The organism is Actinoplanes sp. URMC 104, assembly GCF_051386375.1.
Taxonomy (GTDB): domain Bacteria; phylum Actinomycetota; class Actinomycetes; order Mycobacteriales; family Micromonosporaceae; genus Actinoplanes.
The window spans coordinates 116867-231714 of sequence record NZ_JBPQTO010000007.1 but is presented as its reverse complement, the minus strand read 5'-3'; the positions used below and the strand labels follow the sequence as shown (position 1 = coordinate 231714).

At 73.4% G+C, this 114848-nt stretch carries 96 protein-coding genes and 1 riboswitch (2 of these 97 running past the window's edge); of the genes, 61 read left to right on the top strand and 35 right to left on the bottom strand.

The window, feature by feature from the left end; all coding sequences use genetic code 11:
- The 11 genes from ACSNN8_RS22735 to surE all read left to right on the top strand — a co-directional run.
- A protein-coding gene (locus ACSNN8_RS22735) for a glycosyltransferase family 2 protein (RefSeq protein ID WP_436651296.1) crosses the window boundary here: on the top strand, positions 1 to 134 show its 3' portion. Its footprint begins 817 nt before the window's first position; the window shows 134 of its 951 coding nt (coding positions 818-951); its start codon lies off the left edge, out of view; it ends in the stop codon at positions 132 to 134.
- Positions 131 to 1702, top strand: a complete 1572-nt coding sequence (locus ACSNN8_RS22730; RefSeq protein WP_436651295.1) for an HAD-IIIA family hydrolase — start codon at positions 131 to 133, stop codon at positions 1700 to 1702. The genes ACSNN8_RS22735 and ACSNN8_RS22730 overlap by 4 nt, the downstream gene beginning before the upstream one ends.
- Positions 1699 to 2619 carry a glycosyltransferase gene (locus tag ACSNN8_RS22725; RefSeq protein WP_436651294.1) on the top strand — a complete coding sequence of 307 codons (921 nt, stop codon included), beginning with the start codon at positions 1699 to 1701 and terminating at the stop codon, positions 2617 to 2619. The genes ACSNN8_RS22730 and ACSNN8_RS22725 overlap by 4 nt, the downstream gene beginning before the upstream one ends.
- Positions 2610 to 3830: a glycosyltransferase gene (locus ACSNN8_RS22720; RefSeq protein ID WP_436651293.1), complete on the top strand. Its 1221-nt coding sequence runs from the start codon at positions 2610 to 2612 to the stop codon at positions 3828 to 3830. The genes ACSNN8_RS22725 and ACSNN8_RS22720 overlap by 10 nt, the downstream gene beginning before the upstream one ends.
- The gene (locus tag ACSNN8_RS22715; RefSeq protein ID WP_436651291.1) at positions 3830 to 4459 is read left to right on the top strand and encodes a D-sedoheptulose-7-phosphate isomerase; all 630 of its coding nucleotides are present in this window, start codon (positions 3830 to 3832) and stop codon (positions 4457 to 4459) included. Before ACSNN8_RS22720 ends, ACSNN8_RS22715 begins: the two co-directional genes overlap by 1 nt.
- Positions 4456 to 5841: a PfkB family carbohydrate kinase gene (locus ACSNN8_RS22710; protein WP_436651290.1), complete on the top strand. Its 1386-nt coding sequence runs from the start codon at positions 4456 to 4458 to the stop codon at positions 5839 to 5841. The genes ACSNN8_RS22715 and ACSNN8_RS22710 overlap by 4 nt, the downstream gene beginning before the upstream one ends.
- A 3-nt stretch (positions 5842 to 5844) precedes the next feature.
- The gene (locus ACSNN8_RS22705; protein WP_436651289.1) at positions 5845 to 6525 is read left to right on the top strand and encodes an SDR family oxidoreductase; all 681 of its coding nucleotides are present in this window, start codon (positions 5845 to 5847) and stop codon (positions 6523 to 6525) included.
- Positions 6522 to 7445: a glycosyltransferase family 9 protein gene (locus ACSNN8_RS22700; protein WP_436651288.1), complete on the top strand. Its 924-nt coding sequence runs from the start codon at positions 6522 to 6524 to the stop codon at positions 7443 to 7445. Before ACSNN8_RS22705 ends, ACSNN8_RS22700 begins: the two co-directional genes overlap by 4 nt.
- Complete coding sequence (locus tag ACSNN8_RS22695) at positions 7426 to 8397, top strand: DNA topoisomerase IB (protein ID WP_436651287.1); 972 nt, start codon at positions 7426 to 7428, stop codon at positions 8395 to 8397. Before ACSNN8_RS22700 ends, ACSNN8_RS22695 begins: the two co-directional genes overlap by 20 nt.
- A gap of 42 nt (positions 8398 to 8439) precedes the next feature.
- Complete coding sequence (locus tag ACSNN8_RS22690) at positions 8440 to 8736, top strand: hypothetical protein (protein WP_436651286.1); 297 nt, start codon at positions 8440 to 8442, stop codon at positions 8734 to 8736.
- Positions 8737 to 8835: 99 nt separating this feature from the next.
- Complete coding sequence (surE, locus tag ACSNN8_RS22685) at positions 8836 to 9639, top strand: 5'/3'-nucleotidase SurE (protein ID WP_436651285.1); 804 nt, start codon at positions 8836 to 8838, stop codon at positions 9637 to 9639.
- On the opposite strand, the gene ACSNN8_RS22680 is transcribed toward surE, so the two are convergent.
- The 3 genes from ACSNN8_RS22680 to ACSNN8_RS22670 are packed head-to-tail and all read right to left on the bottom strand — an operon-like array spanning position 9558 to position 12258.
- Positions 9558 to 10769: a glycosyltransferase 87 family protein gene (locus ACSNN8_RS22680; protein WP_436651284.1), complete on the bottom strand. Its 1212-nt coding sequence runs from the start codon at positions 10767 to 10769 to the stop codon at positions 9558 to 9560. The genes surE and ACSNN8_RS22680 overlap by 82 nt on opposite strands.
- 53 nt (positions 10770 to 10822) lie before the next feature.
- Entirely contained in the window at positions 10823 to 11932 is a 1110-nt protein-coding gene (locus ACSNN8_RS22675) for a hypothetical protein (RefSeq protein WP_436651283.1), read from the bottom strand.
- On the bottom strand, positions 11932 to 12258 hold the full coding sequence (locus ACSNN8_RS22670) for a PadR family transcriptional regulator (RefSeq protein WP_436651282.1): 327 nt from the start codon (positions 12256 to 12258) through the stop codon (positions 11932 to 11934). Before ACSNN8_RS22670 ends, ACSNN8_RS22675 begins: the two co-directional genes overlap by 1 nt.
- An 89-nt stretch (positions 12259 to 12347) precedes the next feature.
- Between ACSNN8_RS22670 and ACSNN8_RS22665 the strand changes: the two genes are divergently transcribed.
- The gene (locus ACSNN8_RS22665; RefSeq protein ID WP_436651281.1) at positions 12348 to 14375 is read left to right on the top strand and encodes a prolyl oligopeptidase family serine peptidase; all 2028 of its coding nucleotides are present in this window, start codon (positions 12348 to 12350) and stop codon (positions 14373 to 14375) included.
- Here ACSNN8_RS22665 and cydC read toward each other — a convergent pair.
- Genes cydC through ACSNN8_RS22650 form a run of 3 tightly spaced genes read right to left on the bottom strand, consistent with a single transcriptional unit; the run spans position 14329 to position 19972 of the window.
- Positions 14329 to 17622, bottom strand: a complete 3294-nt coding sequence (gene cydC, locus ACSNN8_RS22660) for a thiol reductant ABC exporter subunit CydC (RefSeq protein WP_436651280.1) — start codon at positions 17620 to 17622, stop codon at positions 14329 to 14331. The genes ACSNN8_RS22665 and cydC overlap by 47 nt on opposite strands.
- On the bottom strand, positions 17619 to 18599 hold the full coding sequence (cydB, locus tag ACSNN8_RS22655) for a cytochrome d ubiquinol oxidase subunit II (protein ID WP_436651279.1): 981 nt from the start codon (positions 18597 to 18599) through the stop codon (positions 17619 to 17621). Before cydB ends, cydC begins: the two co-directional genes overlap by 4 nt.
- 11 nt (positions 18600 to 18610) lie before the next feature.
- The gene (locus tag ACSNN8_RS22650; RefSeq protein ID WP_436651278.1) at positions 18611 to 19972 is read right to left on the bottom strand and encodes a cytochrome ubiquinol oxidase subunit I; all 1362 of its coding nucleotides are present in this window, start codon (positions 19970 to 19972) and stop codon (positions 18611 to 18613) included.
- Between the two features lie 83 nt (positions 19973 to 20055).
- On the opposite strand from ACSNN8_RS22650, the gene ACSNN8_RS22645 reads away from it, so the two are divergent.
- From ACSNN8_RS22645 to ACSNN8_RS22625, 5 genes are all read left to right on the top strand, one after another.
- Positions 20056 to 20406, top strand: a complete 351-nt coding sequence (locus ACSNN8_RS22645; RefSeq protein ID WP_436651277.1) for a BlaI/MecI/CopY family transcriptional regulator — start codon at positions 20056 to 20058, stop codon at positions 20404 to 20406.
- Complete coding sequence (locus tag ACSNN8_RS22640; protein ID WP_436651276.1) at positions 20403 to 21311, top strand: M56 family metallopeptidase; 909 nt, start codon at positions 20403 to 20405, stop codon at positions 21309 to 21311. Before ACSNN8_RS22645 ends, ACSNN8_RS22640 begins: the two co-directional genes overlap by 4 nt.
- Before the next feature lie 122 nt (positions 21312 to 21433).
- Positions 21434 to 21572: riboswitch (cyclic di-AMP (ydaO/yuaA leader) on the top strand.
- Positions 21573 to 21586: 14 nt separating this feature from the next.
- Positions 21587 to 22564: an NlpC/P60 family protein gene (locus ACSNN8_RS22635; protein ID WP_436651275.1), complete on the top strand. Its 978-nt coding sequence runs from the start codon at positions 21587 to 21589 to the stop codon at positions 22562 to 22564.
- Positions 22565 to 22729: 165 nt separating this feature from the next.
- The gene (locus ACSNN8_RS22630; protein ID WP_436651274.1) at positions 22730 to 24148 is read left to right on the top strand and encodes an ATP-binding protein; all 1419 of its coding nucleotides are present in this window, start codon (positions 22730 to 22732) and stop codon (positions 24146 to 24148) included.
- Positions 24145 to 25338 (top strand): hypothetical protein, encoded by a 1194-nt coding sequence (locus tag ACSNN8_RS22625; protein WP_436651273.1) that lies wholly within the window; start codon positions 24145 to 24147, stop codon positions 25336 to 25338. Before ACSNN8_RS22630 ends, ACSNN8_RS22625 begins: the two co-directional genes overlap by 4 nt.
- Before the next feature lie 2145 nt (positions 25339 to 27483).
- On the opposite strand, the gene ACSNN8_RS22620 is transcribed toward ACSNN8_RS22625, so the two are convergent.
- From ACSNN8_RS22620 to ACSNN8_RS22610, 3 genes are all read right to left on the bottom strand, one after another.
- Positions 27484 to 28230, bottom strand: coding sequence for a YcnI family protein (locus ACSNN8_RS22620; RefSeq protein ID WP_436651272.1), 747 nt, complete (start codon positions 28228 to 28230; stop codon positions 27484 to 27486).
- Positions 28231 to 28303: 73 nt separating this feature from the next.
- The gene (locus ACSNN8_RS22615; RefSeq protein ID WP_436651271.1) at positions 28304 to 29662 is read right to left on the bottom strand and encodes a sensor histidine kinase; all 1359 of its coding nucleotides are present in this window, start codon (positions 29660 to 29662) and stop codon (positions 28304 to 28306) included.
- Positions 29659 to 30321: a response regulator transcription factor gene (locus ACSNN8_RS22610; protein WP_436651270.1), complete on the bottom strand. Its 663-nt coding sequence runs from the start codon at positions 30319 to 30321 to the stop codon at positions 29659 to 29661. Before ACSNN8_RS22610 ends, ACSNN8_RS22615 begins: the two co-directional genes overlap by 4 nt.
- Positions 30322 to 30424: 103 nt before the next feature.
- Here ACSNN8_RS22610 and ACSNN8_RS22605 point away from each other — a divergent pair, with 103 nt between their 5' ends.
- The 4 genes from ACSNN8_RS22605 to ACSNN8_RS22590 all read left to right on the top strand — a co-directional run bounded on the left by ACSNN8_RS22605 (position 30425) and on the right by ACSNN8_RS22590 (position 34491).
- Positions 30425 to 31549 (top strand): LolA family protein, encoded by a 1125-nt coding sequence (locus ACSNN8_RS22605; RefSeq protein ID WP_436651269.1) that lies wholly within the window; start codon positions 30425 to 30427, stop codon positions 31547 to 31549.
- A 75-nt stretch (positions 31550 to 31624) separates the two neighbouring features.
- The gene (gene trpB / locus ACSNN8_RS22600; RefSeq protein WP_436651268.1) at positions 31625 to 32776 is read left to right on the top strand and encodes a tryptophan synthase subunit beta; all 1152 of its coding nucleotides are present in this window, start codon (positions 31625 to 31627) and stop codon (positions 32774 to 32776) included.
- A 202-nt stretch (positions 32777 to 32978) separates the two neighbouring features.
- Complete coding sequence (gene trpA / locus ACSNN8_RS22595; protein ID WP_436651267.1) at positions 32979 to 33800, top strand: tryptophan synthase subunit alpha; 822 nt, start codon at positions 32979 to 32981, stop codon at positions 33798 to 33800.
- Positions 33757 to 34491, top strand: a complete 735-nt coding sequence (locus tag ACSNN8_RS22590) for a GntR family transcriptional regulator (protein WP_436651970.1) — start codon at positions 33757 to 33759, stop codon at positions 34489 to 34491. The genes trpA and ACSNN8_RS22590 overlap by 44 nt, the downstream gene beginning before the upstream one ends.
- A 4-nt stretch (positions 34492 to 34495) precedes the next feature.
- Here ACSNN8_RS22590 and ACSNN8_RS22585 read toward each other — a convergent pair whose 3' ends face one another.
- Positions 34496 to 34765, bottom strand: coding sequence for a DUF2277 domain-containing protein (locus tag ACSNN8_RS22585; protein ID WP_436651266.1), 270 nt, complete (start codon positions 34763 to 34765; stop codon positions 34496 to 34498).
- A 75-nt stretch (positions 34766 to 34840) separates the two neighbouring features.
- Between ACSNN8_RS22585 and ACSNN8_RS22580 the strand changes: the two genes are divergently transcribed.
- Positions 34841 to 35233 carry a DUF1992 domain-containing protein gene (locus tag ACSNN8_RS22580; RefSeq protein ID WP_436651264.1) on the top strand — a complete coding sequence of 131 codons (393 nt, stop codon included), beginning with the start codon at positions 34841 to 34843 and terminating at the stop codon, positions 35231 to 35233.
- Here the strand turns inward: ACSNN8_RS22580 and ACSNN8_RS22575 are convergent.
- Both ACSNN8_RS22575 and ACSNN8_RS22570 read right to left on the bottom strand, forming a co-directional pair.
- Positions 35222 to 36667 (bottom strand): DUF6114 domain-containing protein, encoded by a 1446-nt coding sequence (locus ACSNN8_RS22575; protein ID WP_436651263.1) that lies wholly within the window; start codon positions 36665 to 36667, stop codon positions 35222 to 35224. The two genes, ACSNN8_RS22580 and ACSNN8_RS22575, sit on opposite strands and share 12 nt — an antisense overlap.
- Entirely contained in the window at positions 36664 to 37305 is a 642-nt protein-coding gene (locus tag ACSNN8_RS22570) for a DUF6230 family protein (RefSeq protein WP_436651262.1), read from the bottom strand. The genes ACSNN8_RS22575 and ACSNN8_RS22570 overlap by 4 nt, the downstream gene beginning before the upstream one ends.
- 311 nt (positions 37306 to 37616) lie before the next feature.
- Between ACSNN8_RS22570 and ACSNN8_RS22565 the strand changes: the two genes are divergently transcribed.
- Entirely contained in the window at positions 37617 to 39710 is a 2094-nt protein-coding gene (locus tag ACSNN8_RS22565) for a transglycosylase domain-containing protein (protein ID WP_436651261.1), read from the top strand.
- A gap of 120 nt (positions 39711 to 39830) precedes the next feature.
- A complete protein-coding gene (locus tag ACSNN8_RS22560; RefSeq protein ID WP_436651260.1) occupies positions 39831 to 41813 on the top strand; it encodes a sensor histidine kinase in 1983 nt (660 codons plus the stop codon).
- On the opposite strand, the gene ACSNN8_RS22555 is transcribed toward ACSNN8_RS22560, so the two are convergent.
- From ACSNN8_RS22555 to ACSNN8_RS22545, 3 genes are read right to left on the bottom strand one after another with little or no spacing between them, the layout of a single operon-like run.
- The gene (locus ACSNN8_RS22555) at positions 41740 to 44385 is read right to left on the bottom strand and encodes a molybdopterin-dependent oxidoreductase (RefSeq protein WP_436651259.1); all 2646 of its coding nucleotides are present in this window, start codon (positions 44383 to 44385) and stop codon (positions 41740 to 41742) included. The two genes, ACSNN8_RS22560 and ACSNN8_RS22555, sit on opposite strands and share 74 nt — an antisense overlap.
- Positions 44382 to 45161, bottom strand: coding sequence for an FAD binding domain-containing protein (locus tag ACSNN8_RS22550; RefSeq protein ID WP_436651258.1), 780 nt, complete (start codon positions 45159 to 45161; stop codon positions 44382 to 44384). Before ACSNN8_RS22550 ends, ACSNN8_RS22555 begins: the two co-directional genes overlap by 4 nt.
- A 30-nt stretch (positions 45162 to 45191) precedes the next feature.
- Positions 45192 to 46622 (bottom strand): hypothetical protein, encoded by a 1431-nt coding sequence (locus ACSNN8_RS22545; RefSeq protein ID WP_436651257.1) that lies wholly within the window; start codon positions 46620 to 46622, stop codon positions 45192 to 45194.
- A 67-nt stretch (positions 46623 to 46689) separates the two neighbouring features.
- Between ACSNN8_RS22545 and ACSNN8_RS22540 the strand changes: the two genes are divergently transcribed.
- Positions 46690 to 47220, top strand: coding sequence for an EXLDI protein (locus ACSNN8_RS22540; protein ID WP_436651256.1), 531 nt, complete (start codon positions 46690 to 46692; stop codon positions 47218 to 47220).
- A gap of 11 nt (positions 47221 to 47231) precedes the next feature.
- Here ACSNN8_RS22540 and ACSNN8_RS22535 read toward each other — a convergent pair whose 3' ends face one another.
- A complete protein-coding gene (locus ACSNN8_RS22535) occupies positions 47232 to 48104 on the bottom strand; it encodes an SDR family oxidoreductase (protein ID WP_436651255.1) in 873 nt (290 codons plus the stop codon).
- A 109-nt stretch (positions 48105 to 48213) separates the two neighbouring features.
- Between ACSNN8_RS22535 and ACSNN8_RS22530 the strand changes: the two genes are divergently transcribed.
- Positions 48214 to 48822, top strand: coding sequence for a helix-turn-helix domain-containing protein (locus ACSNN8_RS22530; protein ID WP_436651254.1), 609 nt, complete (start codon positions 48214 to 48216; stop codon positions 48820 to 48822).
- 141 nt (positions 48823 to 48963) lie between these two features.
- Complete coding sequence (locus ACSNN8_RS22525; protein WP_436651253.1) at positions 48964 to 50634, top strand: FAD-binding dehydrogenase; 1671 nt, start codon at positions 48964 to 48966, stop codon at positions 50632 to 50634.
- Positions 50635 to 51067: 433 nt separating this feature from the next.
- On the opposite strand, the gene ACSNN8_RS22520 is transcribed toward ACSNN8_RS22525, so the two are convergent.
- The 3 genes from ACSNN8_RS22520 to ACSNN8_RS22510 all read right to left on the bottom strand — a co-directional run bounded on the left by ACSNN8_RS22520 (position 51068) and on the right by ACSNN8_RS22510 (position 55562).
- A complete protein-coding gene (locus ACSNN8_RS22520; protein ID WP_436651252.1) occupies positions 51068 to 52225 on the bottom strand; it encodes a ricin-type beta-trefoil lectin domain protein in 1158 nt (385 codons plus the stop codon).
- 251 nt (positions 52226 to 52476) lie between these two features.
- Positions 52477 to 54948, bottom strand: coding sequence for a VIT domain-containing protein (locus tag ACSNN8_RS22515; protein WP_436651251.1), 2472 nt, complete (start codon positions 54946 to 54948; stop codon positions 52477 to 52479).
- Positions 54945 to 55562, bottom strand: coding sequence for a MerR family transcriptional regulator (locus ACSNN8_RS22510; protein ID WP_436651250.1), 618 nt, complete (start codon positions 55560 to 55562; stop codon positions 54945 to 54947). Before ACSNN8_RS22510 ends, ACSNN8_RS22515 begins: the two co-directional genes overlap by 4 nt.
- Before the next feature lie 56 nt (positions 55563 to 55618).
- On the opposite strand from ACSNN8_RS22510, the gene ACSNN8_RS22505 reads away from it, so the two are divergent.
- Positions 55619 to 56326 carry a cyclase family protein gene (locus tag ACSNN8_RS22505; RefSeq protein ID WP_436651249.1) on the top strand — a complete coding sequence of 236 codons (708 nt, stop codon included), beginning with the start codon at positions 55619 to 55621 and terminating at the stop codon, positions 56324 to 56326.
- Here the strand turns inward: ACSNN8_RS22505 and ACSNN8_RS22500 are convergent.
- Genes ACSNN8_RS22500 through ACSNN8_RS22485 form a run of 4 tightly spaced genes read right to left on the bottom strand, consistent with a single transcriptional unit; the run spans position 56296 to position 60493 of the window.
- Entirely contained in the window at positions 56296 to 58455 is a 2160-nt protein-coding gene (locus ACSNN8_RS22500; protein ID WP_436651248.1) for a peptidase M6 immune inhibitor A, read from the bottom strand. The genes ACSNN8_RS22505 and ACSNN8_RS22500 overlap by 31 nt on opposite strands.
- 39 nt (positions 58456 to 58494) lie before the next feature.
- Positions 58495 to 58761 carry a hypothetical protein gene (locus ACSNN8_RS22495; RefSeq protein WP_436651247.1) on the bottom strand — a complete coding sequence of 89 codons (267 nt, stop codon included), beginning with the start codon at positions 58759 to 58761 and terminating at the stop codon, positions 58495 to 58497.
- A gap of 50 nt (positions 58762 to 58811) precedes the next feature.
- The gene (locus tag ACSNN8_RS22490; RefSeq protein WP_436651246.1) at positions 58812 to 59597 is read right to left on the bottom strand and encodes an ABC transporter permease; all 786 of its coding nucleotides are present in this window, start codon (positions 59595 to 59597) and stop codon (positions 58812 to 58814) included.
- On the bottom strand, positions 59594 to 60493 hold the full coding sequence (locus tag ACSNN8_RS22485) for an ABC transporter ATP-binding protein (protein ID WP_436651245.1): 900 nt from the start codon (positions 60491 to 60493) through the stop codon (positions 59594 to 59596). Before ACSNN8_RS22485 ends, ACSNN8_RS22490 begins: the two co-directional genes overlap by 4 nt.
- A 129-nt stretch (positions 60494 to 60622) precedes the next feature.
- Between ACSNN8_RS22485 and ACSNN8_RS22480 the strand changes: the two genes are divergently transcribed.
- Together ACSNN8_RS22480 and ACSNN8_RS22475 are read left to right on the top strand one after the other, a co-directional pair.
- A complete protein-coding gene (locus ACSNN8_RS22480; protein WP_436651244.1) occupies positions 60623 to 61888 on the top strand; it encodes a histidine kinase in 1266 nt (421 codons plus the stop codon).
- Positions 61889 to 61965: 77 nt separating this feature from the next.
- On the top strand, positions 61966 to 62730 hold the full coding sequence (locus ACSNN8_RS22475; RefSeq protein ID WP_436651969.1) for a response regulator: 765 nt from the start codon (positions 61966 to 61968) through the stop codon (positions 62728 to 62730).
- A 30-nt stretch (positions 62731 to 62760) separates the two neighbouring features.
- Here the strand turns inward: ACSNN8_RS22475 and ACSNN8_RS22470 are convergent, their stop codons facing one another.
- Positions 62761 to 63939 (bottom strand): dipeptidase, encoded by a 1179-nt coding sequence (locus ACSNN8_RS22470; RefSeq protein ID WP_436651243.1) that lies wholly within the window; start codon positions 63937 to 63939, stop codon positions 62761 to 62763.
- Between the two features lie 170 nt (positions 63940 to 64109).
- Between ACSNN8_RS22470 and ACSNN8_RS22465 the strand changes: the two genes are divergently transcribed.
- The 3 genes from ACSNN8_RS22465 (at position 64110) to ACSNN8_RS22455 (ending at position 69652) form a co-directional block, all read left to right on the top strand.
- Positions 64110 to 65630: a CBM96 family carbohydrate-binding protein gene (locus ACSNN8_RS22465; protein ID WP_436651242.1), complete on the top strand. Its 1521-nt coding sequence runs from the start codon at positions 64110 to 64112 to the stop codon at positions 65628 to 65630.
- A 310-nt stretch (positions 65631 to 65940) separates the two neighbouring features.
- On the top strand, positions 65941 to 68469 hold the full coding sequence (locus tag ACSNN8_RS22460; protein WP_436651241.1) for a putative bifunctional diguanylate cyclase/phosphodiesterase: 2529 nt from the start codon (positions 65941 to 65943) through the stop codon (positions 68467 to 68469).
- A 37-nt stretch (positions 68470 to 68506) separates the two neighbouring features.
- Positions 68507 to 69652, top strand: a complete 1146-nt coding sequence (locus tag ACSNN8_RS22455; RefSeq protein ID WP_436651240.1) for a TIR domain-containing protein — start codon at positions 68507 to 68509, stop codon at positions 69650 to 69652.
- A 3-nt stretch (positions 69653 to 69655) separates the two neighbouring features.
- On the opposite strand, the gene ACSNN8_RS22450 is transcribed toward ACSNN8_RS22455, so the two are convergent.
- The 4 genes from ACSNN8_RS22450 to pgi all read right to left on the bottom strand — a co-directional run bounded on the left by ACSNN8_RS22450 (position 69656) and on the right by pgi (position 75445).
- Positions 69656 to 71128, bottom strand: a complete 1473-nt coding sequence (locus ACSNN8_RS22450; RefSeq protein ID WP_436651239.1) for a DUF6879 family protein — start codon at positions 71126 to 71128, stop codon at positions 69656 to 69658.
- A gap of 137 nt (positions 71129 to 71265) precedes the next feature.
- Positions 71266 to 72618, bottom strand: coding sequence for a glycosyl hydrolase family 18 protein (locus ACSNN8_RS22445; RefSeq protein WP_436651238.1), 1353 nt, complete (start codon positions 72616 to 72618; stop codon positions 71266 to 71268).
- A gap of 64 nt (positions 72619 to 72682) precedes the next feature.
- Positions 72683 to 73771 carry a winged helix DNA-binding domain-containing protein gene (locus ACSNN8_RS22440; protein ID WP_436651237.1) on the bottom strand — a complete coding sequence of 363 codons (1089 nt, stop codon included), beginning with the start codon at positions 73769 to 73771 and terminating at the stop codon, positions 72683 to 72685.
- Positions 73772 to 73813: 42 nt separating this feature from the next.
- On the bottom strand, positions 73814 to 75445 hold the full coding sequence (gene pgi / locus ACSNN8_RS22435; RefSeq protein ID WP_436651236.1) for a glucose-6-phosphate isomerase: 1632 nt from the start codon (positions 75443 to 75445) through the stop codon (positions 73814 to 73816).
- A 244-nt stretch (positions 75446 to 75689) separates the two neighbouring features.
- Here pgi and ACSNN8_RS22430 point away from each other — a divergent pair, with 244 nt between their 5' ends.
- From ACSNN8_RS22430 to ACSNN8_RS22405, 6 genes are all read left to right on the top strand, one after another.
- On the top strand, positions 75690 to 77657 hold the full coding sequence (locus tag ACSNN8_RS22430; protein ID WP_436651235.1) for a glycosyltransferase family 39 protein: 1968 nt from the start codon (positions 75690 to 75692) through the stop codon (positions 77655 to 77657).
- A 250-nt stretch (positions 77658 to 77907) separates the two neighbouring features.
- Positions 77908 to 79026 carry an LLM class flavin-dependent oxidoreductase gene (locus ACSNN8_RS22425; protein ID WP_436651234.1) on the top strand — a complete coding sequence of 373 codons (1119 nt, stop codon included), beginning with the start codon at positions 77908 to 77910 and terminating at the stop codon, positions 79024 to 79026.
- Positions 79023 to 79622, top strand: coding sequence for an FMN reductase (locus tag ACSNN8_RS22420; protein ID WP_436651233.1), 600 nt, complete (start codon positions 79023 to 79025; stop codon positions 79620 to 79622). The genes ACSNN8_RS22425 and ACSNN8_RS22420 overlap by 4 nt, the downstream gene beginning before the upstream one ends.
- Positions 79623 to 79709: 87 nt before the next feature.
- Positions 79710 to 80924: a methyltransferase, FxLD system gene (gene fxlM / locus ACSNN8_RS22415; RefSeq protein ID WP_436651232.1), complete on the top strand. Its 1215-nt coding sequence runs from the start codon at positions 79710 to 79712 to the stop codon at positions 80922 to 80924.
- Positions 80925 to 80989: 65 nt separating this feature from the next.
- On the top strand, positions 80990 to 81553 hold the full coding sequence (locus tag ACSNN8_RS22410; RefSeq protein ID WP_436651231.1) for a histidine phosphatase family protein: 564 nt from the start codon (positions 80990 to 80992) through the stop codon (positions 81551 to 81553).
- 787 nt (positions 81554 to 82340) lie between these two features.
- Complete coding sequence (locus ACSNN8_RS22405; protein ID WP_436651230.1) at positions 82341 to 83705, top strand: MFS transporter; 1365 nt, start codon at positions 82341 to 82343, stop codon at positions 83703 to 83705.
- Positions 83706 to 83715: 10 nt separating this feature from the next.
- Here the strand turns inward: ACSNN8_RS22405 and ACSNN8_RS22400 are convergent, their stop codons facing one another.
- Positions 83716 to 84474 (bottom strand): class I SAM-dependent methyltransferase, encoded by a 759-nt coding sequence (locus ACSNN8_RS22400; protein ID WP_436651229.1) that lies wholly within the window; start codon positions 84472 to 84474, stop codon positions 83716 to 83718.
- Between the two features lie 51 nt (positions 84475 to 84525).
- On the bottom strand, positions 84526 to 85521 hold the full coding sequence (locus tag ACSNN8_RS22395) for a LacI family DNA-binding transcriptional regulator (protein ID WP_436651228.1): 996 nt from the start codon (positions 85519 to 85521) through the stop codon (positions 84526 to 84528).
- A gap of 33 nt (positions 85522 to 85554) precedes the next feature.
- Here ACSNN8_RS22395 and ACSNN8_RS22390 point away from each other — a divergent pair, with 33 nt between their 5' ends.
- The 4 genes from ACSNN8_RS22390 (at position 85555) to ACSNN8_RS22375 (ending at position 89791) form a co-directional block, all read left to right on the top strand.
- Positions 85555 to 87921, top strand: a complete 2367-nt coding sequence (locus ACSNN8_RS22390) for a beta-glucosidase family protein (protein ID WP_436651227.1) — start codon at positions 85555 to 85557, stop codon at positions 87919 to 87921.
- Positions 87922 to 88002: 81 nt separating this feature from the next.
- The gene (locus ACSNN8_RS22385) at positions 88003 to 88665 is read left to right on the top strand and encodes an FhaA domain-containing protein (protein ID WP_436651226.1); all 663 of its coding nucleotides are present in this window, start codon (positions 88003 to 88005) and stop codon (positions 88663 to 88665) included.
- Positions 88666 to 88745: 80 nt separating this feature from the next.
- A complete protein-coding gene (locus tag ACSNN8_RS22380) occupies positions 88746 to 89171 on the top strand; it encodes an ester cyclase (RefSeq protein ID WP_436651225.1) in 426 nt (141 codons plus the stop codon).
- Positions 89168 to 89791, top strand: a complete 624-nt coding sequence (locus tag ACSNN8_RS22375) for a TetR/AcrR family transcriptional regulator (RefSeq protein WP_436651224.1) — start codon at positions 89168 to 89170, stop codon at positions 89789 to 89791. The genes ACSNN8_RS22380 and ACSNN8_RS22375 overlap by 4 nt, the downstream gene beginning before the upstream one ends.
- A gap of 17 nt (positions 89792 to 89808) precedes the next feature.
- Here the strand turns inward: ACSNN8_RS22375 and lipB are convergent, their stop codons facing one another.
- The gene (gene lipB / locus ACSNN8_RS22370) at positions 89809 to 90459 is read right to left on the bottom strand and encodes a lipoyl(octanoyl) transferase LipB (protein WP_436651223.1); all 651 of its coding nucleotides are present in this window, start codon (positions 90457 to 90459) and stop codon (positions 89809 to 89811) included.
- Between the two features lie 142 nt (positions 90460 to 90601).
- Between lipB and ACSNN8_RS22365 the strand changes: the two genes are divergently transcribed.
- From ACSNN8_RS22365 to ACSNN8_RS22350, 4 genes are all read left to right on the top strand, one after another.
- On the top strand, positions 90602 to 91072 hold the full coding sequence (locus ACSNN8_RS22365) for a hypothetical protein (protein ID WP_436651222.1): 471 nt from the start codon (positions 90602 to 90604) through the stop codon (positions 91070 to 91072).
- A gap of 72 nt (positions 91073 to 91144) precedes the next feature.
- Positions 91145 to 91327, top strand: a complete 183-nt coding sequence (locus ACSNN8_RS22360) for a hypothetical protein (protein ID WP_436651221.1) — start codon at positions 91145 to 91147, stop codon at positions 91325 to 91327.
- 112 nt (positions 91328 to 91439) lie between these two features.
- Positions 91440 to 94214 carry an AAA family ATPase gene (locus ACSNN8_RS22355; protein ID WP_436651219.1) on the top strand — a complete coding sequence of 925 codons (2775 nt, stop codon included), beginning with the start codon at positions 91440 to 91442 and terminating at the stop codon, positions 94212 to 94214.
- A 170-nt stretch (positions 94215 to 94384) separates the two neighbouring features.
- On the top strand, positions 94385 to 94642 hold the full coding sequence (locus ACSNN8_RS22350) for a hypothetical protein (RefSeq protein ID WP_436651218.1): 258 nt from the start codon (positions 94385 to 94387) through the stop codon (positions 94640 to 94642).
- A gap of 78 nt (positions 94643 to 94720) precedes the next feature.
- On the opposite strand, the gene ACSNN8_RS22345 is transcribed toward ACSNN8_RS22350, so the two are convergent.
- On the bottom strand, positions 94721 to 95728 hold the full coding sequence (locus ACSNN8_RS22345; RefSeq protein WP_436651217.1) for a TerC family protein: 1008 nt from the start codon (positions 95726 to 95728) through the stop codon (positions 94721 to 94723).
- 538 nt (positions 95729 to 96266) lie between these two features.
- Here ACSNN8_RS22345 and ACSNN8_RS22340 point away from each other — a divergent pair.
- Genes ACSNN8_RS22340 through ACSNN8_RS22330 form a run of 3 tightly spaced genes read left to right on the top strand, consistent with a single transcriptional unit; the run spans position 96267 to position 99071 of the window.
- Positions 96267 to 96920 carry a GOLPH3/VPS74 family protein gene (locus tag ACSNN8_RS22340; protein WP_436651216.1) on the top strand — a complete coding sequence of 218 codons (654 nt, stop codon included), beginning with the start codon at positions 96267 to 96269 and terminating at the stop codon, positions 96918 to 96920.
- 40 nt (positions 96921 to 96960) lie between these two features.
- Positions 96961 to 98472, top strand: a complete 1512-nt coding sequence (locus tag ACSNN8_RS22335) for an APC family permease (protein WP_436651215.1) — start codon at positions 96961 to 96963, stop codon at positions 98470 to 98472.
- Positions 98469 to 99071, top strand: coding sequence for a GNAT family N-acetyltransferase (locus ACSNN8_RS22330; protein ID WP_436651214.1), 603 nt, complete (start codon positions 98469 to 98471; stop codon positions 99069 to 99071). Before ACSNN8_RS22335 ends, ACSNN8_RS22330 begins: the two co-directional genes overlap by 4 nt.
- Before the next feature lie 45 nt (positions 99072 to 99116).
- Here the strand turns inward: ACSNN8_RS22330 and ACSNN8_RS22325 are convergent, their stop codons facing one another.
- Together ACSNN8_RS22325 and ACSNN8_RS22320 are read right to left on the bottom strand one after the other, a co-directional pair.
- The gene (locus ACSNN8_RS22325) at positions 99117 to 101096 is read right to left on the bottom strand and encodes a serine/threonine-protein kinase (protein ID WP_436651213.1); all 1980 of its coding nucleotides are present in this window, start codon (positions 101094 to 101096) and stop codon (positions 99117 to 99119) included.
- 123 nt (positions 101097 to 101219) lie between these two features.
- Positions 101220 to 101525 (bottom strand): hypothetical protein, encoded by a 306-nt coding sequence (locus ACSNN8_RS22320; RefSeq protein WP_436651212.1) that lies wholly within the window; start codon positions 101523 to 101525, stop codon positions 101220 to 101222.
- Positions 101526 to 103561: 2036 nt separating this feature from the next.
- Here ACSNN8_RS22320 and ACSNN8_RS22315 point away from each other — a divergent pair.
- Positions 103562 to 103879 carry a hypothetical protein gene (locus ACSNN8_RS22315; protein WP_436651211.1) on the top strand — a complete coding sequence of 106 codons (318 nt, stop codon included), beginning with the start codon at positions 103562 to 103564 and terminating at the stop codon, positions 103877 to 103879.
- Here ACSNN8_RS22315 and ACSNN8_RS22310 read toward each other — a convergent pair.
- On the bottom strand, positions 103860 to 104624 hold the full coding sequence (locus tag ACSNN8_RS22310; protein WP_436651210.1) for a GntR family transcriptional regulator: 765 nt from the start codon (positions 104622 to 104624) through the stop codon (positions 103860 to 103862). The genes ACSNN8_RS22315 and ACSNN8_RS22310 overlap by 20 nt on opposite strands.
- 219 nt (positions 104625 to 104843) lie before the next feature.
- Here ACSNN8_RS22310 and iolC point away from each other — a divergent pair, with 219 nt between their 5' ends.
- The 10 genes in view from iolC to ACSNN8_RS22260 are tightly spaced (at most 15 nt apart) and all read left to right on the top strand, a layout consistent with a single transcriptional unit that may run on beyond the window.
- Entirely contained in the window at positions 104844 to 105770 is a 927-nt protein-coding gene (gene iolC, locus ACSNN8_RS22305) for a 5-dehydro-2-deoxygluconokinase (protein ID WP_436651209.1), read from the top strand.
- Complete coding sequence (locus ACSNN8_RS22300) at positions 105763 to 106620, top strand: Cgl0159 family (beta/alpha)8-fold protein (RefSeq protein WP_436651208.1); 858 nt, start codon at positions 105763 to 105765, stop codon at positions 106618 to 106620. The genes iolC and ACSNN8_RS22300 overlap by 8 nt, the downstream gene beginning before the upstream one ends.
- Positions 106617 to 107510 (top strand): 5-deoxy-glucuronate isomerase, encoded by an 894-nt coding sequence (iolB, locus tag ACSNN8_RS22295; RefSeq protein ID WP_436651207.1) that lies wholly within the window; start codon positions 106617 to 106619, stop codon positions 107508 to 107510. Before ACSNN8_RS22300 ends, iolB begins: the two co-directional genes overlap by 4 nt.
- Positions 107507 to 109360 carry a 3D-(3,5/4)-trihydroxycyclohexane-1,2-dione acylhydrolase (decyclizing) gene (iolD, locus tag ACSNN8_RS22290; RefSeq protein ID WP_436651206.1) on the top strand — a complete coding sequence of 618 codons (1854 nt, stop codon included), beginning with the start codon at positions 107507 to 107509 and terminating at the stop codon, positions 109358 to 109360. Before iolB ends, iolD begins: the two co-directional genes overlap by 4 nt.
- A 10-nt stretch (positions 109361 to 109370) precedes the next feature.
- Positions 109371 to 110867: a CoA-acylating methylmalonate-semialdehyde dehydrogenase gene (locus tag ACSNN8_RS22285; RefSeq protein WP_436651205.1), complete on the top strand. Its 1497-nt coding sequence runs from the start codon at positions 109371 to 109373 to the stop codon at positions 110865 to 110867.
- A 15-nt stretch (positions 110868 to 110882) separates the two neighbouring features.
- The gene (locus ACSNN8_RS22280) at positions 110883 to 111821 is read left to right on the top strand and encodes a TIM barrel protein (protein ID WP_436651204.1); all 939 of its coding nucleotides are present in this window, start codon (positions 110883 to 110885) and stop codon (positions 111819 to 111821) included.
- Between the two features lie 2 nt (positions 111822 to 111823).
- Complete coding sequence (locus ACSNN8_RS22275) at positions 111824 to 112816, top strand: sugar ABC transporter substrate-binding protein (RefSeq protein ID WP_436651203.1); 993 nt, start codon at positions 111824 to 111826, stop codon at positions 112814 to 112816.
- A 13-nt stretch (positions 112817 to 112829) separates the two neighbouring features.
- Complete coding sequence (locus tag ACSNN8_RS22270; RefSeq protein WP_436651202.1) at positions 112830 to 113897, top strand: ABC transporter permease; 1068 nt, start codon at positions 112830 to 112832, stop codon at positions 113895 to 113897.
- A gap of 3 nt (positions 113898 to 113900) precedes the next feature.
- The gene (locus ACSNN8_RS22265; RefSeq protein ID WP_436651201.1) at positions 113901 to 114716 is read left to right on the top strand and encodes an ATP-binding cassette domain-containing protein; all 816 of its coding nucleotides are present in this window, start codon (positions 113901 to 113903) and stop codon (positions 114714 to 114716) included.
- 5 nt (positions 114717 to 114721) lie between these two features.
- Positions 114722 to 114848, top strand: partial view of a Gfo/Idh/MocA family protein gene (locus tag ACSNN8_RS22260; protein ID WP_436651200.1) — the beginning only. The gene runs 920 nt beyond the window's last position; only the first 127 of its 1047 coding nucleotides appear in the window; it begins with the start codon at positions 114722 to 114724; the stop codon falls past the right edge of the window.

Here is a 114848-nt window from a genome sequence, read left to right as displayed (position 1 = left end):
TCGCCGCGGCGCGCATCGCCCCCGGCCCCCGCGACCCCCGTGAGGTGGCGACGATGCTGGTCACCAGCGCGGTCATCCCGCCGGTGGCCACCTATCACTGGCTGCGGGGCCGGCTGAAGTGGCGTGAGGCGTGAGCGAGCTGTTCGACGCTGTGCTGTTCGACCGGGACGGCACGCTGATCGTGGACGTGCCCTACAACGGCGACCCCGACCTGGTCGAGGCCGTGCCCGGCGCCCGCGAGGCGCTCGACCGGCTGCGCGCCGCGGGCCTGCGGATCGGCGTGGTCACCAACCAGTCCGGCCTGGCCCGCGGCCGCTTCACCGCCGAGCAGCTCGCCGCGGTCAACGCCCGGGTGTCCGAGCTGCTCGGCCCGTTCGACGACTGGCAGATCTGCCCGCACGACGACACCGCCGGCTGCCGCTGCCGCAAGCCCGCCCCCGGCATGGTGCAGGCCGCCGCCGTCGCGCTCGGCACGACCCCGGCCCGCTGCGTCATGGTCGGCGACATCGGCCGCGACGTGGAGGCCGCGCTGGCCGCCGGCGCCACCGGCATCCTCGTGCCCACCGGGGTCACGCTGCCCGGCGAGGTCGCCGCGGCGCCCGTCGTGGCCGGGACGATCACCGCCGCGGCCGAGCTGATCCTGGCCCGCGAGGCCCTGGTCACGCCCGCGCCCCGCCCGGCCCGGGCCGGCACCGTGCTGGTCGTGCGGTCGGACTCGGCCGGCGACGTGCTGGTCACCGGCCCCGCGATCCGCGCGGTGGCGGCCGGCGCGGAGCGCGTCGTACTGCTGTGCGGCCCGCGCGGTCGGCACGCCGCCGAGGTGCTGCCCGGCGTCGACGAGATCGTCGAGTGGCGGCTGCCGTGGATCGACGCGCAGCCCGGGCCGGTCGACCCGGACGACATGGCGGCGCTGACCGAGCGGCTGCGCGCGACCGGCGCGGACGAGGCGGTCGTGTTCACCTCGTTCCACCAGTCGGCGCTGCCGCTGGCCCTGCTCATGCGGCTGGCCGGGATCGGCCGGATCACCGCGATCAGCGAGGACTACCCCGGCTCGCTGCTGGACGTGCGGCACCGCGGCGTCCCCGCGGGGCTGCCCGAGCCCGAGCGGGCCCGCAGCGTCGCGGCCGCCGCCGGGTTCGCTCTGCCGCCCGGCGACGACGGCCGGATGCGGGTCACCGGCGCGGCCCGCCGCGGCCCGGGGGAGTACGTCGTGGTCCACCCCGGCGCCAGCTGCGAGGCGCGCTCCTGCCCGCCCGAGACCCTGCGCGGCATCGTCGCCGCGCTGGCCGGGGCCGGCCACCGGGTGCTCGTCACCGGCGGGCCGCAGGAGCGCCACCTGGCCGCCTACGTCGCCGGGACCGCCGGCGAGGAGGTCGGCCGCACCACGATGCCCGAGCTCGCCGAGCTGCTGGCCGGCGCGTCCTGCCTGGTGGTCGCGAACACCGGCCCGGCGCACCTGGCCGCCGCCGTCGGCACCCCGGTCGTCAGCCTGTACGCCCCCACCGTCCCGTTCGGCCAGTGGGGCCCCTACCGCGTGCCCACCGTGCGGCTCGGCGACGCCGCCGCACCCTGCCGGAACACCCGGGCCACCACGTGCCCGGTCGCCGGACACCCCTGTCTGTCCACCATCGAACCGGCGGAGGTGGTCGCGGCCGTCGCCCGTCTCGCCGCCCCCGCCGAGATTGCCGAGGCCGCCGCGTGAAGATCCTTCTCTGGCACGTGCACGGCTCCTGGACCACCTCGTTCGTCCAGGGGAAGCACCACTACGTCATCCCGGTCAACGAGGCCCGCGACGCGTGGGGACGCGGCCGGGCGCAGACCTTCGACTGGCCCGACTCGGTCGAGGAGCTGCCGCTGGAGCAGATCCGCGACGTCGACGTGGCGATCGTGCAGCGCCCCGAGGAGCTCGAGCTGGTGCCCAAGGGCGTGCCGGTGATCTACGTCGAGCACAACACCCCCAAGGGCGACGTGCCGAACAGCCGGCACCCGATGGCCGACCGGGACGACCTGGTCATCGCCCACGTCACCGACTTCAACGAGCTGTTCTGGGACAACGGCGGCACCCGCACCACGGTCATCGAGCACGGCATCGTGGAGCCGAAGGCGCGCTGGACCGGCGAGCTGCCGCACCTCGCGGTGGTCACCAACGAGCCCGTACGCCGGCAGCGGGTCACCGGCACCGACCTGTTCGGCCGGTTCACGTCGGTGGCGCCGCTGGACGTCTTCGGCATGGGCGTCGAGGGGCTGCGCAGCGAGCGGATCACCCCGTACGACGACCCGCCGCAGCACCGGATGCACACGCTGGTCGCCCAGCGCCGCGTCTATCTGCACCTGACCCGGTGGACGTCGCTGGGGCTGAGCCTGATCGAGGCCATGCAGATGGGCATGCCGGTGATCGGCCTGGCCACCACCGAGGCGGTCGTCGCCGTGCCCCCGGACGCCGGAGTGCTCGACACCCGGGTCGCCACGCTCGTCGAGGCCGCGCACTGGCTGTTGGAGGACGACGCCGCGGCCCGCAGCCTGGGCGCCCGCGCCCGCCAGGTCGCCCTCGCCCGCTACGGGCTGGACCGGTTCCTCGCGGACTGGGACCGCCTGCTCGAGGAGGAAACATGCGCATAGCGATGATCTCGGAACACGCCAGCCCGCTGGCCGCGCTCGGCGGCATCGACGCGGGCGGGCAGAACGCGCACGTGGCCGAGCTGGCCGGGGCGCTCGCCGCGGCCGGGCACGAGGTGCGCGTCTACACCCGCCGGGACAGCCCCGACCTGCCCACGGTCATGCCGATGGGCGAGCGGATCGACGTCGTGCACGTGCCGGCCGGCCCGGCGCAGGTGCTGCCCAAGGACGAGCTGCTGCCGTTCATGGGCGCGTTCGCCGAGTGGATGGCCGCCGACTGGCGTACCGAGTGGAGCCCGGACGTGGCGCACGCCCACTTCTGGATGAGCGGGCTCGCCGCGGTCACCGCCGGGCGGCAGTGCGACGTGCCGGTGGTGCAGACGTACCACGCGCTCGGCTCGGTCAAGCGCCGCCACCAGGGCGCCGCGGACACCAGCCCGCCGCGCCGCATCGCCTACGAGCGCGAGCTCGGCCGGGCCGTCGACTGCGTGATCGTGCAGTGCCAGGACGAGATCCGCGAGCTGCTGCGCCTGGGCGTGCCGCGCTCGCAGATGACGCTGGTGCCCAGCGGCGTCAACACCGAACGGTTCAGCCCGGACGGCCCGTCCGTGCCGCGCGACCGCAGCCTCGTGCGCATCCTGACCGTCGCCCGGCTCGTCGAGCGCAAGGGCGTCGAGGACCTGGTGCGCGCGCTGCCCGCGGTGCCGGGCGCCGAGCTCGTCGTCGTGGGCGGGCCGCCGCGGGCCGAGCTGGCCGACGACCCGTACGCCCGCAAGCTGCTGCGCCTCGCCGAGACGAGCGGGGTGGCCGGCCGCGTGGTGCTCGCCGGCGCCGTGCCCTCGCACGAGATGCCCCGCTGGTACCGCTCCGCCGACATCCTCGCCGCCACCCCCTGGTACGAGCCGTTCGGCCTCACCGCGCTCGAGGCGATGGCCTGCGGCGTCCCGGTCGTGGCGACCGCGGTCGGCGGGCTCGCCGACACCGTGGTCGACGGCGTCACCGGCGACCTCGTGCCCGCCCGTGACCCGGCCCGCCTCGGCGTCGCGCTGCGCAGGCTCGCCGTCAGCGAGGTGCGCCGCCTGTCCTACGCGGCCGCGGCCGTCGACCGCACCGTGCACTCCTACGCCTGGCCCCGCATCGCGGACCGGCTCGCCGAGGTCTACGCGAGCGTCGCCGGAGTCGCCACCGAAACCACCCGGGAGGCAGTCGCCTGATGGACCTCGATCTCACCCCCACCGACAAGCACCTGACCGCGCTCGCCGCCGCGATCGTCCCGTTCCGGGCGATGTCCGGCAAGCTCGCCCGCTGGGGCGCCGACCTGGCCTGGCACCTCGGCCAGGGCGGGCGCCTGCTGGTCGCCGGCAACGGCGGCAGCGCGGCCGAGGCGCAGCACCTGGCCGCCGAGCTGGTCGGCCGGCTGCGCGACGAGCGGCGGCCGCTGTCGGCGATCGCGCTCACCCCGGACTCCTCGGCGGTCACCGCGATCGGCAACGACTACGGCTTCGACGAGGTCTTCGCCCGGCAGGTGCGCGCCCACGGCCGCCCCGGCGACGTGCTGCTCACGCTCTCGACCAGCGGGCGCAGCCCCAACCTGCTGACCGCCGTGCGCGCCGCCAAGGAGTGCGGGCTGCGCACCTGGGCGATGATCGGCGAGGCGGGCCCGCTCGCCGACGCCTCCGACGACGCGCTGTGCTGCCCGTCGCCGGAGAGCCAGGTCGTGCAGGAGCTGCACCTGGTCGCGGTGCACCTGATGTGCGAGTACCTGGACCGGGAGCTGCCCGCGGTGCTCGGAGGGCGCCAGGACGCCCCTTTCGCGGACTTCAAGGTGGAGGTCGGCGTATGAGCCTGGTCATCGTGGGCGACACCCTGCTCGACCGCGACGTCGAGGGCAGCGTGCGCCGGGTCGCGCCCGACGCCCCCGCGCCGGTGCTCGACGAGGAGCACGTCTCGGAGCGCCCCGGCGGCGCCGGCCTGGCCGCGCTGCTGGCCGCTCAGTCCGGTGAGGACGTCGCGCTGGTCACGGCGCTGGCCGACGACGCGGGCGGTGCCCGGCTCAGCGAGCTGCTCACCGAGGCCGGCGTCCAGGTGTACGCGCTGCCGCTGCCCGGCGCCACGCCCGAGAAGGTGCGGATGCGCGCCGACGGCCACGTGCTGCTGCGCCTGGACCGCGGCGGCGAGCCGCAGGCTCCCGGCCCCGCGCCCGAGGCCGTGCTGGAGCTGCTGCGCGACGCCAAGGCCATCCTGGTCAGCGACTACGGGCGTGGCGTCGCCCGGCACGCCGAGGTGCGCCGCGCGCTGGGCGAGACCAAGGCCCCGATCGTCTGGGACCCGCACCCCAACGGCCCCCAGCCGGTGCCCAACGCGCGGTTGGTCACCCCGAACCTGTCCGAGGTGCGCAAGCTCTCCGGCGACGCGGGCGGCGGCTCCACCCTTGCCGCCGCCCAGCGCGGCGGGCAGGCGCTGCGCCAGCACTGGCGGGCCGGCGCGGTCGTCGTCACCTGCGGCGGCGACGGCGCGGTGCTCTGCCACTCGGGGTCGACGCCGCTGGTCGTCCCGGCCCCGACGGTGGCCGACGGCGACACGTGCGGCGCGGGGGACCGGTTCGCGGCCACGGCCGCGTTGGCGCTCGCCTCGGGCGCGCTGGTCTCCGAGGCCGTGCAGCAGGCGGTCGAGGCGGCCTCCGCGTACGTCGCCGGCGGCGGCGTCACCGCGGCGCTGGCTCCCCGGCCGGAGGTCGAGGAGCAGCCGGCGCCCGAGCGGATCGGCGCCGAGCAGGCCGGCCGGCTCGCCGCCGAGATCCGCTCGCGCGGCGGCACGGTGGTCGCCACCGGCGGCTGCTTCGACCTGCTGCACGTCGGCCACCTCGCCACCCTGCGCGCCGCCCGCAAGCTCGGCGACTGCCTGATCGTCTGCCTCAACAGCGACGACTCGGTGCGCGGGCTCAAGGGCCCGGACCGGCCGCTCAACCCGCAGAACGACCGCGCCCGGCTGCTCGCCGCCCTCGACTGCGTCGACGCCGTCGTCGTGTTCGAGGAGTCCACGCCCGAGGCCGTGCTGAGCTGGCTGCGCCCGGACGTCTGGGTCAAGGGCGGCGACTACGACTCCGTCCCGGAGGCCGAGCTCGTCAAGCGCTGGGGCGGCCAGACCGTCTTCGTGCCCTATCTCGACGGCCGCTCCACCACCAGCACCATCGCCGCGGCCCAGGCCGCATCCACCCGGAGGTAACACATGGACGCAGTGATCGTCACCGGCGGCTCGAGCGGGCTCGGCGCCGCCGTGGTCGACGCCGTTCGCAAGGCCGGCGGCCGCCCGTTCGTCATCGACCGTCAGCAGCCCGCCGAGGGCGTCGCCTGGATCGAGTGCGACCTGGCCGACACCCGCGCGGCCGAGGCCGCCACCCGGCAGGCCATCGAGCAGGCCGGCGGCAGCATCGACGGCGTGGTCACCGCGGCCGGCATGGACGTGCCCGGCGCGCTGGCCGACATCCCGGGCGAGACCTGGGACCGGATCGTCACCATCGACCTGCTCTCGACGGCCGCGGTGATCCGGGCCGCGATCCCGGCGCTCAAGGAGTCGCACGGCGGCGTCGTCACCGTCGCCTCCACGCTGGGCGTCAAGGCGGTCAGCGACGCCACCGCGTACTGCGCGGCGAAGTTCGGCGTGGTCGGCTTCACCCGGGCGCTCTCGGCCGAGCTGGCCGGGCAGGTCAACGTCACGCTGGTGATCCCCGGCGGCATGCGCACGAAGTTCTTCGACGACCGCGACGAGCAGTACAAGCCGGGGCCGGACGCGATCCTCAACGACCCGGCCAACGTCGCGAACGCGATCATGTTCGCGCTCGGCCAGCCGCGCGGCTGCGCGATCCGGGAGCTGGTCATCGCGGCCGAGCAGGAGAGCTCGTACCCGTGATCCTCGCCCTGCGCGCGCTCGGCGTGGGGGACCTGGCAGCCGCGGTGCCCGCCCTGCGCGGGCTCCGCGCTGCCTTCCCGGACCACACCCTCGCCCTGGCCGCACCGACCTGGCTGACGCCGCTGATCGACCTGATCGGCGGCGTCGACCGCGTCGTGGCGGTCGCGGACCTCTCCCCGGCGCCGCTGCCCGAGGCGGAGATCGCCGTGAACCTGCACGGCAGCGGCCCGCAGTCGCACCGGCTGCTGCAGGCCGCGCACCCGGCCAAACTCTGGGCGTTTGCCTGCCCCGAGGCGGGGCATCTCGACGGTCCGTCCTGGAACGCAGAGGAGCACGAGGTGCAACGCTGGTGCCGGCTGGTACGCCACTACGGCGTCGACGCGGACGGGTCGGATCTGTCGCTGATCCGGCCGGCCGCGGCGCCGGTGAAGGGCGCGACGATCATCCACCCGGGCGCGAAGTCGCCGTCGCGCCGCTGGCCCGTCGAGCGCTACGCGGCCGTCGCGAAGCAGCTGCGCGCCGAGGGGCACCGCGTGCTGATCACCGGCTCGGCGGCCGAGCGGGACCTGGCCGTACGGGTCGCCGAGCACGCCGGCCTCGGCACGGACGCGGTGCCGCGCACCGATCTGGGCGAGCTCGCCGCCCTGGTGGCGTACGCCCGGCTCGTCGTCAGCGGCGACACCGGCATCGCCCACCTCGCGACGGCGTACCGTACGCCCTCGGTCGTCCTGTTCGGCCCGATGTCCCCGGCCCGCTGGGGACCGCCCGCCCGGCCGCAGCACCGGGCGATCTGGCACGGCACCCGCAGCGAGCCCGGCGACAGCATGGAACCGGGCGTGCACCCGGCGCTGCTGGCCGTGCGGCCCGGCGAGGTGCTCGACGCTGCCCGCGAGGTGACCGGTGCGGCTGCGCAGATCTGACCTCACCCGGCCCGGCTACTCCCGGCAGCGCGCCGGCAAGGGCTTCGCCTACCGCGACACCGACGGCTCGCCGCTCAAGGACCCCGAGGCGCTCGAGCGGATCAAGGCACTGGTCATCCCGCCCGCGTGGAAGGACGTGTGGATCTCCCCGGACCCGCGCGGGCACATCCAGGCGACCGGCGTCGACGTGGCCGGGCGCAAGCAGTACCGCTACCACGACGCCTGGCGCACCGCGCGCGACGAGGCGAAGTTCGACCACGCGCTCGAGGTCGCCGGGCGGCTGCCCAAGATCCGGCAGCGGCTCTGCGGCGATCTCACCGAGGGCCGCGGGCTCACCCGCGAACGGGTGCTCGCGGCGATCGTGCGGCTGCTCGACATGGGCATGTTCCGCATCGGCAGCGACCAGTACGCGGTCCGCGAGGACGACCCGTCGTTCGGGCTGTCCACGCTGCGCCCCGAGCACGTGCGCACCAGCGGCGGCTGCGTGCTGCTGGAGTACAAGGGCAAGTCCGGCGTCGAGCACTCGTGCTCGGTCGACGACGGCGAGGTGTGCCAGGTGCTGCGCGACCTCAAGCGCCGCCGCCGCGGCGAGACCCGGCTGTTCGCCTACTACGACAAGGCGCAGCGCCGGTGGCAGGAGATCCGGGCCGACGCGGTCAACGAGTACCTGCGCGAGATCAGCGGCGAGCAGATGACGGCCAAGGACTTCCGGACGTGGCAGGGCACCGTCAAGGCGGCGGAGGCGCTCGCCGAGACCGGGCCGCAGCCCACCGAGGCCAAGCGCAAGAAGGCGGTGTCGCACGCCATGAAGGAGGTCGCCGAGCTGCTCGGCAACACGCCGGCGGTGGCGCGCGCGTCCTACGTCGACCCCCGGGTGATCGAGGCGTACGAGGAGGGTGAGGTTGTCGACAAGCCCGACGAGAAGGCCGTCCGCAAGCTGCTCACGGACTGACCGAGGCTGCACGGCGTGCGGCGGGATGGGACCATCGTCGTCATGACCGTCATCGCCACGCTCACCGTCGAACGGCCGTCGGGCGCCTGGATCGACCGGGCCCGGGCCTTCCACATCATCGTCGACGGCGCGGAGAAGGGCGTTCTGCGGTGCGGGCGCGAGCTGTCGCTGGCGCTGCCGCCCGGCACCCACACCGTCCGCGCCCGCCTCGACTGGACCGGCAGCGACGACCTGCCCGTCCACCTCGGACCGGGCGCCACGGTCCGGCTGCGCGTCGAGCCGCGCGGCACCCGCTTCGCCGCGAGCCGGCGCTACCTGCGCCTCACCCGGGTGGGCTGAGGACTTCCCGGCGATCGGGTGACATCGCGTTGACGCTCCGGCGCGCCGGGGTATCCGCGCGGTGCAGGAGCGGATGAAGCGCGTACGGAGCGAGCAGCGATGACCAGAGTGCTGATCACGAACGACGACGGGGTGTCCGCGCCGGGCATCCGCGCGCTCGCCCGGGCGGTGGCGCGCGAGCACGAGGTGATCGTCGCCGCGCCGCGGGAGGAGGCGAGCGGCATGAGCGCCGCGCTGACCGCGGTCGTCGCGGACGGCCGGATCGTCGTCTCCCCGTACGACCTGGGGGAGATCACGGCGTACGGCGTGGCGGCCTCACCGGCGTACATCGTGGTCCTGGCCTCTCTCGGGGTCTTCGGGCCGCCGCCGGAGGTGGTGCTGTCGGGCATCAACCGCGGCGCCAACGCCGGGCGGGCGGTCCTGCACTCGGGAACGGTTGGGGCGGCGCTGACCGCGGCCACGTACGGCCTGCGCGCGATGGCGGTCTCGCTCGACGTGCTCAACCCCACGGCGAGCGCCGACTCGGCGTCGGGTGGAGCGGCGATCGTCGTGCCGTCCGACGACGTGCTGCACTGGGACACGGCCGCCGCGGTCGCGGCCTCCCTGATGGGCTCGCTGCTCGACGCGGACCCGGCCACGGTGCTCAACCTCAACGTGCCCGACCGCGAGTCCGTGGCGTCGGTGCGCGAGGCCACGCTGGCGGCCTTCGGCCAGGCCGGCATAGCGCTCGCCGAGGCGGGCGAGGGTTTCGTGCGGACCACCATCGAGCGCAGCGGGGAGCAGCTCGTGCCCGGCACCGACCTGGCGCTGCTGGCCGAGGGTCACGCGACCGTGACCGCCCTGCGGCCGCCCGCCGAGGTGCGCGGCGTGCGCATCCCCGAGCAGCGCCCCGCGTCCGCCTGACGGCCCAGCGGCACGACGGCCGCGACGGCGATCGCCAGCAGCAACCGCGACTCGCCGAGCAGCGGCACGGCCGTCACGGGCAGCAGCATCAGCGCCAGGACGGCGGGCCGCCAGCCCCGGTGCGGCACGGGCAGCAGGGCGGCCATCACCAGCCAGATCTGGTGATGGGTCCACGACACGGGGGAGAGCACCACGCTCGCCGCGCCGACGACGACCATCGCGGAGAACCAGTCGTCCTTGCGGGCCAGCCGGACCGCCCGCACGAGGGCCGCCCCGGCGACGGCGCCGCCGAGGAGCAGGACCAGAGCGGAGCGTACGTCGGTGGCGACGCCCAGCCGCAGGAGCGCGCCGTTGAGCGACTGGTTGCCCACGCCGGTGATGTGGCCGAGGCGGCTGACGTGGAACACCTCGCCCGTCCAGAAGCGCCACGAGTCGCCCGGCAGCGTGATGACGGCCAGCAACGCGCAGCCCGCGAAGGTCGCCCCCGCCACGGCCGCCGCCGCCCGGCGGCCCGCGAACCACAGCAGCGGGATGAAGATCAGCGGGGTCAGCTTGACCGCGGCCGCCAGCCCGATCAGGGCGCCGTGCCAGGGTGTACGCCGCAGGGCCAGGAAATCCGTGACGATCAGCGCCGCCAGGAAGAGGCTGACCTGGCCGTATTTGAGGTTGCTCGCGACCGGCGCCGAGAGCATCAGCGCGAGCGCCGCCAGCGGTACGGCGGACTGCTTCTGGTACGCCGGCCTCCGCTGCGCCGGCTCCCGCCGCGCCGCCTCCCGCTGCGCCGGCTCCCGCTGCGCCGGCTCCCGCTGCGCCGGCTCCCGCTGCGCTGAGGGAGCGAGCGCTGCCAGGGCGGCAACGACGGCGAGGGTGGCGAGCGTCCACGCGACCTGGACGAGCGGGACAGGCAGCCAGGTCAGCGGCGTGAACAGCAGGGCGGCGAACGGCGGGTACGTGAACGGCGCCGCGCCGCGGGTGAAGTCGTACAGGCTCGCCCCGTCGGCCAGGCCGCCGACCGCGCCGAGATAGACCGACAGGTCGGTGAGGCGCGCCTCGACCGGCTTCGCGAGCGCCGCTCCCGCCGTCGCCGCCGCGACCAGTCCTGCCGTGAGCCAGATCCGTCTCGTCCCCATAGTCGAAACTCTACATAGGGTCGGAGCTGCCGGACAGGGTCGAAGCGCATCCGTTATCCGGCGGCCGGCCGTACGCGCATGGCCAGCACGGCCGCCAGCAGAGCCGTGGCCCCGAGCCCGACCGGGTGCTCCACGAACCCGAACCCGAACGCCATCGAGTTGTCCACGAGCCGCGCCACGACGTCCGCCTCAGCGCCGCCGGCCGGCAGCCTCGGCGCGACCGCCAGCGCCCCCAGCGCCGCCCCCATGCCCGCTGCCGCCCGCCACACGTCTCCGTTCCCGCGGCGGGCGACGCCGTTCGTCGCCGTCGGCGGCGCGGCCGTCCTCGGCCCGACACCCGCACCGAACCGCGCGGCAGCCGTCCGCTTCCAGGAGCCGATGCGGAGCGCCGGCGCGAGCACGAAAGCCGTACAGAGCATCATCGGACCGGCCATCACGGCGGCGTTGGCCAGCAGGACGGCCGACGCGTGCGTCGGTCCCGCCGCCTGCAGGGTGCCGACCGGGGCGCCGCCCGGCAGGACCGGCCCGAACGACACCGTCCCACCCGGCAGCAGCGCGAGCGGGAACCAGGCCGGGGCCGTCCACCCGCTGACGCCCAGCGTTGCCGCCGCGTGCACCGACCCGGCGGCCGTGGCAAGGCCGAGAACGACCGCACCGCCGACGGCCGCCCCCGCGGGCCCTCGTCTGCGCGCTCCCGCCATGCCCGCCATCCACACTCCGACGGCCGGGGCGATGTCCCGCGCGCCCATGAACGGCATGACCGCCACCGGGTTCCCCGCCAGCAGGAACCCGAACAGGGCCGCGCCCACCAGCACGACCGACCCCCGCCTCCGTGCCCCGACGACGCCGAGCGCCAGCACACAGACCGCCAGCACCGCCGGAGCCAGCGCCCCGGCGCCCCGCGCAAGGTTGGTGGCCACCGCCGCCGCCAACGTCACCCCGCCCGCCACCGCTGCCGCCCGCCCGGCCGCGCTCGCCCGCTCACCCCACGACGGCTCGTCCACCCCCGGCGAGATCGCCAGCGACCCCGCGAACGCCCACCGGCGCCACCACCCCGGGATCGCAGCCAGCTCCGCCAGCCACGCGGCCCGCATCTCGTCGGCCATCTCTTCCGGCCACCGCCGCGCCGCCGCCCCGACGAGAGCCCGCGCCAGCCGATCCATCACGCCTCCCGGGTGCGGCCGACCGGGCCCGCGGCCCGCGACATCTGCTGCTGCATCAGCGCGATCTCCCGCCGGGCGGCGACCACCCCGTCGGCCGTGAGCCGGTAGTACCGCCGGCTCGGCCGTCCCTCGGCGACCGGGTCGATCTCCTCCCACCGCGACTCCACCCAGCCGGCCCGTTCGAGGCGGGCCAGGATCGGATAGAGCGTGCCGCTGGGCAGCCGGGTGTCCTGCATGAGCTCGAGCCCGTACCGCTGCTCTGCCGGATCGGCGACCAGCGCCGCAAGAACTTTCAGCACCGACGTCGTTATTCGCGGCTCGCCCATGTACGCACTCTACATAGGGGGGCCGACAAAAGCGGCGGTGGCGAAGCGTACCCGTTCGCGGTGTTGATCGAGGGGAGTAGAAAGACCGCATGCTTGTGTCGTTTCCGCGGCTGTTGTCCAGCACCCAGGGGTTCTCGCTCGGCCGCCCGCACCGGTTCACGGTGGCGCCGGACGGCGCGAGGCTGCTGTTCCTGCGCAGCTCGGGCGGCGAGGATCCGGTGCAACGGCTGTGGAGTCTCGACGCGGTGACGGGGGAGGAACGGCTGCTGGCCGATCCGGGGGCGCCGGCGGGCGGGGAGATGTCGGCGGCGGAGCGGGCCCGGCGCGAGCGGGCGAGGGACAGGTCGGCGGGCATCTCGGGCTACACGACGGACCGGGCCGTCCGCATGGTCGCGTACACGGCGGACGAGAAGCTGTACGTGCTGGACACCGGGACGGGAGACACGCGGCCGCTGCCGGCGCGCACGCCGCTCACCGACGCCACGATCAGCCCGGACGGCAGCGCGGTCGCCTACGTGCACGAGCGGCAGCTGCGGCTGATCAGCGCCGACGGCACGGACGACCGGGCGCTGGCCACGCCGGCGCACGACCTGATCACGTACGGGCTGGCCGAGCACGTGGCCGCGGAGTCGATGGAGCGGACGCGCGGGTTCTGGTGGTCGCCGGACTCGCAGCGGCTCGCCGTGGCGCGGGTGGACGAGTCGCCGGTCGAGGTCTGGTACCTCAGCGACCTCACGGATCCGGCCCGGCCGCCGGCCGCGCACCGCTACCCGCGGGCGGGCACGGCCAACGCGGTCGTCGAGCTGCTCGTGATGGACCGGCACGGTGCGGCCCGCAGGGTCGAGGCGGAGTACGAATACCTGGTCGACGTGGTCTGGGACGACCACGGGCTGCTGGCGGTGGTGCAGGACAGGCCGCAGACGACGCTGCGGGTGCTCGCCGCCGACCCGGCCACCGGGCGCACGCGGGCGCTCGCGGAGGCGGCCGACCCGGCGTGGACGCAGATCGTGCCGGGCTTCCCCCGGCGTACGGGGAACGGCTCTCTGGTCTGGACGCAGGACCGCGGCGACACGCGGCACCTGACCGTGGGCGGCGAACCGGTCACCCCGCCGGGGCTGCAGGTCTTCGAGCTGTGCGGGATCGACGGCGACACCGTGCTGTTCACCGCCTCGGCGGAGCCGACCGAGACGCACCTGTGGACGTGGTCGGCGGACGCGGGGCTGCGGCGGCTCACCACCGAACCGGGGCGGCACACCGGTCTGCGCGCCGGGGGCACGACGGTGATCAGCTCGGCGACGCTCGCCGGGACGGAGGTGACCTGGGCGGGCCGTACGGTGCGGGATCTCGCGGCGAGCTCCCCGGTCGTGCCCAAGGTCTCTCTGCTGCGGGCCGGCCGGCTCGAGCTGCGCACCGCGGTGCTGTTCCCGGCGGTGTGGCAGCGCGGCGAGCGGCTTCCGGTGCTGATGGACCCGTACGGCGGCCCGGCCGCGCAGCGTGCGGTGGCGGACCGCCGCTCGTTCTACACATCGCAGTGGTTCGCCGACCAGGGCTTCGCGGTGGTCGTCGCGGACGGGCGCGGCACCCCGGGGCGCGGGCCGCGGTGGGAGCGCGAGGCGAAGGGCGACTCCACGGGCAAGCTGCTCGACGACCAGATCGAGGCGCTGGAGACGGTCGCCGCGCTCTATCCGGAGCTCGACCTCGGCCGTGTGGGCATCCGCGGCTGGTCGGCCGGCGGCTACCTGGCCGCGCTGGCCGTGCTGCGCCGCCCCGACGTCTTCCACGCCGCCGTCGCCGGCGCGCCGGTGACCGACCTGCGGCTGTACGACACCCACTGGCAGGAGCGGTTCCTCGGCGACCCGCGGCTCGACCCCGGCCCGTACGACGTGGGCTCCCTGCTCGCGGACGCGCCCCGGCTGGAGCGGCCGTTGATGCTGATCCACGGGCTGTCCGACGACAACGTGTACCCGGCGCACACGCTGCTGCTGTCCGCGGCGCTGCTGGCCGCCGGGAAGCCGCACACCGTGCTGCCGGTGCCCGGCGCGAGCCACATGCCGCCCGGCGCCGACCTGCTCACGCCGCAACTGCGCTTTCTGCGGGACGCACTCGCCCCGCGCTGAGCTCGTACCGGTGGTCGACCAGGTCCAGGCCCTCGGTGCGGTGGGTCAGCACGAGCACGGTCCGGCCGTCCGAGGCGCCGAGCAGGTCCGCCATCACGGCCTCGGCCACGTCGGCGTCCAGCCCTTCGGTGGGCTCGTCCAGGATCAGCACCGCGGGGTCGGCGAGCAGCGCCCGCGCCGTGGCGAACCTCCGTGCCTGCCCGCCCGACATGGTGGTGCCGCCGCTGCCCAGCCACGTGTCCAGGCCGGCCGGCAGGGCGGCGAGCCAGCCGTCCAGCCGTACGCGGGCCAGGACCGCCCGCAGATCGTCGTCGGTGGCCTGCGGCTTGGCGGGGCGGAGGTTCTCGCGCACCGTGGACGCGAAGACGTGATCGGTGTCGTCGCCCACCAGCACGATGCGGCCGCGGATCCGGTCCTCGGGCAGGTCGCCGTGCGAGATGGTGCCCGCGCGCGGGTCGAGCAGCCGCGCGACGACCGCCGCGAGGGTGGACTTGCCCTCCCCGGAGCGCCCGACGACGGCCGTCCGCTCGCCGGTCCGCAGCTGCAGGTCCAGGTCGCGCAGCGCCGGCTCCTTCGCGGGGTCCCAGCCCGCCGTGACGCCCCGCAGCGTGATGTCGCCCAGCGGCCGGTCGCTGTGCCCGGCGAAGGTCGCGGAGGGCGGTTCGGTGGTCAGCGCGGCCAGCCGCGCCTCGGCGCCCGCGGCCCGCCGGCGCGCCACGGCGGCGTCGGGAAGGGCCAGGACGGTCTCGCCCAGCACGACGGTGGCCAGCAGCAGCACAGCCGACCATTCGGGCGTCAGGCCGCGTACGGTCAGCGCCACCCCGACGACGGCCAGGCCCCAGCCGAGCTGCGCCAGCGCGGTGGATGCTCCGGCGGCGCGCGCGGCGCGGGCCTCCAGGCGGGCGAGGTCGCGGCTGCGCCGGTGCGGTACGTCGTTCGCGCCGCTCGCCGTGGCCAGGTCCTCGAGGCTGTCGACCGTCTCGACCATGGCGTCGCGCAGCCGGGCCCGGGCCTCGCCGGTCGCCGTCTCGTCCCGGGCGGCCTGCCGGGCGGCCAGCGCCGGAGCGAGGACCGCCGCGACGAGCAGCCCGGCGGCGAGCGGCAGGGCGGCGACGGGCTGCAGGGCGAGGACCGCGGCGCCGGCGACGGCGACCGTGACCGCCGCGGTCAGCGCGGGCAGCCGGCCGCGGAGCAGCCCGTCGACGCGGGCGTCCACGTCGTCGACCGCCTTGGAGAGCAGGTCGCCGCGGCGGCGCAGCCGGGGTCCCGGCACGCGCGGGATCAGGTCGGCGAAGATCCGGGCGCGCCAGGCGCCGAGCCGCGCGAACGCCACGTCGTGCGCGACCAGCCGTTCGAGGTAACGCAGCAGCGGCCGGGCCACGGCGCTGCCCCGCACGAGGACCACCGCGGTGGACAGCGACAGCACCGGCGGCAGCGACGAGGCGCGCACCAGCAGCCAGGCCGCCGCGCCGGTGAGCACGATGCCGGCCAGGGCCGAGCCGCTGCCCAGCGCGACCGCCACCGCGGGACGCCGCCAGATCGGCGTGCCGCCGCCCGGAGCCGGGGGTTCGCCCGCCGGTGAAGCGACCGGCCGCGCGGCGGCCCGGGATTCAACGGCCGGCGACGTTTCCGCAGCCGGGGGGACGACCGGGACCACCCGGTCGGCGGCGGCGAGCAGCGCCTGGCGGTGGGCCACCACGAGCACCGCGCAGCCGGCCCGCGCGGCGGCGCGCAGCCGCTCGATCACGAGGGCCTCGGTGGCCGCGTCGAGGTGGGCGGTCGGCTCGTCGAGCAGCAGCGTGACCGGCGCGTCGCCGGCCCGGGCGGACGCCTCGGCGAGCAGGGCGGCCAGGGCCAGCCGCTGCCGCTGCCCGGCCGACACCCCGGCGCCGCGCTCCCCGAGCGGCGTGGCGGGGGAGAGGTCCAGCCCGACCGTGCGCAGGGCCTCGCGCGCGTCCCCGCCGGGGAAGAGGTCCGCGACCGTGCGGGCGTGCGGCAGCGTGGGCCGCTGCGGCAGATAGAGCGGGTCGCCCGCGACGGCGTGCCCGGCCCGGGGCTCCTGCAGGCCGGCGAGCACGCGCAGCGCGGTGGTCTTGCCCGCGCCGGACGGCCCGCCGAGCGCGACGATCTCGCCGGGCCGCACCACGAGGTGGTCGAGCGCGAGCGCGTCGCGCGTGGCGCCCGGGTAGCGAACCCGCAGCCCCACCGCGGTGACCCCGGCCCCGCCCGCGAGCGAGGAGGTGGCCGGTGCGGTCAGCACCTCGTCCACGTCGGAGATGACGGCGGTGGCGTCGGTGGAGGCGTGGTAGCGGGCCGCCATCTCGCGCAGCGGCCGGTACGCCTCGGGGGCCAGCAGGATGACGAGCAGCGCGGGGCCGAGGGCCAGGTTGCCGGCGGCCACGCGCAACCCGGCCTCGACGGCGATCAGGCCGACCGACAGCGTGCCGACCAGGTCGAGCGCGGTGGAGGACAGGAACGCGACCCGCAGCACGCGCAGGGTGGCGGAGCGGTGCTGGTCGGTCAGCTGCTCGACCACGGCGGTCTGGCGGTGGGCGCGGCCCAGCACGCGCAGGGTGGGCAGCCCGCGGACGACGTCGAGGAAGTGGCCGGCCAGTCGGGCGTCGGCCTGCCAGCGGCGGCGGGCCCGGGCCTGGGTGGCCCAGCCGATCAGCGCGCCCAGCACGGGGATCAGCGGCAGCGTGACCAGGGCGATGAGCGCGGACGCGGGGTCGACCAGCGCCATCGCGACGACCACGAGCGGGGGCAGGGCGACGCCGAGCACGAGCGCGGGCAGGTAGCCGCTGAACCAGGGCTTCAGCGCGTCCAGGCCGGTGGTCAGGACGGCGGTCAGGCGGCCGGCGCCGAACGACGCCACCCAGGCGGGGCCGCGGCGCGGCAGCGCGGTGAGCAGGGCGCGGCGCAGCTCGTCGGTGACCCGCGCGGCGGTGCGGCGGGCCACGACCTGCTCGCCCCAGGAGAGCAGGGCCCGGGCGACGTACGCCGCGGCGAGCAGGGCGGCCGCCCTGCCGGGCCCGCGGGTGACCAGCAGCGTGAGGGCCACCGCGACGAGCAGGGTGGCGCCGGCCTGGCCCGCGCCGAGGAGGGCGAGCGCCGCGATGCCGCCCCGGCTGGTGCGGGCGTGCCGCACCAGCCGGGGGTCGAGCGGTCCGCGGGGCGGCGCGGGCCGCTGGGCCGCCGCGTGTCTGGCGGACTGCGGCGCGGCGGAGGAAAGCTCGGAGGTGGTCACGACGCGACCCGTTCGCTGGCCACGCGGCGCCGGAACACCCAGTACGAGTACGCCTGGTAGGCCAGGACGCCGGGCAGGATCAGCACGCCGGCCCAGGTGAGCAGCTCGAGCGCCTGCGGGGTGGCGGCCGCTGCCTCGCGGGTCAGCGACCACGCGGGGTCCAGGGTGCTGTGCAGCACGACCGGGCCCTGGGTCGTGAAGACGCCCGTCACGGCGCCGGCCACGCCGATGGCGGTGACGATGAACGCGAGCGCCTCGCGGCCGGTGCGGGCCAGCATGGCGGCGCCGAGGCTGAGCACCGCGGCGGCCAGCACGACCGGGGACCTCGTGCCGATGCCCGCGACGACCAGCACGGCCGCGCCGCCGGTGCCGAGCCACCGCGCGAGGGTGCGGGCGCGGCGGCGTACGGGACCGGTCGTGCGAAGGCTCAGGAACGTCGCGCCGAGCATCAGCGTGGCGTAGAGGGCGGCGAGCGAGCCGAGACCGGCCGCGGGGGTGAGCACGGGGGCGAGCGAGCGCGACAGCCCGCTGCCGGTGACCGAGCCGTCGGGGCCGAGCGCGAGCCCGTGCACGAACGCGGCGAGCAGGGCGCCCCACACCAGCACGATGCCGAGCGAGCTGAGCCCGAGGGCCAGGTCGGCGCGGCGGCGGTAGCGCAGGCCGTCGCCCTTGCCGCGGAACTCCAGCGCGACGCCGCGCACGGCCAGCAGGAGCAGCAGCACGACCATCGGCAGGTAGAGCCCCGAGAGCAGCGCCCCGTACCAGGCGGGGAACGCGGCGAACGTGACGCCGATCGCGGCCACCAGCCACACCTCGTTGCCGTCCCAGAACGGGCCGATGGTGCGCACGGCGGCGCCCCGCTCGTGGTCGTCGCGCCCGAGCACCGGGGCGAGCAGCCCGACGCCGAAGTCGAAGCCCTCGAGCACGAAGAACAGCACCCAGGCGAGCACGACGACCGAGAACCAGAAGGTGATCACGCCAGGGCTCCTCAGTAGACGGGTACGGGTTCGGGCTGCTCGGCGGCCACCGGCGCCGGCGTCAGCGGCTGCCGCGCGAGGTGGCGTACGAGCCGGAACCAGACCACGGCGACGATCCCGTAGACGACCGTGAACCCGGCCAGCGACGCGACGACCTCCGAGCTGGTCAGCCCGGGGGAGATGCCGTCGGCGACCTTGGAGATGCCGAACGCGATCCACGGCTGCCGGGCGGTCTCGGTGAAGATCCAGCCGAACGTGTTGGCGGCCGCGGGGAGCAGCGGGATGAGCGGCAGCCACCGCATCAGCAGGCGGGGTGCGGAACGGCCCTTGCGCGTACGCCAGAGGTAGAACGCGGCGACCGCGGCCGCCAGCATGCCTGCGCCGATCATGAGGCGGAACGTCCAGAACGCGACCGGGATCATTGGCACGTACGAGCCGGGGCCGAACTGCGCCGCGTACTGCGCCTGGAGGTCGTCGATGCCCTGCACGGTCGCGTTCGGGTCGCCCTTGGCGAGGATCGACAGCAGCCACGGGATCTCGAGCGCGAATTCGGGCAGCGGCGCCCCGGTGGCGAAGACCGCGAACGGCGCGCCGGTCGTGGAGTGGTAGAGCGCCTCGGCCGCGGCCATCTTCATCGGCTGCACCTGGGTGATGACCTTGCCGAGGTGGTCGCCGGTGAGCGCCGTCGCCGCGCCGCCGGCCAGCGTGAGCCAGGCGCCGAGACGGGCCAGGACGCGGTACGCCGGGTCGGCCGCGAGCCGCCAGACGCCGAGCGCCAGCAGCAGCGCGCCGCCCACCATGACCGCGCCCGCGATGGTGTGCGGGAACGCCGCCAGGTTGACCTTGTTGAGCAGCAGGTCGGCGAACGAGGTGAGCCGGGCCCGGCCGGTGTCCGGGTCCAGGGCGTACGCGACGGGGTTCTGCATGAAGGAGTTGGCCGCCAGGATGATGAACGCCGACAGCAGCGTGCCCACGGCGACGATCACGATGCACGCGGTGTGGATCGCGCGGGGCAGCCGGTCCCAGCCGAAGTACCAGAGCGCCAGGAACGTCGCCTCGAGAAAGAACGCCAGCATGCCCTCGATCGCCAGCGTGGGCCCGAAGACGTCGCCGTAGAAGTTCGCGAAGGCGCTCCAGCCGAGCCCGAACTGGAACTCCTGGACGAGTCCGGTGACCACGCCGACCGCGAACGTGACGATCAGCAGCTTGCCGACGAACTTCGTCAGGTGCAGGAAGTGCTCGCGCCTGGTGCGCAGCCACGCGAGCTGCAGGCCGGCGGCGGTCGCGGCCAGGCTGATCGACAGCGGCACGAAGAAGTAGTGGTAGATCGTCACGACCGCGAACTGCAGCCGGGTCAGGTCCAGAACGTCCATGGGAGCCCCCTCTACGACGTCTCGTAGTAGATACTACGCCTCGTAGTACGACGCGGCGCAGTAGAGGCGGTATGCTCGGTCACATGGCTCTCGGGGACCTGGAACGCGAGGTCATGACGCAGTTGTGGGACGCCGGTGAGCCGCTCACCGTGCGGCAGGTGCACGAGCGCCTGAGCCGTCAGCGCGATCTGGCCTACACGACGGTGATGACCGTGCTCGACCGCTTGGCGAAGAAGGGCGTGGTCACGCAGCAGAAGGCGGACCGCGCCTACCGGTACGCCCCGGCGCAGACCCGCGAGGAGATGACCGCCTCGGTCATGCTCGACGCGCTGACCGCCAGCGACAACCAGGACGCCGCCCTCGCGTACTTCGTCGGGCAGCTCCCGCCGGAGGCCCTCAAGGCCGCCATCGAAGCCGCCAGACGCCACGGATGACCGCGCTCCTGCTGGGCGCGCTCGGCCTGACCCTCTCGCTGGTCGTGCCGGGCGTCCTGGCGAACGCGCGCTGGCCCGACCGGGCCCCGGCCGCCGCTGTCGTGCTCTGGCAGTCGATCACGCTGACCGCCGTGCTGGCCGCCCTCGGCGTCGTGCTCGCCGCGCCCGAGGAGGTCACCCGCGCCGCCGGGTCGGGCAAGCCGGTCGCCGAGGCCGCGCTCATCGGCGCGCTCGCGGTCGCCGCGCTGATCATCCTGCGGCTGCTGGTCTCGCTGATCGGGGTCACCCGCCGGTCGCGGGCCCGCCGGGCCCGGCACCGCATGCTGGTCGACCTGCTCGACCGCGCGGAGCAGCACCGCGAGCTGGGCCCGGGAAACCTGCGGGTGCTCGACGGGGCGCTGCCGCTGGCCTACTGCGTGCCCGGCCGCCGGCCGCGGGTGGTGCTCAGCAACGGCGTGCTCGAGGTGCTCGACCGCGAGCAGATCGACGCGGTGCTCGCGCACGAGCAGACCCACCTGCGACAGCGGCACGACGTGGTGATGGAGTCGTTCACCGCGTTCTACCGCGCGGTGCCGCGGCCGCTGCGCAGCCGGCTGCCGCTCGACGCCGTCAACCTGCTGCTCGAGATGGTCGCCGACGACGCCGCCCGGCGCCGGGTCGGGGCGGAGCCGCTGCGGGCCGCGCTGGAGCGGCTGACCGACGCGGTGCCCCTCGCGGAGGACGTGGCACCCGGCGGCACCGGTGAGGCGCGCCACCGGCGGCTCGAACGGCTGGCCGCGTCGCACCATCCGTCCGTCGCTCTCACCGTCGCCGCGGGGGCCGCCGCGGTCGGCCTGTTGGTGTTACCCACCGTGATCCTGGTGCTGCCCTGGCTCGACCGCGCGCTCGAAGCCTGGCCGCTCTAGTGACTATGCGTATATGTAAGAGCGCATACAGTTTTCCCTCCGGAGCGCCTTCAGTTCGGCTCTAGATGGGGAGTACGGTGTTGTCCGGTCCGCCCAGCCCCCATCGTCCACCCGGTCGATCTGGCGGATCACCGCCCAATCGCCGGCAACGGCGAGCCGGGGACCCGAGCAGTTGGGGTGAAGCCGCGGTATGCCCGCGGCCGGGCGCGCTTCCCGTCCGAACCCGTCAGCTAACCCGGTCGGCGGCACGAGGGAAGAAAGGACAACCCACCCACGTGCGTCGCGCCGCAGTAGTGCGCAGCCTCGTCTGCGCCGCAGCCGCGGTCGGGATCATCTTCTCCGGACCCGCCGTCGCGCAGGCAACACCCTCGCCCTCGTCCGTCGAGGAGCAGATCGACAAGCAGTGGAACCAGCTCGAACCGGTCATCGAGCAGTACAACGACGTGCACGGCAAGCTGCTCAAGAACCGCGCCCAGCAGAAGAAGCTCGCCGCCCAGCTGACACCGCTCCAGGTGCAGGTGGACGTCGCGATGCAGCAGGTACGCGGGCTCGCCGTCGACGCGTACAAGCAGGGCGCGCCCAACGCGCTCAACGCCATGGTCATCAGCGGCACGCCGACCGGGCTGACCGACAAGCTGATGTACCTCGACCAGCTCGCCCGCGGCCAGCAGGAACAGATCGCCGACGTGGCCGCGCTGCGCGACAAGCTCGCGGCGACCAAGGCCGACCTCGACGTGGTCACCAAGTCGATCGCCGCGCGCGACGTCGACCTGGCGAAGCGCAAGAAGGCGATCGAGACCAAGATCACGTCGCTGCAGAAGCTGCGCATCCAGGCGTACGGCTCGGTGAACGCCGACGACGGCCCGCTGCGGCTCGGCCCGTGCCCCGTCGACTACACCAACGACAAGGGCGGCCGGGCGGCGCAGAAGGCGTGCGACCTGATCGGCAAGCCTTACGTCTTCGGTGCGGCCGGCCCCAGCTCGTACGACTGCTCCGGTCTCACCCAGGAGGCGTGGGGCAGCGTCGGCGTGCACCTGGACCACTACACGAAGGACCAGTGGAACCAGGGCAGGCCGGTGTCAGCCGACGAGTTGCAGCCCGGTGACCTGGTGTTCTACTTCCCCGGAAGCCTGCACCACGTCGCCATCTACATCGGCGGCGGCATGGTGGTGCACGCGCCGCACACCGGCGACCACGTACGGATGGCCAAGATCGACGGCAACCCGATCGCCGGCTACCGACGACCGGGCTGACGATCCGCCGCTCCACCCCCGAAGGCCGCCGAGGCGTACGCTCCGGCGGCCTTCGTGCTTCCCGGCAGCCTCCAGCTCTCCCGGCGGCCCTCGTTCTTGTCGGCGGCCTCTGCTCTTCCCGGCGGCCTTCGGTCCTCCTACCGGGCGCGGGCATAATGCCCTGTCATGAGCGACTCGCCGCTGATCGACAGCCTCACCGCGGCCGTCGAGGCCCGCCCCGACGACCTCCCCTTGCGCCTGCACCTGGCCGAGCTGCTGCTCGCCGCGGGCCGCGGCGCAGAGGCGATCGGCCACGCCGCTCAGGTGCTCGCCCGCGAGCCCGCCAACGGGACCGCCCAGAAGCTGATGTCCTCCGCCCTCGCCACCCCTCCGGCCGCCGGTCCTCCTTCCGCGCTGCCTCCCGCTGCCGGTCCTTTCTCCGCGCCGCCTCCCTCTTCCGTCCCGCCGTTCCCCCCGCCTTCCGCCTCCCCATCCCCTTCCTCGCCGCCCTCCTCCCCGCTGCCCCCTTCCTCGCCGCCGCCTTCGCCCACGCCATCTCCTTCCTCGCCGCCGCCCCCTTCCCCTTCCGCCCCGCCGCCCTCCTCCCCGATTCCCCCCTCCTCCCCGGGCGGCGTTGACTGGGATGCGATGGAGCAGGAGTTCGGCGACGTCGTGCCGCCGCGGTTCTCGCACGAACGCGAGCCCGTGCGGGGCCACGAGGACCGCACCTTCGACGTTGAGAAGTCGACGATCACGCTGGCCGACGTGGGCGGCATGCAGGAGGTCAAGAAGCGGCTCGAGATCTCGTTCCTGGGCCCGCTGAAGAACCCCAAGCTGCGCTCGCTGTTCGGCAAGAGCCTGCGCGGCGGGCTGCTGCTCTACGGGCCGCCCGGCTGCGGCAAGACGTTCCTGGCGCGCGCCGTCGCCGGCGAGATGGGCGCCGCGTTCATCTCGCTGTCGATCACCGACGTGCTCAACATGTGGGTCGGGAGCTCCGAGCGCAACCTGCACGACCTGTTCGAGTCGGCCCGCGGCCACGCCCCCTGCGTGCTGTTCCTCGACGAGATCGACGCGCTCGGCCACAAGCGCAGCCAGCTGAACTCGTCCTCCATGCGTACGGTCGTCAACCAGTTGCTCACCGAGCTCGACGGCGTCGACGGCAACAACGACGGCGTCTTCGTGCTCGCCGCCACCAACGCCCCCTGGGACATCGACGCCGCCCTGCGCCGCCCCGGCCGCCTCGACCGCACCCTTCTCGTGCTGCCCCCCGACAAGCCCGCCCGCGCCGCGATCCTGCAGTACCACCTGCGCGACCGCCCGGTCGCCGGCATCGATCTGGCCCGGATCGCCGACGCGACCGAGAACTATTCGGGCGCCGACCTCGCACACGTCTGCGAGACCGCCGCCGAGTTCGCCATGCGCGACTCGATCACCACCGGCGAGATCCGCATGATCAACCAGCAGGACATGCTGGCCGCCGCCCGCGAAATCCGCCCTTCCACCGACGGCTGGTTCGCCACGGCCCGCAACGTGGCGATGTTCGCCAACGAGTCCGGCGAATACGACGACCTGGCCGCCTACCTGAAGAAGCGCAAATCCCGGTGACGCCACCGCCTGGGCCACCGCCTGGGCCACCGCCTGGGCCACCGCCCGGGCCGCCGCCGGGCGGGGCGTACTGGCGGGCGCAGCGGCTGGCTGAGGTCGGGCGCTACGCCGAGGCCGAGCGGATCGTCCGTCAGGGCCTCGGCGAGTCGCCCGCCGACGGGTGGCTGCTCACCCTGCTCGCGTCCGTGCTGCGGCTGCGGCGCGACTACGCGGGGGCGCTGCGAGGCGCGGACGCTGCCGTCGCCGCCGCGCCGCTGCTGGCCGACGCCCACCTCGAACGGGCCGAGAGCCTGATCGCCCTGATCCGCTCGCGCGAGGCGGTCCAGGCTGCCACCGAGGCCGTACGGCTGGAGCCCGCCTCCGCCACGGGCCACTTCGTGCTGGCCCGCGCCCTCGCCGCCGCCCGCGAGCACGACCGGGCCCGGGCCGCCGCCGCGTACGGCCGTACGCTCGACCCGCACTCCGTCGAGGGCCTGCTCACGGTCGCCGACGTGGAGCGCGACGCCGGCCACCGCGACGCGGCCCTCACCGCGGTCCGTGCCGCGCTGGCGCTGGAGCCCGGCAACCCGTACGGCCGCTGGCTCCTGGCAATGCTCGACGCCGAACGCCTCCGTGTCCGGCGCTCGATGCGCGCGCTGCGCGAGGTCGCCCGCGACACCCCCGCCCGCGCCGACGTCGTCTCGATGACCTGGCCCATCCGCGGCGTGCTCAGCGGCCTGCGCCGCGGTCTCCTGGCCGCCGCCGCCCTGATCAGCGCCCTGGTGCTCGTGGCTTTGTGGTGGCCGCCCGCCTCGTTCTTCGCCCGCGTGGTCGCCGCCGTGCTGGCCGCCGTCATGGTCGCCTTCGCCGCACGGGTCCTGGTCCCCGCCGGCCGCCTCCCGTGGCGCTGCCTCCCCCTGCTCCCACCGTTGATGCGTCGCGCCGACCTGGCCGCCCTGTCCCTGACCGCCACCGCCGTCGCGCTGCTGGCCGCCTTCGCCGCCTCCGGCTGGTGGCCTCTGCCCGTGGCCGCCCTCACCCTCACCCTGCCGCTGTGGCTGCTGAGCCTCACCGAACTGCTCGGCGCCGGCCTCGACGATCCCGGCAGCCGCCAGGCCCTGCACGACTGGACCGACGAGCTGCGCGCTTGGTGGCGCACCACCAAGAAGGACCTGCGCGACGCCTGGACGAACCCTCCCGACAAGAAGTGACCCACCTCATTGACGCCCGATACCTCGGCTATGGCAGAAATCGCCACCTGAATGCACGTCCGCGCCGACATTTCGCGACGGTCTTTCCGCACTGCATATTGGCATGATCGACACGCCGGAGGGCCGGGCGTTATCCGCGGGGGAGCGGGATAATGGTGTATGCGGCAATTGCAATTGTGCACCGGCGCAGAATTGGCGACGATGCGCGACCGCACAGCGTCACGCCACTATTCTGCCGAGCGCGACGCCTTCCGCCGCGAACACGAGCGCCACCGCGCGTGGGGGCTCAAGCGCAGGCATGCCGAAAAGCTCCGCCGCGCCGCCACCCCGCCGACAACTGCAGCCCCTCGGTCGCCACGCCCAGCACCGTCGCAAGCCCCTCATCGCCCGGGCCCTTCCCGTCCGGCAACGGCCTCCCAAGCATCCCCGCGTCCGGCCACGGCCTCCCAGGCACCCCCGCGTCCGGCGGGGGCTTCGCAGGCACCCCCGCGTCCGGCGGGGGCTTCGCAGGCACTGACGCGTCCGGCGGGGGCTTCGCAGGCACTGACGCGTCCGGCGGGGGCTTCGCAGGCACTGACGCGTCCGGCGGCGGCCTCGCAGGCACTGACGCGTCCGGCGGGGGCTTCGCAGGCACCGACCCGTCCGGCGGCGGCCTCGCAGGCACCGACGCGTCCGGCGGCGGCCTTGCAGGCACCCACGTCCGGCCACGGCCTCGCAGGCATCGACGCGTCCCGAGTCGACATCTCGCCCGCCGGCATCCGCCCGGCAAGCAGCGCATCGCCACCGACCAGCACCGCAACGCGTCCTTCTGACTCCATATCCCCCCGATCCGGCAGCCGCGCAGCTCGACGTCACTGCCGGGTGCAGTGCCGCGCACGTCGGCGCCGCCGCATCCGGCTGCGGCGCCGCATCGTTCCGTGGTGGCAGCCCCGGGCGCCATCGCGCTTGGCTGCGTTGTCGCGCCTGGCGGCATTCCCGCGCCTGGCTGTGCCGCCGCCGCACATGGTGGCTTTCTCGCGCCCGGCGGCGTTTCCGCGCCCGGCGGCGTTGCCGGGGTGTGCCGCCGCGTCTGGTGGCGTTGCCGTGTCTGGGTTCGCTGTCGCGTCTGGTGGCGTTCCCGCGCTTGGCTGTGCCGCCGCGTCCAGTGGCGTTGTCGCGTCTGGTGGCGGTCCCGTGACTGGGTGTGCCGCCCGTCTGGTGGCGTTGCCGCGCTTGGCTGTGCCGCCGCGCCGGGGTGGCGTTCCCGCGCGTGGCTGTGCCGTCGCGCCGGTGGCGTGACCGCGCCGGGTGGCGTTCTCGCGCGTGGCTGCGCCGCCGCGCCGGGTGGCGTGACCGCGCCGGGTGGCGCTCTCGTGCGTGGCTGTGCGTCGCGTCTTTGGCGTTGCCGCGCGTGGCTGTGCCGCGCCGGGTGGCGTAACCGCGCCCAGTGGCGTTCCCGTGTCTGGCTGTGCCGCCGCGTCCGGTGGCGTTGTCGCGCCGGGTGGCGTTGCCGTGCCTGGGTGTGTGGCCGCGCCTGGTGGCGTTGTCGCGTCCGGCGGGGTGGCTGCGTCCGCGGATTGCGGCGCTTGAAGGCGTTGCCGCGCCTGGCTGTGCCGCCACGCCTATGGGGTGTGCGCCGGCTTGCGGTGGTGCGTGTGTTGGCGCCGCGGCGCGATGCGGCGGCTTTGGGCTTGTCGGCGTCCGTGCGGGCGGGGCCTTCACCGCGTGATTCGGCGGCCGGTCGTCCGGTGGTATTGCGGGTCGGCAAATGTCGTGGCTGGCCGCCGATGTGTTCTGCCCAGGGAGCAGTGGAATGCATTCCCGATAATGAGCAAGTCGATATCAATCCGACTGGCGAAATGGCGATGTCCGCGACGGGATGTCGGGATGCAGGATGCATTAGTCGAAGAAGGAAGGCGAAGAAAGAGCCGCGGAAAGAGAAGCAGACAAAGGCCACGACGGGCGTGCTGATGAGGCGAATGGCGCTACCGGCGCGGCGAACTCGGCCGAGGGCTGCTAGTGAATGGATGAATCGAACAGCCGGTGCGGTCCAGCAGCAGGCCGCGGCCGTAATGCGGATCGACTGCCTTGCGCGGCGCGGAGGTGGGTGAGCAGCACGAAGCCGGGCCGACCGGTGAAGAGTCGACCCGGCTCGAGAGGAAGGACCTACTTGTCGGCGGGGGTGGTGGCGGCTTCTGGGCGGCGGCCGGAGCGGGCGTAGGCCAGCAGGGCGAGGATGAGGGCGAGCACCCCGGCGATCAGGCCGGCGATGCCGAAGGCGTCGGGGCCGTCGGAGTCGTCGTCGGCGGAGGCCTGGGGGGCCGCGGCGGCGGTGGCGGTGGCGGTGGGAGCGCCGGCGGCGGCGGTGTCGGTGGCGCCGGCGGCGGCCAGCTTGAGCACGGGGGCGGGGGATTCGGGCTCGGTGCCGTCGGTGGTGGGCTCGTCGATCCAGCGCACGACCGTGCCGTCGGAGTAGGTCTGCAGGGCCTTGAAAATCATCTCGCCGGAGTCGGGGAGGGGGCCGAGCGAGACGTCGAACTCCTGGAACTGGCCGGGCTTGATGTCGGAGCCCGACTTCGCGGTCCAGGTGATCTTCGAGACGGACTCGGTGATCTGGGCGCCGTGCGCCTCGAGCGGCTTCGCCAGCTTCGAGACCGTGGTGGCCACGTCCCAGCCGGTGAGCGGCTTGACCGACACCGAGGCGACCGGCTTGTCGACCGGCAGGTTCACCTCGACCTTGGTGGTGGACTCGGTGTCGGACTCGTTGGGCACCCGGAAGGTGACCTTCGCGTATCCGCCCGCGGTCGCGGTGTCGGGGTTCACCGTGACGTGGGCGGCGGCGGGGGCGGCCACGGCCAGGGTGAGGGCGGCAACCGTGGCGCCGACCAGTGCCGAGCGCTTGAACAGGGACATCCTTGTCGAACCTTCCGCGTGGGGGATACCGCGCGTTAGTCGCTCGCACGCGGCGGATGGTTCCCGGCGATTTTCAGCGAAGGGCCGGGAGGCGTACGTCCACCCGCAGTCCCGGCCCCGCGTCGCCGAGCGTGACCGTGCCGCCGTGGCGCCGCACCAGCTCGCGGACGATCGCCAGGCCCAGCCCGGAGCCGCCGGCGTCGCGGGCCCGCGCGTCGTCGAGCCTGGTGAAGCGGTCGAAGACCCGTTCCCGGTCGGCCTCGGGGATGCCCGGCCCGTCGTCCGCAACGGTGATCATCCGGTGGGTTCCGTCGGCACTCACCGTCACCTGAACCCGGGACTTCGCATGCCGTACGGCGTTGTCGAGCAGGTTGCCGACGACCCGGCCCAGCGCGTCGGGCTCGCCGGTGACCTCCATCGGCGCGGCCGGGCGCACGTAGGTGACCGACGGATACCGGTCCGCGACGTCGCCGACCAGCGCACCCAGGTCGACCGACCGGAACGGCGCCGCGACGGCCCGGCGGCCTCCGTCGTCGGCGCGGGCCAGCAGCAGAAGGTCGTCGACGAGCCGGCTGAGCCGGTCGACGTCGGTGAGCAGGTCGCCGGTGAGCGCCTGCCAGTCGGTGTCCGGCAGCCGCTGCGCGACCTCGAGTTCCGTACGCATGTTGGTCAGCGGGCTGCGCAGCTCGTGCGCCGCGTCCGCGACGAAGGCGCGCTGCCGCACCCGGGCCGACTCGAGCCGGTGCAGCATGCCGTTGAGCGTGACCGCCAGCCGGTGGATCTCGTCGCGGGACTCGGGCAGCGGCAGCCGGCCCTCGCGTGTACCGCCGGTGATCTCCTCGGCCCCGGCCCGCAGCGCGTCGACCGGGTGCAGCGCGGCGCCCAGGGCCCGCCACAGCACGAGCGCGAGCAGCACGACCAGCAGCGGGAACGTCGTGAGCAGGGTGATGGCGAGGATGCGGACGCCCTGGCTCAGGTCGCTGGTGGACCGTGCGACCAGCACGCGCAGCGGCTGGGTCGGCGGGCCCGCGACGACCATCACCACCCGGACGTCGCCGTCGAGCCCGATGCGGCTGCCGGGGATCTCCTGCACCTCCTCGTTGGTGAGGCCGCGCAGCTCGTCGTCGTACAGCATCGGGGTCAGCTGGTTCGCGCCGGCCGACACCCAGCGCACCCGGCTCTGCGCGTCGATCACCTGCACCTGCATGGACGGGTTGACCTCGATGAACTGGTTCGGGTTGAGCAGCCCTTTGTTGATCAGATCGGCCACGCCGCGGCCGGTGTCGCGCGCCTCGGCACTGACCGCGCGCAGCAGCGCGTAGTTGAGCACGCCGACCAGCAGCACCCCGCCCGCCGCGAGCCCGAGCGTCAGGGCCAGCACCGAGACCAGCACGAGCCGCGCCCGCAGGCTCATCTCGCGGAGGCGCCTCATCCAACGGCCGCCAGCCGGTAGCCGGCGCCGCGCACGGTCTCGAGCCGTTCCCGCCCGATCTTGCGGCGCAGGTAGCCCACGTAGACCTCGACCGCGTTCGGCGCGGTCTCCACCGCCGCGTCCCACACGTGGTCGAGCAGCTCGATCTTGCTGACCACCTCGCCGGGGCGGCGCAGCAGATACTCGAGCAGGGCGAACTCGCGGGCCGTGAGCGTCACCTCCTCGCCGGCCACCGTCACCCGCCGCTCGGCCGGGTCGAGCTCGACGTCGCCGTGGCGCAGCACGACCGGCCGTTCGTGCACGCCGCGGCGCAGCAGGGCCCGCAGGCGGGCGAGCAGGACGACGTACGAGAAAGGTTTGGTCAGATAGTCGTCGGCGCCGCAGTCGAGGCCGTCGGCCTGGTCGTACTCGCCGTCCTTGGCCGACAGCATCAGCACCGGCACCCAGTTCCGCTCGGCCCGCAACTGCCGCACCACCCGATAGCCGCTGAGCCTGGGCAGCATCACGTCCAGAATCATCGCGTCGTAGCCGCCGTGCCGGGCCATCTCGAGCCCGTCCTGCCCGTCGCCCGACACGTCGACCGCGAAACCCTCGGCCTGCAGCCCGCGCTGCAACGCGGCAGCGAGCCGCGCCTCATCCTCCACCACCAGCAACCGCACCCCCTTACCTTGGCATGGAAGGGTCCCCCCCTAGGGGCGGCTCTCAGCCCGGTCACAGCGGCTCCGGCGCACTCTGGTGACAGATCAACGGGAGGTGGACATCGTGTCCGTGTTCAAGTCAAGGCCGGCGCTGCGCTGGCTCGTGCCGTCGGCCGCGGCGGCGGTCGTCATCGGGGGTGGCGCCGCTGCGGGGACGATCGTTGCGAACGCCGATCCCGCGCTGCCGGAGCGCAGCGCCGCTCAGCTTCTGGTCGACCTGCAGAACGCCAAGGTCGACGGTCTTTCCGGCACCATCGTGCAGAGCGCCGACCTGGGTCTGCCGAAGATCGCCGGGCTCACCGACGAGGCGTCCGGCACGGCCGGGCTCGCGAACCTCGTCGCGGGCAGCAACACCGCCCGGGTCTGGTACGCGGGCGAGGAGAAGGCGCGGCTCGCGCTGGTGGGCACCGCCGGCGAGACCGACGTCATCCGCAACGGCGCCGACGTGTGGTTCTGGCAGAGCAGCGACAACTCGGCCACCCATCTGAAGGTGCCGGCCGGCGCGGAGCACAAGCCGCAGTCGCTGCCCACCGGCGTGCCGAGCACCCCGCAGGACGCCGCCGACGCCGCGCTGGCGGCGATCGACGACTCCACGAAGGTGACCACGACCGGCGCCGCCGAGGTGGCCGGCCGCGACGCGTACGAGCTGGTGCTCGAGCCGCGCGCGCAGCAGTCGCTGGTCGGCCAGGTGCGCCTGGCCATCGACGCCGAGCAGCACATCCCGCTGCGCGTCGACGTGTACGCGAAGAACGCCACCAGCCCGGCCATCCGGGTGGCGTTCCAGCAGATCAGCTTTGACAAGCCCGACCCGCAGCAGTTCGTGTTCAACCCGCCGCCGGGCGCGAAGGTCACCGAGACCGACGCGAGCAAGCTCGAGCGCGACGCGGAGAAGGCTGCCGAGCAGCACGAGAAGGCCGGCGCCGCGAAGCTGCGCGGCGGCGGCAAGGCGCCCGAGGTGATCGGCGAGGGCTGGGCGTCGGTCGTCACGGCGAAGCTGCCCCAGGCCAAGGGCAAGGACGCCGAGCAGGTCGACGGCATGCTGGGCATGCTGCCCGAGAAGAGCGGCACGTGGGGCAGCGGCCGGCTCTTCGCCGGGTCCCTGTTCAGCGTGCTGATCACCGACGACGGCCGGGTGTTCGCCGGAGCGGTCGCTCCGGAGACGCTCTACGAGGCCGCCGCCAAGAAGTAGCACTCCACGAGTTCTAGAACTCTCCGCTGAAGTATGGAACACTCGGCGGAGAGTTCTAGAACAATGGAGGCTGCGATGACCACCTTGATGATCGAGCCGGCCGCCGGTCGCTTCGGCGATTACGGCGGCCGGTTCGTGCCCGAGTCCCTGGTGCCGGCGTGCGGGGAACTGGCCGCGGCCTTCCGGGACGCGTGGGCCGATCCGGGATTCCGGGCCGAGCTCGACGAGCTGCTCGCCGTCTATGCCGGACGCCCGACGCCGCTCACCCCGGCCCGCAACCTCTCCGCCGAGCTCGGTATCGAGCTGCTGCTCAAGCGCGAGGACCTGGCGCACACCGGCTCGCACAAGATCAACAACGTGCTGGGGCAGGGGCTGCTCGCCCGCCGCATGGGCAAGCGCCGGCTGATCGCCGAGACGGGCGCGGGTTCGCACGGCGTCGCCACCGCCACCGCGGCGGCGCTGCTCGGCCTCGAGGCGACCGTCTACATGGGCGAGCGGGACATGGAGCGGCAACGGCTCAACGTGCTGCGGATGACCACGCTGGGCGCCGAGGTCGTCCCGGTGACGACCGGCAGCCGCACACTCAAGGACGCCACCAACGAGGCGATGCGCGCGTGGGTCGCCGACGTGGACGGCGCGCACTTCCTGCTCGGCTCGGTGGGCGGCCCCCACCCGTACCCGTGGATGGTCCGGGAACTGCAGCGGGTGATCGGCGAGGAGGCGCGCCGGCAGGCCCCGTACGTGCCGGACGTGGTGGTGGCGTGCGTGGGCGGCGGCTCCAACGCGGCCGGCACGTTCGCGGGCTTCGCCGACACGGGCGCCCGCCTGGTCGGCGTCGAGGCTGCGGGCGGCGCGGCGCTGACCGACGGCGCTCCCGGAGTGGTGCACGGCGCCCGCTCGATGGTGCTGCAGGACGCCGAGGGCCAGGTCGCCGAGGCGCAGTCGATCGCGGCCGGCCTGGACTATCCCGGCGTCGGACCCGAGCACGCGCACCTGGCCGCGACCGGCCGCGCCGAGTACCACACCGTGAAGGACGACGAGGTGGTCGCGGCCGTGCGCCGGCTGGCCCGCGCCGAGGGCCTCATCTGCGCGCTGGAGTCGGCGCACGCGGTGGCCTGGGTGCTGCGCGAGGCCGGCACGCCGCTGCTCCCGGCGGGTACGCGCGTGCTGCTCACCCTCTCGGGCCGCGGCGACAAGGACATGGCGACGCTGGGGGACGTGGCATGAGCGACTGCACCGGAGCAAGCGAAGCGGTCGTAGGGCCAGGAGGGCATGCCCCGGGAGGTTCAGCATGAGCGACTGCACCGGAGCAAGCGAAGCGGTCGTAGGGCCGGGAGGGCATGCCCCCGGGAGGTTCAGCATGAGCGACTGCACCGGAGCAAGCGAAGCGGTCGTAGGGCCAGGAGGGCATGCCCCCGGGAGGTTCAGCATGAGCAAGCTGCTGGTGCCCTACCTGACCGCCGGCGTCACCGCCGACTGGATCGACCACCTCCTCGCCGTGCAGGACGCCGGCGCGGACGCCATCGAGGTGGGGCTGCCGTTCTCCGACCCCGTGCTCGACGGCGTCACCATCCAGCAGTCGACCGACCGCGCCCTCGCCCGCGGCGTGACGGTCGCTTCGATCCTCTCCGAGCTTTCGGCGGTACGAGATCGCGTGCGCGTGCCGTTGATCGCGTTCACGTACGCCAACCTCGTCTTCCGCCCCGGCCCGGCCGCCTTCTGCCGGTCGCTCGCTGACGCCGGGTTCCGGGGGCTGATCATTCCCGACCTGCCGCTCGACGAGGCGGGGGCGGTGGAGGATGCAGCCGCCGCTGCCGGTGTGGAGCTGACGTTGCTGGTCGCGCCGGTCACGCCGGACGAGCGCGTGGCCGAGATCGTCGCTCGCAGCCGGGGGTTCATCTATGCGATCAGCCGCATGGGGACCACGGGGGAGCAGCGGGAGCTGGCCTCGTCGGCGGCCGCCCTGGCCGGGCGGATCAAGGCCGTCCAGCGGGAGGCTCCGGGTGGGGACGGGCGTCTGCCGGTGCTGGTGGGGTTCGGGATCGCCGGGGTGGATCAGGTGGTCGCGGCGGGGCGCGCCGGGGACGGGGTGGTGGTCGGCTCGGCGTTGATGCGTAGGGTGCTGGACGGGGCCACGGCGGGCGACCTCGGAGCCGAGGTCGCGGCCATGCGCGCGGCCCTGGACGGACTCGACCGGGAGGACAGCGCTGACCGCACCGCGTACGCCGAAGTATCAGGTCATCGCGGCTGACCTGAGCACGAAGATCCGGGGCGGGGAGCTCGCGCCCGGGTCGGCCCTGCCGCCGCAGAAGGAGCTGAGCGCGCGCTACGGCGTGACTCTGGCCACGCTGCGGCAGGCGCTGCAGCAGCTGGAGGCCGACGGGTTGCTCTCGCAGCAGCCGGGGCGGGGCACCTTCGTGGCGGAGCCGCGGGCTGCCTACCGGCTCGACTCGCTGCGGGGCTTCGCCGAGGACCTGCGCGCGCAGGGGCTGCTGGTGGCCACCCAGATCCTGGGGCAGGAGGTGGCCGAGCCGCCGGCGTGGGCCGCCGCCCGCTTCGGCGATCGGCTGCCGGCCGTACGCCTGGAACGTCTGCGGCTGCTCGCCGGGCGGCCGGCCGTGCACCAGGTGTCGTGGATCCGCGGCACGGCGCTGGCCCGGGCGGACCTGAGCGGCACGTCGCTGTACGCCGCGCTGGCCGACCACGGCGTCGCGGTGCACCGGGCGAGCGAGTCCGTGCGGCCGGGCGCGCTCGACGAGGCGACGGCCATCCTGCTGCGGCAGCCGGCGGGAACGGCGGCGTTCCTCTCCGAGCGCGTCACCTATGGCCTCGACGACCGCGCGCTGGTGGCCGACCGCGCCACGATCCTTGGCACGATGCTCGAGATCCGCACCGAGCGCGCCGTCACCGGGCTGTCGGTCCAGTGGGCGCACCTGACGTAGCGGCTCAGCCGGCGTAGCGCTTCTCGGCGCGGGCGCGGGCCTTGGCGGCCTCGACCTCGCGGTTCTTGGGCGGGGCGGTGGTGACCAGCGCGTCGAGCAGCTCGGTGGTGGCGGCGGCGACCGCGGCGACGGCTCGGTCGAACGCCTCCTGGTTGGCCTGCGACGGGCGGGTGCTGCCGGCGACCTTGCGCACGTATTGCAGCGCCGCGGCCTGGATCTCGTCGCGGGTGGCGGGGGGCTCGAAGTTGTGCAGCTGGTGGATGTTGCGGCACACGGCGCAGGCCTCCTCGGTCGGGGTGGGACGACTGTCAAACTACGCCTGGGGTACGACGAAACTACATTTGAAGGCATGGCGCACTGGTACGAGTCCTCGATCGACCGGCAGCTCCGGGAGGCGACCGAGCGGGGCGAGTTCGAGAACCTCGACGGCACGGGCAAGCCGCTGCGCGGCTACGGCGAGGAGTACGACGAGGACTGGTGGGTCAAGGACTGGCTGCACCGCGAGGGCGCGACCGCCGGGGTGATCCCGCCGACGCTGGCGCTGCGCCGCGAGACCGAGGACCTCGAGGACAGGGTCGACCGGCTGCGCACGGAGCGGGAGGTGCGCGACTACGTGGCCGGCCTCAACGAGCGCATCAGCAAGGCCCGGGTCGGGTTGATGGACGGCCCGCCGGTGGTGCTGCCGCCGTTCGACCCCGACCGGGTGGCCGAGGGGTGGCGGGAGCGGCGCTCACGCGGTTGAGCGGATGTCGAGCGGGTCGGCGGTCAGCGTGTCGCAGTGGACGTACGCGAGCCGGATCGTGACGTCGGTGAACCACAGCACCGGCAACGTCAGCGGCGGCGGCTGCTCGGGGGTGAACGTGACCGGGATCAGCCCGAACAGCTTGCCCTTGAACTCGGGCGTGTAGAACTTCACGTTCCCGTCGGTCACCAGCTCGTTGCTGCGGATGACCGTGCTCGCGCCGCCGGGCTCGGCGATCGTCAGCGTGAAGGGCTTGTTCACCGCCTTGTCCATGCTGAACTGCAGCGCCTCGACGGTGCCCTTCGCGGTGCGCAGGTCGACCACCCCGTCGTACGTCGAGTCGTACATCGTCAGCGAGCCGACCTTCATCACGCCCGGCTCGGCGGCGACCCGGGGCAGCCCGTCCGCGTCGGCCTCGAGGCCGAGCACCCGAGCGCCGAGGCAGGGGATCTGCTCGCCGGCGCTGGTCGGGGGCGTGGCCGGAGCCGAGCGGGTGGGGGACGCGGCGGCGGTCCGCGAGGGGGCAACGGGAGCCGAGGTCACCGGGGCGGACGTCGCGGGGGCGGACTTCGACGGCGACGGCGACGGCGACGTGCTCGGAGCCGGCGACTCGTCGCCGCCGATGCCGAGCAGGTTGCCGAGGCCGTCGAAGAAGTCGCCGATGCCGTCGACGATCGGGTTCCCGGTGCCGTCGTCCCCCTGGCCGGTAGTGGGGGTGGACGACGGCGACCGAGTACCGGGACGCGCGCTCGGGGCGACCGGCGACGAGCTGCCGGGGGCGGGACTGCCGGTGGACGGGGCGCCGGAAGCGGCCCGGGACGGAGGCGCCGGCGCCGAGGAGGTCACCGAGGTGCGGGACGGGAGCCCTTCGGGACACTCCTCGGCGCGGGCGGGCAGGCCGCTCCCCGCCACCAGCAGGCCGCCGGTGAGGGCGACCAGCAGCAGGCCGACGGAGAGCGCCCGCGGGTTCTTTCCGATGCCGTCGCGGGGCTTCTCGAGACCCGGGACGATGGTGGAGTCCGACGCCGGAGCCGCCGGAGCCGCCGGAGCCGCCGGAGCCGCCGGGGCGTCGGGCTTGGAGCGCGTACGCGGTGGTCCCCAGGCGATGACCAGCGCGCCGCCGACGATGCCCAGCAGCATGCCGGCGAGGAAGCCGCCCAGGTTGAGCCCGATGAAGGTGTAGAGCGCGGTCAGCAGGCTCACGATGCCGTAGAAGAGCCGCTGCGCCGGGCTGAACCAGGCGAGCACCCCGCAGAGCAGCAGCAGGAGCGGCAGCAGATAGGACAGGAACCCCTGCGGCCCGAGGTGCACCTCGAGGTTGCCCAGGTTCATGTTCGCCGTGTAGAGCAGCTCCACCGCCGCCAGCACGAGAAGGAGCCCGCCCCAGAAGGGCCGCCCGCGCCGCCACTGCCGGAACCGTTCGCGGGCGCTCATCCCTGGTAGCACTCCTTGCCGCTCTCGCCGAGGTAGAGCTTGAGGCTCATGCCGGTCAGCTTGAACGTCGAGGCCGAGGTCATGTACGCCTTCTGCTTGAGCCCGACGATCGTCACGTCGGTGGCCTGCTGGCCGAACGAGCCGACGTCGCCGTGCTCGTCCTCGCTGCCGTCCGCGTCGAGCGTCGAGGCGTCCTGGCCGATGTCGATGTTCTCGAACGTCGCGTCGCCGCTCAGCTCGGACATGCCGATCAGCAGGTTCTCCGCCTCGGCCGGGTGGTCGGGGTCGGCGCCCGCCTCGATGCGCAGCACGACCGGGCCCGCCGCCACCGACTGGCAGAGCTTGTAGATGTCGGCCGTCCGGATGCCGGACATGGCGGCCACCACGTACCTCTCGCCGGTGCTCTTCTGCACCTGCTCGGTCGGCAGCTTCTTGCTGTACTGCGTGAACCCCTCACCGACGAGGCGGTCGGCGGTCAGCTTGAACTGGGTGCCCGACACCGAGAAGCTGGCGGCCAGCGCGCCGTTGGCCAGCGCCACGACCAGACCGCCGGCGACGACGGCGGGCACACCCACCGCCACGGCGAAACGGCGCCAGTCGGTGCGTCCGTACGCCGGATCGCCTTGCGCATCGCTCACGGTTTCCTCCAGGTGGAGTGAGGCTCGTCTATGCCGGTCGTCGACGTGCGGGAAATGTTGCTCCTGCGGCCTTCCGTGGACAAGGTGCCGGTTTACTCGCCAGTAACCTTCGGCGTCCGCAATCTCGTTACTCACCGTTACTGTGATGGCGGTAACTGTCCGGAAAATGCGGCGGCGAGAAGCTGTGATCGTCACCACGTGTATAAGCGACCGCGCAGATTACGGATCAGTAACGAAACCCAGGGTGTTCACAGGAAGCGGTGTTAACGACTGGAGCGACCAGTTGAGACGTACGCCCGGAGGACCCCCCGATGAGCTCCAGCACCACACCCACCCGCGCCCGCCGGCCGCGCGCCCTGGCCCGGCTCGGCGGCGTGCTGGTGCTCATCGGCGCACTCGTCGGCGTGACCGCCGTCCCGGTCGGCGCGGTGCTCATCGCGGGCGCGCACTGGAGCGAGAAGCAGCACGACGAGCTGCCCGCCCAGCTGCTCGACCCGCCGGCCGCCCAGCTCACCCGCGTCTATGCCAGCGACGGCAAGACACTGATCACGACGTTCTACGACCAGGACCGCCACGACGTCTCGCTCGCCCAGATCGCCCCGGTGATGCAGAACGCGATCGTGGCGGCCGAGGACACCCGCTTCTACTCCCACGGCGGCGTCGACCTCAAGGGCGTCGCCCGTGCGCTGGCCTCCGACGCGCGCAGCGGCAGCGCCGAGCAGGGCGCCTCGACGCTCACCATGCAGCTGGTGCGCAACGTGCTCAAGGAGGACCCGACGCTGACGGCGGCCGAGCGCGCCGAGGCGACCGAGGACACGCCCGCGCGCAAGCTGCGCGAGATTCAGTACGCGGTCGAGCTCGAGAGCCGGCTCACCAAGAAGCAGATCCTGCAGAACTACCTCAACATCGTCTACTTCGGCGACGGGGCGTACGGGATCGAGGCCGCGGCCCGGCGCTTCTTCGGCGTCAGCCCCGCCAAGCTCGACCTCGCCCAGGCCGCCCTGATCGCGGGCGTCGTGCAGTCGCCGGACGCCTACAACCCGATCGGCGGCGACCGGGCGCAGGCCAAGGTGCGGCAGGGCTACGTGCTCAACGCGATGGTCAAGGCGGGTCTGATCACCGAGGCGCAGCGGGCGGCGGCGGCGCGCGAGAAGCTCACCTACTCGGGCAGGACCCAGCCCAACGGCTGCATCGACGCCACCGGCGACGCCGACGGGTGGGGCTTCTTCTGCGACTACTTCGAGCGCTGGTGGGACACGCAGGCACAGTTCGGCGCCACGAAGACCGAACGGGAGAACGCGCTGCGCCGCGGCGGCTACACGGTGGTCACCACGCTCGACCCGGACGTGCAGAAGGTCGCCGCCGAGCAGTCGCGCCGGGTGTACCCGCTCGACAACAAGAAGACGCTGCCGATCGCCGTCGTGCAGCCCGGCACCGGCAAGGTGCTCGCGCTCGCCGTCAACCGGCACTACGGCACCGCCGACTCGATCATCGACACGGTCAACCCCCTGGTCAGCGGCGGGGGCAGCGTGAGCGGCTACCCGTCCGGCTCGACGTTCAAGATGTTCACGATGCTGGCCGCGCTCGAGGCCGGGATGCCGCTGGACACCGGGTTCGACTCGCCGTCGAAGCTGGTGACCGAGTGGCCCGACTCGGGGCCGGACAGCTGCGACGGGCGCTACTGCCCGGGCAACGCCAACCCCGGCTGGATGGACGGCTACCGCACCATGTGGGACGCGTTCGGGCGCTCGGTGAACACGTACTTCGTGCACCTCGAGGAGCAGGTCGGGCCGGACAAGGTCGTCGAGATGGCCAAGCGGCTGGGCATCAGCTTCAGCGCGCCCGCCGACGCGCGGATGGCCGCGGAGAGCGCCGCGTCGTGGGGCTCGTTCACGCTCGGCGTGGTCGACACGACCCCGCTCGAGCTGGCGTCCGCGTACGCCACCGTCGCGGCCGAGGGCACGTACTGCGCGCCGCTGCCGGTCGCGTCGGTCACCGGCTCGGACGGCGGGCACGTGAACGTGCCGAGCACGTGCAAGCAGGTGCTCGACCCCGAGGTCGCGCGCGCCGCCACCGACGCGGCCCGCTGCCCCGTCGGGCAGCAGAGCGCGGCGGGCCGGTGCAACGGCGGGACCGCCGAGCAGGTGGCCGGCATCTTCGGCGGCCTCGACGTGGCGGGCAAGACCGGCAGCACCGAGGACAACCGCACCGAGACGTTCGTCGGCTTCACCCCGGCGATGGCGGCGGCCGGCATCGCGAACGACCCGGCCAACCCGTCCGACCTGGTCGGCAGCGCGGTCGAGTCGCGGGTCGTCACGGCCGTCGCCCGCACGCTGCGGGCCGCGGCAGGCGACGGCGACCAGCGGTTCACCGCGCCGGGCAGTGCCACGACGTACGGCCGATAGAGCGAGGCGAAGGAGGCGGTTGCTCAGCGCCGGGGGGTTTCCTGCCGACAGGAACCGTGTGACCGCTCCGCACGAGCAGCTCCGCCCGGCCGCGCTGCCGGTCCTGGCCGCGGTCCGGTCATGATCGGGCGGTTCGCGCTCACGAGGCTGAAGTACCGCGTGGCGGGCGGCTTCGCGATCCTGCTGCTGCTGTTCCTGGCCCTGATCGTCGCGCACTTCGTCGTCACCGAGCGGCAGCGGCTGCGGCACGAGGCGCACGTGCAGCGGGTGGAGTTCGTCCGCGACACCAACCGGGCCGTGCTCCAGCACCTGACCGATGCCGAGACCGGTGTCCGCGGGTTCCAGCTCACCGGCGAGACCGCGTTCCTCGAGCCGTGGATCAGCGGCCGGGCCGGCGCGTTCGGTGCGCTGCAGCGGCTGGACGCCGACCCGCTCGACGCCGGGACCGCCCGGCTGGTCACCGTCGAGCGGCAGGCCGCCGACCGGTGGCTCTACGGGTACGCGATCCCGATCGTCAACGCCGGGGTGGCCGACGCCGACGCCGCCCGGGCGGCCCGCGGCAAGGACCTGTTCGACCACATCCGTACGGCCAACGCCGACGTGCTGGCCGCGGTCGAGGACTACGAGCAGCGCGTCGGGCGGCGCGAGCGCACCGGCGCCCAGCTCGCCGCGCTGCTGTTCGCCGGGCTCGCCGCGCTGGTGGTGGCCGCCGGTGCCGGGCTGGCGATGCTGCACCAGCGGCACCTGCTCCTGCCGCTCGAGCACCTGCGGCTCACGCTGCGCCGACTGGCCGACGGTGACCTGTCCGCCCGCGCGGTGCCCGCCGGGCCGGGCGAGCTGCGCGCGGTGGCCGGCACGCTCAACGACCTCGCCGCCGAGACCGAGCGGCTGATCACCGCCGAGCAGGCCCGGGTCGCGCGCGCCGAGCTGCGCCAGGCGGTCACCGCGCTGCTGCAGGAGGAGAACTCCGACCCGGCCGCGGTGGGGCGGCGCTTCACCGGGATGCTCGCCACGACGCTGGACGCCGATGCCGCGTACAGCCGCATCACGATCCGGGCCGGCGAGCCGATCGAGGCGCACTGGCCGGAGCACGCGCCACCCCTCGACCCGGCCATCGCCGAGCAGGCCCGCTCGTGCGCGCCCGGCAGCTCGCTCGAGCCGGCCGGCGCGCCGGGCGCGCTGGTGATCCCGCTGAGCGGCGACGCCGGCTGCGCGCCGGGGCTGATCTGCCTGCTGCGGCCCGCGCGCCCGGAGTGGTCGCCGGAGGAGCGGCGGCTGCTCATCGGGCTCGGCCGCGAGATCGACCACGCCGCCCGTCAGGAGCGCCTGCGGCTGCGCCAGGAGCGGCTGATCAACGAGCTGCGGATGCTCGACGAGCAGAAGGACGTCTTCGTCGCCACCGTCACCCACGAGCTGCGCACGCCGCTGACCAGCATCCTGGGCTACAGCGAGATGCTGGTGGAGGACGACGGGCACGCCGCCGGGCTCTCGCCGGTGCAGCGGCGCGGCATCGAGGCGATCCGGCGCAACGCGCACCGGCTGCGGGACACGGTCGCCGACCTGCTGCTGCTCGACGGCGGCGGCGAGCGGACCGGCGCCGAGGCCGTGCCGGTCGACCTGGCCCGGCTCGCCGGCGAGGCGCACGCCGCGCTGCGGACCGCGGCCCTGGCCAAGGACCTGGTGTACGAGCTGGTCACGGAGCCGGCCTGGGTACGCGGCGACGCCGTGCAGCTCGAGCGGGCCGTGCACAACCTGCTCGACAACGCCATCAAGTTCACCCGGCCCGGCGGCCGCCTCGAGTGCCGGCTCACGGCCACCGGTGACCGGGCCGTCGTCACGGTCACCGACACCGGCATCGGCATCCCCGCCGACGACCTGCCCGGGCTGTTCACGCCGTTCCACCGGGCGGCGAACGCGATGGATCAGGCCGTGCAGGGCAACGGGCTCGGCCTGGCGATCGTGCGCACGATCGTGAACGACCACGGCGGCACCGTCACCGCGCGCTCCGAGCTGGGCCGCGGCAGCACGTTCACGATGACGCTGCCGCTGATCCGGGCGCAGGCGCAGAGCGTCGCAGCGCCGTCCAGATCCGGTCACGCGTGAACGGCAGGTCGGTCAGCCGCACGCCGGTGGCGTCGCGCAGCGCGTTCGCCAGCGCGGGCGCGACCGGGTTGAACGGGCTCTCGCTCATCGACTTCGCGCCCAGCGGGCCGATCGCGTCGTCCGTGGCGGCGAACAGCACCTCGGTGCGCGGCACGTCGGCGAACGTCGGCAGGTGGTACTGCCGCAAGCCGGTCGTGGTGACCTGACCGTCGGCGCCGATGTCCACGTGCTCGGCCAGCGTCGCGCCCAGCGCCTGCGCCACGCCACCCTCGACCTGGCCGCGGCACTGCAGCGGGTTCAGCACCGTGCCCGCGTCCGCGCTGTGCACGCTGCGCAGGATCCGCAGCTCGCCGGTGTCCGGGTCGACCGCGATCCGGAACCACTGCGCGTTGAAGGCCACCGACCGTGGGCTGCCGCCCCAGTGCCCCTCGGCGCGCAGCGGCCGCGGCGCCCGGGCCGCCAGCTTCCCGAGCACGGCCTCGGTGAGCGGGGCGTCGCCCGCCGCGGAGCGCAGCAGCGCGTGCAGGCCGCGGGCGGCGTGCAGCACCGCCCGGCCGGCCACGACCACCCCGGTGGAGCCGAACGCCCCGGTGTCGTGCCGGACCGCGTCGGTGTCGGACTGCCGTACGGTGATCCGGTCCGCCGTCGTGCCCAGCGCGTCGGCCGCGATCTGCGCGTGCACGGTGGTGCTGCCGTTGCCGAACTCGGCGGTGCCGACCGCGATCTCGAACCGGCCGCCGGGCAGCAGCGTCGCCGTCGCGTCCGCGAAGTGGCCGCCGGGCGGCCCCGCCGCGATCATCGCGATCGCCATGCCCTCGCCCACCGCCCAGCCTTCCGGCGCCGCCTCGGCCGGTTCCGCCGCGGCCGCCCGGAGGTGCCCGAGGCACTGGTCGAGGCCGTACGACGCGATCGTCAGGTCGTCGGCGTGGTCGCCCGGCGCGGTCAGCCGTTCGCCGGGCCGCACCACGTTGCGCTCGCGGAAGGTGATCGGGTCGATCCGCAGCCGGCGGGCCAGCTCGTCGAGCGCCGACTCGACGGCGAACGACACCTGCCCCAGCCCGTAGCCGCGGAACGCGCCGGCCGGCACGGTGTTGGTGTAGACCGCGCGGGCGTCGGTGCGCATGTTCGCGCAGCGGTACACCGCGACCGACTCGTGGCAGCCGTGGTACATGACCGACGGGCCGTGGTTGCCGTACGCCCCGGTGTCCGAGACGACGTCGAGCGACAGCGCCGTGAGCGTGCCGTCGGCCCGGGCGCCCGCCTTGACGGTGACCGTGAACGGATGCCGGGTGGTGGCCGACGTGAACTGCTCGGCGCGCGTGTACTCGTGCCGCACCGGCCGCCCCAGCCGCAGCACGGCGAGCGCGACCAGATCCTCGACCAGCATCTCCTGCTTGCCGCCGAACCCGCCGCCGACCCGGCCGGCGATCACCCGGACCCGCTCCGGCGGCAGGTCGAACAGCGTGGCGAGCGCGCGCCGGGTGAGGAACGGCGTCTGCGTGCTCGTCCGGATCACCAGGCGGCCGTCGTCGTCGAGCCGGCCCACCGCGCCGTGCGTCTCCAGGCTCGCGTGCTGCACCCGGGGCGTCCGGAACGTCTCCTCCACCACCTCGTCGGCCTCGGCGAAGCCCGCCTCGACGTCCCCGAGCGCGGCGTGCATCTCGCCGACGACGTTGCGCGCGGCGCCCGGATGCAGCTGCGGCGCGCCCTCGGCCATCGCCTCGGCGGGGGAGAGCACGGCGGGCAGCAGCTCGTAGTCGACGACCAGCGCGCGACATCCCGCCTCGGCCGCCGCCTCGGTGGTGGCGACGACCGCGGCGACCCGCTGACCGGCGAAGCGCACCACGTCGTCGAGCACCCGGGTGTCCGCCGGGTCCTCGCTCGCGTGCTCGTGCTGTGCGGTGGAGAACCGCTTCGCGGGCGCGTCGGCGTGGGTGAGCACCAGCTCGACGCCGGGCACGGCGAGCGCGGCCTCGGTGCGGATCGCGGCGATCCGCGCGTGCGGGTGCGGCGAGCGCAGCACCTTGAGGTGCAGCACGCCGGGCACGTCCACGTCGAACGTGTAGCGGGCGGCGCCGGTGACCACCTCGCGGCCGGCCGGTGCGCCGAGGCTCGCGCCGACCGCCTGGCCGGGCGCGGGCTCGGCCACGTTGACCGTGCCGGCCAGCGCGTCGGCGATCGCGCGGTAGCCCGTGCACCGGCAGAGGTTGCCCTTGAGCGCGCGGGGCAGGTCGTCGCGCTGGTCGTCGGAGAGCGCCGCGGCCGTCATGATCAGGCCGGCGGTGCAGAACCCGCACTGGAACCCCTGCGCGTCGAGGAACGCCCGCTGCACCGGGTGCAGGCCGCCGGCGCCGGCCAGCCCCTCGATCGTGGTGACGGCGCGGCCGGCCGCGCGGAACGCCGGATAGACGCACGAGTGCACGGGCACGCCGTCGACGTGCACCGTGCAGGCGCCGCAGTCGCCGGTGTCGCAACCCTTCTTGACCCCGAAGCAGCCCTGTTCGCGCAGGTAGGTGCGCAGGCACTGCCCGGGCCGCGGCGCGCGGTCGTGCTCCACCCCGTTGATCTTCATGCGACCAGCTCCGCGCGCACCTGCTCGGCGTACAGCCGGGTCAGGTGCCGCCGCCACGCCGGAAGCCCGTGCACGTCGTCGACGTACGCCTCCGGGCCGATCCGCTCGGTCAGCGCGACCTGGAGCAGCTCGGCGCCGGGCGGCTCGGGGAAGACCAGCACGTACGGGCGCCTCGTCGCGGCCGTCACGGTCAGCACGAGGCCGCGCCCGGCAGCGCGCCCGATCACCAGCACCCCGGAGCGGCCGTGGGCGTGAAGAGAGCCCTGGCGGTACGCGGTGCGGGCGCCCAGCGAGGAGGCCGGCAGGTGCATCGAGCGCAGCAGCTCGCCCTCGCGCAGCACGGTCGTGCCCTCGCCGGTGACGAAGTCCGCGACGGCGACGGTCCGCTCGCCTCCGGGGCCCTGCAGCAGCACGGTGCCGCCGAGCGCGGCGCCCAGCGCGATCATCGGCCCGGCCGGCAGCGCGGCGCAGAGGTTGCCGCCGACGGTCGCCACGTTCCAGATCTTGAACGACGCGAGGAACGCGTGGCAGCACTTCTCGGCGATGTCGTGGCCGCTCGCCGCCAGCTCCGCGATCGTGCAGGTGGCCGCGATCTCCAGACCGTCGTCGCGCGAGGTGAGCGCGGGCCACCCGGCGGTGGTCAGGTCGAGCAGCCGCCTCAGGTGCGGGCGCGGCTCGCCGAACAGCGCCGTGCCGCCGCCCAGCCACGCGTCGCCCGGGCGCCACTGGCCCACCCGGGCCGGGCTGATGACTTCGGCGACGGTGTGCAGGTCCACGTCCGTACGCTACGCGCGCCGCGTTCGGTGTCAGTGAAGGATCAGTGTCGTTGCTGCTACGGTGGCGGCCCACAGCACGTAGAGCAGCACCGGCCGGCGGGGCACCTCGATGTCGGGCGGCGGCGGCAGCGGGCTGGTCTCCAGCGCGCGGATCCGCGCGTCGCGCAGCGCCGCCACCAGCTGGTCCGCGGTGCGCTGGTGCGCCGCCGAGGGCCACGGCGGCGGCACGGGCACGGTGAGCACAGCTTGTCCGGCGGTGAGCAGGACCGTGCCCCCGTCGTCGTGCACGATCGCGCTGTCGGTGGCCCAGGGCTCGCGGTTGCGCTCGCGGAAGCCGATCGCCGCGACGCCGCCCGCGTGCCAGCGCAGCCGGGGGCGCAGCTGGGCGCGCCAGCCGTACTCGAACCCGGCCGCCCCGGCGATCGCGGCCGCCACGACCAGCACCGCGCGCGGCAGCCCCGCCAGCAGCGCCAGCTCGCCCACCCCCAGCGCCGCGCCGAGCCCGATCACCAGCGTCGCCGTCCAGGCCCGCTGCGGGGCGATCCGGTGCTCGCGGGGCTGGAACGCGCCGGCGTCGCGGTCCGCGGGGCGCAGCGCGTCCGGGTCGACCAGCTGCTCCTCGTCGTCCTCGATCTCGCGGGGCAGCCCCTCCACCACGTCGTAGGGCACCACGACCACGTCGCCGACCGGGCCCACCGGCACGTGCAGCCGGTCGCCGACCTCGAGCGCGCACCACGAGCCCGGGCGCGGGTCGCCGTAGAGCACCGCGGCCTCGGTGTGCACGTCGTCCTCGTCGTGGCGCGGCTCGGGCTCGGCCACGTCGAAGGCGAACTCGCGCGCGGTGCGCCCGTCCTCGGCGGGCAGCAGCACGTGGACGTACCCCTCCTGCTCGACGGCGCGCACCGAGTGCACCGGCTGCGGGGTCGTGAACAGCCGGCGCAGCGCGGCCTGGTGCCGCACGGCGCGGGCGAGCAGCGCGCACCCCAGCCCGAACGCGGCGATCGTGGCGGCCAGCCAGGGCACGGCGGCGTCGTCCACGCCGACCCACACCACGCCGCCCGCGGCCACGACGAGCAGCGCGAAACCGGCGACCTCGGCGGGGGCGGCGACGTGCGGGAGGGCGTACGGGCGAGGGGGCCGGCGGTGCGGGACGGGCAGCGGCGGCGGGGTGCGGTCCGCGCGGGCGACGAGGACGGCGACCAGCGCGTACGCCCCGACCGCGAGCACCGTCGGCAGGCCGGTCGCGAGCGGGCTCCACAGCACCGCGCCCAGGATCGCGGCGCAGGCGGCCGCGGGGCGGTGTGCGTAGACCATGACCGCGGGCGCGAGCAGCACGCCCAGCCCCACCCAGCGGGCCGCCTCAGCCGGGTCGGAGGGCCCGCCGAACAGCCCGAAGACCAGCAGAAACACGACCAGCCCGGCGGCCGGCACAAGGGTCTGGACCCGGAGCAGGGGACGCATGCCTTCATGGTCATCGACGGCGCCGGGCCGCGCGGCCACTTTTCGCGTATACGTATACTATATTGCTATGCCGAACAAGACGATCTACGTCGCGGACGACGACCTCGCGCTGTTCGCCCGGGCGCAGGAGCTGTCCGGCGGCAACCTCAGCGCGACGATCACGGCGGCCCTGCGACGCTACGTCGAGGTCGAGGAGGGCCGCCGCCAGGGCTACGACGAGATCACCGTCAAGGTCGGCCCCGGCGCCGGGCGCAAGGTGCGCTTCAGCGGCGTGCTGCTGGGCGAGTGGGGACGCTCGACCAGCCGCACCGCCGAGGTGTTCCGGGTCTTCCGCAGCCAGAAGGGCAAGCTCGTGGTGCACACCGAGCGGTCGCCCGAGCACGTGTGGTCGGGCGACGACGCCCGGCAGGAGGGCGGCTGGCTGGGCGTGCTCCAGTCGTACTTCACGCCCAACCAGACCTGGGGCAGCACCCAGGGCGAGGCCACCCTCGAGGTCTACGACACCGCCGAGGAGCTCGGCGAGCACATACCCGCCGAGCTCTTCGAGCTGATCAAGGCGACGCTGGAGCAGCCCGCCGTCGAGGACCTCGACATCTGACCCGTCGCGGCCTACCGGACGTAGTGGGCGAGGTCCTCGATCAGGCCCGGCCCGGTGGGCTCCCAGCCCAGCAGCTCCCGCGTGACGGTGCTGGAGGCGGGGCTGTCGCCGGCGAACATCGGCCCGATCCAGCCGAAGTCCTCCGGCGCCGCCGGGCCCGTCGGGAGGCCGAGCCCGCGGCCGATGGCCTCGGCGATCTCGCGGGCGGTGATCGCCTCCTCGGCGACGCCGTGCAGCACCGCTCCGGCCGGCGCCTTCTCGACCGCGAGCCGGAACAGCGTGGCGGCGTCGTCGCGGTGCACGGCGGTCCAGCGGTTCTCGCCGGTGCCCACGTAGCCGGCGACCCCGCGCTCGCGGGCGACCGCCACCAGGACGGCCGCGAAGCCGTGGTCGCCGGCGCCGTGCACGCTGGGCGCGAGCCGGACGACGATCGGACGGACGCCCCGGTTCTGCAGGGCCAGCGCGGCGGCCGCGGACTGCTGCCGCGGGTGGGCCGTCGCGGGGTCGGGCTGGTCGTGCTCGGTCGCCACCCGGCCCGGCGTGATCCCGAGCGTGCCCGAGGCGATCGCGAACGCCTTGCCCGAGCCCTCCAGCGCCTCGCCGATCGCCTCGATGGCCGCGCGGTCCTTGCGCAGCGAGTCCGCGAAGTTGCCGAAGTCGTGCACGAACGCCAGGTGGATGACCGCGTCGGACTGCCGGGCGCCCTCTTGCAGCACGTCGAGCGTGTCGAGGTCGCCGCGCAGCACCTCGGCTCCCGTTGCGGCGACGGCCTGCGCCGAGGCGTCCGAGCGGGCGAGGCCGAGCACCTCGTGCCCGTGGCGGAGAAGCTCGGGAACGACCGCGGAGCCGATCCAGCCGGAGGCTCCGGTGACGAAGACGCGCATGGTGTTTCCTCCTATGTCAGCGACTGACATGACCGTACGCCCGGATGTCAGTCGCTGTCATCGGTCGGCACTGTGATGTCAGCGACTGTCGTCGCCTAGGATGGCCCGCATGGGACGCTGGGAGCCGAACACGCGGTCCCGCCTGCGACAGGCGGCAATGGACCTGTACGCGTCGCGCGGCTACGAGCGCACCACGGTCGCCGAGATCGCCGCGCACGCCGGGCTGACCGAGCGCACCTTCTTCCGCCACTTCGCCGACAAGCGGGAGGTCCTGTTCGCCGGCTCCGGGGACCTGCAGGAGCTGCTGGTCGCCTCGATCTCCCTCGAGGCCGGCGGGCCGCTGCCCGCTGTCGCCGCCGCCTTCGAGCGGGCCGCCCTCGACTTCTTCCCGCCGGTGTCGTTCTCCCGCCAGCGCCAAGCGGTGATCGACGCCAACCCGCCACTGCAGGAGCGGGAGCTGGCCAAGCTGCATGCCGTGGCTGCCGCGCTCACCGAGGCGCTGCGCTCCCGCGGCGTGCCCGCGCTGGCCGCCGCCCTCGCCGCCGAGGCGGGCGTGGCCGCGTTCCAGGTCGCCTTCGCCCGCTGGGTGGCCGACCCGGCCGACCGCGACCTCGTCCTCCACGTGCGCGAGGCCTTCACCGCCCTGCGCGACGTGGCCGCCCCGGAAGGCTCGCCCGCCTCCGCGTCGCCCGCCTCTTCCGAGCCCGCCCCTTCCTAGGTCGCCTCCCCTTCCCGGCCGCCCTCCTCCCGGCTGCCCTCATCGTCCGGCCGGCCCTTCCTCTGGACCGGTCCGGCCGAGGGACCCCTTCCGAGGGATGAAGCTGAATTTTCTTCGGGATTTCCGGTACATTGCCGGGCCATGGACGCAGACGTCATCGTCGTCGGGGCCGGCCTGGCCGGGCTGGCCGCCGCCCACGAGCTCACCGCCGCCGGCAAGCGCGTCGCGCTCGTCGACCAGGAGAACGCGGCCAACCTCGGCGGTCAGGCGTACTGGTCCTTCGGCGGCCTGTTCCTCGTCGACACGCCCGAGCAGCGCCGCCTGCGCGTCGCCGACTCGTTCGACCTGGCCTGGAACGACTGGCTGGGCAGCGCCGGCTTCGACCGCCTCGGCGACGAGGACTCCTGGGGCTACCGGTGGGCCCGCGCGTACGTCGAGTTCGCGTCGGGGGAGAAGCGCGCCTGGCTGTCCTCGCTGGGCATGAGCTGGCTGCCGACCGTGGGCTGGCCGGAGCGCGGCAGCCTGAGCGCCGACGGGCACGGCAACTCGGTGCCGCGCTTCCACGTCACGTGGGGCACCGGCACCGGGGTCGTCGCGCCGTTCGTGCGGTCCGTGCAGGACGCCGCGGCCCGGGGCCTCGTCGCGTTCCACCATCGCCACCGGGTCGACGAGCTCCTGGTGGAGAACGGCACAGTCACCGGCGTACGCGGAAAGGTCCTCGCCGCCTGCGACGACGCCCGCGGCAAGCCCTCCAGCCGGGAGGAGGCGGGCGACTTCACGCTGACCGCCCAGGCCGTCGTGGTCGCGGCGGGCGGCATCGGCGGCAACCACGACCTGGTCCGCCGCTACTGGCCCGCACGGCTCGGCGAGCCCCCGCGCACGATGATCACCGGCGTTCCCGAGTACGTGGACGGCCGCATGCTCGAGATCTCGGCAGGCGCGGGCGCGCGCCTGGTCAACCGCGACCGCATGTGGCACTACACCGAGGGCATCCAGAACTTCGACCCGATCTGGCCCGCCCACGGCATCCGCATCCTGCCCGCCCCGTCGTCGATGTGGTTCGACGCGCTCGGCCGCCGGCTGCCCGCCCCGTGCCTGCCCGGCTACGACACGCTCGGCACGCTGAAGCACCTGCGGACGACGCCGGACATCGCCCCGTACGACCACTCGTGGTTCATCCTCACCCAGCGGATCATCGAGAAGGAGTTCGCGCTCTCCGGCTCCGAGCAGAACCCCGACATCACCTCCGGCGACAAGCGGGCCTTCTTGCGGGAGCGCATCCTCGGCAAGGGCGCTCCCGCCCCCGTCGAGGCGTTCAAGCGCCGCGGCGCCGACTTCGTGGTCGCGAACACGCTCGACGACCTGGTCGCCGGCATGAACAAGCTGACCGACCAGCCGCTGCTCGACGCCGCCCGCATCCGCACCCAGATCGAGGCCCGCGACCGGCAGCTGGCCAACCCGTACAGCAAGGACGCCCAGATCCAGGGCATCCGCAACAGCCGCCGCTACCTCGGCGACCGCATCGGCCGCACCGCCGTGCCGCACCGCATCCTCGACCCCGCCGCGGGCCCGCTGATCGCCGTCAAGCTGCACATCCTCACGCGCAAGACGCTCGGCGGCATCCAGACCGACCTGGACTCGCGCGCCCTGGCCGCCGACGGCACCCCCGTCCCCGGCCTCTACGCGGCCGGCGAGGTGGCCGGCTTCGGCGGCGGCGGCGTCCACGGCTACAACGCCCTGGAAGGCACCTTCCTGGGAGGTTGCCTGTTCAGCGGCCGCGCCGCCGGCCGGCACCTGGCCCGCACCCTCTGACGTCCCGGTCCGCGGCCGGCAGCACTAGGACGTCCGCTGTTGCCGGCCGCGGATCCTCGGCCGGTCTCCCGCGGCGCGACGGTCTGATCCTGGCCGGTCTGCGGCGCGACGGTCTGATCCCGGCCGGTCTGCGGCGCGACGGTCCGGCGCCGTCGGCGTGCGAGGCCGCGACCAGCGCCGATTCCGGGCGGTCTTCCGCGGCGCGCTGGTTCGGGTGTGGCGTCGATCTCGGCCGGTCTCCGGCGCGATGGTCCGGCGCCGTTCCCGGGCAGTCTTCTGTCGCGCGACGGTTCGGGTGGGCGTTGACCCCCGACCGGTCTCCCGCGGCGCGGCGGGCTGGAATCGGCGTCGGTCCCGGCCGCGCGCAGCGTCGGCGTGCACTCTCGGCCCGCGGCGGTCGCACCGGCGCCCGGCTGTCACGGGCCGGCGACTGTCAGGGCAGAGACCAGCGCTGGCTCGCGGAGCCGCTGCACGACGTGACGGTGACGGCCGTGCCGGATGTGCGGCCCGCCGAAGGGTCGGTCAGGCAGTCGTTGTTCGACACGTTGATGAGCAGCTGCCCCGAGGCGCGCCACTGGGCCGTGGTGCGCCCGTCGCAGCTGACGATCTTGACGGACCGGTCGCCGACCACCAGGGCGCACTTGCCCAGCACCCGCAGCGTGCCGTCGGAGGCCAGCGTCCACGACTGAGCAGCGGTCTGGTTGCAGTCGTAGACCTGCACGTGGTTCCCGTCGACCGCAACCGCGCCGTTCAGGTCGAGACACAGCCCGTTCTGACCGCGGACCACGCCCGCCCGGTCGTCGGCGGGCGGCGCGGGCGCGAGCCCCTCCGGAGCCCGCGGGCTGTCGGTCCGGCTGCCCTCGGTCGGCTCCGGGCTCAGCGAGATCGGTTCCCCCGCCGTGGCGCTCGTCGAAGGCGCGACCGGCACGGCAGCGCTCGCCCCTGCAGAGCCCGGCGTACTGGGCGTCGCGCTCCCACTGCTGCTCGGCCCGCCCGGCGCGCCTGGCCCACCCAGCCCACCCGGCCCGCCGGGATTGCCCACCTCGCCCGCCGTCGCGCCCCCCGATGCGGACGGCGCAACCGCGCTGCTGGCCGCCGGCCCGGTCGCCGCCGGAATCGGCCCAGGCACCCCCGTGGCCACCGACGGCCGCACATCATCCCGCAGCGCCGCATACCCCGTGGCCGCCGCACCCAGCACCACTACGGCCGCCGCGCCCGCAAGCACGGCCAACCGCCGGCGTCGGTTCCCCGGTGCCACCGGCGCACCGTGCTTCCGCCGGAACGGCAGGTGCAGGATCGCCGTCGGCGCGTCATCACCGCCGACCGCGGACCCCGAACGCACTTCCCGTCCCGCGGCTGCAGGCCACTTCTGCGCCGCCCGCTTCCCGCCGGCCTCGTCGCCGTTCACAGTGCCGTCGTCCGAGGCGTCGGCCCCGGCGCCCGCGGTGGCATCGCCCGTGGCGTCGGCCCCGGCACCCGCGGTGGCATCGCCCGTGGCGTCGGCCCCGTCGTCGGCCGAGGCGGACTCGCGCAGCACGAACGGCCGCACGAGCAAAGGATCCTGCTCGTCGTTCAGGTCGCCGTCCGTCACGCTTCACCCGCCGCCATCGAGCCGCCAAGAGACGATCGGCCGCCCAACATACCCGCCTTGATCGCTTTCTCGGCCCGGACTGAACATCCGACTTTCCGCCCGTTGGGGCCGACAGGGCAGGGAACGGCCACGTCGGGTCGGTAGAGCGGCAGTCGATCGTTCGGCACCGGTCAGGCTCCACTGCGGAGGGTCGTCAGGATCACGCGTGAACCTACCTCCTTGATCGTTCAAGCGCGACACGGCGCCGCGACTCAGCGCTTCCAGAACGCCTTCCGCTCGGCACCACCCCCGGTCGTCGGCCCGGCCGGATCGGCAGGGGCCCCGCCCGCGGAAGCCGTCGTAGGGCCTCCTGCGGCGCCCGCAAAGGCAGTCAGCACGTCGGTCGCCGCCGTCCACTTCTCGGCCGTGGGCGCGTCGGACCGCAGCGTGGCCACCAGCTCCCGCAACGGGGCGAACTCCGCGGCGTCGAGCGACCCCACCAGCACGTCGAGGCGGCTGGCCAGGTCGTCCAGCAGCTCGCGGCGCTCCCAGTCGGGCAGCTCGGCGGCCTCGCGCAGCCGCCGGGCCTCGGTGGCAGCCAGCGCCCGCATGTCGTCGAGCGAGGGCGCACCGCCGGTGGCAGCGCGGGCCTTGGACGCCCGCATCATGGCCGGCGCCGCCCGGACACCCGGCCGGCGTGCGCGACCTCCCGCCGGGCTGGCGGCGGCGATGCCTCCGCCCGCGAACCCCGGGCCGGCCGCCGCGTCGAACCCCGAGCCGGCCGACGACTCGGCCGCGAAGGTCGAGAAGGGCCCGGACGGCGGGGGCGCGGCGGGCATCGGAGCGGACGCCAACTGGACCATCGCCGGGGCGTCCCAGGGCGACTCCCAGCCGTCGGGCAGCTCGACCGGCTGGGTGACGCGGCGGGTCTCGCCGCCCTCGTTGACCACCCGGCTGTCCACGGCCACGAATGCCGTGAACCGGCACAGCACCCCGTAGCGCAGCGACGTCGCCACGATGCGGTGCTCGAGCCCGTGGTCGCCCGCCGCGTACGCGTCCTCCAGGTCGCGCAGCCGCGCCCGCGCCCACTGCGCCTCGATCGCCGGCTCGGTGCGCTGCTGCACGGCCACCGCCGTACGGAACTCGCGGTCGTCGCGCGTGCGCCCGGTCACCACGAGCTCGCCCACCGGCCGGCCGGTGTAGCGCCCGCTCACCACCAGCGGAACACCCGGATAGAGCCCGGGCAGCCGCGCCGGCGACCGGTCGTCGTCGACCAGCGTGAGGCCCGTGGCGGTGACCCGCAGGTCGGTGACCGCGGGAGCACCGATGCGGCGGTGGATGTGCTCCATCGCCTCGTCGAGCCGGTCCTCGCTCTCGACCAGCTCGGCGCGGCCCGCGCCCAGCGCCGCGAGCCGCCCCAGGAAGCCCGCGTTGACCGCGCGGTCGATGCCGATCGTGTGGATGCGGGTGGTGCCGATCAGCGGCGTGACGTCGCGGACGATCTGGTCCTCGTTGCCGACCTGACCGTCGGTGACCAGCACGAGCACCCGGTCGCGGCCCTCACTCGCGCCCAGCAGGCGCAGCCCCTCGGTGAGCGGGCTCAGCAGCTCGGTGCCGCCGCGGGCGTCGGCCTTGGCGAGGTGCTCCACCGCGCGGAAGCGGTGCCGGTCGGTGGCCTCCGCCAGCCCGGCCGGCAGATCCTGCGGCCGGTCGACCTGGTGGTCGAAGGTCAGCACGGCGAACCGGTCGGCGCCGGTCAGCGTGTCGACCACCCGGGCCGCGGCGCGCCGGGCGGCGACCATCTTCCAGCCGCCCATGCTGCCCGAACGGTCGAGCAGCAGGACGACGTCCTTGGGCCGGGGCGCCGCGGACCCGGCCGGCGGCAGCACGACCAGCTGGTAGACGCCCTCGGGCTGCTCGGCGGTCTCGTCCGGCACCGCGATCGCGGTCTCGCCGCCGCCCGCGTAGGGCAGCCGCAGCACGAAGTCGCGGTTGGCGCGCTCGCCGGGCCCGATCGACAGCGTGCCGTCGCGGTCGACCACGGTGTGCAGGCTGGAGCGCACCTCGCCCAGCTCGAGGCCGGCCGGGTCGATCTCGACGGTGACGCCGAGCCGCAGCGGGTTGGGGAAGCCGGGCAGCAGCACCGGGGGAGTGATGCGCGAGGCGTCGGGCACGGCGTCGGTGTCGGGCGCCCAGCCGTCGCCGACCGACGTCCCTGACAGGGGCGTGCCGGGGATGTAGCGCGGCGCCACGACCAGCGGGAACCGGAACGTCGCCTCGCCGTCCTCGAACGGCAGCGGCCCCACCAGGCTCAGCTCGACCACGACGCGCTCGCCGGGGGAGATGTTGCCGACCCGCATCGTGAAGACGTCGGGCCGCTCCTCCTCGGCGATCGACGCGCGCTGCCCGGCCGCGATCGCGCGGTCGTACACCTCCCGGGCCTTTCCCCGCTCCTGGAGCTCGGCGGTGATCGTGCGGTCGTCGCAGGTCATCGTCATGCCGGTGACCGCGGCGCGGTCGGGCAGCGGGAAGATGTAGGTCGCCTCCAGCGCGACGTCGTGCACGTTGACGAACTCGGTGCGCACCACCGTGCGCGCGACCAGCCCGCTGATGCGGGCCCGCACGTCGAGACGGTCGAGCGGCAGCGCCCCGCGGTCGGTGCGCAGCGTGCCGAAGCCGGCGTCGGGCAGGATCCTGATGCGGCTGATCTCGCCGGGATCCATCGGGGTGACGGAGAAGGTCATGACGGACTCCCATCGATCGAGCCTTCGGCGAGCAGGCCTCGGGCGCTCAGCAGGTCGAGCAGGGGAACGGCGGCGGCGGTGATGTCGTCGCGGTCGCGGTCGGTCAGGGCGCCCGGCACGAGCAGCAGCACGCCACCACCGAGCGCCACGCCGGTGAACGGCTGGGTGGTCGTGGCGGTCCGGCGCGGCGATGCCTCGGCGGCCACGGGCGGCGGGGACGGGGCGGCCTCGGCGGGCCGGTCGGCCCAGAAGCGCGGACGCGGGGAGTGGTGCTCGAAGGTCTCCTCCTTGATCTCGATCAGGAGGCGGGGCGGCACCAGCGCGATGTCGGTCAGCGACGACGGTGAGATGCCGGTCAGCTCCTGCTGGATCTGCGCGAGCGTCTGCCCCTGCGCCTGCCGCCGCTTGATGGCGACGAGCTGTTGCAGGTGACGCGGGCCGTAGAGGGCGGAGCGGCCGCGCATGCCGAGCGGCTTGTCGACCAGTCCGATCGTCGTGTACCACCGGATGGCGCGCCGGTCGGGCACGTCGCGGACGCGACCGTTCGGAGCGCCGGGATATTCGGCCTCGAGGGCCTCCCGCACCCGTTCCACCAGCTCGTCGAGCGTCCACATGCCGACCACTCTGACACTGTCACCATGACACTGTCAATGAGGTATCGTGCTCCGGCATGCGACTCGTCAGCCTGTCCCACGTCAACGATCCCGCCACCACGAACCTCTACCCCGGCGACCCTCCCTTCGAGCTCGAGACGGTCGCGACCATCGAGAAGGACGGCTACTACCTGCGCCACGTGCGCGAGGGGGAGCACACCGGCACCCACTGGGGCGCGCCCGGGCACTTCAACGCGGGCGAGCCGCTGGCCGACGAGCTCGACCTGGCCGACCTCCACCTGCCGGCGGTCAAGATCGACGTACGCGAGCAGTGCGCGCGCGATCCCGACTACGCGGTCACCGTGGCCGACGTCGAGGTGTGGGAGCAGACGCACGGCCGCATACCCGACGGCGCCATGGTGATCATTTGGACCGGCTGGGACGCCAAGTGGGGCACGGCCGAGTTCACCAACGCCGGCCTCGACGACTCCCTGCGCCATCCCGGCTTCGCGGTCGAGACGGCGCGCTGGCTGATCGGCACGGGCCGCCTCGGGCGCCGCGGCGGCACGGGCACCGACACCTTCGGCCCCGACGTGGGCGCCGACGCGACGTACACGGTCTCCCACCTCGTCTATCGGGAGCACCGGATCAGCCTCGAGGTGCTCGCCAACCTCGAGGCGCTGCCCGCGACCGGCGCCCACATCCTCTGCGGCGGCCAGATCAACCGCGCGGGCTCCGGCTCGACCGCCCTGATCTACGGCCTGCTGCCCGAGGACCCGTCATGACCACCGCCCGGTTGCAGCACTCCGTTGGCCGTCAGCCGATAGGGCGCGTAGCGCGTCTCCTTCTCGGTCGGCTCGTCGTACGACACCACCGCGACGACCTTCGGGTACGAGGCCAGCCGCCGGAACTGCGAGACGGGCACGACGGCGACCCGGTTCGCACCGAGGCCGACCAGGCGCACGTGCCAGTCGTGCACGGGCGTCGGCGTGATCGCGGTGGGCGGCTTCCACCCGGCCAGCGTCGAGCCGTCGCTGAGCGTGCGCCCCGCGAGGGTCATCGTGCCGATGCGCCAGCCACCCTTGGCGACGGCGGCATCCGTCACGTAGCGAAGACCCAGCAGGACCGACTTCCCGGCGTACGCCCTGAGGTCGAAGGTGGTCGTGACGACCCCGTTGCTGGCGCCGGTCAGCCCCGGCCCGAGCGGCCCCGGCACGGTCCGGTCGCCCGTCACCGCGTGATAGGTCCGCCCGCCGTTGATCGAGATCATGACGTACGCGTAGTCGTGGCGCTCCTCGGCCGCATACGACGTCTCCAGCGCGAGCACCGGCGCGCCGGTCGGAACGGTGACCGGCCGCACGGCGTACGCGTCGAGGTTGTTGACGTTGCCCGAGAAGAGCGTGCCCCCGGCGATCGACCACCCGAGGGGCAGCGGGTCGAGGGTCTTGGCTCCCCGGAACGACAGGGAGGTGAGCGGCGTGGGCAACGGCACGTAATCCGCTCCGTTCGGCGCCGCGCCGGCCAGGTCGTACGCCGACTTGTTGCTCAGGTTGACCGACGAGCGCAGGCTCTCGGCCGTCACGCGGGCCGGGTCCACGCCCGACACGGTCCCGCCCGGCTCTCCCGCCACCGCGTCGACCAGCGTCATCAGCTGGAAGTCGTGCAGCACGTCGTACAGCGGCACCCCGGTGGGCAGCGCCGCCTGCACCGCCGCCAGCCCCTGGCGCAGGGGGTCGCGGTGCAGCATCGACACGGTTCCGACGCCGAAGCGGTCGCGCAGATAGAGCACGAACTGATACACGTTGCCGTAATCGGCGAGCACCTCGCTGGGCGCGCCCTCGTCCCACAGGTTCAGCGAGTTCTGCGGGCCTCCGCAGTCGCGGGGATTGGCGTTGTATCGGGTCTTCATGGGGCCGTAGCCCTGGTAACACATCAGGTGCGTGTCGTTGCCCGCGTCGTGCGCCGTCGCGCGGCCGTCCACATAGCCGGTCAGCGTCGACGCGAAGTCCGCGAGCCCCTCGTCGAGCCACGTCGTCTCCGCCGGGTCGGCGTAGTACTCGAGCAGGTGCTGCCATTCGTGGGCGAAGGTCGCCTCGTACATGCGGGGCCGCGCGGGCCGGCTGGTGCACAGGTCGTCGGTGGGGTCGTCGGCCGGCCGCGCGCCGAGCCGGTGCTTCCAGTCGTACGCGTCGATGGTCATCACGTTGCGGTCGAAGAGCTCGTTGAGCTCCTGCGAGAAGAACCCCGCGACGTAGGTGACCGCCTGGGGAAAGGTGAAGTAGTTGGCGTCGCGGACGTTGTCGACCAGCGTGACCGTCTTGTCGCCGTCCCCGGTGAAGTCGCCGTCCAACGTCGCGGCCGAGCCGTTGCGGTCCGGCGGCGTGCTGAAGACGGCCGTCTCCTTGGGATAGATCGTCTCGTCGAACTCCTTCACCAGTGCGGCGACGCTGGCCGGGGTGACCTCGATGGAGCCCTTGCGGCAGTCGGTGGCGGGAAAGGCGAGATCCTGCGCCACCCACACCTCGATGTGCTCGCCGATCGCCCGCAGCTGGTACTTCTTGCGGTACAGCTTGCCGGTGGTGTCGTCGAGCCCGAGCCACTCGCGGACCGTGCCGACCGGTGGCGTGGGCTTGGCCGCCGCACGCGAGCGGGGCCGCAGCGCGGGCGCCGAGTCCGGCAGGGGCTCACCTTCGAGCGTGAAGCGGGTCCGGGTGAGCTCGCGGACGTCCGACCGGGGCGACGCGGCGCTTCGCCCGCGCGCCTTGTCGGGCCGCGCCTGCGCGGGCTGCGCGTAGGCGGGCGGGGCCGTTGCGGGGCGTGTGGTGGTGGGCTGCGCGGTGGCTGGGACGGGCAGGGCGGCCATGGCGGGCAGGGCGGCGACCAGCACAAAGGCTGCAAATCGGGCGCGGCTCATGAAAGCGGACGCTACCCGCCAGGGGTTGCCGCGCGGCGGCTATTCGAAGAGCGAGTGGTCGCGTCCACCCTCGGCACGCCGTCGGGCGCGGCGGCGCAGCTGCACCACGACGATGTCGACGACGGCGACCGCGGCCCACGCGGCCAGCAGCCAGCCGGGCACGGTCCAGCCGGCGCGGAACAGCAGGATCGCCAGCACGGTGCAGACGACGAAGCCGAACGCGGCGAGGACGAGCCGCAGGTTGAGCGGGCTGTACGGCTTCTCGACCGTGCCGCGCCGGTCGGGCGGCTGGGCACCGATGGGCATGTGCCCGACGCTACCCGCCGCCCGGAGGCGCGCAAACCGGCAGGCGCTGCCTACGAGACCTCGCGCCGCAGCACCCGCCAGATGCCGAGCAGCAGCGGCAGCAGCACCCACACCGCGACGGACACGCCGAGCCGGGCGTACTCGTCGCCGGTCATGGCCGGATCCGACATCGCCATGGTGGTCCGGTTGATGTCCAGCCACCCGGCCGCGGTGTTCAGCGCCTTGATCGTCTCGCCGAGCACGGTCCAGACCATCGGCAGCGCGAAGAAGGTCACGATCGCCACCGCCGAGTTGAGCAGCAGCGCGCCGAAGCCGAGTCCCATCAGGACGAAGATCACCTGGAGGAGCAGGCCCTGCCAGATCAGCGAACCGGCGATGTCCCAGCCGCCGTCGCCGCCCAGCGCCGTGCCGAGCAGGTTGGCGGCGGCGGCGAGCACCAGGGTCGCCGCGGTGGACGCGGCCGCGATCAGCACGCCGGCGAGCAGCTTCGCCACGACCACGCGTTCGCGGGCGGGCACCAGCGTGAAGGTCGTGAGCGCGGTCCGCTGCGACCACTCGGCCGTCATCGACAGGATGCCGAGCACCGGCAGCAGCACCGAGGACGGCACCAGCCCGAAGGCGAAGAAGCCCTCGAAGGTGAGCTCCTCGTCGGGCGCCCAGCCGAGCATGATCGCCGAGGTGCCGAGCGTGGCGAGGCCGATGACGATCAGCAGCCAGAGCCCGGCGCGGGTGTCGGCGAGCTTGCGCAGCTCGATCAGCGTGAGCCGGCCGATCGGCACGGGCGGGCTGCTCACCCGTCGTACCTCGGGGGCCGGGGTTTCGAGAACGGCGGTCATCGGACGGCCTCCTTGACGGAATCGCCGGCGGTCAGGGTGAGGAACATCTGCTCGAGTCCGCCGGACCCGGCCGGGCGCAGCTCGAGCAGGATCAGGCCCGCGTCGGCGGCGACCCGGCCGATGGCCTCGGCCCCGGCCGGGACGACGACGCCCCCGTCGGTCGTCCTCGTCCCGGCCAGACCGGCGCGCTCCAGCGCCGCCCCGAGGGCCGCCGGGTCGGTGGCCCGCACGAGGGTGCCGGTCTGCGCGAGCAGCTCCGCCTTGTCGCCCTGCGCCACCACCTTGCCGGCGCCGATCACGACCAGCCGGTCGGCGACCGCCTCCACCTCGCGCAGCAGGTGCGAGGAGAGCAGCACGGTGCCGCCCCGGTCGGCGAAGTCGCGCAGCAGGCCGCGCATCCAATAGATGCCCTCGGGGTCCAGGCCGTTGGCCGGCTCGTCGAGGATCAGCACGGCGGGGTCGCCGAGCAGGGCCAGGGCCAGCCCGAGCCGCTGCCGCATGCCCAGCGAGTACGCGCGCACGCGGCGCTTGGCGGCCGTCGGGTTGAGGCCCACGCGGTCCAGCGCGCGGGGCACCTCGCGGGTGTCGAGGCCCATGGTCAGCGCGGCCAGCGTGAGGACCTCCCGGCCCGTACGCCCGGAGTGCTGCGCCGAGGCGTCGAGCAGCACACCGATCTCGCGCCCCGGGTTGCCGAGCCGGCGGTACGGCGTGCCGCCGACGCGCGCCGAGCCGGCCGTGGGCGGCGTGAGGCCGCAGATCATGCGCATGGTGGTGGACTTGCCGGCGCCGTTCGGGCCGAGGAACCCGGTCACCGTGCCGGGTTCGCAGGTGAACGACACGTCGTCGACGGCGGGATGGGCGCCGTACCTCTTCGAGAGATGTTCGACCGTGATCATGCTCCTCAGCGTGCCGGGAGCGGCCGGTGGGCCGCGTCGTCCGGAGGTCGGTGGCCGCGAACCTTGGTAGGGCCCGAGCACCGACTTTGGTAGGTATCGGGCCCCGCCGGCCGGCCGTAGAGTCGGCTCGTGGGACTGAAGCCCGAATACCGCTGGTTGCTGCCGGCCGCGTACGAGACCGCGGCGTCGGCCCGTCGCTCCACGCGCGACTGGTGCGTCGACGCGCTGTGCTTCGTGATCGGCTACGGCTTCTGCCTGCTCGTCACGTACGACCTGCTGACCCCGGAGTTCGTCTTCGTGCCCGAGTGGGCGAACACCCCGCCGTGGCTGGCGTGGCTCGACTTCGCCGTCGGCACCGTCATCGGCATCGGGCTGTGGTGGCGCCGGGGCCCGTTGCTGATCCCGTTGGCGATCCTCTGTGCGTTCGCCTCGATCTTCGCCGTGGCGGCCGGGCCCGCCTGTCTCATCGTGCTGTTCACGGTGGCCGTGCACCGGCGGTTCGGGGTCCTGGCCGTCTTCGCGACGATCACGCTCGCCACCAACGCGGTGTTTCCGCTGCTGCGGCCCGAGGTGCCGGAGGACTACCTGCAGACGATGGGCTGGGGCGCGGCGGCCATCACCATCGTCTGCCTGTGGGGCATGGTGATCCGGTCGCGGCGGCGGCTGGTGCACTCGCTGCGCGACCGGGCCGAGCGTGCCGAGGCCGAGCAGCAGCTGCGCGTCGCCCAGGCCCGCTCGGTCGAGCGCAACCGCATCGCCCGCGAGATGCACGACGTGCTCGCGCACCGCATCTCGCTGCTGAGCCTGCACGCGGGCGCGCTCGAGATCAAGCCGGGCGCCACGCCCGAGGAGGTCGCGCGGGCGGCCGGGGTGATCCGCGCGAGCGCCCACCAGGCGCTGCAGGACCTGCGCGAGGTGATCGGCGTGCTGCGGACCGACCAGTCCGACGGCGCTCCCGAGCCGCCGCAACCCACGCTGGGCGCCCTGCCCGCGCTGGCCGAGGAGTCGCGCGCCGCGGGCGTCAAGGTGACCCTCGACGTGCGGATCGAGCCCGCGAGCGTGCCGGAGGGAGCGGGTCGTACGGCCTACCGCATCGTGCAGGAGGGGCTGACCAACGCCCGCAAGCACGCCCCGGGCACGGCCGTGCGGGTCGACGTGGCCGGTTCGGCCGGCGCCGGGCTGGTCATCGACATCCGCAACCCGTGGCCGGTCGGCGGCGCGTCCGGCGGCATCCCCGGCACCGGCACCGGGCTGATCGGCCTGACCGAGCGGGCCATGCTGGCCGGTGGCCGCCTCACCCACGGCCGCACCCCGCAGAACGAGTTCGCCGTGACCGCCTGGCTGCCCTGGCCCCAGGACGCGGAGACCCCCGAGCGCGCGGCGGCAGCGGCGTGAGCGCATCCGGCGGTCCGGGCCAGCAATCGGCTGGCGGGGAATCGGTGGGGGAGGAATCGGTGGGCGGCGCGGGTTCGATGGGCGCTGGGCCGGTGGGCGCGGGATCGGTGGGCGGCGCGGGATTGGTGGACGGAGCGGGATCGGTGAGCGTGGGGCCGGCGGGTGCGGGATCGGCGGGCGCGGAGGAGAGCGCGGCGGTTCGGGTGCTCGTCGTGGATGACGATGCGCTGGTGCGGGCCGGGCTCAGCATGATCCTGTCGGCGGCGCCGGACGTTGCGGTCGTGGGGGAGGCGGCCGACGGGGCAGAGGTGCCGGGGGCGGTGTCGCGGCATCGGCCGGACGTCGTGCTGATGGACATTCGCATGCCGCGGGTCGACGGGCTGGCCGCCACCGAGACGTTGCGGGCGCGGCCGCGGGCGCCGGAGGTGATCGTGCTGACGACGTTCGACGCGGACGAGTACGTGTTGCGGGCGCTGCGGGCGGGGGCCAGCGGGTTTCTGCTCAAGGACACGCCGCCGGCCGAGATCCTGCGGGCGGTGCGGCGGGTGGCGGCCGGGGAGGCGATGCTGTCGCCGACCGTGACGCGGCAGCTGATCGCGCACGTGGCGGCGCCGGCCCCGGTGTCGCAGACCCGCGCGGCCGGCAAGCTCGACCGGCTCAGCGAGCGCGAGCGTGAGGTGGCGCTGGCGCTGGCCCGGGGCTGCTCCAACGCCGAGATCGCCGCTGCCCTGCACATGTCGCTCGCCACGGTGAAGGCCCACGTCTCCCGGCTGCTGGTGAAGCTCGAGCTGAACAACCGCGTGCAGGTCGCGATCCTCGTCCACGACGCCGGCCTGGTCTGACCACCAGCAGTGCTGCGCGGGCAGCAGGGACTAGCGGGCGGGGGAGAGGGGCCAGAGGGGCTCCTCGGCGAGGCGTTCGGATTCGCGGAGGGCGCGCAGGATGTTGCGGTTGGCGAGTTTGGCCAGGTCGTCGTCGGACCAGCCGCGGCCGGAGAGTTCGGTGAGCAGCAGGGGGTAGGAGGCTACGTCGCCCATGCCGTCGGGGAGCTCCACCGTGCCGTCGTAGTCGCCGCCCAGGCCGATGTGGTCGACGCCGGCCACGTCGCGGGCGTGCTCGACGTGGTCGGCCACCTGAGCGACCGTCACGGGCGGGCGGGGGTTGGCGGCCACCCAGGCGGCGAACTCGGGCACGGTGATGGGATCGGGGCCGGGCCAGTCGGGCTGCGACGCCGGGTCCTCGCCGGGGCGGGGAGCGCGCGGCCAGTCGGCGGGGCGGGGCGGCGGGCCCAGGCGCTGCCACTCGGCGTCCGCGGCGGCCGACCAGGCGCGGGACTCGGCGGAGAGGAACGGCGCGACGAAGGTCAGCTGGATGACGCCGCCGTTGTCGCGCAGGCGGGACAGCACGTCGTCGGGGACGTTACGCGGGTGGTCGTGCAGGGCCCGCGCGCTCGAGTGGCTGAAGATGACGGGGGCGACGGCGACGTCCAGGGCGGCGTGCATGGTCACGGGCGCCACGTGGGAGAGGTCGACCAGCACGCCGATGCGCTGCATCTCGCGGACGATCGCCCGGCCCTCGTCGTTGAGGCCGCCGACCTGCGGCTCGCGCGCGGCGGAGTCGGCCCACGAGGTGTTCTCGTTGTGGGTGAGCGTCACGTAGCGCACGCCGAGGCGGGCGAACGACCGCAGCACGCCCAGCGAGGTCGCCAGGCTGTGCCCGCCCTCGATGCCGATCAGCGAGGCGATCCGCCCGCCGGCGATGGCCCGCTCGACGTCGTCGGCGCTGTACGCGATGGCGAGGTCGCCGGGATGGGCCGCCGCCATCCGGTACACGGCGTCGATCTGTTCCATCGTCGCCACGACCGCCTCGGGCTCGCCCAGGTCGCCGGGCACGTACACCGACCAGAACTGCCCGCCGACCCCGCCGGCCCGCAGCCGCGGCAGGTCCGTCTGCAGCTCGGGACGGGGCCGGTCGAGGCCCTCGACCCGGTATCCGAAGCGTCCGCGCAGCTGCATGGGCAGGTCGTTGTGCCCGTCGATGATCGGCTCCATTCCCCCTGGCTACCGGGGTCGGAGCGGAAACGCAAATCCGGCCGACTTGAGGAAAACGGCACCGGCAACCCGACCGCACCGGCACGGGCACCGGGGCCGCACCTGCCGTCCCGGAATCTTCTTCCCATGCCCGGCCGACAAGCGGCCGGACAGCGGGGGGAGATTCGCCAGTGCGTAGCTCGAAGCTGCGGAAGTACTCGGTTCTGACCGCGGTGCTGGCCGGCACGGCCGGCGTCACCGCGCTGGGCCCGGCGCAGGCCGAGGCCGCCGGCGCGACGCTGCGGATCGCGGCCGGCGACGACGCGTACGTCTCGAGCGCCCGCCCCACCGCCGTCTTCGGCGCCGAGACCAAGCTGGTGGCGGGGGTCGCCGGCAACGAGACCAAGACCTCCTTCCTCAAGTTCGCCGTCCCGGCCGGCACCCGCGTCGCGGGCGCCCGGCTGAACCTGACCGCGCAGGCGAGCACCGCCAGCACCGTCACCGTGCGCCGCGTGCTCGCCACCGCCTGGACCGAGGGCAAGCTCACCGCGGCCACCGCTCCGGCGCTCGGCACGGTGCTGAGCAGCGCGGTCCCCGGCGCGACCCTCAGCGTCGACCTGGGCAAGGTCGTCACCGGCCCGGGCACGTACGCCTTCGCCCTGTCCTCGACCGGCGCGGCCGTGCGCTTCCAGTCGGCCGAGGCGACCAGCGGCGCCCCGGTCCTCGAGGTCACCACGCAGGGCGACGTGTCCCCGCCCGTGCCGGCGGCGAACAAGGACTGCGTCACCGGTGCCAAGCTCGTGCCCAGCTGCGGCGTGCTGTGGGGGGCGGCGGCGGGCGGTTTCACCGACGCGCCGCGCGACCAGGCCCTGCGCGACTGGGAGAAGCTCAGCGGCCGCACCTCGACGATCTTCCACACCTACCACAAGGGCGACGAGGTCTTCCCGACCAAGTCCGAGATCGCGATGACCGCCGAGGCCGCGGCCCCGCGCGTGCTGCTGACCAACTGGAAGATCGCGTACGGCTCCTCCTGGGCCAAGGTCGCCAAGGGTGAGCAGGACAAGCGCATCGACGCGTTCGCCGCGCGCGCCAAGGCGTACGGCAAGAAGTTCTTCCTGGTGCTCAACCACGAGCCCGAGAACGACGTGGTCGCTCACGCCGGCTCGGGCTGGGAGGCCAAGGACTTCGCCGCGATGTACCGGCACACGATCCTGCGCCTGCGCGCCCAGGGCGTGACCAACGTCGTCAACGTGCTCGCCTACATGGGCAACGAGAAGTGGATGGCGCAGTCGTGGTGGAAGGACCTCTACCCCGGTGACGAGGTCGTCGACTGGATCGGCCTGGACTCGTACGTGAGCGCCGAGCCCGGCTACTACCACTACGGCAAGTTCAACGACCTGCTCGACCGCGCCCCGACCGGCGGCGGCCTCGGCTGGTACGCCTGGGCGACCACCCAGCACGCGAGCAAGCCGATCATGGTTGCCGAGTGGGGCGCCTACCACCGCGTCGGCAAGATCGCGGAGAAGGCGCCGGTCTACAACAGCGTGCTGGCCGAGCTCGCGAAGCGCCCGGGGATCAAGGCGATCGTGTACTTCGACACCAAGCACGACGACGAGGGCGACCGCGACATCAGCATCAACAGCACCGCCACGGCGCTCGCGGCGTTCAAGAAGCTCGCCGCCGACCCGATCTTCAAGGTGAAGCTGGGCTGAGGGGTGCCCCGCGGTGCTCGCGGGGCGCAAGACACTGCGGAGCTTGCGAAAGGAGCCTCCCGTACGGCCCGGGTTTCCGTAGCGTGAATGCGGCGCCGGACGACGCGGAAGGGAGGCCCACCATGGCCAAGAAGTCCAAGAAGGACAAGAAGAAGGACAAGAAGAACAAGAAGAAGAAGTAGGTCATCTTCTTCGCGCGGCGGCCCTCCCGGTGGAGGGCCGCCGCATTTCGTTGCGCCGGATGTCTCAGATGACCGGCCGCCGGCCCGATTCTGCTGCATGGAGCAGCCGTGGAGCGGGAGGGAATGCGATGACGTTCGGCGCGACAACCCTCCTCACCGCGCTCGCCGCCGCCGGTGTCGCCGTGGCCGCGGTCCGCGTGGTCACCCGTCGTAGTGGCGGCACCCGTACCGCCTGGATCGGCCTCGGCGTCGGCGCCCTGGCCGAGGCCCTGGGCATCGTCTTCGAGAGCCTGCTGCCACCCAGCGCCGGCCACGTCGTGATGGTCGCCGTCGTCCTCGCCAGCCTCTTCGCCGTGCCGCAGCCGCGGCGGTCCGCCCTCACCAAGCTGCGCGGGCTGGTCGACGCGCTGCTGGTCGCGTTCTCGCTGCTGCTCACCAGCTATCAGGTGGTGGTGCACCCGGCGCAGCAGGCGGGCGTGCCGTTCCTGATCGCGCTGCCGATCGCCGACGTGCTGCTCGCGACCGTCGCCGTCACGGCCCTGACCCGCTGGCACCGCGGGTATCCCGGTTCGGGCACGCTCGTGCTGGTCAGCGCGGGGCTGATGCTCATCGCGATCGCGGACAGCTTCGGCGTACGGCTGGTCGCGGAGAACGCCACGGCTTGGTCCGCGGTGCCGGAGCTCGGCATGGTCGCCGGCTACGGGCTGCTGCTGCTCGCCGGCCTCCGCGCCGCGGCCATGGGCGAGCTCGGCAACGAGGAGCCGGACGCCGCGTCGCTGGCGCTGCGGGAGACGCCGGGCCTGCTGATCCCGTACGTCGCGGTGCTGGCCGCCGTCGCCTCGGGCACGTTCTGGCTGGCGTCCGGGCAGGCGGTGCACACGCCGCTGTTCAGCCTGTGCCGGTCCGCGTCGATCGCGCTGATCGTGCTGCGCGGCATCATCCTCGTGCTCGCCAACCGCCAGCTGGCCCGGCGGCTCGAGGAGCGGGTCACCGGCCGCACCGCCGAGCTCGCCGACCGCGAGCAGCGGTTCCGCGCGCTCGTCGAGCAGAGCTCCGAGTCGCTGGCCATCCTGGAGGCCGACTCGACCGTACGGTTCCAGAGCTCGTCGATCGAGCGGACCTTCGGCTTCCCCGCCTCCGCGCTGATCGGCCGCCGGCTGCTCGACGTCGTCGGCGACCGGGCCGCGGCGACCATCCGCGCCGCGATCGACGACGTCGTGCGCGGCGGCGGCACTACCACGTTCGAGGTCGAGCTGCCCCACCGCGACGGGACCCGGCACCCGGCGGAGATGACCGTCACGAACCTGCTGGACGACCCGTACGTCCGGGGTCTGGTCTTCAACACCCGCGACCTCAGCGACGCCCGCAACCTGCAGGACCAGCTGCGCCACGAGGCGCACCACGACGCGCTCACCGGGCTGGTCAACCGCACGCTGTTCCGCGAGCGGCTGGCCGCGGCGGTCGAGCGCGAGCTGGTCGCCGTGCTCTTCCTCGACCTCGACGGCTTCAAGGAGGTCAACGACAGCCTCGGGCACGCCGCCGGCGACGAGCTGCTCGTGCAGGTCGCCGGGCGGCTGCGCGAGGCGGCGCCCCCGCCGTACGCGGTGGCGCGTCTGGGTGGCGACGAGTTCGCGGTGCTCATCGAGTCGCCGGACGCCCGCTCGGACGCCGAGGCGCTCGCCGCCCGCATCCTGGAACGCCTCGACGAACCGTTCCGGCTCGACGGCCGCGACCTGCACGTGGGCGCCGGCATCGGCATGGCCTGCGCGAGCGACGCCGGCGACATCGAGCAGCTGCAACGCAACGCCGACCTGGCCATGTACAAGGCCAAGGAGGCCGGCGGCGGGGTGTTCGCGGCGTACGACCCGGCGATGCACGACGCGCTGATGCAGCGGCTGTCGCTCGCCGACGACCTGCGGCTCGCGCTCGACCGCGACGAGCTGCTGCTGCACTACCAGCCCACGGTGGACCTGGCCACCGGCGAGATCGTCGGCTTCGAGGCGCTGGTGCGCTGGCTGCACCCCACCCGCGGGATGGTGCCGCCGCTGGACTTCATCGGGGTCGCCGAGTCGACCGGCCTGATCGTGCCGCTCGGCCGGTGGGTGCTGGCCGAGGCGTGCCGCCAAGCGGTCGCGTGGGGCCGCCCGCTCAAGATGGCCGTGAACGTCTCGGTGCGCCAGTTCGAGGCGGGCGACCTCGCCGCCACGGTGGCCGAGGTGCTGGCCGAGACCGGCATGCCGGCCGACCAGCTGGTCCTCGAGATGACCGAGAGCGTGCTGCTGACCGACACCGACGAGAACCTCGCGCGGATCGTCGGGCTCAAGGCGCTGGGCGTCATGCTCGCGATGGACGACTTCGGCACCGGCTACTCGTCGCTGGCCTACCTGCGCCGCTTCCCGATGGACGTACTCAAGATCGACCGCTCGTTCGTCGACCGCCTCGACACCGGCGACGCCGAGGACGTGGCCCTGGTCCGCACGATCGTGCGCCTGGGACAGCGCTTCGGCATGGCGACCGTCGCCGAGGGCATCGAGACCGCCACCCAACTGGCCGCGCTGCGCGAGATGGGCTGCGACCACGCCCAGGGCTACTTCCTGTCCCGCCCGCTGCCCGCCGCCGAGGCCGCCGCGACGCTGCGCTCCCCGGTCCCGGCTTGATCGCCGCGGGCGTGCGTCCATAGGGCACGATGGGCCCATGTCCCTGGGCGATGCGGAACAGCTGCGTGCGGTCGTCGCCGATCTGGAGGCCGTGGCCGCCCCCGCCCGGGAGCCGTCGTTCGCCGAGACGCTCGACGCCGTGACCCGTACGACGGAAGGCTTCGCCGCCGCGTGGTGCGGGATGAACGTCACCGAGTACGCGTCCTGGTACTTCAGCAGCTTCTCCCCGCCGCCGGCCAACACGCCGTTCTCGGACGTCATCGAGGGCACCGGCGGGAACAGCACGGACACCGTGCTGCGCGACCGCTTTTTGAAGGCCGAATGGCGCAACTTCACCCGCGACGAGGTGCAGGAGGCGATCCTGCGCGCCGCGGGCGACGTCGACCTGGCGCCGCTGCGCACCGCGGCGCGCGACGCCCGGCGGACGCTCACGGACGCACGGTGGGCGGTCCTCTCGCTGCTGTCGGCCGGCGACGACGCGTTCCTGGCCGACCTGCGCCAGGCGGTCGAGGGCATCAAGCCGCCGACCGTCGACGAGCTTGTCAACCGGCACCTGGAGGAGCGTCGCCGGGCCCTCGCCACCGACCTCAGCATGGCGGGCCGGGCGCTGCGGGCCGCGCCGCACGAGGAGATGCTGTTCCAGGTGCAGGCGATCCACGCGGTGTTCGCCGCCGTCGAGGAGCTCATCGTGCTCGCGAGCCGCGCCGCCGTCCACCTGGTGCGGCTGGCCGAGCGCCCGGCCGCCGCCGCCGGCCGCCAGCTGGGCACCCACGTCTTCATCGGCCACGGCCACTCGCCGCTGTGGCGCGACCTCAAGGACTTCGTCGTCGAACGGCTGCACCTGCCCTACGACGAGTTCAACCGCGTGCCGATCGCCGGCACCACCAACATCGACCGCCTGGCGCAGATGCTCGACAACGCGGCGGTGGCGTTCCTGCTGCTGACCGCCGAGGACGAGCACGCCGACGGCTCGCTCATGGCGCGGCAGAACGTCATCCACGAGGCCGGGCTGTTCCAGGGCCGGCTCGGCTTCTCCCGCGCGATCATCATGATCGAGGAGGGCTGCGAGTCCTTCTCCAACGTCGACGGGCTCGGCCAGATCCGCTTCCCGCGCGGCGACCTGCGCGCCACCTTCGAGACCGTCCGCCAGGTGCTCGAACGCGAGGGCCTGCTCGCCGGCTGAGCGTCAGGAGCCCTCGCGGGCGTGCGGGATGCGCCGGTCGCGCACCGCCCGGTCCAGCTCGGCGAGGATCGTCTGCGGGCTGGTCTGCAGGTGCGGGTGCTGCTCGAGCACCTCCATCTCGGGCAGCGTGAGGTCGCGCACCACGAGGACCGCACCGCTCGCGCCGGTGTACTTCACCAGCAGCACCCGGCCCAGCCGCACACACGCGTGCGGGATCGTGCTGAGCGCCTCGATCAGCGCGATCGCGGCCTGGGTCTCGTACCCGTCGCCGGCCGCGCCGGCCCGCAGGTCGTTGTCGCGCACCAGCTGCAGCGCCCGCTCGAGGCGCACGACCCGGTCCTGCATCTGCGTCTGCAGCAGGTCGGTGGCGACCCGCGTCTTGGCGCGCCGGAAGATCGACCCCGGGTGACGTTCGACCTCGACGGGCGTCCGGTGCCCGAGCCAGACCGCCAGGTCGTCGACCACCTTGAACACCTGGTCGGACTCGGTCTCGTCCTCGGTGTCGAGATAGACGTCGACCGGCACCTCCGGCGCGGGCGCCAGCTCGCGGGCCACCTCCCACAGCTCGGCGAACAGCTGCACCGCGTCCGTCACCCGTTCGGCGGTGAGCACCAGGCGGGTCTCGGCCACCTGCGCGAGGTGCGGATCGGCGGTGGTGGGCGTGGTCTCGTACGCGAGGATGTCGTCGAACACGATGAGGTCGCGCACCTGCACGCGCAGCGGGATGGGGATCGCCGACCGGTCGAGCAGGCGCACCTCGATGCCCATCTGGCGCTGGTCCTCGTAGGCCTGGCGCAGCTCCGAGTCGAGCTCCATCATGGTGCCGTCGAGCACGAAGATGCGGCGGACCCGGCGCCCGGCCATGACGGCGCGGCGCTGCGCGTCGAGGTAGCGCTGCCCGAGCTCGCTGTACCAGAGACCGTGGTCGACCGCGGCGAGCGTGATGCCGTCGATGCTCGCGGCGGCCTGCTGGGTGAGCCCGAGCAGCCAGTCGCGGTCCTCGCCGTAGTAGGTGACCGTGCCGCCCTCGGCGAGCTGCTTGAGCAGGTCGGCCGTCTCCTTGAGCTTGGCCTGGGCGAACTGGTGGACGATCGGCGGCGAATCGGAGGTGAAGGCTGCGGCGTTGCGCACGAGCTGGGCGACCAGGTCGGTGCGCAGGCCGGACGCCTCGATCTGTCCGAAGAGGGTGGTCGCCTCGCTGATGTCGGTGAACGTGTCGCCGATGAGCCGCCGCACCCCGGCGACGCCGTCCTGCTCGAGGCGCTCGATCGTGTTCAGCCGCTGCTCGAGGTCGAGCAGGAACCCGGCCAGCAGCGCGATGCCGCCGACGACCACGGCGAGCAGGAAGCACGTCGCGAGGTCCACACCGACCAGGTAGGCGATCAGATAGGTGAGCCCGCCGGTGACCGCGGCGGGCAACGCCGTGCGCGCGAGCGCCGACCCGTGCCGTGCCGGGCGGCGCGCCATTTCGCCCATCGCCCACCACCTCCCGCATGCCGGTGGTCAATTGCATCCCACCAACTATCGTGGCGCAATACCGGGAGTGCGGGATTGCTGACAATGAGCGACGGTGGCGGGGTCCGGCGTTGCCGCGCCGGGCCCCGCCCTCGCGGTCAGCGGCCCTGGAGGCGCTTCACGTTGTCGCCGAAGGTCCAGCCCTGGGAACCGTCCCAGTTGATCGACCAGGTCATCAGGCCCTTGAGGCCGGGGACGCTGTTCCACGCCCGGGTGACCAGCGCGGGCGTCAGGTAGCCGCCGCCGGCGCCCGGCTGGGCCGGGAGACCCGGGACCTGCTTCTCGTACGGGATCCGGATCGTCGTGCCCTGGATCGTCAGGCCGTTGTTGAGGCACTGCGTCTGCACGGTGAAGCCCTGCACGGTGCCGGCCGCGTACGAGTCGCCGGAGCAGCCGTACATGGAGCCGTTGTAGTACTGCATGTTCAGCCACCACAGGCGGCCGTTGTCCAGGTACCTCTTGATGATCGGCAGGTACGAGCCCCAGATCGAGCCGTACGTGACCGAGCCGCCGGTGACGTACGCGGTCTCCGGCGCCATGGTCAGCCCGAAGCCCGCCGGCATCGCGGCGAGCACGCCGTCGATGATGCGGATCAGGTTGGCCTGCGAGGTCGACAGCGTGCCGATGCTGCCGCTGCCGCTCAGGCCGGTCTCGATGTCGATGTCGATGCCGTCGAAGTTGTACTGCTTGAGGATCGGCACGATGGTGGCGACGAACCGGTCGGCGACGGCGGCGGAGCTCAGGTCGACGCCCGCGGTTGCGCCGCCGATCGACATCAGCACCGTGGCGCCGGCCGCCTTGGCCGCGCAGATCTCGGCCGCCGTGGGCACCTTGACGCCGGCGTCCATGCCGTTCTCCCACAGCACCGTGCCGTCCGAGCGGATCACCGGGAACGCCGCCATCAGCACGTTGTAGCCGTGCTGGGTGATGCGGCCGTCGTTGATCGGGATCCAGCCCAGGCCGGGGTGCACGCCGTTGGACGCGCCGTCCCAGTTCTCCCAGTAGCCCTGCAGCACCTTGCCGGCCGGGCGGCCCTTCACCGCGCAGGTGGCGCCGGTCGGCGGGGTCGTCGGTGGGGTGGTGGGCGGCGTCGTGGCCGGCGGCCGGGTGGTGGGCGGCGTCGTGGGCGGGGTCGTTGTCGGCGGCGGGGTGGTGGCCGGCGGGGTGGTGGCGCCGCCGGTGCAGGCGCCGAGGTCGCGCCACAGCGACGGCGTGGAGGCCGGGTTCCAGCCCGCGCCGACGTGCGCGGTGTGCGTCACGAGCGCCTGGTAGAGGTGCGCGCCGTACGTGACCTGCTGGCCCGCGGTGTAGCTGGGGCCCTCCGTCCAGGTGACCGAGGAGCACGTCACCGCGGCGGACGCGGTGCCCCCGCCGGCGACCGCGACGGCGAACGCCCCGGAGGCCACTGACAGCGCTGCGGCCAGCGCCAGCAATCGACGACGGACACCCATGGCGACTCCTCCGATGCGTATGTGACCCGCGTTACGCCCATCATGGAGTTCACACCTATAAATATCAAGGGTTCTTAACAGTCAGCGGCAGCTCCAGGTAGGCGGCGTATTTCCCGAGGGCGTCCGCGGCCGCGGCGTGATCGTCCGGGGTGAAGGCGACGAGCGGCTGCACGGTGACGGTGACGCCCTTGCGGGTGAGCGTGCGGGTCCAGGTCGCCACCACCCGACCGGCGCGCACGAGCGTCGACCGGAAGACCCCGTTGCCGCCCGGGATGATCGCCGCGAGGTCGTCCGCCGACGCCATCAGCGACCGGTCCTTGTAGCCCAGCAGGTATTCGTCGAACCCGGGAAGCGCGAGCCAGCCGCCGGCGTCCGGGGTCGTCCCGCCGTCGAGGGCGGCGGTGGCGGCGATCATCTCGGCGCCGTCGACGTCCACGGTGGTCAACTGGTCGCCGGCGACGGCGATGCCCGTGCGGCAGTCGGTCATCGTGAGGCCCGTCCAGCCCGCGAAGTCCTTGCGGGAGGCGGGGCCGTGGCTGCGGAAGTAGCGCAGCGCGATGATGCCCAGCGCCTCCTCGCGGGACGGCCGCCGGGGCTCGGGCACCCACTCGTCGAGCAGCACGAACGTCTGCTCCTTGCCGACGTGCGGCGCGATCGCGGTCACCGCGCGCTGGGACGCGTACCACAGCAGGTGGTATCCGCGCTGACCGGTGACCTCGACGCCGCCGTCGACCATCGCGGCCAGGCACTGCGAGCGGGTGAGCCGCCCGCCGCCCGCGAGCGCCGATCCGAGCACGTCGACCGCGCGGTCCACCGTGCTCTCGTCGAGCCCCAGGGTCTCGCGGCGCTTGGTCGCGCCGGCCAGGGCCCGCACGCCCATCAGCTCGAGCATCCAGTGGGCGTCGGCCGCGGGCACGAAGTGGACGGTGCCGCGCATGGGCCACGTACGCAGGACGGATCTCTCCTCGAGCGCGGCGTTCACCGAGGCGAGGGTGGCGCCCGGCACGCGCGCGCCGAGCGACCACAGACCGCTGTTCACGTCTTGAGCCTGCATCGCGCCGAACCACTCGACGGTCCCGGCCACGGTCGGGAAACCGTTGCCGCGCAGCAGCAGGCTGCTCATCCGTAGCCCCAGGGCCGTCGACGCATCCATGCCGACGACCCTAGAGCCCGGGTCCGACAAAAACCGCGGAACTCAGCGGCCGCGCTGCGACCGGTACAGCTTGATCAGGTTGTTCGTCGACGAGTCGTCGTCGGTGTCCGGCGCGGACGACGAGGTCAGCTTGGGCGCGAGCTGGTTGGCCATCACCTTGCCGAGCTCGACGCCCCACTGATCGAACGAGTTGATCTGCCAGATCGTGCCCTGGGTGAACGTGATGTGCTCGTAGAGAGCGATCAGCTGGCCGAGCACCGCCGGTGTCAGCGAGGGCGCGATGATCGTCGTTGTCGGGTGGTTGCCCTGCATCACCCGGTGCGGCGCGATCTCCGGGTCGGTGCCCTCGGCGAGCACCTGGTCGAGCGTGCGGCCGAACGCCAGCGCGCCGGTCTGGGCGAAGAAGTTCGACATGAACAGGTCGTGCATCTCGCCGATGTCGTGGTTGGGCTTGCTGAACCCGATGAAGTCGGCCGGGATCATCTTGGTGCCCTGATGGATGAGCTGGTAGAACGCGTGCTGGCCGTTGGTGCCGGGCTCGCCCCAGAACACCTCGCCGGTCTGGAACGTCGCGGGCGAGCCGTCCAGCCGTACGGACTTGCCGTTGCTCTCCATCGTGAGCTGTTGCAGGTAGGCCGCGAACCGGTGCAGATATTGCGAGTACGGCAGGATCGCGTGCGACTGCGCGCCGAGGAACGTGTCGTACCAGACGTTGAGCAGGCCCAGCAGCGCCGGCACGTTGGACTCGAGCGGCTGGGTGCGGAAGTGCTCGTCGACGGTGTGGTAGCCGCCGAGCATGTCGGCGAACTGCTCCTTGCCGATCGCGATCATGACGGACAGGCCGACCGCGGAGGGCAGCGAGTAGCGCCCGCCCACCCAGTCCCAGAAGCCGAACATGTTCTCGGTGTCGATGCCGAAGTCCGAGACCCGCTGGGCGTTGGTGCTGACCGCCACGAAGTGCTTGGCCACCGCGGACTGGTCGCCGCCCAGGCCCTTGAGCAGCCAGTTGCGCGCCTCGGTCGCGTTGGTGAGCGTCTCCTGCGTGCCGAAGGTCTTGGACACGACGACGAACAGCGTGGTGGCCGGGTCGAGGTCGTGCGTCTTCTCGTAGAGATCCGTGGGGTCGATGTTGGAGATGAACCGGCACTCGATCTCGGGCGACTTGAAGGCCTTCAGAGCCTCGTACGCCATGACGGGGCCCAGGTCGGAGCCGCCGATGCCGATGTTGACGACCGTCCGGATGCGCTGCCCGGTGTGCCCGGTCCACTCGCCGGAGCGCACCCGGTCGCTGAAGCCGCCCATGCGGTCGAGCACCTCGTGCACCTGGGCCACCACGTCCTGCCCGTCGACGACCAGGTGCGCGTCGCGGGGCAGGCGCAGCGCGGTGTGCAGCACGGCCCGGTCCTCGGTGACGTTGATGTGCTCGCCGGCGAACATCGCGCCGATCCGCTCCCGCAGCCCGGCCTTCGCGGCCAGCGCCAGCAGCGCGCTGAGCACCTCGTCGGTGACCAGGTTCTTGCTGTAGTCGACGGTGAGGTCGCCCACCTGCGCGGTGAGGCGCTCGGCGCGCGCCGGGTCGCCGGCGAAGAGCTCGCGCAGGTGCACGGCGCCGAACTTCTCGGCGTGACCCTGCAGCGTCTGCCACTCGGTGGTGTCGGAAACGTGTTCGCTCATTGTCCTAGTCTCTTCCTCGAACCCGGACTCTCGTCCTCATCCTGGCACGAATCGGCTCACGGCAACGGCGACGCTGGGGAGATCACCAGTCGAACAGGTCGTTCCGTCGCCGGCATCAGCTTTCCCGGATCTTCTCCCGCCGAACACCGAGCCGCCCGGAAACAGCCGATCCGCCTCCGGGCTCATAGACGGCGCACAGGACGGCCACAGAGCGGGCGTAGCCGCGCGGCCGAAGGTTGCGGGCATGACGACGCTGATGGAACGCCCTACGGCCGCCTCCCCACCCCGGCACCGGACGCCGGCCGACCGGCAAGAGCGCCGCTGGCCCGTGCTCGTGCTGCTGCTGGGCACCGCGGTGCTCTACCTGTGGGACCTGAGCGCGTCGGGCTGGGGCAACAGCTTCTACGCCGCCGCCGCGCGGGCCGGGGCGCAGAGCTGGAAGGCGTGGCTGTTCGGCTCGCTCGACGCCGGCAACGCCATCACCGTCGACAAGCCGCCCGCCGCCCTGTGGGTGATGGGCCTGTCGGCGCGGATCTTCGGTGTCGACAGCTGGGCGATCCTGGCTCCGCAGGCGCTGATGGGCGTGGCCGGCGTGTGGTTGCTGTACGCGGCGGTGAAGCGCTGGTTCGGTACGGCGGCCGGGCTGGTCGCCGGGGCGGCGCTCGCGCTCACGCCGGTGGCCGTGCTGATGTTCCGGTTCGACAACCCGGACGCGCTGCTCGTGCTGCTGATGACGGCCGGGGCCTACACGACCGTACGTGCCGTCGAGAAGGCGTCGTGGAAGTGGCTCGCGCTCACCGGCGTACTCCTGGGGTTCGGGTTCCTGACCAAGATGATGCAGGCGTTCCTGGTGCTGCCCGCGTTCGCGCTGGTCTACCTGATCGCCGCGCCCACCGGCCTCGGCCGCCGCATCCGGGACCTGCTGGTCGCCGGGCTCGCGCTGGTCGTCTCGGCCGGGTGGTACGTCGCGCTGGTGTCGCTGTGGCCGGCGTCGTCGCGGCCGTACATCGCCGGATCCACCAACAACACGCTGTGGGAGCTGGCGCTCGGCTACAACGGCCTGGGTCGCATCCTCGGCGGCTCGGGCAACGGCGGCGGAGGCGGTGGCGGGCAGAACGTCGGCTTCGGCGGCGCCGCGGGCATCGGGCGGCTGTTCGGCTCGTCGATGGGCACCGAGATCTCCTGGCTGCTCCCTGCGGCGCTGATCGCCCTGGTCGCCGTGCTCGCGTTCACGTGGACCGCGCCGCGCACCGACCGCGCCCGCGCCGCGATGGTGCTGTGGGGCGGCTGGGTGCTGGTCACCGGGCTCACGTTCTCGTTCATGAGCGGCACGATCCACCCGTACTACACCGTCGCCCTGGCCCCCGGGATCGCCGCGCTGGTCGCCGTCGGCGGACGGGTCCTGTGGCTGCGCGGCGGTCACGTCGCCGCACGGGCGGTGCCGGCGGCGATGGTCGCGGCGACGGCGGTGTGGGGCTGGGTGCTGCTCGGGCGCACCGACTGGATGCCTGCGCTGCGGTGGGTCTCGCTCGCGGTGGGCGTGGGGGCCGCGCTCGCGCTGCTCGTTCCGGCGCGGCGGCTGCGCGGCTTTGCGGTGGTCGCGCTCGTCGCCGCCATGCTGTCGGCCGGCGCGGGCAGCGCCGCGTACGCGGCGGAGACCGCGACCGTCGCCCACACCGGCTCGATTCCCGCCTCCGGCCCGTCGGGGTCCGGGTCCTTCGGCGGTACGGGTGGCTCCACCCGCCCCGGGTCGCGCTCCGGTGACGCGCCGTCCGCCGGTGCGGCTCCTTCCGCCGGTGCGGCTCCCACCGGTGAGGCTCCTTCCGCCGCGGGCGGCATGGGTGGCGGCATGGGTGGCGAGTCCGCCGACGCCGAGCTCACCGCCCTCCTGGAGACCAGCACCACGAAGTGGTCGGCCGCGGTCAGCGGCGCCACCACGGCCGCGAACCTCGAGCTGGCCAGCGGCACCTCGGTGATCGCCCTGGGCGGCTGGAACGGCAGCGACCCCTCGCCCACGCTCGCCGAGTTCCAGGCCTCCGTGGCGGCCGGCGAGATCACCTACTACGTCGCCGGGGGCGGCATGGGCGGCGGCCGCGGCTCGGACGGCACCTCCACCGCGTCGAGCCAGATCGCCTCCTGGGTCGCCGAGCACTACACGGCCACCACGGTCGGCGGCGCCACCGTCTACGACCTCACCCAGCAGGCCGGCTGACGGGCGCAGTCCCCGCAGCCCCGCGTCCCGCCAGACGCGGGGCTGCGGCGCGGTTCCCCTCGAACGCCGCGCCGCAAACGTCGCCGGTGGCCCGGCCATCCTCGCGGGTGACCGAACGGCACCAGGCCTGCTCCCGCCGGTGTGACCCCCGCCGCAGCGTGGTTCTTTTGAATTTGAAATAGTTGCCGGAGCAGGGATGTTGTGGGTGGCAACGACGGGATGTGGTCCCGGCCGGGAGAAGGAGCGGGTCATGCAGTTCGGAATCTTCAGCGTCAGCGACATCACGACGGACCCGACCACGGGACGGACGCCGTCGGAGGCCGAGCGCATCAAGGACATCGTCACGATCGCCAAGCACGCCGAGCAGGCCGGCCTCGACGTCTTCGCGCTGGGCGAGCACCACAACGAGCCGTTCTTCTCCTCCTCGCCGACCACCACGCTGGCGTACATCGCCGCGCAGACCGAGAAGCTGCTGCTCAGCACCGCCACCACGCTGATCACCACCAACGACCCGGTGAAGATCGCCGAGGACTTCGCGATGCTGCAGCACCTGTCCGGCGGCCGCGTCGACCTGATGATGGGCCGCGGCAACACCGGGCCGGTCTACCCCTGGTTCGGCAAGGACATCCGCGCCGGCATCCCACTGGCGATCGAGAACTACGCGCTGCTGCACAAGCTCTGGCGCGAGCACGTCGTGGACTGGCAGGGCAAGTTCCGTACGCCGCTGCAGTCGTTCACCTCGACGCCGCGCCCGCTCGACGACGTCCCCCCGTTCGTCTGGCACGGCTCGATCCGCAGCCCGGAGATCGCGGAGCAGGCCGCCTACTACGGCGACGGCTTCTTCGCCAACCACATCTTCTGGCCCGCCTCGCACACCCAGCGGATGATCGCCCTGTACCGGCAGCGCTTCGCCCACTACGGCCACGGCGACCCCGACCAGGCCATCGTCGGCCTCGGCGGCCAGGTGTTCATGCGCAAGAACAGCCAGGACGCCGTCAAGGAGTTCCGGCCGTACTTCGACAACGCCCCCGTCTACGGACACGGGCCGTCGCTGGAGGACTTCACCCGCGAGACGCCGCTGACCGTCGGCAGCCCGCAGCAGGTCATCGACCGGACGCTCGGGTTCCGCGAGTACGTCGGCGACTACCAGCGCCAGCTGTTCCTCATGGACCACGCCGGCCTGCCGCTGAAGACGGTCCTCGAGCAGCTCGACCTGCTCGGCGAGGAGGTCGTGCCCGTGCTCCGCAAGGAGTTCGCCGCCCTCAAGCCGGCCCACGTGCCGGACGCCCCCACCCACGCGTCGCTGCTGGCCGCCAAGCAGGCGTCGCAGCTTTCGCAGGCCTCGCAGAACGACGAGGTCGCGGCATGAAGCAGCGCACCCTGGTCGTCGTCACCGCCGGCCTGAGCCAGCCCTCCTCCACCCGCCTGCTCGCCGACCAGCTCGCCGGCGCCGTGCTCGCGGCCGGCGCCGAGCGGGACCTCGACCTGCGGGTGATCGAGCTGCGCGGCCTGGCCCACGACATCGCCGACCACCTGCTCACCGGCTTCCCGCCCGCGGCGCTCAAGGACGCCCTGGACGCGGTCGCCGGGGCGGACGGCCTGATCGCCGTGACGCCGATCTTCACCGCCGGCTACAGCGGGCTGTTCAAGTCGTTCTTCGACGTGCTCGACAAGGACGCGCTGGCCGACAAGCCGGTGCTGATCGCGGCCACCGCGGGCACGGCCCGGCACTCGCTGGTGCTCGAGCACGCGCTGCGCCCGATGTTCGCCTACCTGCGCGCGGTCGTCGTGCCCACCGCGGTCTTCGCCGCGAGCGACGACTGGGGCGCCGACTCCTCCGACGGCTCGCTGCGCTCGCGCATCACCCGCGCCGCGAAGGAACTGGCCGTCGAGGTGAGCCGTCGCGAGCCCGCGCAGGTGGCCGACCCCTTCGCGCTGACGGTCAACTTCGAGGATCTGCTCTGACGACCGGCGCGCCCGGGCGGCCCGAACGGGTGGCCGCCCGGGCGCGCCGTCGGCCGCGTGGCCCGGACGACCGGTAGAGATGTCCGGGTGACCGACGCCTCCGACGACCTCACCCCCGACCTCGCGCGGCGCCGCCTGGTCGACCGGCTGACGGCCCGGGGCCGCATCACCGACCCGGCCGTGGCCGCCGCATTCCTGACCGTGCCGCGTCACGAGTTCGCCCCGGCCGGCACCGACCTGAGTGCCGCGTACGCCGACGACGTGGTCGTGACCAGGACGGACGCCCGCGGCCGGGCGTCCAGCTCGATCTCCGCGCCGTGGCTGCAGGCGTACATGCTCGAGACCGCACGGCTGCGGCCGGGCTCCCGGGTGCTCGAGATCGGCTCCGGCGGCTGCAACGCGGCGCTGATCGCCGAGCTCGTCGGCGCGTCCGGCGCGGTGACCAGCATCGACATCGACCCCGACGTGGTGGCCGCCGCGCGCGCGGCGCTCGACCGGGCCGGCTACCCGCAGGTCGAGGTCGCCCTGGCCGACGCCGAGCACGGTCACCCCGGCGCCGCCCCGTACGACGCCGTCCTGGTCACGGTCGAGACCAGCGACATCCCGCCGGCCTGGCTCGAGCAGCTCGCGCCGGACGGCGTGCTGGTGGCGCCCGTACGGATGCGGGGCAACACCCGCTGCCTCACGCTGCGCCGCCACGGCGACCACCTCGCCGCCACCGCCACCCTGCAGTGCGGCTTCGTGCCGATGCAGGGCGAGGGCAACGACCCCGTCCGCCGGGTGCGGCTGCGCGGCGACGACGTCGTGCTGGTGCTGGACGACGCCACCGAGGTGGACGGCGCCGCGCTCGCCTCCGCGCTCGACCGGCCACGGGTCGAGGCGTGGGCGCCGGTCACCGTCGACGGGGACGACTGCGACGCGTTCCAGTCGCTGCACCTGTGGCTCGCGAGCCAACCCCGCCCGTACGGCGCCCTCCGGGTCGACCGCGAACGCACCGCCGGCCTGCTCGACCCGGACAACAAATTCGTCTGCCCCACCCTGCTCGGCTCCGCCGGCCTGGCCCACCTGACGATGCGCCGGTCCGCGGGCGCGTGGCAGTTCGGCGCCCACGGCTTCGGGGCCGGCGCTCCCGCGCTGGCCGCCGAGCTGGTCGACCTCGTCGCCGCCTGGGACCGGCAGCACCGGCACGGGCCCGGCCCGCGCATCACCGTGCACCCCGCGGGCACGCTGCCGCCCGCCGGCGAACAGCTGCGGCTGGTCGTGGCCCGGCGGCACACCTCGATCGTCGTCGCCTGGCCGTGATGTCCCCGGTGCGAGCGCGCCGTCCGGGGTAGAAAAGGAGCGGAGCCGACGAAGGGGTCACAGTCATGGGCGAGATCGTGCTGATCCGGCACGGGCAGACCGAGTGGAGCGCGACGGGCAGGCACACGTCGTACACCGATCTCGACCTCACCGAGGAGGGGGAGCGCCAGGCCCAGGCCGTCGCCGCCCGCGTCAAGGACCGCAGCTTCGCGGCCGTGATCTCCAGCCCGCGCCGCCGGGCGCTGCGGACGGCCGAGCTGGCCGAGCTCACGGTCACCGAGACGACCGAGGACCTGGCGGAGTGGAACTACGGCAAGTACGAGGGCATCACCACCCCCGAGATCCACGAGACCGACCCGGGCTGGTGGCTGTTCCGCGACGGGGCGCCCGGCGGCGAGTCGCCCGCGCAGATCGCCGAGCGCATCGACCGGGTCCTCGCCCGGGTGCGCCCGCTGCTCGACGGCGGCGACGTGGCGCTGATCGGGCACGGCCACGCGCTGCGGGTCGTCGGCGCCCGGTGGATCGAGCTGCCCGCGGAGGGCGGCGGGCGGCTCAAGCTCGGCACCGCCACGCTGTCGATCCTCGGCCACGACCACGGCCGCCCGGCGATCGACTGCTGGAACGCCTGAGCCCTCGAAATGCCTGAGCCTCCGGGGGCAGCTGAGCGTCCGGGGCAGCTGAGCGTCCGGAGGCAGTTGAGCCTCTGGGGCAGCTGAGCCTCTGGGGCAGCTGAGCCCCTGTGGCAGCTGGGCCTTTGTGGCAGCTGAGCCTCCCGGGCACCTGAGCCTTGTGGCAGCCGAGCCTCCCGGGGCAGCTGAACCTCCCGGGGCAGCCGAGCAGCTCGAGCCGCTGCCGGTGAAGCCCTCTGAGGCGCCTGGGTCCTTGGAACGCCTGAGCCCTTGGGGCGCTCGAGCGCCTGAAACGCCCAAGCCTCTCGAACTACCGAGCCCCTGTAGCGCCCAGCGCCTGTGGACAACCGGCGCCCCGCGCGCCGCGGATGGCGTAGCCTCAGCGCCCGGGTGGGTGGGGGAGGCGGTGGCCCACCGGGTGATCAACTCGGGCGGCGGCGAGAATCGGCCGCCACCAGGTGATCGGGCGGCGGCGGGAAGCGGCCGCCCACCAGGTGATCGGACGGCGGCGGGAAGCGGCCGCCCACCAGGTGATCGGACGGCGGCGGGAAGCGGCCGCCCACCAGATGATCGAAACGGGCTGCGGCAGAAAGCGGCGGTTCACCGGATGATCGACTCGGGCGGCGGGCAGGCGGTCGCCCATCTGGTGATCGAATCGGGCGGCGCCGGAAAGCCGCTCACCACGACCGACGGCCAATCGCCGTGCACCATGTGATCGGCGACCGCGTGCCGTGCCGATCCGGGGTCCTGCCTGGCGGAAGACACCGCCGCGACCGATGATCGGGGCATGGATCGCCGCGCCCGGGGGCTTGCGCTGCTGGTGGCGGGCGCGTTCTTCATGGAGATCCTCGACGCGACGGTGATCGCCCCGGCGGCGCCGCACATCGCGGAGGACCTCGGGGTGCGGCCGGTCACCGTGAACGTGGCGATCACCGCCTACCTGCTGACGCTGGCGGTGCTCATCCCGGTCAGCGGCTGGCTCACCGAGCGTTACGGCGCCCGCCGGGTGTTCGCCGTGGCGATCGTCGTGTTCACGCTGGCCTCGGCGGGGTGCGCCGCGGCGGTCAACCTGCCGATGCTGGTCGGCACCCGGGTGCTGCAGGGCGTCGGCGGCGCGCTGATGGTGCCGGTGGGCCGGCTCGTGGTGATCCGGACGACGGCCAAGACCGATCTCGTACGGGCCATCGCGTACCTGACCTGGCCGGCGCTCGCCGCCCCGTTGATCGCTCCGGCGCTCGGCGGGGTGCTGAGCACGTACGCGTCCTGGCGCTGGATCTTCGTGCTCAACGTGCCGCTCGGGGTGGCCGCGCTGGTGCTCGCCCGCCGGCTGGTCCCGGACGTGCGCGCCGACGACGCGGGGCGGCTGGACTGGCGGGGCTTCCTGCTGGTGGCGTGTTCGACGGCCGCGCTGGTGGCGGGGCTCGAGGGGGTGGCCGAGCCGCACCCGCGCTGGCCGGTCGCGATCGGCCTGCTCGTGGTGTCCGCGGTGGGGCTCGGCAGCGCCGCCGCATACCTGATGCGGTCCGCGAACCCCCTGGTCGACCTGCGCATTCTGCGCGTGCGCACGTATCGGGTGACTGCGCTCGGCGGCTCGGTGTTCCGCGCCGTCATCACCGCGATCCCGTTTCTGCTGCCGTTGCTGTTCCAGCTCGGCTTCGGCTGGACCGCCGCGCAGGCCGGCCTCGTGGTGATCGCGCTGTTCGCCGGCAACATCGGCATCAAGCCCGCCACCACCCCGCTGATGCGCCGCTTCGGCATCCGCACTGTCATGCTGGCCTCGATCGCCGCCTCCGCCGCGTGCCTGGCCGGCATCGCCCTGCTGCGCGCCGCCACCCCGCTGGTCGTGGTCCTCGCCGTGCTAGCGCTCAGCGGCATCTTCCGCTCGACCGGTTTCACCACCTACAACACGGTCGCCTTCGCCGACGTCGAGCCCGCCCGCATGACCGGGGCCAACACGCTGATGTCCACGGTGCAGGAGCTGGGCTCGGGGCTCGGGGTGGCGCTGGGCGCCCTGCTCGTCCGGCTGGGCGGCTCGTTCAGCGACGAGCCGTTCCGGGTGGCGTTCCTCGCGCTGGCCGCTCTGCTCGTGGTTCCCGCGGTCGAGGCGTTCCGCCTGCCCGCCACCGCCGGGAACGTCGTGGCCGGGCGCTGACCGGTGCGGGTCAGCGGGCCGGACGGCGGGCTTCGAGGAGCGTACGGGTGGAGTGGGCGACGAACGAGCCGTGCTCGCGGATGTGCGCGTCGAGCCGGCGCAGGGCCGGCTCGTAGCGGTCGACGGTGAAGTCCGGTACCCACCAGACGCACTTGCGCAGCAGGTAGACGGCCGCGCCGACGTCCAGCAGCTCCATCCGGCACCGCGCCGTCCGCAGGTCCACGACCTGCAGCCCGGCCGACCGCGCCGCCGCGGCCTCGCGCTCGGGGTCGCGGCTCGCGCGTTCGCGGGTGAGCGGGCCGCGGAACCACTCGATCAGCTCGAACGCGGACGCCGGCCCGACGTGCTGGGCCAGGTAGGCGCCGCCGGGGGCCAGCACGCGGGCGATCTCGGGCCAGTCGGGGGCGACCGGATGACGGCTGCTGACCAGCTCGAAGCCGGCGTCGGGGAACGGCAGCGGCGCGCCGGGGACGGCGTGGACCACCTGCACGCCGCGCGGGGACAGCAGGCGGCGGGCGCGGAGCACGTTGGGCTCCCACCCCTCGGTGACGGCCATCCGGGGCGGCAGGTGCGGCGCCCCGGCGATCGTCTCGCCGCCGCCGGTGTCGATGTCGAGGGCCGACGCGACGGTGGCCAGGCGCGCCGCGAGCAGCCGCGAGTAGCCCCACGGCGGCCGCTGCTCGGTCGCCCGCCCGTCCAGCCAGTCGAAGCTCCAGCCGGTCACGTCCGCGCCGGCTGCCTCGCCGACCAGTTCCTCGAAGGTCCGCACGCCTCCCATCGTGTCGGCGCGGTCAACCGATTTGAGCGGCCCGGGCCGGTGCTAGGCGGACCGGCGGGGCACGACGCGGACGATGTCGGCGGCCGGCAGCTCGGGCCCGGTCCGGCCGCTCATCGCGGCGACGACGGTGGCGGCCAGGTGGGCGCCCACGACGACCTGGTCGGTGGTGACGGTGGTCAGCGGCGGGTCGGACAGCCGGGCCGGCGGGATGTCGTCGACGCCGATCACCGCGAGCGAGCCGGGCACGGCCACCCCGGCGTCGCGGGCGCCGGCCAGCACCGCGAGCGCGACCTCGTCGTTGTAGGCGCACACGGCGGTGACCCCCGTGTCCAGCCACCGGCGTACGGCCTCGCCCGCGACCGCCGGGTCGAGCGGGACCGTCAGACCCACCGGCGTGGGCAGCTTCCGCCCGGCGCAGACGGCCCGGACCCCGGCCAGCCGCGGCTCGGCGAAGAACCGCACGCGCTGGTCGTCCGGGTAGGCGAAGCCGAGCCGGGTGTGCCCCCGCTGCACGAGGTGCTCGGCCTGGCGACGCCCGATCAGCTCCTGCGGCACGGCCAGCACCCGCCCGCGGCCGCGCCGGGAGACGGCCACGACCAGCGCGACGCCGGCCGAGCGCATGGCGGCGATCTCGGCGTCGGAGAACTCGGTGTACGCGATGACCGCGGCGGGGGTGATCGCCTTCCACAGCTCGCTCATCGGGCGGTCCGCGCGGTTGCCGGGGTGCACGACCAGCGTGAGGCCGTGGCGGCTGAGCGCGGCGGACAGCTCGCCGAGCATCGAGCCGACCTCGGGGCCGATCGGCCAGTCGGGCAGCAGGCAGAGCACCACGTCGGAGCGGCCGGTGCGCAGCGTGCGGGCGGCGGCCGACGGGGAGTAGCCGAGGTCGGCGGCGGCGGCGAGCACGCGGTCGCGGGTGGCGGGCGAGATGGTCTGCCGCGGCGTGTCGTTGAGCACGTAGCTGACCGTGGCGCGCGAGACCCCGGCGAGCCGGGCGACGTCGGCGCTGGTGACCCGCTTCGTCGTTGAGTCGGCCATGACATCCAAACTTACACGTGTAACCATGGGGGCATGGCCGCTGACCTCCCCGCCCTCGTCAAGTCGCTCGACCTGCCCGCCAAGGTGCGCCTGCTCACCGGCGCCACGGCGTTCACGCTCGCGGAGGACCCGTCGATCGGGCTGCGCGAGATGCGCTTCTCGGACGGGCCGACGGGCGTACGGGGGCTCAAGTTCGTCGGCGGCCCGGTGGTGACGCTGTTCCCCAACGCCACGCTGCTCGCCTCGACGTGGGACGAGCAGACCGCGTACGAGGTGGGACGGCTGCTCGCCGAGGAGGCGATGGCGCAGGGCATCCACGTCGTGCTGGGGCCGACCATCAACCTGCACCGTTCCCCGCTGGGCGGGCGGCTGTTCGAGGCGTACTCGGAGGACCCGCTGCTGACCGGCCGGCTGGCCGCCGCCTACGTGCGCGGCCTGCAGGACAGCGGCGTGGGCGCGTGCCTCAAGCACCTGGTCGCCAACGAGAGCGAGACCGAGCGCAACACGGTCAGCTCGGTGGTCGACGAGCGCACGCTGCACGAGCTGTACCTGCTGCCGTTCGAGATCGCGGTCGCCGACGCCGGCGCGTGGTCGATCATGGCGGCGTACAACGACGTCAACGGCGTGCCCGCCACCGAGCACGACTACGTCAACAACCAGGTCGTCAAGGGCGCCTGGGGCTACGACGGGCTGATCATGTCGGACTGGTTCGCCACCCGGACGGCGGCGCCGGCGGCCAACGGCGGGCTCGACCTGGTGATGCCCGGACCGGACGGGCCGTGGGGCGACGCGCTGGTCGCGGCCGTGCGCGCCGGCGAGGTGGACGAGGCGGTGATCGACGACCACGTGACCCGGCTGCTGCGGCTGGCCGAGCGGGTGGGGGCCCTGGGCGAGCCGCGCACGTACCCGGCCGGCCTTCCCGGGCCCACCTCGGACGTACGCCAGGAGCAGTTGACCCGGCTGGCGGCGAGCGGCATCACCGTGCTCAAGAACGACCACGACCTGCTGCCGCTGGACCGGTCCGCGAGCGTGGCGCTGATCGGCCGGCACGCGGTCGAGACGATCGACATGGGCGGCGGCTCGGCCGGCGTCAACCCGCCGTACCAGGTCAGCGTCGCCGAGGGGCTGACCGCGCTGCTCGGCGACCGGGTGACCGTGGTCGACGGGGTGGACGTGCGGACGCGCCCGGTGCCGGCCCGCGGCGGGTTCCTCACCGCGCCGTCCAACGGCCTGGCCGGCATCGACGTCATCCTCTGCGACGCGGACGGCGCGGAGCTCGAGCGCCGCTTCTGCCCCCAGGCCAAGACCATGATCGGCATGGACGACGACTTCACCGGGACCGTCGCGTCGGCCCGCCTCGTCGCCGACGTGCACGCGGACGGGCCGGCCGAGCTCGGCGTCCTCGGGGTGGGTGACTGGTCGGTGCTGGGCCGGTCGTTCACCCTGCGCACCTCCGGCTCCGGGATGGGCGAGGAGGTGCTGACGCCGCCGACCGAGGTGATCACGGCCGACGTGGACCGCCTGGAGGCGTCCGTCGCCATCGACGGGATGGGGCTCTACGGGCTGATCGGCCGGGCGGCGGCGCGCGAGACGGTCGACGTGATCGACGACGCGGTGCGGGCGGCGGCGGCCGCGGACGTGGCCGTGGTGGTCGTGGGCCTCACCGAGGAGCAGGAGACCGAGGCGGTCGACAAGACGACGCTGCGGCTGCCCGGCGCGCAGGACGAGCTGGTGGAGGCCGTGGCGGGCGCGGCGGCGCGGACGGTCGTGGTCGTCAACGCCGCGACGCCGGTGCTGATGCCGTGGCTGCCGCGGGTGGACGCGGTGCTGCTGGCCGGGCTGCCCGGGCAGGAGGGCGGGCACGCGGTGGCGGCGGCCCTGCTCGGCGACATCGAACCCGCCGGGCGGCTGGTCACCACGTTCCCGGCCGCCGACGGGGCCTCGCCGGCGTGGTCGGTGACGCCGGTGGACGGCCGGTTGGCGTACGCGGAAGGTCGGTTCGTCGGCTATCGCGGGCACCACGCGGGGCGGGCCCCCGCGCCGGCGTTCTGGCTGGGGCACGGGCTCGGGTACGGCGAGTGGCAGTACAGCGACGTGCGGCTGGTGACCGGCGACGCGCCGTCGATCACCGTGACCGTGTCCAACGTCGGGCGGCGCGAGAGCCGCGAGGTGGTGCAGGTGTACCTGCGCCCGGTCGAGCGCGAGGAGCCCGTCCGGCTGGTCGGCTGGACGTCGGTGACCGTCGAGCCGGGCAGGTCGGCGCGTGTGACGGTGCACACGGACCGGCGGCTGTGGCGCAAGTGGGACGCCGCGTCGCACTCCTGGTCGGGCCGCCTCGCCGACGGCGGGCAGTTCCTGGTGGCGCGCGGCCTGGGCGACATCCGGGCGACGGTTTCCTGATCGGGGGGCGCCCGCCTGGCATACTCGTCACCTGCAGTTCCGACCGGCCGCCGCGACGTACGACCATGCCTGGATGACACCGTGACCGCTGCACCCGAACGCCTGGGGCTCGAGGGCCTCGAGCTCGCCGGTGCGGTGCGTCCCGAGGACGTGCTGGACGCCATGCGGCGCGAGGCCGAGCGGCACAAGGCGCTGCTCGGCGGCGACCGCACGCTGGTGCCCAACCACTACACCGTCGGCCTGTCCGCCTACGACCACCGGCGCTGGGCGCCGCACGCCGCCCAGCTCGCGCAGGAGCTCGCGATCCGGCAGGCCGCGCTGATCGCCGAGCGGGCGTGGATCGTCTACGGCGACGTGTCGGTCGAGGTGTTCCTCGGCGACGACCTCGACGCGGGCACGTTCCGGGTGGCGGCGCTGCTGCAGCCCGACCCCCCGCCGCCGCGCCCGGCCCCGCCGCCGGACGCCGCGGTCGCGACGCTGGTGAGCGCCGAGGGCCAGGTGTGGGGCCTGTCCGCCGGGCTCACCGTCCTGGGCCGCGACCGGGAGGCGGGCGTACGCCTGCGCGACCCCGGCGTGTCCCGCCGCCACCTGATCGTCGAGGTGCACCCCGACCGGATCACGCTGACCGACCTGGGCTCGCACAACGGCACCCGGGTCAACGGCCACCCCGTCGCCACCGTCGACCTGCGCCCCGGCGACACGATCGAGGTCGGCGGCACGGCGCTGACGCTGCGCCTGCGCTGACGGCGGATTCGCTGGGACGCGGGCGCGGATCTCTCCAACGAGATTGCCCGGGCGGCGCCGTCGGATGGAACGTGGTTCTCATGAATACCGCGGAGAAACTGGCACGTGAGGTCCTCGCCGCGCTCAGCGGTGGCGACGTCGAGCGGATCGGCCCGCTCGTCGCGGAGGACTTCGCCGATCACGCGGCGCCGGAGTGGGCGCCGCAGGGGCGGGCGGGCTACCTGCAGATCATGGCCTTCCTGACCACCGTGCTGCGGCTGCGCTACGAGGTGCACCAGGTCGTCGCCGCCGGCGACCTGGTGGCCGTACGGGCGACCGCGCACGGCATCCACAACAGCGACCACCTCGGCTTCCCGGCGACCGGGCGGCCGTACGCGATGCCGACGATGCACCTGTACCGCGAGCAGGGCGGTGTGCTCACCGATCACTGGGGCGTCCGCGACGAGCTCAGCGCGCTCTGGCAGGTCGGCGCGCTGCCGGCCCCCGAGCCGGTCGCGCTGAGGTGACCCGGCGCTACTCCAGCGAGGTCCGGGCGGAACAACGCCGCGCCACCCGGCAACGGGTGCTCGACGCCGCCCGGGCCCTGCTGCTGCACCGCGGCTACCACGGCGCGACGATCGAGGCGATCGCCCACCGGGCCGGCGTCAGCGTGCAGACCGTCTACAACACCGTCGGCGGCAAGGCGGCGGTCCTCAAGGCGGTCTACGACACCCTGCTCGCGGGCGACGACGAGCCCATCCCGATCATGCAACGCCCGACGGTGCGGGCGATGCACGCGGCCACCGACCCGCGCACCTTCCTGGCCCTCTACGCCCGTCTGGGCCGGGAGCTGTACGGGCGGGCGGCCCCGCTGTTGCCGGTCGTGCTCGACCAGGGCGACCCCGAGGTGCGCGCGTTCGTCACCACGATCGAGACCGAGCGCGCCACCGGCAACGCCGCGATCGCCGAGCTTCTGCACGACCGTTTCGGCCTGCGCCCGGGCGTCACCGTCGCGGACGCCGCCGACATCCTCTGGACGCTCACCGCCCCGGAACTGGTCCTGCGCCTGGTCCAGCACCGCGGCTGGTCCCTGGGCCGGTACGAGTCGTGGCTGGCCGACACGATGGCGCACGCGCTGCTGCCGTAGCCGGCCGGCGCGGTCCGTCAGGCGCCGAGGCGGGCCGCGATCGCGTCGCGGATCTGCTGGTCGCCGGGCAGGTCGCGGCCGCGTTCGTCGGTCAGGCGGCGCAGCGAGGTCATCGTGACGCCCTCGAGCCGGCACGCCGTGAAACGGTCGTAGACGCTCAGGTCCGGGTCCACGTTGAGGGCGAACCCGTGGCTGGTCACCCCGCCCCGGATCCGCATGCCGATCGACACCAGCTTGTGGTGCTCCGGTGTCCACACCCCGACCAGGCTGTCCGCGCCCCGGGGCGTGTCGCGCCGCAGCGCGGGGAACCCCAGGTCGCCGAGCGCCGCGATCAGCCCGTTCTCGAGCCACCGTACGACGTCGGCCGGCCCGCCCCGGTGCAGGTCCACGACCAGATAGCCGACCAGCTGCCCGGGCCCGTGATAGGTGGCGTGCCCACCCCGGTCGACCTCCACGGTCTCCAGCCCGTCCTCCGGGCGCGGCAGGTCGGTGGCCGGGGTGTGCTTGCCGTACGTGACGACCGCCGGGTGGCTCAGCAGGAAGAGCCGGTCGGGGGCGGCGTCCGCCCGTCGCTGCTCGACCCAGCCGGCCATCAGCCGCAGCCCCTCGCGATAGCCGACCTCTCCCAGGTCGACGCGTGTGAGCCCCTGCCCGAACTCGATCCCCACCCCGCCATCCTGCCACGCGGGGAACCGCGCGGATCATCGGTGAGGATGACAACAAACGCACAGGCAAGGCACATCCGTGGCTCAGGCAGCGGGCGAATCGTGAAGGGTGTTACGTCACCGAGCACCTAGGGGGATCGGCGCCATGCTCGTCCAGCTGAACCGCAACACCGGCCACCGCAGCTTCACCGCCACCGCGACGGACCTGCCGATCAACCCGGCGGCGCTGCCCACCACCCGCGGCCCGCTGCCCGCGGTGGCCTACTTCGGGCCGCCCGGGCGCGTCGCCGGGCTGGCCCACCACCTGCCCGCCGGGTGGTCGCTGCGCCGCGCGGCCGACCTCGACGACCTGCGGCCGGACGAGATCGTGCTGTTCGCCGGCGCCTCGGTCCACGAGGTGGCGACCGCCCGCCGCGTGCTGCCCTCCCGGGCGGTCGTCGTCGCGCTGGTCGACGAGGCGGCGCCGGCCGAGCTGGTCGCCGGCGTGCTGACCGCCGGGGCCGACGCCTGCGTCCGCGGCGGCCAGCCCGCCATCCTGGCGAGCCACCTCGTGGCCTGCCGCCGCCGCGACCTCGCCGGCCGCTGGGCCGTCCTCAACGACCAGGGCCGCCGCTGACCGCCACGCCTCCCTGTCACCCTGTCCGGCCGGACCTCGCCGGACCGGTCCGCGTGCTGCCAGAATGCGGACATGGAGGAACTGACCCGGGACGACGCCCCACCCCGCGAGGAACGGTTCAACCGGCGTGCGCTCTTCGGCCGCGCGCTGCTGCTGGCCGGCGGCGCTGCCACCGTGCTGACCCTGTCGGGCTGCCCCGGCGGCGACGGCGACGACGACGGTGACGACGGCGAGGGGGATGACGACGACGACTGAGCCACAGCCGTGATAGGTGCCGATTGATATGCCGTCGTCACATGCGCACCTGTTGATGGCACCCCCTGCCGCTTTCTAGGCTGGGTCCGGCTCGGACCTGGAGGGTGGCTGTGTGCTCGGTAACGGCTCTGTGCCCGGTGACGTGAGCGCCCTGCGCGGGCGCGGCGAGCTGCTCGCCACGATCGAGGGCCGCCTGGCCGCGGGCGGCGGCGTCGCCCTGCACGGCCCGGCCGGGATCGGCCGGACGGCGCTGCTGGACGCCGTCGCCTCGGCCGCCTGTGCGCGCGGCGAGCTCGTCGTGCGGTTGCGCCCGGTGCGCAGCGAGCGCCTGGTCCCGTACGCGGGAATCGCCGACCTCCTCGCCCAGCTCCCCGAGCAGGCCCCCACCCTGCCGCCCGCCCAGCGCGCCGCCCTCGCCGCCCTGCGGCAGGGCCTGCCCCCGCGCGCCGGGTCGGCGGCGCTCGCCCGCCGGCTGGTGCTGCCGCTGCTGCTCGCCCGCTGCGCCCGCACCCGTCCGGTGCTGCTCGTGCTCGACGACTGCCAGTGGCTCGACGCCGAGTCCGCCGAGCTGATCGCCTTCGCCATGCGCCGCCGCCCCGGCCCGCGCGTCCGCGTGATCGCCGCCCAGCGGCACCCCGACCCGACCGGCCGCCGCCGCGCCGCCCGGCTGTGCCCCGCGCCGGCGCTCGACCTGCCGGTGCCGCCGCTCGAGCCGGGCGACCTCACCGAGCTGCTCGAGGCCCGCGGCCTGCCCTGCCGCCTGGCCAGCCGGATGCACGAGGCCAGCGCCGGCAACCCGTTCCTGGCGCTGGCGCTCGCCGCCGCGCTGCCGCCCGGGCCTGCCTGGCGCCCCTCGCCTGTGCCCGGCGCCGTCCGCGAGCTGCTGCGCGAACGCCTCGCCGGGCTGCCCGCGGCGACCCGGGCCACGCTGCTGGCCGCCGCGCTCGCCACCGACCCGACGGTCACCCTGCTGCTGCGCGCCGGCCGCGAGGACGCCGGGCACGACCTGCGCCGGGCCGCCGAGGCCGGCGTGGTGGCCGTCGACGGCGACCGGGTGCGCTTCACCCCGCCGCTGATCGCCACCGTGCTCGCCGAGGACGCCTCCGCCGGCGACCGCGCCGAGGCGCACACCGCGCTCGCCGCCGGCGCCGTCGACCCCGCCCAGGCCCTGCGGCACCGGGCGCTGCGCAGCTCGGTTCCCGACGCCGCCGTGGCCCGGACGCTTGCCGCGGCCGCCGACCGGTGCGCGGGCGGGGCCGGCCGCACCGCCGCCGAGCTCTACCTGCTCGCCGCCGATCGCTGCCCGCACACCCACGCCGACCGGCGGCTCGACTGGCTGGTCGCCGCGGCCCGCAACGGGCTCAGCGGGGGAGCGGCCGCGCTGGCCGGGCGGGCGGCCGAGGCCGTGCTCGCCGCCGACGCGCCGCCCGGTCACCGGGTCCGGGCCCGGCTGGTGCTGCTCGACCTCGCCGGGCAGGGGCTCGCCGAGATGGGCGAGATGTTCGCCGCCGCGCTCGCCGAGTCCGGTGACGACCCCGCCCTGCGCGCGCCGGTGCTGCTGCGGCTCACCTGGGCGGCGCTGCTCGCCGGCGACGCGGACCGCGCGGTCGGCGAGGCGTCGCGGACGGCGCTGGCGGCGCGCGCGGCCGGCGACCCCACCACCGAGGCCATGGCGCTGAGCGTGCTCGCCCAGGTCGAGCGGCTGCGCGGCGAGCCGGGCTGGGCCGGCACCCTCGCCCGGGCGCTCGCGCTGCCGGCCCACCCGGCGCCGGACTGGCTGCACTACGGCCCGCGCTACGTCGCCGCGCGGTTCGCCATGATGGACGATCGGCTCGACGAGGCCCGGGCCGCGCTGCTCGGCCTGCTGGTCGTCGCCGAGCAGGACCGCATCGGCGAGGCCCGGGTCGAGGTGCTGCGCAGCCTGTCCGAAGTGGCCACCCGCGCCGGGCGCTGCCGCGAGGCGCTCGACTACGCGCACCGCGCCGTCCGGGCCGCCCAGCGCGCCGGGCTCAGCCCCGGGCCGACCTGGTACACGGCGGCGGTCGCCGAGCTGGCCGGCGGCAGCCTGTCCGCGGCCGCGGAGCTCGCCCGTCGCGGGGTGCGCGCCTCCGAGCAGGAGGGCGACACGCTCTATCTGCGGCGCAACCTGCACGCGCTGGGCCAGGCCGAGCTGCGCGCCGGGCAGACGCGGGCCGGGGTGGCCGCGCTGCGCCGGCTGCGCGAGCTCGAGGCGAGCTCCGGCGGCGCCGACCCGATGATCGTGCGCTGGCACGGCGACCTGGCAGGCGGGCTCGCGGCGCTCGGCGAGCACGCCGAGGCGGTCGCGACGCTCGCCGCGGCCCGTGCCGCCGCCGAACGGCTCGGCGACAACCCGGCGCTGTCGGGATACCTGGACCGCGCCGCCGCGGTGGTGCTCTCCGAGAGCGGCCAGCCCGACTCGGCGGTGCTGCTGTCGGCGTCCGCGGCCCACCACTTCGAACTGCTGCACCAGCCGATCGAGCAGGCCCACGCGCTGCTCGTGCAGGGCAGCGCCGAGCGCCGCCGGCGCCGGTACGCCGCCGCGCGGCTCGCGATCGGCGCCGCGCTCGCCATCTTCCTGGCGGCCGACGCCAAGCCGTGGGCGGAGCAGACCGAGCGGGCGCTGGCCGGCACGTCGGCCGCGGGCGCCGCGCCGCTCGACCTGGGTCTCACCTCGACGGAGCTGCGCATCGCGGCGCTGGTGCGCGACGGCGCCAGCAACCGCGAGATCGCCGGCCGGCTGTTCCTCAGCGTCAAGACCGTGGAGGCGACGCTGACCCGCATCTACCGCAAGCTGGGCGTTCGCTCGCGCACCCAGTTGTCGTCCCGGCTGCCCACTGTGGTGTCCGATCTCACCACGAGTGCCTGACCAGCCTCTTCGCCACTGAGAGTGACCCCGGCTACAGAAAACCCGTGGCCGCCGTCACCTTCGTAGCGCACGTTTTACCTGCTTGATTTGGGGATGAAGCGTCGGCCGCGGATCGTTGTAGAGGAAGGCGACGAGGCCTGATCGCCATCACCATCCGTAAGGAGACGGCCATGCAGTTCACGACCAAGCTGCGCGACGTGCGCACGGCACTGGCGAACCGCCGCACGATGCGCGTCGCCAACCGCCGGCTCGCCGGCGAGCTGGCGTCGTTCCGCACCACCGCCGAGCGCGCCGAGCTCGACGAGCTCCTCGCCCGGCACAGCAACGAGGAGACCGAGCAGATCCGCGCGATCCTCTACCGTCAGGACGTGGCACGCCAGCAGAGCACCGGGCGTCAGACCGCGGGCCTGGGCGGCTACCGGGGCTGACCGCCCCTCCGGCCGGGGAGACCCGGCCCACGACTCGAACACCGGCCGGGGCCATGCCCCGGCCGGTGTTTCTTTTCGTCAGTGGGCCTGCCGCTCGTCCTTCGACGACTTCGCGCGCAGGCTGCCGGCGTGGGCCTTCGAGTCCGGGTCCCGCTTGGACTTCATCAGGCTGGCGATGGTGGTGACCGCCAGGATGACCACGATGACCACCAGCGACAGCGGCGTCGGGATCTCGGGCACCGAGGTGTTGATGTCGACGTGCAGCCAGTGCAGCACGAGCTTGGCGCCGATGAAGGCCAGGATGATCGACAGCCCGACGGACAGGTAGACGAGCCGGTCGAGCAGGCCCTTCACCAGGAAGAACAGGGCGCGCAGGCCGAGCAGCGCGAACGCGTTGGCGACGAAGACGATGAACGCCTCGTCGGTCACGCCGAACACCGCCGGGATCGAGTCGAGGGCGAACAGCAGGTCGGAGCTGCCGATCGCGATCAGCACCACGAACATCGGGGTGACCACGCGGCGGCCGTCCACCCGGGTGATCATCTTGCCGCCGATGTAGTCGTCGGTCACCGGCAGGAACCGCTTGGTCGCCTTGACCAGCGCGTTGTCCTCGACGTCCGGGTCCTCGTCGCGGTGCCGGAACAGCTGGACCGCGGTGAAGATCAGCAGCAGGCCGAAGATCAGGAACATGAACGAGAACAGGTTGAGCAGCGTCGCGCCGAGGGCGATGAAGATGACCCGCATGACCAGCGCGATGATGATGCCGAAGGTCAGCACCTCCTGCTGATACTTCTCCGGCACCGCGAACGTGCTCATGATGATCACGAAGACGAAGAGGTTGTCGACCGACAGGCTCTTCTCGACGATGTAGCCCGCGAAGTACTGGGCGCCGAAGTCCCAGCCGGCTATCTGTCCGAAGACGACGCCGAACGCGACCGCCACGGCGATGTAGAAGATCGACCAGGCCGCCGCCTCACGGAAGCCGACGGCGTGCGGCCGGAGCACGCCGAGTGTCAGATCGAGGGCGAGCAGGGCGACGATGACCCCGATGGTCAGCGTCCAGCCGAGCGCGGTGACCTCAAGCATGGGAATGGAACCTCCGGGCGATAAGCGGGGCGGCAGCCGATCAATCGTCCCCGGTTAGCCTGGGAGATTGCTGTGCGGAACCTTGCCCACCAGGGACTTTACTGTCCGTTGCGACCTCACTGCCGGGTATGAACGCTTTTCCCCTTATGCACCGCCGGGCGTTACGCTGAGTAGAGGTGCGAGCGGGTGAACACCGAGGGTCATGCGCGGAGTGCATCGACGGACCTCCCCGTGCAGGCGACGCAAAATGCATAGATAAACGTCCATCGAAGTGTTAAATCTGTTTTGCGAAGATCACAGATGATCGGAAATTCTGCTGGTCAGAGCGTTGATGCAGGATGCATCGTGCGACCGGCCACTCAGGACCGAAATCTTGTCCGATGCGGACGTTGCGCCGAGTTGATGTCGCTGGCATGCTACGCGATGTCGTTCTGGGGGGCGCACACCGTGACGTCGGCGTACAGCCGTGAATATCACTTTCCGTAATCACCGGGCGAGATGACCCCGCGTGACACCGGAAGTGGAGAGGAGACGTGCCGTGACGGCTTCGGCACAGCTACCCCTGGCAGACGACCTCTTCCTCACCGCCCACGACTCCGTCAAGGGCCGGTGCCTGCTCTCGCCCGCCACGCTCGGCCTGGGCATGGCGGCCGCGCTGATCGGCGAGCTCGTGCTCTGGCGCCGGATCGACGTGATCGACGGCAAGATCCAGATCGTCGACGACCGCCCCACCGGCGACCCCGCCGCGACCGCCGTCCTCGACCAGTTGCTGCGCGAGGGCCACCACCGGGCCGTACGGGACTGGATCGCCTTCCTCTCCACCGGCGTCGCCACCGACCTCGTCGAACGCCGCCTCGCCCGTGCCGCCCTCGTGCAGCGCCAGGAGAAGCGCGGCCTGTTCGGCTCCGCCAAGGTCGCCTTCGTGCCGTCCGACTCGATGATCGCCGGCTGGCCCGCCACCCGGATCCGCACCTACATCAGCCGCGGCGAGCTCCTCGACATCCCCGACCTCGTGCTGGCCGGCCTCATCCTCGCCACCGGCCTCGACCAGCACGTCTTCGTCACCCTCGACGCCCGCGGCCGCAACCAGTTGTTCGACCAGCTCAAGCGGCGGCTTCCCGCGATGCTGCTGGAGCTGGTCGGGCAGGCCGAGGCCGCGGTGGGCGACGCCGTGATGGCCCGGCGCGCCTGACCGTTTCTCACCACCCCCCTCACCCCCTCCTGGAGACCGCGTGTCCACGACCGCCCCACCCCACGAAAGTCAGCTCTCGACAGCCCTGGCCCGCGACCGTCTCGGCGTGGCCGCGGTCGTCTTCTTCGTCATGTCCGCCGCCGCGCCGCTCACGGTCGTCGCCGGCGTCGTGCCCACCGGCCTGGCCGTCACCGGACTGACCGGCATCGCGATCGCGTTCGCCGCGGTCGCGGTCGTCCTCGCGATCTTCGCGGTCGGCTACGTGGCGATGGCCCGGCACATCGCCAACGCGGGCGCCTTCTACGCGTACATCTCCCAGGGTCTCGGCCGCCCGCTGGGCGTGGGCGCGTCCTGGGTCGCGCTGCTGGCCTACAACATGTTCCAGGTCGCCTCGTACGGCGGGTTCGGCGCCATCGCCTCGCCGCTGTTCGACAAGTGGTTCGGCGTGGACATCCCGTGGTGGGGGCTCGCGCTCATCGTCTGGGCCCTGACCGCCGTCCTGGGCGTGCGCGACGTGGCCGTCAACGGCAAGGTGCTGGCCACGCTGCTGGTCGCCGAGATCGTCATCGTCTTCGCGTTCAGCGTCGCCGACATCTTCTCGCCGAACTTCTCGGCGTCGTCCGCCCCGCTCGACCCGGGCACCCTGGTCGGCGCCGGCTCGGGCGCGCTGCTGGTCATGGCCGTCACCGGCTTCGTCGGCTTCGAGCAGTCCGTGGTGTTCAGCGAGGAGTCGCGCGACCCGCGCCGCACCGTGCCCCGCGCCACGTACATCGCCATCGCGCTGATCGCCGTGCTCTACGGCTTCGCCTCCTGGGCGATGATCTCGGCCGCGGGCGGCGACGTGGTCGGCCGCGCCACCGAGGAGGGCCCGGACCTGTTCTTCAACGTCGCCTCCGACCAGCTGGGCGGCCGCGCCGTCGACCTCGGGTACGCGCTGTTCCTCACGTCGCTGATCGCCGCGATGATCTCGTTCCACAACATCATCGCCCGCTACATGTTCTCGCTGGGCCGCGAGGGCGTGCTGCCGCGCACCTTCGGCCGTACGGTCCCCGGCACCGGCGCCCCCAAGAACGGCTCGCTCGCGCAGAGCGTGCTCGGCCTGGTCGTCATCGTGCTGTACGCGGTGGCCGGCTGGGACCCGCTGGTCAACCTGTTCTTCTGGGGCGGCAGCGGCGGCGGCATCGGCGTGCTGCTGCTGGTCACGCTGACCTCGATCGCGGTCATCGGCTACTTCACCAAGCGGCCAGAGGGCGAAGACTTCTGGCACCGCCTCGGCGCCCCCGTGCTCGGCGCGGTCCTGCTGCTGACCATGTCGTACCTGGCGCTCAGCAACATCGCCACGCTGTTCGGCGTCGAGCCCGGCAGCAAGCCCACCTGGGTGGTGCCGCTCTCCTTCGCCGTGCTGCTGGCCGCCGGCATCGCCTGGGCGCTGGTGCTGCGCGGCAGCCGCCCGCAGGTGTACGCCGGCATCGGCCTGGGCGCCCGCAGCGCCTCCTCGACGGGCGGGTTCTCCGCCGCCCTCGCCTCCACCGACACGAAGGACCCCCTGTGAGCTACCCCGAGATCCGCCCTGCCCGGAAAGAGGAGATCCCTGCGATCGGGCACCTGATCAGCTACTCGTTCTTCGACCTGCCGCAGAACGCGTACCTGGTGCCGCCCCTCGACGACCGTCTGAAGGTCATGGCCGACTTCTTCACGCTGCTCACCGAGCACGCCGTGGACAACGGCCGGATCGAGGTCATCGACCTGCCCGACGGCAGCGGGCTCGCCGCGGCCGCGGTCTGGTACGACTACACGAAGGAGATGCCCGAGCAGGCGGGCTACGAGGAGCGCCTGCGCGAGCTGACCGGCGACTACCTCGACCGGTTCGTGGCGCTCGACGTGCTGTTCGAGAAGAACCACCCGCACGACCCGCACTGGCACCTGGCGTTCCTGGCGGTGCACCCCGAGCACCAGGAGCACGGCCTCGGCAGCCGGCTCATGAAGCGCCGCCACGACGAGCTCGACGCGGCCGGCGTCGCGGCGTACCTCGAGGGCACCAACGCCGACAACGTGCGGCTGTACCACCGGGCCGGGTACGCCGACATGGACCCGTTCGAGATGCTGCTGCCCGACGGCACGCCGTTCTTCCGGATGTGGCGCGCGGCCTGACGCGCACGTGAGGGGCGCGGCCACCGTCCGGCCGCGCCCCTCACCTCACCACTGGAACGCGGGCCCCCGCGCCGTGCCCGCCGGCAGCAGCGGCCGCTGCGTGTACTCCCACGTCTGCACCACCACGAGCCGCCGCCCGTGCGGCGGCCGCAGCTCCACCGGCCCGCAGCTGTGCTGCAGCGCGAAGTCGGTGAACAGCAGACCCTTGCAGGTGTACGGGCCCGCGACCACCTCGTCGCTGCCGGCGTCGCGCAGCGTCAGCGAGACGTCGGCCTGCACGCCCGGCATCGCCTCCATCCGGCCGAGCACCTGCACCGAGCCGCCCGTGGCGTAACAGGGGCGGGCCAGCACCGGGTGGCCGAGGTCCCAGTTGTAGCTGTCGCCGCACCGCCAGGGGCCGGCCTCCTCGCCGGCCGGGGTCTGCGATCCGCCCGCGGCGGCTCCGGTGCCGCTGCCCGCGCCCACACCGATCCCCAGGTCGGCGGCACCACCGGCTGCCGTTCCGTTGCCCGTCCCTGCTTTCTTGCCTCTACCGGCTCCGCTGCTGATTCCCTTTCCCGCTCCGCTGCCGGACCCGGTGCCTGTTGCGGTGCCCGATCCTGCTCCGCTGCGGCGTTCCTCCTCGCTACCGAATCCAGTTCCGCAACCGGGTCCCGCCGCGCCACCGGATCCCGCCCTACTACCGATTCCCGCTGCGTTACCGATTCCGGCTGCGCCACCGAATGCAGCTCCGCAGCTGAGTCCTGCTCCGCTGCCGATTCCGGCTCCCGCACCGCTCGCCAGTCCTGTTCCCGCTCCGCCTGCGAGTCCCGTTCCCGCTTCGCCTTGGGTGAGCCGTGCTGCATCCTGCAGTTCCCTGCTCGGCATTCCGGCGGCCGGCTTCGACGCTCCCGCCGTGCGGTCGCCGGACCCCTGCAGCGCGGAGTGCGGCGCGGCGGCCGGCTCGTCGCGCGCGTCGAGCAACTCCCACGCGTTGAAGCCGCCCACGCCCGACACGGCCACCGCGCCCGCCATCAGCGTCGCCATGGCCCAGGGCCGGCGCCACATCCACGAGCGGGGACCGTTGCGCGGCCGCTGGCGGGCGGGCACGCGTCGCACCGACGGCTGGACGACAGCCCGTACGCCCTCGGTCTCGGTCACCTCGGCGGCGGGGTCCATCGCCGGCGTGCCGGCCGTCAGCCGCGCCAGGTCGCGCAGCGCCTGACCCAGCTCGGCGGCGGTGGGGCGGCGTACGGGATCCTTCGTGAGGCACCAGGTGATCAGGTCCCATACGGGGTGCGGCATGCCGTCCGGCTTCTCGGGAACCTCGTCGAGGTGCCCGCGGAGCACCGCGAGCGGCTCCCCGGCGTACGGCGGAGCTCCTGTCACGAGTTCGTAGAGCAGGATGCCCGCCGAGTAGACATCGGACGCGGGCACGGCTTCGCCCTGGATCGCCTCCGGCGCCATGTAGTGCGGGGTGCCCACCACGGCCTGCGGCGTCGTCAGCCCCGCCGTGTCCAGGATCCGCGCGATGCCGAAGTCGGTGAGCCGTACGTCGTTGTCCTGCAGCAGGATGTTGTCGGGCTTCACGTCGCGGTGCACCACGCCGAGCTCGTGCGCCTGCGCCAGCGCGGCCGCCACCTGCGCGACCAGCCCCGCCGCCTCCGCCGGGGCAAGCGTCCTGCGCGCGCGCAGGTGGCTGCGCAGGCTGCCGCCAGCCACGTAGTCCATGACCAGCGCCAGGGTCCCGCCGACGCTGAACAGGTCGCGCACGCCCACGATGTTCTCGTGGCGCAGCATCATCAGGATCGTGCGCTCCTGCACGAAGCGGATCACGAGCTTCGGCTGCCGCAGCAACCCTTCGTGCAGCAGCTTGACCGCCACGTCGGCGCCGGTGGACCGATCGATGCCGCGCCACACCGTCCCGGTGGCGCCGTGCCCGACCGGACAGACCAGCACGTACGAGTTGCCGACGCAGCGTCCGCTGAGATCCGCCGTCGCGGCCTCGCCGGATGTACCGCCGGTCAGGGAGGGGGATGACTGCACGTGAGGTCGAATCCTTCCTACAGCGAGCGACCGCGTAACTACGCGGCCCGGAACGACGCCGATAGTCCGCATCGATCCCGATACGGGCAACCTCGAGACGCCCGTTCTCTCACACACGGCGAGTCACGTCCCGCACCCGTCACCCAACTCTCGGTGACTCGTTCCTGTCTTACTCGGCTCTGTCCACTCCTCTCCCTGCGCCTCCTTTCCTCGCGCCTCCTCTCCCTGCGCCTCCTCTCCCTGCGCCTCCTCTCCCTGCGCCTCCTCTCCCTGCGCCTCCTTTCCTCGCGCCTCCTCTCCTTGCGCCTCCTCTCCGTGCGCCACCTCTCCCTGCGCCGGCATGCGGCATCCCGGGCCGACCGCCATCGTGCCGTTGCCTATTGCCGTGCGCGTGCGCCTTCTCCAACCTTTCTTGTTCGCCTTTCCCATGGACGCTCTCATTGCATCCCCGGCATGACACTTCGGCGCTAGTTAATTGCACCGCGGCATTGCGTTAATGGTCGTCGGCGCTGATTGCGGAGCGCTCGGAGGCGGGCCGGGCCAATCTCGCCTTCTGCCGCGGGCCGGTGTAAGAAGCCGTTCGGCCGACGAAGGCCGGACGATGCGACATGGCGCACGGCGCAGTCGCCGGCTCGGCGCAACGGTTGATCGACTCCGTGGTGCTGTGTGCGTAGTCGTCGGCGGTCGTCGTGATGCCGCCACCCGCTTCTTCCGTCCCGTCATCGGCGGCGCCGGTGACATTTCTTGCACCTCCGCTGTCGGCTGGGGAGGGGCGGCCGCGTCATGGGCGGCGATGGCTCGCGGCGCTGCGGACGGGCGGCACCCGGTGGTCGCCGACTCGGCGGTGGCGCGCTCACGACGCAGGCGCAGCAGCTTCGCGGCGTGTCGACGCTGCAGCCCCCAAGCGCGGTGGCGCGCGTGCTCTTGGCGGAATGCCTCACGCCCGGCGGAATAGCGACGCGACGCCGTGCGGTCGCGCATTCCGGCGATTTCCGCCTTGGTGAACAACTGTAGCTGCCGCATGACTTAATTATCCCGCCGCCGACCCATCAATGCCCGGCCCATCGGCGTGTCGATCATGCCATTCGAGGACCGAAAATAGTGGACGAAAGCGCCTGTGGATAACGCACAATGACCTTGCGCATTGGTGTAGGGTCGCCACCACACCCGGGTGGGCGGGGGAGGCGGTGGCCCACCGTAGAAGATCCACTCCGGCTTGGGCGCAGCTGTGGAAACCGCAATTCCACGTCGGCGCTTCCTGTGGACAGGCGCGGCCGAAGATTCGCGGAGCGGCGCATGGTCGGCGCCCTGCCCGCCCCCCAGTCCCTGGGTGGGCGGGGGAGGCGGGGGCACGCTGGTGATCGAAATGCCGGCGGGCCGCGAGCGGGCGGGGTGCTCAGGTGATCAAGGCGGTGGTGCTCGGCCGTAGCCGTGATCGAGGGGGTGATGGCAGGTGAGGCGGTGGACTGGCGGTGAGGGGTGCCGACGGCTGCAGGGCACGGCTCGTGGCGCGCAGGTGACCTAGGCGCGCGGCCGGAGGAGAGCGGCTCGGCTGGATAGGGCGCAGGCCGTGACTGGCGGGGCTTGGTGGGAGTGGCGGCGGGGAGAGGCGGGCGGCGGGCCGGACGGCAGTCGGAGAGCGGCTTGTTGCGAGCGCGAGCATCGAAATGGCACGGGCTGAACGTCAGTCACGGTGGGCGGTGGCGGCCGGGGCGGTGACGGAGGGGTGCGGCGGTGGCGGGGTGGGCGCGGCGATGGCGGCCCGGGGCGGTGGCGCGCAGGGGTGCGGCGGTGGCGGCCCCAGGGCGGTGGCGCAGGGGCGCCGCGGCGGTGGCGGCCCGGGGCGGTGGCGCGCAGGGGCGCGGCGGTGGCGGCCCGAGGCGGTGGCGCGCAGGGGTGCGGCCAGGGGCGGTGGCGCTGGGGCGCGGCTGTGGCGGCAAGGGCAGTGGCGGAGCGGGCGTGGTGGCAGCGGAGGCTGAGGCCGCGAGGTGTTCGTGGCCAGGGCGGCTGGCAGAAGCAGCCCGGCTGGGTGCGGCAGCAGGCAGCTACCGAGGCGGCGAGTGCGCGACGCATGTTGCCTGGGGGAGACGGCGTGGCGGTAGTTGGAGGCCGAGCCGGCGTGGGGTGTGGCCGTAGCGGCTGGGAGAGGCGACGCGTTGAGTACGGCGCGGCAGGCGAGCGTGCCGGCCGCCGAAGGGGGCAGCGCGGTGGGTGGGCTGTGAGGGGCGACGCGCTGAGCGTGGCGTTGGCGCCAGGACGGGCGGCGTCGTGGGCGTGTCGGCGGCGGGAACGAGCGTGGCCGAAGGTGGGAAGAATGGCGTGGCCGAAGCGGCGCAGCGTCGCTGATGGCGGCATGGCCGTAGCGGCGGACAGCGTCTGTGGTGAACGGAAGGAGGCCGTCGCCGGCGGCAAGGGCCGAAGACGGGCCACGCTCAAGTGTGGACGGAAGAGGATGGGAGAGTGGCTTGGGTGAGGACGACCCGATCTGGCCCGCGGTCGAGGAGGCTCGGCGGTGGCTGGATCAGTCCAACGGCACGGAACCGCTGGAATTGACCTGCCGGATTCTCAAGGTGACCGAGGAAGCGGGCGAGGCGGCGGAGGCTTGGATAGGCCTGCTCGGCCAGAACCCGCGCAAGGGGGTCACCCACACCCGCGACCAGGTGACGGCGGAGCTGGCCGACGTGGCGTTCACGGCGCTGGTGGCGATCGCCAGCCTGGGCGCCGACCCGCACGACGCGCTCGCCGGCTGTGCCGCCAAGGTGGTCAACCGGCGGAGAGGTTGAGCTCGAAGCTGTAGCGGCTGGCCCGGTAGACGTGGCTGCCGTACTCCAGGGCCCGGCCGCCGGCGTCCCAAGCGGTACGGGTCATGGTGAGCAGTGAGGCGCCCCGCTTCTCGTCCAGGGTCCTGGCCTCGGCGGCGGTGGCGGAGCGGGCCCCGATGACCTGGGTGGCTATGCGCGGCGTCAGGCCGTTGCGGCGCAGCAGCTCGTAGAGGCCGTGCGCGGCGAGCTCCTCGCGGGTCAGCGGGAGCACGTCGACGGGGATGGCGTTGTGCATCAACGCCAGGGGCTCGCCGCCGGCGTAGCGCAGCCGCTCGATCCAGGTGACCAGCGTGCCGGGGGGCACCTCGAGCGCGGCGGCGACCGGATCGGCGGCGGGCATCACCTCGAGGCGCAGCACCTCGGTGCGGGGGGAGCGGTCGCCGGCGACGAGGTCGTCGTACAGGCTGGACAGCTCGACAGGGCGGCGGACCTTGGGGTGCACCACCTGCGTGCCGACACCGCGCTTGCGGACCAGCATGCCGCGCTCCACCAGGTACTGGATCGCGCGCCGCGTGGTGGGCCGCGAGACGCCCAGGCGTTCGGCCAGGTCGACCTCGTTCTCGATGCGGGCGCCGACGCCGATCTCGCCCTTCTCGATGAGCTCCTGCAGCCGGGTGGCGACCTGGAAGTACAGCGGCACGGGGCTGGTCCGGTCCACTTCGACCGGACGGGGCCGCCCCTGTGGCATGGACAGTTCGGACGTCACCGCGACCCCTCGCTCCCGGAGTTTGTCAGGACAAAGTATTGACGTGAGGGTTTCCAAGTTATTACATCGAGGGCAGCAAACCTAGCGTCGCCGTCCGGACACCGATGGTGATCATGCGCCGTAACGAGCACGGCACACCGCGCGCCAGCCCCAGATGCGCGCCTCTGCAACCGACGAGCGCCCGGAGGCATTCGCATGCCCGCGCACGAGGTATTGACGATGGGACGCATCGGCGTCGACCTGTACCCGCAGCAGACCGGGGTGTCGCTGCGTGAGGTGCGCACCTTCGAGAAGTTCCTCGGCGGCAGCGCGTCGAACGTCGCGGTGGCGGCCGCCCGCTACGGACGCCGTTCGGCGGTGATCACCCGTACCGGCGACGACCCGTTCGGCGAGTTCCTGCACGACGCGCTGCGCGGCTTCGGGGTGGACGACACGTACGTGACCCCGGTGCCCACGCTGCCGACTCCCGTGACGTTCTGCGAGATCTTCCCGCCGGACGACTTCCCGCTGTACTTCTACCGCTTCCCCAAGGCGCCCGACCTCGAGATCCATCCGTCCGAACTGGACTACGACGCGATCCGCGACGCCGGCATCTTCTGGATCACCGGCACGGGCCTGTCGCAGGAGCCGTCCCGGACGGCCACGCTGACCGCCCTCAGGCACCGCAACAAGAAGGGCATCACCGTCTTCGACCTCGACTACCGCCCGATGTTCTGGCAGTCCAGGGAGGAGGCGAGGCACTGGTACGCCCAGGCGCTGCCCCACGCGACGGTGGCGGTGGGCAACCAGGACGAGGTCGACACCGCCGTGGGAACCCGGAACCCCGCGGTGGCGGCGAAGGCACTGCACGACGCCGGTGTCGGTCTGGCCGTGGTGAAGCAGGGGCCGAAGGGCGTCCTGGCCTCCAAAGACAACGAAACGACACAGACAAAGCCCGTACCCGTCGAGGTCGTCAACGGCCTCGGCGCGGGGGACGCGTTCGGCGGCGCCCTCTGCCACGGCCTGCTCGCCGGATGGGAGCTCGAGACGACGATGCGCTTCGCCAACGCCGCCGGGGCCATCGTCGCCTCGCGGCTGTCGTGCGCCGACGCCATGCCCACCGAAGCCGAAGTCCGCGCCCTGATCGGGGAGACCACCGATGCCTGACCTCGACGACCTCCTCGACATCCGCACCCGCCGGCCCGCGGCCATCGCGGCCGCCGCCTCGGCGCGCCGCAAACCCACGACGCTGTTCGGCCCGCACGGCAAGCTGATGGTCATCGCCGCCGACCACCCGGCGCGCGGAGCGCTGCGCGCCGGCGACGACCCGCTGGCGATGGCCAACCGGGTCGACCTGCTCGACCGGATCCGTACGGCCCTGGCCCGCCCGGGCGTCAACGGTGTGCTCGGCACCCCCGACGTCCTCGAGGACCTGCTGCTTCTCGGCGCGCTCGACGACAAGGTCGTGATCGGCTCGATGAACCGCGGCGGGCTGGCCGGCACGTCGTTCGAGATCGACGACCGGTTCACCGCCTACGACGCCGAGAGCATCGCCGCGGCGCACTTCGAGGGCGGCAAGATGCTGCTGCGCATCGACCCCGACGACCCCGGCACGGTGGCGACGCTGCAGTCGTGCGGTGCGGCGGTCAGCGAGCTGGCGGCCCGGCGGCGGATGGCCATGGTGGAGCCGTTCATCTCGCACCGGGTGGACGGGCGGGTGCGCAACGAGCTGACCGCCGAGGCGATGATGCGCGCGATGACGGTGGCGGCCGGCCTGGGCACCACCTCGGCGTACACCTGGCTCAAGGTGCCCGTGGTGCAGGACATGGAGCGGGTCATGGCGGCCACGACGCTGCCGGCGCTGATCCTCGGCGGCGAGGGCGAGGCCGCGTACGCGGAATGGCGCAAGGCGCTCACGCTGCCCACCGTGCAGGGGCTCGTCATCGGACGCTCGCTGCTCTACCCGGCCGCCGGCACTGTCGCCGACGCGGTCGACCGGGCGGTGAGCCTGCTGTGACCTCCGCACGAGTCAACCCGGTGGTGCCGCGCGGCAGCACGGCGGACAAGCCGTTCGACGTGGTCGTGACCCCGGAGAACGCCGGCTGGTCCTACAGCGGCCTGCGGGTCCTCGACCTGCCCGTCGGCGCCCGCGCGAGGTTCGTCACCGGCGACGACGAGATGCTGGTGCTGCCGCTCAGCGGTGGCTGCGACGTGACCTGCGACGACGAGCGGATGACGCTGACCGGCCGGCGCTCGGTGTTCTCGCGGGTGACCGACTTCGCGTACGTCCCCCGCGACGCCACGGTGACCGTGCGCGCGCCCAACGGGGGCCGGTTCGCGTTGCCGTCGGCGCGTGCGACCAGGCGGCTGCCGTTCCGCTACGGCTCGGCCGACGACGTGGCGGTCGAGCTGCGCGGCGCGGGGCAGGCCAGCCGGCAGGTCAACAACTTCTGCACGCCGGAGAGGTTCGAGGCCGACCGGCTGATCGCCTGCGAGGTGCTCACCCCGGGCGGCAACTGGTCGTCGTACCCGCCGCACAAGCACGACGAGCGCGCGGCCGACGAGTCCGCGCTCGAGGAGATCTACTACTACGAGGTCGGCACCTCCCCGGAGGGCGGCGCGGGCTGCGCCTACCAGCGGGTGTACGGGCACCCCGACCGCCCGATCGAGGTGTGCGCCGAGGTGCGCAGCGGCGACGTGGTGCTGATCCCGTACGGCTGGCACGGCCCGTCGATGGCCGCGCCCGGCTACGACCTCTACTACCTCAACGTGATGGCCGGCCCCGGCGCGCGCGAGTGGCTCGTCCGCGACGACCCGGCGCACGGCTGGGTGCGGGGCTCCTGGGACGGCGTGCCGGTCGACCCCCGCCTGCCGCTCACTTCCAGCAACGAGAGGACGCGATCGTGAGACTCACCGTCGGGCAGGCCGTGGTGCGGTTCCTGGCCAGTCAGTGGACCGAGCGGGACGGCGTCGAGCGCCGCGCGGTCGCGGGCTGCCTGGGCATCTTCGGCCACGGCAACGTCGCCGGGCTGGGTCAGGCTCTGCTGCAGGCGCAGCGGACCGGTGAGGCCGACCTGCCGTACCGGCTGGCCCGCAACGAGCAGGCGATGGTGCACACCGCGGCGGGCTACGCGCGGATGACCAACCGCCTGTCGACGTACGCCTGCACCGCCTCCATCGGGCCGGGCTCGACGAACATGCTGACCGGCGCCGCGCTGGCCACCGTGAACCGGCTGCCCGTGCTGCTGCTGCCGTCGGACATCTTCGCCACCCGGGCGGCCTCGCCGGTGCTGCAGGAACTCGAGGATCCCACCGGCTACGACGTGTCGGTCAACGACGCGTTCCGGCCGCTGTCGCGCTTCTTCGACCGGGTGTGGCGTCCCGAGCAGCTGCCGCAGGCCCTGCTGGGCGCCATGCGCGTGCTGACCGACCCCGCCGAGACCGGAGCCGTGACGCTCTGCCTGCCGCAGGATCTGCAGGCCGAGGCGTACGACTTCCCCGACGCGTTGTTCGCCAAGCGCGTCTGGCACGTCGCCCGCCCGCAGGCCGAACCGGCCTTCGTGGAGCGGGCGGCGGCCGTGCTGCGCAACGCGCGACGCCCGCTGCTCATCGCCGGCGGCGGCGTCATCTACTCGGAGGCGTCCGAGCAGCTCGACCGGTTCGCCCGCGAGACCGGCATCCCGGTCGCCGACACCCAGGCCGGCAAGGGGGCGCTGAGCTGGGACCACCCCGGCGCGGTCGGCGGCGTCGGCTCGACCGGCACCCCGGTGGCCAACCGGCTCGCCCGCGACGCCGACGTGGTGATCGGGGTCGGCACCCGGTACAGCGACTTCACCACCGCGTCGCGGACCGCCTTCCAGCACCCGGACGTGCAGTTCGTGAACATCAACGTGGCCGCGTTCGACGCCGCGAAGGAGTCGGCGTTCCCGATCGTCGCCGACGCGCGCAGCGGCCTGGACGCGCTGCTCGCCGCCCTGAACGGCAAGCGTTTCGACAGCGACCACCGCGACGAGGTCGCGGCGTGGCAGGCGACCGTCGACCACGCGTACCACCTCGGACACGGGCCCCTGCCCGCGCAGACCGAGGTCATCGGCGCGGTCAACGAGGCCTGCGGCGAGCGCGACGTCGTGGTGCAGGCCGCCGGCAGCCTGCCCGGTGACCTGCAGATGCTGTGGCGCTCGCGGGACCCGAAGCAGTACCACGTCGAGTACGGGTTCTCGTGCATGGGCTTCGAGATCGCCGGCGCGCTCGGCATCAAGCTGGCCGCGCCCGACCGCGAGGTGTTCGCGATGGTCGGCGACGGCTCCTACCTCATGATGGCCCAGGAGATCGTCACCGCGGTCGCCGAGGGCATCAAGCTCGTCGTCGTGCTGGTGCAGAACCACGGGTTCGCCTCGATCGGCGCGCTGTCGGAGTCGCTCGGCTCGCAGCGGTTCGGCACCAGCTACCAGTTCCGCGGGTCCGGCGACGACTACGACGGCGGGCACCTGCCCGTCGACCTGGCCGCCAACGCGGAGAGCCTCGGCGCGTACGTCATCCGCTGCCGCACGATCGCCGACCTGGCCGACGGCCTCAAGCGCGCCCGGGAGGCCGACCGCCTCACCGTCGTGCACATCGAGACCGACCCGCTCGCCCCGGTGCCGTCCTCCGAATCCTGGTGGGACGTGCCGGTTCCGGAAGTGTCCGAGCTGTCCTCGACCCGTGACGCCCGGGCCGCCTACCAAGCCGCGAAGAGCTCGCAGCGGCTCTATCTCTAAGGAATTCCTGATGGCAACCATCGAGCACTGGATCGGCGGCGAGTTCACCGCCGGGCAGTCGACGCGCAAGGGTCCCGTCTTCAACCCCGCCACCGGGCGGCAGCAGCACGAGGTGGTGCTGGCCGCCGAGGCCGACGTGGACGCCGCCGTGGGCGCGGCCCGCACCGCGTTCGAGGACTGGAGCCAGGCCTCGCTCAGCCGGCGCACGAAGATCATGTTCAACTTCCGCGAGCTGGTCAACGCGCGGGTCAAGAACCTCGCCGAGATCATCTCCGACGAGCACGGCAAGGTGCTGTCCGACGCGGCCGGCGAGGTGCAGCGCGGGCTCGAGGTGATCGAGTTCGCCTGCGGCATCCCGCAGCTGCTCAAGGGCGAGTACAGCGATCAGGCGTCGACCGGCGTGGACGTGTTCAGCTTCCGCGAGCCGCTCGGGGTGTGCGCGGGGATCACGCCGTTCAACTTCCCGGCGATGGTGCCGATGTGGATGTACCCGGTCGCGATCGCCTGCGGCAACACGTTCGTGCTCAAGCCCAGCGAGCGCGACCCGTCGGCGTCCAACTACATCGCCGGGCTGTGGCGCGAGGCCGGGCTGCCCGACGGCGTCTTCAACGTGGTGCACGGCGACAAGGCCGCGGTCGACGCGATCCTGCAGCACCCGGACGTCGCGGCGGTCTCGTTCGTGGGCTCCACGCCGATCGCCCGCTACATCCACCAGCAGGCCAGCGCCACCGGCAAGCGGGTGCAGGCGCTCGGCGGCGCCAAGAACCACGCGATCATCCTGCCCGACGCCGACCTCGAGTTCGCGGCCGGCCACCTGACCGCGGCGGCGTTCGGCTCGGCGGGGGAGCGGTGCATGGCGATCTCGGCCGCGGTGGCCGTCGCGGGCGCCGGGGACGCGCTGGTGGACCTCGTCAACCGCAAGGCCGGCGAGGTGGTGGTCGGCAACGGCCGCGACCCGAAGAGCGAGATGGGGCCGGTCGTGACGGCCGCCGCGAAGCAGCGCATCGAGGGGCTGATCGAGAGCGGCGAGCGCGAGGGCGCCAAGGTCACCGTCGACGGGCGCGGGCTGCGGGTGCCGGGCTACGAGGACGGGTTCTTCGTCGGGCCGACGGTCATCGACCAGGTGGAGCCGTCGATGGAGGTGTACCGGGAGGAGATCTTCGGGCCGGTGCTGTCGGTCGTGCGGGCCGACACCGTGGACGCGGCCATCGACCTGATCAACAGCAACCCGTACGGGAACGGCACTGCGATCTTCACGAGCAGCGGCGAGGCCGCGCGCCGGTTCCAGCGCGGGGTGCGCGTCGGCATGATCGGCATCAACGTCCCCATCCCGGTGCCGATGGCCTACTACTCCTTCGGCGGGTGGAAGGACTCGCTCTTCGGCGACAAGCACGTCCACGGTCCCGAGGGCGTCTCGTTCTACACCCGCGCCAAGGTCGTCACCTCGCGGTGGCCGCACGTCTCGCACGCGTACGACGCCTCTCTGCACTTCCCCACCGCTAGTTAAAAGGCTGGTCACCGAATGGAAATCCGTCACCTGCAACTCGGTAGCTGCCCCGACTCGTGGGGTGTGTGGTACGCCGACGACCCGAAGCAGACGCCGTGGCAGCGGTTCCTCGACGAGATGGCTGCGGCCGGCTACTCGTGGCTCGAGCTCGGCCCGTACGGCTATCTGCCGACCGACCCGAAGCAGCTGTCCGACGAGCTCGCCGCCCGCGGGCTCACCGTCGCCGGCGGCACGGTGGGCGGCGTCGGCGGCCCGCACAAGGACTTCGAGGCCGTACTCGCGGCGACCCGCGCCGTGGCGGAGCTGACCGCGGCCGTGGGCGGCGAGAACGTCGTGTTCGTGCCGGTGCCCGGGTACCGCGACGACGTCACCAACGCGTACCTCGAACCGGCCGAGCTGGACCCCGACGCCTGGCGCGCGCTCGTGCGCAACAGCAACACCCTGGGCAAGGTGCTGCTCGAGGAGTACGGCGTGCACATGCGGTTCCACCCGCACGCCGACTACCAGGTGGAGACGCAGGCGCAGACCGAGCGGTTCCTCGAGGACACCGACCCCCGGTACGTCTCGCTCTGCCTGGACACCGGGCACCTGGCCTACCGCAAGGCCGACGTGCCCGGCCTGATCCGCAAGTACCCCGAGCGGGTCGGCTACGTGCACATCAAGCAGATGGACCCGGTGATCGCCGAGCGGGCCGTCAAGGAGGACCTCGCGTTCGGCCGGGCGGTGGCGCAGGGCGCCAGCGTCGAGCCGCCCGCCGGGGAGCCGGACGTGCCCGCCGTGCTCGACGCGCTCAGCGAGCTCGACGCCGAGCTGTTCGTCGTCGTCGAGCAGGACATGTACCCGGTCGACTTCGACGTGCCGCTGCCGATCGCGCAGCGCACCCGCACCTACCTCAACTCCGTCGGCCTTCACTCCCGCGCCGCCGGCATACCCCGTCCAGCCATAGGAGAGTAGTCATGACCTCTCGCAAGCGCACCTTCCGGATGCTCGCCGCCGGGGCGGCGGTGATGCTCGCGGCCACGGCGTGCAGCGGCGGCGGCCGTGAGAAGACCGAGGACACGGCCACCGGCGGCGGCAACGCAGCCGGCAGCTCGGGTTACACCATCGCCTTCATCACCCACGAGACGCCCGGCGACACGTTCTGGGACAAGGTCAAGAACGGCGCGCAGCAGGCCGCCAAGGACACCGGCGTCACGCTCAAGTACTCCAACGACCCGGAGGCGCCCAAGCAGGCCGTCCTCATCCAGAACGCGGTGGACTCCAAGGTCAACGGCATCGCGACCACGCTGGTCACCCCCGACGCGCTGGCAGGCTCGGTCAAGGCCGCGACCGGCGCGGGCATCCCGGTGGTCGGCTTCAACTCCGGCATCGACGACTTCCAGCGGCTCGGCGCGCTGATGTACTTCGGCTCGGACGAGACCCTGGCCGGCACCACCGCTGGCGAGAGGCTCGCGAGCCAGGGCGCGAAGCACCCCCTCTGCGTGATCCAGCAGACCGGCTCGGTGGCCCTCGAGGCGCGCTGCGCGGGCGTGAAGAAGTCCGTCCCCGGCACCGAGAACATCCAGGTCAACGGCGCGGACGACGCGGCCGTGACCTCCACGCTGCAGGCGAAGCTCGCGCAGGACAAGTCGATCGATGCGATCGTGACGCTCGGCGCCCCGCAGGCGCTCGACGCCATCAAGGCCAAGGAGCAGTCCGGCAGCGAGGCCAAGCTGGTCACCTTCGACCTCAACGAGCAGGCGGCCCAGCAGATCAAGGACGGCAAGATCCTGTTCTCGATCGACCAGCAGCCGTACGTGCAGGGCTACATGGCCGTCACGTCGCTCTACCTCAACCTGAAGAACGGCAACGACATCGGCGGCGGCAAGGCGGTGCTCACCGGTCCCTCCTTCGTGGACAGCGAGAACATCGACAGGATCCTGCCCTTCACCAAGAACAACACGCGGTGAGGGGGGTGTCGTCATGAGTCAGACCGTCGAGGCGGCGCCCACGCCGTCCCCCTCCGCCGAGCCTCCCGGCCGGGTCCGGGCCGGGCTGGCCAGCCGCCTGATGGCCCGGCCCGAGATCGGCGCCCTGGTCGCGGCGATCATCATCTTCATCTTCTTCCTGACGCTCGCGCCCTCGTTCCGCTCGGCCGAGTCGTTCTTCACCGTGCTCTACCAGGCCTCCGTGATCGGGATCGTCGCCGTCGGCGTCGGCCTGCTGATGATCGGCGGCGAGTTCGACCTGTCGGCCGGCGTCATCGTCTACACCGCCGGCCTGGCCGCGTCGATGTTCTGCTGGTACTTCGGCGTGAACCTCTGGGTCGGTGCGATCCTGTCGCTGGCCTTCTGCCTGCTGATCGGCTTCCTGAACGGCTACCTGGTGATGCGCACCGGCATCCCGAGCTTCCTGATCACGCTGGGCACCTTCTTCGTGCTGCAGGGCGCCAACCTGGGCGTCACCAAGCTGGTCACCGAGACCGTGTCGAGCCCCGACATCAGCAACATCGCGGGCTTCGACTCGCTCGGGACGATCTTTGCGTCCAGCTTCAAGATCGGCTCGGTGACGGTCTGGACGTCGGTGCTCTGGTGGATCCTGTTCGTGGCGCTCGCCGCGTGGACCCTGCAGCGCGCCCGCGTCGGCAACTGGATCTTCGCGGTCGGCGGCAACCCGGACAGCGCCCGCGCGGTCGGTGTGCCGGTGGTCCGCACCAAGATCGGCCTGTTCATGGTGGTGTCGTTCCTGGGCTGGTTCGTCGGCATGCACCAGCTCTTCCGCTTCAACACGCTGCAGGCCGGCGGCGGCGTGGGCAACGAGTTCCTCTACATCATCGCGGCGGTGGTGGGCGGCACGCTGCTCACCGGCGGCTACGGCAACGCGCTCGGCGTCGCGATCGGCGCGTTCATCTTCGGCATGACCAGCCTCGGCATCATCTACGCGGGCTGGGACCCGAACTGGTTCAAGGCGTTCCTCGGCGTGATGCTGCTGCTCGCCGTGCTGGTCAACCTCTACGTCAAGAAGATGTCCACGGCACGGAAGGTGGGATAGCTGATGACCGACACCCTTGCCACCCACGCCGACCGCGACCTGCACCGCGGCGAGCCGCTGATCGAGATGGAAGAGGTCGGCAAGTCGTACGGCGCGATCCGGGCGCTACGCGGCATCAACCTGCGCGTCAACGCCGGCGAGGTGACCTGCGTGCTCGGCGACAACGGCGCCGGCAAGTCCACGCTGATCAAAATCATGTCCGGTCTGCACCCGCACAACGAGGGCAGCCTGCGCGTCGACGGCAAGGAGGTCTCCTTCTCGTCCCCGCGCGAAGCCCTCGCGCACGGCATCGCCACGGTCTACCAGGACCTCGCGGTGGTCGGGCTGATGGAGGTCTGGCGCAACTTCTTCCTCGGCTCCGAGCTGACGGCGGGCAGATACCCGCTGGCCGGTCTCAAGGTCAAGAGGATGAAGGAGATCGCCGACACCGAGCTGCGCAAGATGGGCATCGTCGTCAAGGACATCAACCAGCCCATCGGCACGCTCTCCGGCGGCCAGCGCCAGTGCGTGGCGATCGCGCGGGCGGTGTACTTCGGCGCGCGCGTGCTGATCCTCGACGAGCCCACCGCCGCGCTGGGCGTCAAGCAGTCCGGCGTGGTGCTCAAGTACGTGGCCGCCGCGCGCGACGCCGGGCTGGGCGTCGTCTTCATCACCCACAACCCGCACCACGCCTACCTGGTCGGGGACCACTTCGTGATCCTCAAGCTGGGCGCGACCACGCTCGACAAGACCCGCAAGCAGGTCGACCTCGACGAGCTGACCCGGCAGATGGCCGGCGGCGACGAGCTCACCGAGCTGTCGCACGAGCTGAAGCGGTGATGCGCATGCTCAAGGTCGGGGTCATCGGCACCGGCATGATCGGCCAGGACCACATCCGGCGGATGACGCAGGTGCTGGCCGGCGTGCGGGTGACCGCCGTGTCCGACGTGGACGGCTCGGTCGCCGCGTCGG

Bases quoted from the DNA above. Each gene is read 5' to 3' on its own strand.
- ACSNN8_RS22420 (WP_436651233.1), top strand. From the start codon at position 79,023: ATGAAGCAGCGCACCCTGGTCGTCGTCACCGCCGGCCTGAGCCAGCCC.
- ACSNN8_RS22300 (WP_436651208.1), top strand. From the start codon at position 105,763: ATGCCTGACCTCGACGACCTCCTCGACATCCGCACCCGCCGGCCCGCG.
- ACSNN8_RS22365 (WP_436651222.1), top strand. From the start codon at position 90,602: ATGCTCGTCCAGCTGAACCGCAACACCGGCCACCGCAGCTTCACCGCC.
- ACSNN8_RS22440 (WP_436651237.1), bottom strand. From the start codon at position 73,771: ATGGATGCGTCGACGGCCCTGGGGCTACGGATGAGCAGCCTGCTGCTG.
- ACSNN8_RS22425 (WP_436651234.1), top strand. From the start codon at position 77,908: ATGCAGTTCGGAATCTTCAGCGTCAGCGACATCACGACGGACCCGACC.
- ACSNN8_RS22650 (WP_436651278.1), bottom strand. From the start codon at position 19,972: ATGGACGTTCTGGACCTGACCCGGCTGCAGTTCGCGGTCGTGACGATC.
- ACSNN8_RS22715 (WP_436651291.1), top strand. From the start codon at position 3,830: ATGGACCTCGATCTCACCCCCACCGACAAGCACCTGACCGCGCTCGCC.
- ACSNN8_RS22675 (WP_436651283.1), bottom strand. From the start codon at position 11,932: ATGGATCGGCTGGCGCGGGCTCTCGTCGGGGCGGCGGCGCGGCGGTGG.
- ACSNN8_RS22515 (WP_436651251.1), bottom strand. From the start codon at position 54,948: ATGACCTTCTCCGTCACCCCGATGGATCCCGGCGAGATCAGCCGCATC.
- ACSNN8_RS22460 (WP_436651241.1), top strand. From the start codon at position 65,941: ATGACGTTCGGCGCGACAACCCTCCTCACCGCGCTCGCCGCCGCCGGT.
- ACSNN8_RS22645 (WP_436651277.1), top strand. From the start codon at position 20,056: ATGGCTCTCGGGGACCTGGAACGCGAGGTCATGACGCAGTTGTGGGAC.
- ACSNN8_RS22275 (WP_436651203.1), top strand. From the start codon at position 111,824: ATGACCTCTCGCAAGCGCACCTTCCGGATGCTCGCCGCCGGGGCGGCG.
- ACSNN8_RS22495 (WP_436651247.1), bottom strand. From the start codon at position 58,761: ATGCCCATCGGTGCCCAGCCGCCCGACCGGCGCGGCACGGTCGAGAAG.
- trpB (WP_436651268.1), top strand. From the start codon at position 31,625: ATGACCACCTTGATGATCGAGCCGGCCGCCGGTCGCTTCGGCGATTAC.
- ACSNN8_RS22670 (WP_436651282.1), bottom strand. From the start codon at position 12,258: ATGGGCGAGCCGCGAATAACGACGTCGGTGCTGAAAGTTCTTGCGGCG.
- ACSNN8_RS22705 (WP_436651289.1), top strand. From the start codon at position 5,845: ATGGACGCAGTGATCGTCACCGGCGGCTCGAGCGGGCTCGGCGCCGCC.
- ACSNN8_RS22580 (WP_436651264.1), top strand. From the start codon at position 34,841: ATGGCGCACTGGTACGAGTCCTCGATCGACCGGCAGCTCCGGGAGGCG.
- ACSNN8_RS22470 (WP_436651243.1), bottom strand. From the start codon at position 63,939: ATGGAGCCGATCATCGACGGGCACAACGACCTGCCCATGCAGCTGCGC.
- ACSNN8_RS22505 (WP_436651249.1), top strand. From the start codon at position 55,619: ATGCGACTCGTCAGCCTGTCCCACGTCAACGATCCCGCCACCACGAAC.
- ACSNN8_RS22510 (WP_436651250.1), bottom strand. From the start codon at position 55,562: ATGTGGACGCTCGACGAGCTGGTGGAACGGGTGCGGGAGGCCCTCGAG.
- ACSNN8_RS22710 (WP_436651290.1), top strand. From the start codon at position 4,456: ATGAGCCTGGTCATCGTGGGCGACACCCTGCTCGACCGCGACGTCGAG.
- ACSNN8_RS22680 (WP_436651284.1), bottom strand. From the start codon at position 10,769: ATGGGGACGAGACGGATCTGGCTCACGGCAGGACTGGTCGCGGCGGCG.
- ACSNN8_RS22630 (WP_436651274.1), top strand. From the start codon at position 22,730: ATGAGCGACTCGCCGCTGATCGACAGCCTCACCGCGGCCGTCGAGGCC.
- ACSNN8_RS22525 (WP_436651253.1), top strand. From the start codon at position 48,964: ATGGACGCAGACGTCATCGTCGTCGGGGCCGGCCTGGCCGGGCTGGCC.
- trpA (WP_436651267.1), top strand. From the start codon at position 32,979: ATGAGCAAGCTGCTGGTGCCCTACCTGACCGCCGGCGTCACCGCCGAC.
- ACSNN8_RS22530 (WP_436651254.1), top strand. From the start codon at position 48,214: ATGGGACGCTGGGAGCCGAACACGCGGTCCCGCCTGCGACAGGCGGCA.
- ACSNN8_RS22285 (WP_436651205.1), top strand. From the start codon at position 109,371: ATGGCAACCATCGAGCACTGGATCGGCGGCGAGTTCACCGCCGGGCAG.
- iolC (WP_436651209.1), top strand. From the start codon at position 104,844: ATGGGACGCATCGGCGTCGACCTGTACCCGCAGCAGACCGGGGTGTCG.
- ACSNN8_RS22490 (WP_436651246.1), bottom strand. From the start codon at position 59,597: ATGACCGCCGTTCTCGAAACCCCGGCCCCCGAGGTACGACGGGTGAGC.
- ACSNN8_RS22395 (WP_436651228.1), bottom strand. From the start codon at position 85,521: ATGGCCGACTCAACGACGAAGCGGGTCACCAGCGCCGACGTCGCCCGG.
- ACSNN8_RS22500 (WP_436651248.1), bottom strand. From the start codon at position 58,455: ATGAGCCGCGCCCGATTTGCAGCCTTTGTGCTGGTCGCCGCCCTGCCC.
- ACSNN8_RS22450 (WP_436651239.1), bottom strand. From the start codon at position 71,128: ATGGGCGAAATGGCGCGCCGCCCGGCACGGCACGGGTCGGCGCTCGCG.
- ACSNN8_RS22270 (WP_436651202.1), top strand. From the start codon at position 112,830: ATGAGTCAGACCGTCGAGGCGGCGCCCACGCCGTCCCCCTCCGCCGAG.
- ACSNN8_RS22390 (WP_436651227.1), top strand. From the start codon at position 85,555: ATGGCCGCTGACCTCCCCGCCCTCGTCAAGTCGCTCGACCTGCCCGCC.
- ACSNN8_RS22350 (WP_436651218.1), top strand. From the start codon at position 94,385: ATGCAGTTCACGACCAAGCTGCGCGACGTGCGCACGGCACTGGCGAAC.
- ACSNN8_RS22555 (WP_436651259.1), bottom strand. From the start codon at position 44,385: ATGAAGATCAACGGGGTGGAGCACGACCGCGCGCCGCGGCCCGGGCAG.
- ACSNN8_RS22320 (WP_436651212.1), bottom strand. From the start codon at position 101,525: ATGGGAAAGGCGAACAAGAAAGGTTGGAGAAGGCGCACGCGCACGGCA.
- ACSNN8_RS22475 (WP_436651969.1), top strand. From the start codon at position 61,966: ATGGGCGCTGGGCCGGTGGGCGCGGGATCGGTGGGCGGCGCGGGATTG.
- ACSNN8_RS22265 (WP_436651201.1), top strand. From the start codon at position 113,901: ATGACCGACACCCTTGCCACCCACGCCGACCGCGACCTGCACCGCGGC.
- ACSNN8_RS22720 (WP_436651293.1), top strand. From the start codon at position 2,610: ATGCGCATAGCGATGATCTCGGAACACGCCAGCCCGCTGGCCGCGCTC.
- ACSNN8_RS22485 (WP_436651245.1), bottom strand. From the start codon at position 60,493: ATGATCACGGTCGAACATCTCTCGAAGAGGTACGGCGCCCATCCCGCC.
- ACSNN8_RS22690 (WP_436651286.1), top strand. From the start codon at position 8,440: ATGACCGTCATCGCCACGCTCACCGTCGAACGGCCGTCGGGCGCCTGG.
- pgi (WP_436651236.1), bottom strand. From the start codon at position 75,445: ATGAGCGAACACGTTTCCGACACCACCGAGTGGCAGACGCTGCAGGGT.
- ACSNN8_RS22455 (WP_436651240.1), top strand. From the start codon at position 68,507: ATGTCCCTGGGCGATGCGGAACAGCTGCGTGCGGTCGTCGCCGATCTG.
- ACSNN8_RS22560 (WP_436651260.1), top strand. From the start codon at position 39,831: ATGATCGGGCGGTTCGCGCTCACGAGGCTGAAGTACCGCGTGGCGGGC.
- ACSNN8_RS22360 (WP_436651221.1), top strand. From the start codon at position 91,145: ATGGAGGAACTGACCCGGGACGACGCCCCACCCCGCGAGGAACGGTTC.
- ACSNN8_RS22565 (WP_436651261.1), top strand. From the start codon at position 37,617: ATGAGCTCCAGCACCACACCCACCCGCGCCCGCCGGCCGCGCGCCCTG.
- ACSNN8_RS22445 (WP_436651238.1), bottom strand. From the start codon at position 72,618: ATGGGTGTCCGTCGTCGATTGCTGGCGCTGGCCGCAGCGCTGTCAGTG.
- ACSNN8_RS22410 (WP_436651231.1), top strand. From the start codon at position 80,990: ATGGGCGAGATCGTGCTGATCCGGCACGGGCAGACCGAGTGGAGCGCG.
- ACSNN8_RS22615 (WP_436651271.1), bottom strand. From the start codon at position 29,662: ATGAGGCGCCTCCGCGAGATGAGCCTGCGGGCGCGGCTCGTGCTGGTC.
- ACSNN8_RS22380 (WP_436651225.1), top strand. From the start codon at position 88,746: ATGAATACCGCGGAGAAACTGGCACGTGAGGTCCTCGCCGCGCTCAGC.
- ACSNN8_RS22345 (WP_436651217.1), bottom strand. From the start codon at position 95,728: ATGCTTGAGGTCACCGCGCTCGGCTGGACGCTGACCATCGGGGTCATC.
- ACSNN8_RS22280 (WP_436651204.1), top strand. From the start codon at position 110,883: ATGGAAATCCGTCACCTGCAACTCGGTAGCTGCCCCGACTCGTGGGGT.
- ACSNN8_RS22430 (WP_436651235.1), top strand. From the start codon at position 75,690: ATGACGACGCTGATGGAACGCCCTACGGCCGCCTCCCCACCCCGGCAC.
- ACSNN8_RS22545 (WP_436651257.1), bottom strand. From the start codon at position 46,622: ATGCGTCCCCTGCTCCGGGTCCAGACCCTTGTGCCGGCCGCCGGGCTG.
- ACSNN8_RS22405 (WP_436651230.1), top strand. From the start codon at position 82,341: ATGGATCGCCGCGCCCGGGGGCTTGCGCTGCTGGTGGCGGGCGCGTTC.
- ACSNN8_RS22535 (WP_436651255.1), bottom strand. From the start codon at position 48,104: ATGCGCGTCTTCGTCACCGGAGCCTCCGGCTGGATCGGCTCCGCGGTC.
- ACSNN8_RS22540 (WP_436651256.1), top strand. From the start codon at position 46,690: ATGCCGAACAAGACGATCTACGTCGCGGACGACGACCTCGCGCTGTTC.
- ACSNN8_RS22640 (WP_436651276.1), top strand. From the start codon at position 20,403: ATGACCGCGCTCCTGCTGGGCGCGCTCGGCCTGACCCTCTCGCTGGTC.
- ACSNN8_RS22575 (WP_436651263.1), bottom strand. From the start codon at position 36,667: ATGAGCGCCCGCGAACGGTTCCGGCAGTGGCGGCGCGGGCGGCCCTTC.
- ACSNN8_RS22665 (WP_436651281.1), top strand. From the start codon at position 12,348: ATGCTTGTGTCGTTTCCGCGGCTGTTGTCCAGCACCCAGGGGTTCTCG.
- ACSNN8_RS22620 (WP_436651272.1), bottom strand. From the start codon at position 28,230: ATGTCCCTGTTCAAGCGCTCGGCACTGGTCGGCGCCACGGTTGCCGCC.
- surE (WP_436651285.1), top strand. From the start codon at position 8,836: ATGACCAGAGTGCTGATCACGAACGACGACGGGGTGTCCGCGCCGGGC.